The sequence below is a fragment of the Peribacillus sp. NPDC097675 genome (genome assembly GCF_050277655.1).
In the GTDB taxonomy this organism is placed as follows: domain Bacteria; phylum Bacillota; class Bacilli; order Bacillales; family DSM-1321; genus Peribacillus.
Window position 1 is genome coordinate 115,343 of the sequence record NZ_JBNNSK010000009.1, and the last position, 115,343, is coordinate 230,685.

The 115,343-nt window shown below is 38.8% G+C and carries 114 protein-coding genes, 2 pseudogenes and 3 riboswitches (1 of these 119 cut by a window edge); of the genes and pseudogenes, 21 read left to right on the top strand and 95 right to left on the bottom strand.

Annotated features, from left to right (window positions below; genetic code table 11):
* Nucleotides 1-50: 50 nt before the first annotated feature.
* Nucleotides 51-1,100 (bottom strand): selenide, water dikinase SelD, encoded by a 1,050-nt coding sequence (gene selD / locus ACQKL5_RS14555; RefSeq protein WP_427609603.1) that lies wholly within the window; start codon nucleotides 1,098-1,100, stop codon nucleotides 51-53.
* A 166-nt stretch (nucleotides 1,101-1,266) separates the two neighbouring features.
* On the opposite strand from selD, the gene ACQKL5_RS14560 reads away from it, so the two are divergent.
* A complete protein-coding gene (locus tag ACQKL5_RS14560) occupies nucleotides 1,267-2,325 on the top strand; it encodes a permease (RefSeq protein WP_427609604.1) in 1,059 nt (352 codons plus the stop codon).
* Between the two features lie 204 nt (nucleotides 2,326-2,529).
* Here the strand turns inward: ACQKL5_RS14560 and ACQKL5_RS14565 are convergent, their stop codons facing one another.
* The gene (locus tag ACQKL5_RS14565; protein ID WP_427609605.1) at nucleotides 2,530-3,105 is read right to left on the bottom strand and encodes a hypothetical protein; all 576 of its coding nucleotides are present in this window, start codon (nucleotides 3,103-3,105) and stop codon (nucleotides 2,530-2,532) included.
* Between the two features lie 249 nt (nucleotides 3,106-3,354).
* On the opposite strand from ACQKL5_RS14565, the gene ACQKL5_RS14570 reads away from it, so the two are divergent.
* Nucleotides 3,355-3,627: a hypothetical protein gene (locus ACQKL5_RS14570; RefSeq protein WP_427609606.1), complete on the top strand. Its 273-nt coding sequence runs from the start codon at nucleotides 3,355-3,357 to the stop codon at nucleotides 3,625-3,627.
* A 128-nt stretch (nucleotides 3,628-3,755) separates the two neighbouring features.
* Here the strand turns inward: ACQKL5_RS14570 and ACQKL5_RS14575 are convergent, their stop codons facing one another.
* Nucleotides 3,756-5,303, bottom strand: coding sequence for a flotillin family protein (locus ACQKL5_RS14575; RefSeq protein WP_427609607.1), 1,548 nt, complete (start codon nucleotides 5,301-5,303; stop codon nucleotides 3,756-3,758).
* A gap of 24 nt (nucleotides 5,304-5,327) precedes the next feature.
* Nucleotides 5,328-5,846: a hypothetical protein gene (locus tag ACQKL5_RS14580; RefSeq protein WP_427609722.1), complete on the bottom strand. Its 519-nt coding sequence runs from the start codon at nucleotides 5,844-5,846 to the stop codon at nucleotides 5,328-5,330.
* 319 nt (nucleotides 5,847-6,165) lie between these two features.
* Here ACQKL5_RS14580 and ACQKL5_RS14585 point away from each other — a divergent pair, with 319 nt between their 5' ends.
* Nucleotides 6,166-6,705: a biotin transporter BioY gene (locus tag ACQKL5_RS14585; RefSeq protein ID WP_427609723.1), complete on the top strand. Its 540-nt coding sequence runs from the start codon at nucleotides 6,166-6,168 to the stop codon at nucleotides 6,703-6,705.
* Between the two features lie 295 nt (nucleotides 6,706-7,000).
* Here the strand turns inward: ACQKL5_RS14585 and ACQKL5_RS14590 are convergent, their stop codons facing one another.
* The 17 genes from ACQKL5_RS14590 to ACQKL5_RS14670 form a co-directional block, all read right to left on the bottom strand.
* On the bottom strand, nucleotides 7,001-7,480 hold the full coding sequence (locus ACQKL5_RS14590; RefSeq protein ID WP_427609608.1) for a YusW family protein: 480 nt from the start codon (nucleotides 7,478-7,480) through the stop codon (nucleotides 7,001-7,003).
* 89 nt (nucleotides 7,481-7,569) lie between these two features.
* Nucleotides 7,570-8,214, bottom strand: a complete 645-nt coding sequence (gene trhA, locus ACQKL5_RS14595) for a PAQR family membrane homeostasis protein TrhA (RefSeq protein WP_427609609.1) — start codon at nucleotides 8,212-8,214, stop codon at nucleotides 7,570-7,572.
* 149 nt (nucleotides 8,215-8,363) lie between these two features.
* Nucleotides 8,364-8,963 carry a cell wall hydrolase gene (locus ACQKL5_RS14600; protein ID WP_427609610.1) on the bottom strand — a complete coding sequence of 200 codons (600 nt, stop codon included), beginning with the start codon at nucleotides 8,961-8,963 and terminating at the stop codon, nucleotides 8,364-8,366.
* Nucleotides 8,964-9,102: 139 nt separating this feature from the next.
* Nucleotides 9,103-9,672, bottom strand: a complete 570-nt coding sequence (locus ACQKL5_RS14605) for a GNAT family N-acetyltransferase (RefSeq protein ID WP_427609611.1) — start codon at nucleotides 9,670-9,672, stop codon at nucleotides 9,103-9,105.
* Between the two features lie 20 nt (nucleotides 9,673-9,692).
* Nucleotides 9,693-10,106 carry a secondary thiamine-phosphate synthase enzyme YjbQ gene (locus ACQKL5_RS14610; protein ID WP_427609612.1) on the bottom strand — a complete coding sequence of 138 codons (414 nt, stop codon included), beginning with the start codon at nucleotides 10,104-10,106 and terminating at the stop codon, nucleotides 9,693-9,695.
* A gap of 162 nt (nucleotides 10,107-10,268) precedes the next feature.
* Complete coding sequence (locus ACQKL5_RS14615) at nucleotides 10,269-12,158, bottom strand: PTS fructose transporter subunit IIABC (protein ID WP_427609613.1); 1,890 nt, start codon at nucleotides 12,156-12,158, stop codon at nucleotides 10,269-10,271.
* Between the two features lie 4 nt (nucleotides 12,159-12,162).
* On the bottom strand, nucleotides 12,163-13,083 hold the full coding sequence (gene pfkB, locus ACQKL5_RS14620; protein ID WP_427609614.1) for a 1-phosphofructokinase: 921 nt from the start codon (nucleotides 13,081-13,083) through the stop codon (nucleotides 12,163-12,165).
* Nucleotides 13,083-13,835 carry a DeoR/GlpR family DNA-binding transcription regulator gene (locus ACQKL5_RS14625; RefSeq protein WP_427609615.1) on the bottom strand — a complete coding sequence of 251 codons (753 nt, stop codon included), beginning with the start codon at nucleotides 13,833-13,835 and terminating at the stop codon, nucleotides 13,083-13,085. The genes pfkB and ACQKL5_RS14625 overlap by 1 nt, the downstream gene beginning before the upstream one ends.
* A gap of 227 nt (nucleotides 13,836-14,062) precedes the next feature.
* Nucleotides 14,063-15,322 carry a 2-oxoglutarate dehydrogenase complex dihydrolipoyllysine-residue succinyltransferase gene (gene odhB / locus ACQKL5_RS14630; RefSeq protein WP_427609616.1) on the bottom strand — a complete coding sequence of 420 codons (1,260 nt, stop codon included), beginning with the start codon at nucleotides 15,320-15,322 and terminating at the stop codon, nucleotides 14,063-14,065.
* 1 nt (nucleotide 15,323) lies between these two features.
* Entirely contained in the window at nucleotides 15,324-18,170 is a 2,847-nt protein-coding gene (sucA, locus tag ACQKL5_RS14635) for a 2-oxoglutarate dehydrogenase E1 component (protein WP_427609617.1), read from the bottom strand.
* A 351-nt stretch (nucleotides 18,171-18,521) separates the two neighbouring features.
* Complete coding sequence (locus ACQKL5_RS14640) at nucleotides 18,522-19,331, bottom strand: dioxygenase family protein (protein WP_427609618.1); 810 nt, start codon at nucleotides 19,329-19,331, stop codon at nucleotides 18,522-18,524.
* Between the two features lie 41 nt (nucleotides 19,332-19,372).
* A complete protein-coding gene (locus tag ACQKL5_RS14645; RefSeq protein WP_427609619.1) occupies nucleotides 19,373-20,131 on the bottom strand; it encodes a polysaccharide deacetylase family protein in 759 nt (252 codons plus the stop codon).
* A gap of 211 nt (nucleotides 20,132-20,342) precedes the next feature.
* Nucleotides 20,343-23,792: a methionine synthase gene (gene metH / locus ACQKL5_RS14650; protein WP_427609620.1), complete on the bottom strand. Its 3,450-nt coding sequence runs from the start codon at nucleotides 23,790-23,792 to the stop codon at nucleotides 20,343-20,345.
* Nucleotides 23,785-25,632, bottom strand: a complete 1,848-nt coding sequence (locus ACQKL5_RS14655) for a bifunctional homocysteine S-methyltransferase/methylenetetrahydrofolate reductase (RefSeq protein ID WP_427609621.1) — start codon at nucleotides 25,630-25,632, stop codon at nucleotides 23,785-23,787. The genes metH and ACQKL5_RS14655 overlap by 8 nt, the downstream gene beginning before the upstream one ends.
* A 107-nt stretch (nucleotides 25,633-25,739) precedes the next feature.
* Nucleotides 25,740-25,838: riboswitch (SAM riboswitch) on the bottom strand.
* 111 nt (nucleotides 25,839-25,949) lie between these two features.
* Nucleotides 25,950-26,591, bottom strand: coding sequence for an MOSC domain-containing protein (locus tag ACQKL5_RS14660; protein WP_427609622.1), 642 nt, complete (start codon nucleotides 26,589-26,591; stop codon nucleotides 25,950-25,952).
* A gap of 347 nt (nucleotides 26,592-26,938) precedes the next feature.
* Nucleotides 26,939-27,613: a phosphatase PAP2 family protein gene (locus ACQKL5_RS14665; protein ID WP_427609623.1), complete on the bottom strand. Its 675-nt coding sequence runs from the start codon at nucleotides 27,611-27,613 to the stop codon at nucleotides 26,939-26,941.
* An 89-nt stretch (nucleotides 27,614-27,702) separates the two neighbouring features.
* A complete protein-coding gene (locus tag ACQKL5_RS14670; RefSeq protein WP_427609624.1) occupies nucleotides 27,703-28,545 on the bottom strand; it encodes a Ku protein in 843 nt (280 codons plus the stop codon).
* A gap of 136 nt (nucleotides 28,546-28,681) precedes the next feature.
* Between ACQKL5_RS14670 and ligD the strand changes: the two genes are divergently transcribed.
* Nucleotides 28,682-30,532 carry a DNA ligase D gene (gene ligD, locus ACQKL5_RS14675; RefSeq protein WP_427609625.1) on the top strand — a complete coding sequence of 617 codons (1,851 nt, stop codon included), beginning with the start codon at nucleotides 28,682-28,684 and terminating at the stop codon, nucleotides 30,530-30,532.
* A gap of 14 nt (nucleotides 30,533-30,546) precedes the next feature.
* Here ligD and dapF read toward each other — a convergent pair whose 3' ends face one another.
* The 11 genes from dapF to ACQKL5_RS14730 form a co-directional block, all read right to left on the bottom strand.
* A complete protein-coding gene (gene dapF / locus ACQKL5_RS14680; protein ID WP_427609626.1) occupies nucleotides 30,547-31,533 on the bottom strand; it encodes a diaminopimelate epimerase in 987 nt (328 codons plus the stop codon).
* A gap of 214 nt (nucleotides 31,534-31,747) precedes the next feature.
* Entirely contained in the window at nucleotides 31,748-33,040 is a 1,293-nt protein-coding gene (locus ACQKL5_RS14685; RefSeq protein WP_427609627.1) for an NCS2 family permease, read from the bottom strand.
* 585 nt (nucleotides 33,041-33,625) lie between these two features.
* Nucleotides 33,626-34,951 (bottom strand): gluconate:H+ symporter, encoded by a 1,326-nt coding sequence (locus tag ACQKL5_RS14690; RefSeq protein WP_427609628.1) that lies wholly within the window; start codon nucleotides 34,949-34,951, stop codon nucleotides 33,626-33,628.
* A 61-nt stretch (nucleotides 34,952-35,012) separates the two neighbouring features.
* Nucleotides 35,013-35,729, bottom strand: a complete 717-nt coding sequence (locus ACQKL5_RS14695; RefSeq protein WP_427609629.1) for a GntR family transcriptional regulator — start codon at nucleotides 35,727-35,729, stop codon at nucleotides 35,013-35,015.
* Between the two features lie 16 nt (nucleotides 35,730-35,745).
* Entirely contained in the window at nucleotides 35,746-36,759 is a 1,014-nt protein-coding gene (locus tag ACQKL5_RS14700; RefSeq protein WP_427609630.1) for a sugar kinase, read from the bottom strand.
* Complete coding sequence (dagF, locus tag ACQKL5_RS14705) at nucleotides 36,752-37,507, bottom strand: 2-dehydro-3-deoxy-phosphogluconate aldolase (protein WP_427609631.1); 756 nt, start codon at nucleotides 37,505-37,507, stop codon at nucleotides 36,752-36,754. The genes ACQKL5_RS14700 and dagF overlap by 8 nt, the downstream gene beginning before the upstream one ends.
* 1 nt (nucleotide 37,508) lies before the next feature.
* Nucleotides 37,509-38,612, bottom strand: coding sequence for a DgaE family pyridoxal phosphate-dependent ammonia lyase (locus ACQKL5_RS14710; RefSeq protein ID WP_427609632.1), 1,104 nt, complete (start codon nucleotides 38,610-38,612; stop codon nucleotides 37,509-37,511).
* On the bottom strand, nucleotides 38,590-39,693 hold the full coding sequence (locus ACQKL5_RS14715) for an amidohydrolase/deacetylase family metallohydrolase (RefSeq protein ID WP_427609633.1): 1,104 nt from the start codon (nucleotides 39,691-39,693) through the stop codon (nucleotides 38,590-38,592). The genes ACQKL5_RS14710 and ACQKL5_RS14715 overlap by 23 nt, the downstream gene beginning before the upstream one ends.
* A 339-nt stretch (nucleotides 39,694-40,032) precedes the next feature.
* A complete protein-coding gene (locus ACQKL5_RS14720; RefSeq protein ID WP_427609634.1) occupies nucleotides 40,033-40,605 on the bottom strand; it encodes a beta-class carbonic anhydrase in 573 nt (190 codons plus the stop codon).
* 87 nt (nucleotides 40,606-40,692) lie between these two features.
* Complete coding sequence (locus ACQKL5_RS14725; RefSeq protein ID WP_427609635.1) at nucleotides 40,693-41,211, bottom strand: hypothetical protein; 519 nt, start codon at nucleotides 41,209-41,211, stop codon at nucleotides 40,693-40,695.
* Between the two features lie 458 nt (nucleotides 41,212-41,669).
* The gene (locus ACQKL5_RS14730; RefSeq protein WP_427609636.1) at nucleotides 41,670-41,990 is read right to left on the bottom strand and encodes a DUF4870 domain-containing protein; all 321 of its coding nucleotides are present in this window, start codon (nucleotides 41,988-41,990) and stop codon (nucleotides 41,670-41,672) included.
* Between the two features lie 196 nt (nucleotides 41,991-42,186).
* Here ACQKL5_RS14730 and ACQKL5_RS14735 point away from each other — a divergent pair, with 196 nt between their 5' ends.
* The 4 genes from ACQKL5_RS14735 (at nucleotide 42,187) to ACQKL5_RS14750 (ending at nucleotide 45,182) form a co-directional block, all read left to right on the top strand.
* Complete coding sequence (locus tag ACQKL5_RS14735; RefSeq protein WP_427609637.1) at nucleotides 42,187-42,984, top strand: undecaprenyl-diphosphate phosphatase; 798 nt, start codon at nucleotides 42,187-42,189, stop codon at nucleotides 42,982-42,984.
* A 356-nt stretch (nucleotides 42,985-43,340) separates the two neighbouring features.
* On the top strand, nucleotides 43,341-43,895 hold the full coding sequence (locus tag ACQKL5_RS14740) for a GNAT family N-acetyltransferase (protein WP_427609638.1): 555 nt from the start codon (nucleotides 43,341-43,343) through the stop codon (nucleotides 43,893-43,895).
* A gap of 236 nt (nucleotides 43,896-44,131) precedes the next feature.
* Nucleotides 44,132-44,524: a CidA/LrgA family protein gene (locus ACQKL5_RS14745; RefSeq protein ID WP_427609639.1), complete on the top strand. Its 393-nt coding sequence runs from the start codon at nucleotides 44,132-44,134 to the stop codon at nucleotides 44,522-44,524.
* Nucleotides 44,499-45,182 carry an LrgB family protein gene (locus ACQKL5_RS14750; RefSeq protein WP_427609640.1) on the top strand — a complete coding sequence of 228 codons (684 nt, stop codon included), beginning with the start codon at nucleotides 44,499-44,501 and terminating at the stop codon, nucleotides 45,180-45,182. Before ACQKL5_RS14745 ends, ACQKL5_RS14750 begins: the two co-directional genes overlap by 26 nt.
* A gap of 51 nt (nucleotides 45,183-45,233) precedes the next feature.
* Here ACQKL5_RS14750 and ACQKL5_RS14755 read toward each other — a convergent pair whose 3' ends face one another.
* Together ACQKL5_RS14755 and ACQKL5_RS14760 are read right to left on the bottom strand one after the other, a co-directional pair.
* The gene (locus tag ACQKL5_RS14755; protein WP_427609641.1) at nucleotides 45,234-45,401 is read right to left on the bottom strand and encodes a YflJ family protein; all 168 of its coding nucleotides are present in this window, start codon (nucleotides 45,399-45,401) and stop codon (nucleotides 45,234-45,236) included.
* A 53-nt stretch (nucleotides 45,402-45,454) separates the two neighbouring features.
* A complete protein-coding gene (locus tag ACQKL5_RS14760) occupies nucleotides 45,455-46,543 on the bottom strand; it encodes an undecaprenyldiphospho-muramoylpentapeptide beta-N-acetylglucosaminyltransferase (protein WP_427609642.1) in 1,089 nt (362 codons plus the stop codon).
* A gap of 190 nt (nucleotides 46,544-46,733) precedes the next feature.
* Here ACQKL5_RS14760 and ACQKL5_RS14765 point away from each other — a divergent pair, with 190 nt between their 5' ends.
* Both ACQKL5_RS14765 and ACQKL5_RS14770 read left to right on the top strand, forming a co-directional pair.
* On the top strand, nucleotides 46,734-47,849 hold the full coding sequence (locus ACQKL5_RS14765; protein ID WP_427609643.1) for a mechanosensitive ion channel family protein: 1,116 nt from the start codon (nucleotides 46,734-46,736) through the stop codon (nucleotides 47,847-47,849).
* Between the two features lie 124 nt (nucleotides 47,850-47,973).
* Nucleotides 47,974-49,329: an MATE family efflux transporter gene (locus ACQKL5_RS14770; protein ID WP_427609644.1), complete on the top strand. Its 1,356-nt coding sequence runs from the start codon at nucleotides 47,974-47,976 to the stop codon at nucleotides 49,327-49,329.
* A gap of 56 nt (nucleotides 49,330-49,385) precedes the next feature.
* Here ACQKL5_RS14770 and ACQKL5_RS14775 read toward each other — a convergent pair whose 3' ends face one another.
* Nucleotides 49,386-50,162, bottom strand: a complete 777-nt coding sequence (locus ACQKL5_RS14775; protein WP_427609645.1) for an SDR family oxidoreductase — start codon at nucleotides 50,160-50,162, stop codon at nucleotides 49,386-49,388.
* Nucleotides 50,163-50,400: 238 nt separating this feature from the next.
* Between ACQKL5_RS14775 and ACQKL5_RS14780 the strand changes: the two genes are divergently transcribed.
* Complete coding sequence (locus ACQKL5_RS14780) at nucleotides 50,401-50,802, top strand: Hsp20/alpha crystallin family protein (protein ID WP_427609646.1); 402 nt, start codon at nucleotides 50,401-50,403, stop codon at nucleotides 50,800-50,802.
* Nucleotides 50,803-50,907: 105 nt separating this feature from the next.
* Here the strand turns inward: ACQKL5_RS14780 and ACQKL5_RS14785 are convergent.
* The 6 genes and pseudogenes from ACQKL5_RS14785 to ACQKL5_RS14810 all read right to left on the bottom strand — a co-directional run.
* Nucleotides 50,908-51,285, bottom strand: a pseudogene (locus tag ACQKL5_RS14785) (CAP domain-containing protein); the annotation flags it as partial.
* A 1,047-nt stretch (nucleotides 51,286-52,332) separates the two neighbouring features.
* Nucleotides 52,333-52,776, bottom strand: a complete 444-nt coding sequence (locus tag ACQKL5_RS14790) for a FixH family protein (protein WP_427609647.1) — start codon at nucleotides 52,774-52,776, stop codon at nucleotides 52,333-52,335.
* Nucleotides 52,777-52,793: 17 nt separating this feature from the next.
* Nucleotides 52,794-54,209: a sensor histidine kinase gene (locus ACQKL5_RS14795; RefSeq protein ID WP_427609648.1), complete on the bottom strand. Its 1,416-nt coding sequence runs from the start codon at nucleotides 54,207-54,209 to the stop codon at nucleotides 52,794-52,796.
* On the bottom strand, nucleotides 54,199-54,897 hold the full coding sequence (locus ACQKL5_RS14800) for a response regulator transcription factor (protein ID WP_427609649.1): 699 nt from the start codon (nucleotides 54,895-54,897) through the stop codon (nucleotides 54,199-54,201). The genes ACQKL5_RS14795 and ACQKL5_RS14800 overlap by 11 nt, the downstream gene beginning before the upstream one ends.
* A 5-nt stretch (nucleotides 54,898-54,902) precedes the next feature.
* Complete coding sequence (locus ACQKL5_RS14805) at nucleotides 54,903-55,865, bottom strand: YncE family protein (protein WP_427609650.1); 963 nt, start codon at nucleotides 55,863-55,865, stop codon at nucleotides 54,903-54,905.
* A 106-nt stretch (nucleotides 55,866-55,971) separates the two neighbouring features.
* Nucleotides 55,972-56,256: a hypothetical protein gene (locus tag ACQKL5_RS14810; RefSeq protein ID WP_427609651.1), complete on the bottom strand. Its 285-nt coding sequence runs from the start codon at nucleotides 56,254-56,256 to the stop codon at nucleotides 55,972-55,974.
* Nucleotides 56,257-56,361: 105 nt separating this feature from the next.
* Here ACQKL5_RS14810 and ACQKL5_RS14815 point away from each other — a divergent pair, with 105 nt between their 5' ends.
* A complete protein-coding gene (locus ACQKL5_RS14815) occupies nucleotides 56,362-56,604 on the top strand; it encodes a DNA alkylation repair protein (protein WP_402964784.1) in 243 nt (80 codons plus the stop codon).
* A 36-nt stretch (nucleotides 56,605-56,640) separates the two neighbouring features.
* On the opposite strand, the gene ACQKL5_RS14820 is transcribed toward ACQKL5_RS14815, so the two are convergent.
* From ACQKL5_RS14820 to ACQKL5_RS14850, 7 genes are all read right to left on the bottom strand, one after another.
* On the bottom strand, nucleotides 56,641-56,808 hold the full coding sequence (locus ACQKL5_RS14820; protein WP_427609652.1) for a hypothetical protein: 168 nt from the start codon (nucleotides 56,806-56,808) through the stop codon (nucleotides 56,641-56,643).
* A gap of 63 nt (nucleotides 56,809-56,871) precedes the next feature.
* On the bottom strand, nucleotides 56,872-57,798 hold the full coding sequence (locus ACQKL5_RS14825; protein ID WP_427609653.1) for a CobW family GTP-binding protein: 927 nt from the start codon (nucleotides 57,796-57,798) through the stop codon (nucleotides 56,872-56,874).
* 127 nt (nucleotides 57,799-57,925) lie between these two features.
* Entirely contained in the window at nucleotides 57,926-58,459 is a 534-nt protein-coding gene (locus ACQKL5_RS14830) for a cupin domain-containing protein (RefSeq protein ID WP_427609654.1), read from the bottom strand.
* Nucleotides 58,460-58,481: 22 nt separating this feature from the next.
* Complete coding sequence (locus ACQKL5_RS14835) at nucleotides 58,482-59,105, bottom strand: methylthioribulose 1-phosphate dehydratase (protein WP_427609655.1); 624 nt, start codon at nucleotides 59,103-59,105, stop codon at nucleotides 58,482-58,484.
* 2 nt (nucleotides 59,106-59,107) lie between these two features.
* The gene (locus ACQKL5_RS14840) at nucleotides 59,108-59,764 is read right to left on the bottom strand and encodes a 2-hydroxy-3-keto-5-methylthiopentenyl-1-phosphate phosphatase (RefSeq protein ID WP_427609656.1); all 657 of its coding nucleotides are present in this window, start codon (nucleotides 59,762-59,764) and stop codon (nucleotides 59,108-59,110) included.
* A 2-nt stretch (nucleotides 59,765-59,766) separates the two neighbouring features.
* A complete protein-coding gene (gene mtnW / locus ACQKL5_RS14845; RefSeq protein ID WP_427609657.1) occupies nucleotides 59,767-60,999 on the bottom strand; it encodes a 2,3-diketo-5-methylthiopentyl-1-phosphate enolase in 1,233 nt (410 codons plus the stop codon).
* A 150-nt stretch (nucleotides 61,000-61,149) separates the two neighbouring features.
* Nucleotides 61,150-61,302, bottom strand: a riboswitch (SAM riboswitch).
* 121 nt (nucleotides 61,303-61,423) lie between these two features.
* Nucleotides 61,424-62,608 (bottom strand): pyridoxal phosphate-dependent aminotransferase, encoded by a 1,185-nt coding sequence (locus ACQKL5_RS14850; protein WP_427609658.1) that lies wholly within the window; start codon nucleotides 62,606-62,608, stop codon nucleotides 61,424-61,426.
* Between the two features lie 98 nt (nucleotides 62,609-62,706).
* Between ACQKL5_RS14850 and ACQKL5_RS14855 the strand changes: the two genes are divergently transcribed.
* From ACQKL5_RS14855 to mtnA, 3 genes are all read left to right on the top strand, one after another.
* Nucleotides 62,707-63,489 carry a carbon-nitrogen family hydrolase gene (locus ACQKL5_RS14855; protein WP_427609659.1) on the top strand — a complete coding sequence of 261 codons (783 nt, stop codon included), beginning with the start codon at nucleotides 62,707-62,709 and terminating at the stop codon, nucleotides 63,487-63,489.
* 75 nt (nucleotides 63,490-63,564) lie between these two features.
* Nucleotides 63,565-63,720: riboswitch (SAM riboswitch) on the top strand.
* Nucleotides 63,721-63,798: 78 nt separating this feature from the next.
* A complete protein-coding gene (gene mtnK / locus ACQKL5_RS14860) occupies nucleotides 63,799-64,998 on the top strand; it encodes an S-methyl-5-thioribose kinase (RefSeq protein WP_427609660.1) in 1,200 nt (399 codons plus the stop codon).
* A 13-nt stretch (nucleotides 64,999-65,011) separates the two neighbouring features.
* Nucleotides 65,012-66,058, top strand: coding sequence for an S-methyl-5-thioribose-1-phosphate isomerase (gene mtnA / locus ACQKL5_RS14865; RefSeq protein ID WP_427609661.1), 1,047 nt, complete (start codon nucleotides 65,012-65,014; stop codon nucleotides 66,056-66,058).
* A gap of 191 nt (nucleotides 66,059-66,249) precedes the next feature.
* Here mtnA and ACQKL5_RS14870 read toward each other — a convergent pair whose 3' ends face one another.
* The 15 genes from ACQKL5_RS14870 to ACQKL5_RS14940 all read right to left on the bottom strand — a co-directional run bounded on the left by ACQKL5_RS14870 (nucleotide 66,250) and on the right by ACQKL5_RS14940 (nucleotide 81,025).
* Nucleotides 66,250-67,734 carry a S41 family peptidase gene (locus ACQKL5_RS14870; protein WP_427609662.1) on the bottom strand — a complete coding sequence of 495 codons (1,485 nt, stop codon included), beginning with the start codon at nucleotides 67,732-67,734 and terminating at the stop codon, nucleotides 66,250-66,252.
* Between the two features lie 189 nt (nucleotides 67,735-67,923).
* Nucleotides 67,924-68,628, bottom strand: coding sequence for a purine-nucleoside phosphorylase (gene deoD / locus ACQKL5_RS14875; protein ID WP_427609663.1), 705 nt, complete (start codon nucleotides 68,626-68,628; stop codon nucleotides 67,924-67,926).
* A 232-nt stretch (nucleotides 68,629-68,860) separates the two neighbouring features.
* Nucleotides 68,861-69,031 (bottom strand): YozD family protein, encoded by a 171-nt coding sequence (locus ACQKL5_RS14880; RefSeq protein ID WP_402964827.1) that lies wholly within the window; start codon nucleotides 69,029-69,031, stop codon nucleotides 68,861-68,863.
* Nucleotides 69,032-69,199: 168 nt separating this feature from the next.
* On the bottom strand, nucleotides 69,200-69,907 hold the full coding sequence (locus tag ACQKL5_RS14885; protein ID WP_427609664.1) for a hypothetical protein: 708 nt from the start codon (nucleotides 69,905-69,907) through the stop codon (nucleotides 69,200-69,202).
* A 128-nt stretch (nucleotides 69,908-70,035) separates the two neighbouring features.
* Nucleotides 70,036-71,799: an ATP-binding protein gene (locus ACQKL5_RS14890; RefSeq protein WP_427609665.1), complete on the bottom strand. Its 1,764-nt coding sequence runs from the start codon at nucleotides 71,797-71,799 to the stop codon at nucleotides 70,036-70,038.
* 27 nt (nucleotides 71,800-71,826) lie between these two features.
* Nucleotides 71,827-72,054 (bottom strand): YozE family protein, encoded by a 228-nt coding sequence (locus ACQKL5_RS14895; protein ID WP_427609666.1) that lies wholly within the window; start codon nucleotides 72,052-72,054, stop codon nucleotides 71,827-71,829.
* 516 nt (nucleotides 72,055-72,570) lie between these two features.
* The gene (locus ACQKL5_RS14900) at nucleotides 72,571-72,843 is read right to left on the bottom strand and encodes a YokU family protein (protein WP_427609724.1); all 273 of its coding nucleotides are present in this window, start codon (nucleotides 72,841-72,843) and stop codon (nucleotides 72,571-72,573) included.
* 6 nt (nucleotides 72,844-72,849) lie between these two features.
* Complete coding sequence (gene ablA / locus ACQKL5_RS14905; protein WP_427609667.1) at nucleotides 72,850-74,274, bottom strand: lysine 2,3-aminomutase; 1,425 nt, start codon at nucleotides 74,272-74,274, stop codon at nucleotides 72,850-72,852.
* 112 nt (nucleotides 74,275-74,386) lie between these two features.
* Nucleotides 74,387-75,754 carry a sigma-54 interaction domain-containing protein gene (locus tag ACQKL5_RS14910; RefSeq protein WP_427609668.1) on the bottom strand — a complete coding sequence of 456 codons (1,368 nt, stop codon included), beginning with the start codon at nucleotides 75,752-75,754 and terminating at the stop codon, nucleotides 74,387-74,389.
* A gap of 99 nt (nucleotides 75,755-75,853) precedes the next feature.
* Entirely contained in the window at nucleotides 75,854-76,696 is an 843-nt protein-coding gene (ablB, locus tag ACQKL5_RS14915) for a putative beta-lysine N-acetyltransferase (protein ID WP_427609669.1), read from the bottom strand.
* Between the two features lie 85 nt (nucleotides 76,697-76,781).
* Nucleotides 76,782-78,050, bottom strand: a complete 1,269-nt coding sequence (locus ACQKL5_RS14920; RefSeq protein ID WP_427609670.1) for a peptidase — start codon at nucleotides 78,048-78,050, stop codon at nucleotides 76,782-76,784.
* Nucleotides 78,051-78,066: 16 nt separating this feature from the next.
* Nucleotides 78,067-78,732 carry a 3-oxoacid CoA-transferase subunit B gene (locus ACQKL5_RS14925; protein ID WP_427609671.1) on the bottom strand — a complete coding sequence of 222 codons (666 nt, stop codon included), beginning with the start codon at nucleotides 78,730-78,732 and terminating at the stop codon, nucleotides 78,067-78,069.
* Entirely contained in the window at nucleotides 78,699-79,412 is a 714-nt protein-coding gene (locus ACQKL5_RS14930) for a CoA transferase subunit A (protein WP_427609672.1), read from the bottom strand. The genes ACQKL5_RS14925 and ACQKL5_RS14930 overlap by 34 nt, the downstream gene beginning before the upstream one ends.
* A 17-nt stretch (nucleotides 79,413-79,429) precedes the next feature.
* On the bottom strand, nucleotides 79,430-80,782 hold the full coding sequence (locus ACQKL5_RS14935; protein WP_427609673.1) for an aspartate aminotransferase family protein: 1,353 nt from the start codon (nucleotides 80,780-80,782) through the stop codon (nucleotides 79,430-79,432).
* A gap of 105 nt (nucleotides 80,783-80,887) precedes the next feature.
* Nucleotides 80,888-81,025: a hypothetical protein gene (locus ACQKL5_RS14940; RefSeq protein WP_427609674.1), complete on the bottom strand. Its 138-nt coding sequence runs from the start codon at nucleotides 81,023-81,025 to the stop codon at nucleotides 80,888-80,890.
* 339 nt (nucleotides 81,026-81,364) lie between these two features.
* Between ACQKL5_RS14940 and ACQKL5_RS14945 the strand changes: the two genes are divergently transcribed.
* Together ACQKL5_RS14945 and ACQKL5_RS14950 are read left to right on the top strand one after the other, a co-directional pair.
* The gene (locus ACQKL5_RS14945) at nucleotides 81,365-81,667 is read left to right on the top strand and encodes a hypothetical protein (protein WP_427609675.1); all 303 of its coding nucleotides are present in this window, start codon (nucleotides 81,365-81,367) and stop codon (nucleotides 81,665-81,667) included.
* Nucleotides 81,667-82,263: a hypothetical protein gene (locus ACQKL5_RS14950; protein WP_427609676.1), complete on the top strand. Its 597-nt coding sequence runs from the start codon at nucleotides 81,667-81,669 to the stop codon at nucleotides 82,261-82,263. The genes ACQKL5_RS14945 and ACQKL5_RS14950 overlap by 1 nt, the downstream gene beginning before the upstream one ends.
* A 132-nt stretch (nucleotides 82,264-82,395) precedes the next feature.
* Here the strand turns inward: ACQKL5_RS14950 and ACQKL5_RS14955 are convergent, their stop codons facing one another.
* From ACQKL5_RS14955 to ACQKL5_RS14965, 3 genes are all read right to left on the bottom strand, one after another.
* Entirely contained in the window at nucleotides 82,396-82,725 is a 330-nt protein-coding gene (locus ACQKL5_RS14955) for a hypothetical protein (protein WP_427609677.1), read from the bottom strand.
* 185 nt (nucleotides 82,726-82,910) lie between these two features.
* Entirely contained in the window at nucleotides 82,911-83,885 is a 975-nt protein-coding gene (locus ACQKL5_RS14960; protein WP_427609678.1) for a S66 family peptidase, read from the bottom strand.
* Between the two features lie 244 nt (nucleotides 83,886-84,129).
* Complete coding sequence (locus tag ACQKL5_RS14965) at nucleotides 84,130-84,291, bottom strand: YjcZ family sporulation protein (protein WP_402868981.1); 162 nt, start codon at nucleotides 84,289-84,291, stop codon at nucleotides 84,130-84,132.
* 310 nt (nucleotides 84,292-84,601) lie between these two features.
* Here ACQKL5_RS14965 and ACQKL5_RS14970 point away from each other — a divergent pair, with 310 nt between their 5' ends.
* On the top strand, nucleotides 84,602-85,699 hold the full coding sequence (locus tag ACQKL5_RS14970) for a GDSL-type esterase/lipase family protein (protein WP_427609679.1): 1,098 nt from the start codon (nucleotides 84,602-84,604) through the stop codon (nucleotides 85,697-85,699).
* Nucleotides 85,700-85,738: 39 nt separating this feature from the next.
* Here ACQKL5_RS14970 and msrB read toward each other — a convergent pair whose 3' ends face one another.
* Entirely contained in the window at nucleotides 85,739-86,167 is a 429-nt protein-coding gene (msrB, locus tag ACQKL5_RS14975) for a peptide-methionine (R)-S-oxide reductase MsrB (RefSeq protein ID WP_427609680.1), read from the bottom strand.
* On the bottom strand, nucleotides 86,164-86,700 hold the full coding sequence (msrA, locus tag ACQKL5_RS14980) for a peptide-methionine (S)-S-oxide reductase MsrA (RefSeq protein WP_427609681.1): 537 nt from the start codon (nucleotides 86,698-86,700) through the stop codon (nucleotides 86,164-86,166). Before msrA ends, msrB begins: the two co-directional genes overlap by 4 nt.
* A gap of 210 nt (nucleotides 86,701-86,910) precedes the next feature.
* On the opposite strand from msrA, the gene ACQKL5_RS14985 reads away from it, so the two are divergent.
* Nucleotides 86,911-87,651 (top strand): DUF4397 domain-containing protein, encoded by a 741-nt coding sequence (locus ACQKL5_RS14985; RefSeq protein WP_427609682.1) that lies wholly within the window; start codon nucleotides 86,911-86,913, stop codon nucleotides 87,649-87,651.
* A gap of 61 nt (nucleotides 87,652-87,712) precedes the next feature.
* On the opposite strand, the gene ACQKL5_RS14990 is transcribed toward ACQKL5_RS14985, so the two are convergent.
* From ACQKL5_RS14990 to ACQKL5_RS15045, 12 genes are all read right to left on the bottom strand, one after another.
* Nucleotides 87,713-88,297 carry a YpmS family protein gene (locus ACQKL5_RS14990; RefSeq protein WP_427609683.1) on the bottom strand — a complete coding sequence of 195 codons (585 nt, stop codon included), beginning with the start codon at nucleotides 88,295-88,297 and terminating at the stop codon, nucleotides 87,713-87,715.
* Nucleotides 88,294-89,133 (bottom strand): SGNH/GDSL hydrolase family protein, encoded by an 840-nt coding sequence (locus ACQKL5_RS14995; RefSeq protein ID WP_427609684.1) that lies wholly within the window; start codon nucleotides 89,131-89,133, stop codon nucleotides 88,294-88,296. The genes ACQKL5_RS14990 and ACQKL5_RS14995 overlap by 4 nt, the downstream gene beginning before the upstream one ends.
* Before the next feature lie 298 nt (nucleotides 89,134-89,431).
* Nucleotides 89,432-90,022, bottom strand: a complete 591-nt coding sequence (locus ACQKL5_RS15000; protein ID WP_427609685.1) for an SCO family protein — start codon at nucleotides 90,020-90,022, stop codon at nucleotides 89,432-89,434.
* A 153-nt stretch (nucleotides 90,023-90,175) separates the two neighbouring features.
* Nucleotides 90,176-91,018: a DegV family protein gene (locus ACQKL5_RS15005; protein WP_427609686.1), complete on the bottom strand. Its 843-nt coding sequence runs from the start codon at nucleotides 91,016-91,018 to the stop codon at nucleotides 90,176-90,178.
* A 265-nt stretch (nucleotides 91,019-91,283) separates the two neighbouring features.
* Complete coding sequence (tatC, locus tag ACQKL5_RS15010) at nucleotides 91,284-92,036, bottom strand: twin-arginine translocase subunit TatC (RefSeq protein ID WP_427609687.1); 753 nt, start codon at nucleotides 92,034-92,036, stop codon at nucleotides 91,284-91,286.
* An 86-nt stretch (nucleotides 92,037-92,122) separates the two neighbouring features.
* A complete protein-coding gene (gene tatA / locus ACQKL5_RS15015) occupies nucleotides 92,123-92,314 on the bottom strand; it encodes a twin-arginine translocase TatA/TatE family subunit (protein WP_427609688.1) in 192 nt (63 codons plus the stop codon).
* Nucleotides 92,315-92,504: 190 nt separating this feature from the next.
* Nucleotides 92,505-93,773 carry a threonine ammonia-lyase IlvA gene (gene ilvA / locus ACQKL5_RS15020; protein WP_427609689.1) on the bottom strand — a complete coding sequence of 423 codons (1,269 nt, stop codon included), beginning with the start codon at nucleotides 93,771-93,773 and terminating at the stop codon, nucleotides 92,505-92,507.
* A 142-nt stretch (nucleotides 93,774-93,915) separates the two neighbouring features.
* Entirely contained in the window at nucleotides 93,916-94,401 is a 486-nt protein-coding gene (locus ACQKL5_RS15025) for a dihydrofolate reductase (protein WP_427609690.1), read from the bottom strand.
* Entirely contained in the window at nucleotides 94,398-95,192 is a 795-nt protein-coding gene (locus tag ACQKL5_RS15030; protein ID WP_427609691.1) for a thymidylate synthase, read from the bottom strand. The genes ACQKL5_RS15025 and ACQKL5_RS15030 overlap by 4 nt, the downstream gene beginning before the upstream one ends.
* Before the next feature lie 63 nt (nucleotides 95,193-95,255).
* Nucleotides 95,256-95,912 (bottom strand): anthrax toxin lethal factor-related metalloendopeptidase, encoded by a 657-nt coding sequence (locus ACQKL5_RS15035; RefSeq protein WP_427609692.1) that lies wholly within the window; start codon nucleotides 95,910-95,912, stop codon nucleotides 95,256-95,258.
* Between the two features lie 554 nt (nucleotides 95,913-96,466).
* Nucleotides 96,467-97,237, bottom strand: a complete 771-nt coding sequence (locus tag ACQKL5_RS15040; RefSeq protein WP_427609693.1) for a TerC family protein — start codon at nucleotides 97,235-97,237, stop codon at nucleotides 96,467-96,469.
* Nucleotides 97,238-97,428: 191 nt separating this feature from the next.
* Nucleotides 97,429-98,046, bottom strand: coding sequence for a YpjP family protein (locus tag ACQKL5_RS15045; protein WP_427609694.1), 618 nt, complete (start codon nucleotides 98,044-98,046; stop codon nucleotides 97,429-97,431).
* A gap of 430 nt (nucleotides 98,047-98,476) precedes the next feature.
* On the opposite strand from ACQKL5_RS15045, the gene ggt reads away from it, so the two are divergent.
* A complete protein-coding gene (ggt, locus tag ACQKL5_RS15050) occupies nucleotides 98,477-100,165 on the top strand; it encodes a gamma-glutamyltransferase (protein WP_427609695.1) in 1,689 nt (562 codons plus the stop codon).
* 1 nt (nucleotide 100,166) lies between these two features.
* Here the strand turns inward: ggt and ACQKL5_RS15055 are convergent, their stop codons facing one another.
* From ACQKL5_RS15055 to ACQKL5_RS15100, 10 genes and pseudogenes are all read right to left on the bottom strand, one after another.
* Nucleotides 100,167-100,946 (bottom strand): class I SAM-dependent methyltransferase, encoded by a 780-nt coding sequence (locus ACQKL5_RS15055; protein WP_427609696.1) that lies wholly within the window; start codon nucleotides 100,944-100,946, stop codon nucleotides 100,167-100,169.
* 81 nt (nucleotides 100,947-101,027) lie between these two features.
* Nucleotides 101,028-101,462 (bottom strand): BrxA/BrxB family bacilliredoxin, encoded by a 435-nt coding sequence (locus ACQKL5_RS15060; RefSeq protein WP_427609697.1) that lies wholly within the window; start codon nucleotides 101,460-101,462, stop codon nucleotides 101,028-101,030.
* Between the two features lie 181 nt (nucleotides 101,463-101,643).
* Nucleotides 101,644-103,314, bottom strand: a complete 1,671-nt coding sequence (gene ilvD / locus ACQKL5_RS15065) for a dihydroxy-acid dehydratase (protein WP_427609725.1) — start codon at nucleotides 103,312-103,314, stop codon at nucleotides 101,644-101,646.
* Nucleotides 103,315-104,318: 1,004 nt separating this feature from the next.
* Nucleotides 104,319-104,582 (bottom strand): annotated as a pseudogene (locus tag ACQKL5_RS15070) (IS1/IS1595 family N-terminal zinc-binding domain-containing protein); the annotation flags it as partial.
* Between the two features lie 162 nt (nucleotides 104,583-104,744).
* Nucleotides 104,745-105,869 carry a conserved virulence factor C family protein gene (locus tag ACQKL5_RS15075; RefSeq protein ID WP_427609698.1) on the bottom strand — a complete coding sequence of 375 codons (1,125 nt, stop codon included), beginning with the start codon at nucleotides 105,867-105,869 and terminating at the stop codon, nucleotides 104,745-104,747.
* 130 nt (nucleotides 105,870-105,999) lie between these two features.
* Nucleotides 106,000-107,877 (bottom strand): ATP-binding cassette domain-containing protein, encoded by a 1,878-nt coding sequence (locus ACQKL5_RS15080; protein ID WP_427609699.1) that lies wholly within the window; start codon nucleotides 107,875-107,877, stop codon nucleotides 106,000-106,002.
* Complete coding sequence (locus ACQKL5_RS15085) at nucleotides 107,874-108,518, bottom strand: HD domain-containing protein (protein ID WP_427609700.1); 645 nt, start codon at nucleotides 108,516-108,518, stop codon at nucleotides 107,874-107,876. Before ACQKL5_RS15085 ends, ACQKL5_RS15080 begins: the two co-directional genes overlap by 4 nt.
* A gap of 61 nt (nucleotides 108,519-108,579) precedes the next feature.
* A complete protein-coding gene (locus tag ACQKL5_RS15090; RefSeq protein WP_427609701.1) occupies nucleotides 108,580-109,425 on the bottom strand; it encodes a DegV family protein in 846 nt (281 codons plus the stop codon).
* 137 nt (nucleotides 109,426-109,562) lie between these two features.
* Nucleotides 109,563-110,039 (bottom strand): glutathione peroxidase, encoded by a 477-nt coding sequence (locus tag ACQKL5_RS15095; RefSeq protein ID WP_427609702.1) that lies wholly within the window; start codon nucleotides 110,037-110,039, stop codon nucleotides 109,563-109,565.
* A gap of 81 nt (nucleotides 110,040-110,120) precedes the next feature.
* Nucleotides 110,121-110,660 (bottom strand): hypothetical protein, encoded by a 540-nt coding sequence (locus ACQKL5_RS15100; RefSeq protein ID WP_427609703.1) that lies wholly within the window; start codon nucleotides 110,658-110,660, stop codon nucleotides 110,121-110,123.
* A gap of 182 nt (nucleotides 110,661-110,842) precedes the next feature.
* Here ACQKL5_RS15100 and metA point away from each other — a divergent pair, with 182 nt between their 5' ends.
* On the top strand, nucleotides 110,843-111,751 hold the full coding sequence (gene metA, locus ACQKL5_RS15105; protein WP_427609704.1) for a homoserine O-acetyltransferase MetA: 909 nt from the start codon (nucleotides 110,843-110,845) through the stop codon (nucleotides 111,749-111,751).
* A 173-nt stretch (nucleotides 111,752-111,924) separates the two neighbouring features.
* Here metA and ACQKL5_RS15110 read toward each other — a convergent pair whose 3' ends face one another.
* The 5 genes from ACQKL5_RS15110 to ACQKL5_RS15130 all read right to left on the bottom strand — a co-directional run.
* Nucleotides 111,925-112,701, bottom strand: coding sequence for a GNAT family N-acetyltransferase (locus tag ACQKL5_RS15110; RefSeq protein ID WP_427609705.1), 777 nt, complete (start codon nucleotides 112,699-112,701; stop codon nucleotides 111,925-111,927).
* 57 nt (nucleotides 112,702-112,758) lie between these two features.
* Entirely contained in the window at nucleotides 112,759-113,457 is a 699-nt protein-coding gene (locus ACQKL5_RS15115; RefSeq protein ID WP_427609706.1) for an AIM24 family protein, read from the bottom strand.
* Nucleotides 113,457-114,152 carry a class I SAM-dependent methyltransferase gene (locus tag ACQKL5_RS15120; RefSeq protein ID WP_427609707.1) on the bottom strand — a complete coding sequence of 232 codons (696 nt, stop codon included), beginning with the start codon at nucleotides 114,150-114,152 and terminating at the stop codon, nucleotides 113,457-113,459. Before ACQKL5_RS15120 ends, ACQKL5_RS15115 begins: the two co-directional genes overlap by 1 nt.
* Nucleotides 114,153-114,436: 284 nt before the next feature.
* Nucleotides 114,437-114,865, bottom strand: coding sequence for a transcriptional regulator MntR (gene mntR / locus ACQKL5_RS15125; RefSeq protein ID WP_427609708.1), 429 nt, complete (start codon nucleotides 114,863-114,865; stop codon nucleotides 114,437-114,439).
* A 95-nt stretch (nucleotides 114,866-114,960) separates the two neighbouring features.
* A protein-coding gene (locus ACQKL5_RS15130) for a DNA topoisomerase III (protein WP_427609709.1) crosses the window boundary here: on the bottom strand, nucleotides 114,961-115,343 show its 3' portion. Its footprint extends 1,789 nt past the window's final position; 383 of the gene's 2,172 nt are visible here — the last part of the coding sequence; its start codon lies off the right edge, out of view — the gene reads right to left on this strand; its stop codon occupies nucleotides 114,961-114,963.

Consider the following 115,343-nt stretch of genomic DNA (forward strand, 5'->3'; position numbering starts at 1 on the left):
TGGAAGAAATCAGCTATCGTCGATTTCTTCCAAAGCAATTTTTTCATTAGTTATAAGACAACAATGTGCCCTGGATTTTCTTCAGTTACTTCACCCACTATTGCAGCTTCCACCCCTGCATCTTGTAAATCAGATAATAACGCATCTGCTTCTACTCCTGCTACGGAAATCAATAGACCACCTGATGTAACGGCATCACATAAGATCCATTGATCTAGTTGATCCATTGTTTCTGGGAAAGTGACATCACCTTGAAGATGGGTGAAGTTATTTTTTGTTCCCCCCGGTACGGCACCAGTTTCAGCTAGCTCTTTAACCCTCGGCAAAATCGGAACTTGAGCATGATGAATACGAAGACCAGTATTACTTCCTTTTGACATTTCTGAAGCATGTCCTAATAGACCAAAACCAGTAACATCCGTACAAGCATGGACATCATAGGATTCCATCGTTTCTGAAGCTACCTTATTCAACGTAGACATTACTTTTGTTACACGAGCGATTTCTTCTTCTGTTAGAAGATCCCTCTTAATGGATGTGGTTAAAATGCCAACACCGATAGGTTTTGTCAAAATAAGTTTATCTCCAGGTTTCGCCCCAGCATTTGTACGGATCTTATCGGGATGAACAAGTCCTGTCACGGCAAGGCCGAATTTCGGCTCATTATCATCGATTGAATGTCCCCCGACAAGAGTGGCACCCGCTTCTTTTAACTTATCTCCCGCACCTCGTAAAATATCAGTCAAGACTTGCTTCTCCAATTTGGAGATTGGGAAGGCAACAATATTTAGGGCGGTTAGCGGTTTTCCCCCCATTGCGTAAATATCACTGATGGCATTGGCAGCCGCTACTTGTCCGAATGAATATGGATCATCAACGATGGGTGTGAAGAAATCAACGGTTTGAACAATCGCCAATTCATCATTTAAACGGTAAACCCCAGCATCATCACTTGTATCTAAACCAACTAATAAATTCGGGTTAGGAAGTGTAGGTGGTAAATCGCGTAAAACCTGAGCCAAGTCTGCTGGACCGATCTTACAGCCACAACCTCCTTTTGAGGATAATGATGTAAGCTTAACACTATTTGAATTTGTCATAATTAAATCAACCTTTCTTTTCGTCTTAATTATTATAAAACACAAAGTCAATAAATGCATAATTCGGGCTTAAATTTACGAAATTACTATTTCACAAAAATAAATTATAGATTAGTGGTATAATATATTGTCTTTTGAAATTTTTTTATTATATTGGGAGGTAACCATGTCACAGCTAAAACCTACACTTCATGAGCAACAATCGTCAAAGACTAAAGCATTTTGGTTTATCGTTTCATTTTTAGTAATCGCTATTGTAGGATTACTTTATATAAAATGGTGGCCCTATTATCAAAAAGGGATGCTAGCAGCAGATACACATTCCATTGGAACATCTATTTTGGGAGACCAGTCAAGCGCCACCCTATCATGGAAATCTGCCTGGGATTATGCACAGGTTTATTTCTTGTCCGTCTGGAAAGCGGCCATCCTAGGAATCCTGCTCAGCTCTTTGGTACAAGTCTTATTACCAACACAATGGCTTCTTAAATGGCTTGGGAAAACATCGTTCGGCAGCACATTCGTCGGCGGGCTAGCTTCGATCCCTGGTATGATGTGCACTTGTTGTTCAGCCCCAGTTGCTGTTGGACTACGCAAAAAAAATGTCTCAGTTGGTGCAGCTTTAGCATTTTGGATTGGAAATCCAACCATCAATCCAGCCACGCTTGTCTTTATGACATTTGTTTTATCATGGAAATTCACGTTAATTCGCCTATTTTTCGGCCTGATTCTAACTTTTGGAATAAGCTATTTAGCTAATCGTTTCGTTAAAGACAAACAACCGATTGATATAGACCAGATAATAACGGACAATGAACCCACTGGTAACTTTCTTTCTAGGTGGTTAAAAAGCTTAGGAAACATGGTTCTATTTATTGTTCCTGCATATGTTTTATCTGTATTGCTTATAGGGGCTGCCCGTGTTTGGCTATTCCCTCAAATAGATTCATCTGCAAACGGTCTAATTGCCATTATCATCTTTGCAATAGCGGGGATGCTTTTCGTTATACCAACTGCTGCTGAAATTCCAATTATACAGACGTTTATGTCTTTAGGACTTGGTGGAGGACCTGCTGCTGCCTTGCTACTAACATTACCAGCAATCAGTCTGCCATCTTTAATACTTGTCGCTAAGTCATTCCCTAAAAGAGTCCTATTCTTTGTTGTTGGTTCTGTAGTTATTCTTGGAATAGTGAGTGGATTGGTAGGAACGATTTTCTTATAAAAAATCGTAAAGTATCTTACGTATTCTATAGAAACGCAAACCTATAACAACTTTAACAAAATGGAAGAAGTAGCTTTAACCTTCATCTTTCATTTTGTTGGTATAGCTTTTTTCTACTTCTTTATGAAAAAAGAATCAAATCAAAAACCCACAGGGAAATTGAACTCTCTGTGGGTTTTCTTATGAGAAGTGTGCTCTACATTTTTATTTAATTTCCAGTAGTTCATATCTAATGGTCTTTTTATTAGATTCATCAACAGATTCTTTTAAGATTTGACCTACACCTTTTTCATAATAAGTTAAACTGTATTCTTTCGAATCAGCTTCAGTGGTTTTAACTTTTACAGCATTTTCAAAGGTGCCTGCTGCAGTTTTAACCGTTTCATTAACAGATACGATAGTAAAATCAAACGGCCCTACACTCCATTTTTTTCCTTCTTCAACGGGGTAGGCTAATATCTTGTCCTCACCATAAAACAAACCATACTGGTTTTCTTTTTCTAAATAAGTATCCGCTCCATACCATGTATCATATCCTTTTGATGTTCCAATAAAGCTTAGATCGAATATAAGGTCTTGCTTTTTCTTTGCTTTATACTCCTTAACCCTATATATTTTGTCCGTATCCTTTAGATAACTTGATTCTTTAGAAACCTTTGTCGTATCAGTTGCTTCTTCGGAATTATTCTTTGGATCAAATACTACCTTCGAAACAAAAAACATCAATATAACAATAATAATAAGTGAAAATGCAATCAATAACTTTACAGGTTTGTTCAACGGTATCTTCCTTTACTCTTGCCTTGTATTTTAAATCCTTTCAATCTTACCATAATAATATGATAGTGAGAAAGTAAATAACCTTTCCTAGCTTACCCAGAATATATATAGATCTTACAAAGCAATTTAATGTGCAGCAATGGTATATTATTTGATACCGATGTTTAATGTAGTCAAGATCGTATGCCTCAAACACATGCATAGCCTAAGGAAAATAAAGGTATATTGTTTAGTAAGGAGGGACTATAGTTGGAATCTAATTTCGTAAAACAAACTTTTGAAGAAGCAGGCTATCTTTCTTTATATGATAAATTCAGTTACCAATTTTACGTAACTGGATTATTTGAACCAGTAAGTCATCAAATCATTATTAAACGGTTTTTGGATTCATATAATTTCGATGAACACCATTCATTCTTTTTTGATGATTTTTCTTTTTTCTTTAAATGCTTTCATTATTCCCATCAAAAGAATGAGTACCTTTCATTTCTACAACCTGAATGGGATGAAAATATCTATTAAGATTAGGTCGGCTACCTCTTCGCGTTACATATCCTTCTACATAAGAGATAGTAAAGAGCCCATACGATCACTATATGGGCTCTTTCATATTGCCTATTGTTCCCCAACCATTTGTACGTGCTAGGGCTTTAAATAGTCTTTTCCAGCTCTTCTTTCCCTGTACCTGTCGTCGTGTTCATGTCTAGATTTTCTTGATTCACCGTGGACGGGTATATATTTCGTTTACCTGAAAAATTATTAAGTAAGTCTTTCACATCAATACCTGAAGATTCCTTTAAAGACTCTTGTAATGTGGACATTAAATTGGTCGCATAAGAGGTAACTTTGTTAGCACCTCCATTTACACCGTTTCCACCAGTATCAACAACCGTTATTTTATCAATATTACCCAATGGAGAAGCAATTTCTTTAGCATATTCCGGGAGCATTTTTAAAATCATATCCATCACGGCTGCTTGACCAAACTGTTCAAATGCCTCTGCAATCTTCTGTTTTGCTTCAGCCTCTGCTACCCCTTTTAAGCGGATGATATCAGCATCTGTCGTTCCCTGAGCCCTTTGTGCATCCGCTTTGGCAAGCCCATCCAAACGAATACGTTCCGCTTCGGCTTTTGCCATTGCTTCAATTTTATACTTATTGGCATCTGCTTCAGTAATCTGTTTCATCTTATTGGCAGAAGCAGCTTGCTCCACCGAATAACGGTCTGCATCCGCTTTTTTCTTCACTTCAGAGTCATATTGCTTTTCACGGCGGAGTATTTCTTTTTCTTCTATTTCAATTTGCTTTTGCCTTTCAATTATCCTTATCTGCATTTCCTGTTCCATAACATCCTGCTTCGATCTGGCTGTCTCAAGGTCATAAGCTTGGTCTGCACGTGCTTTAGCAATATCCTGCTCACGGCGAAATTCAGCGACCTTCAATTTATTGATTTTTTCGGCTTCTGCAATCTCTGTTGCTCTTTCGAGTTCAGCACGTTGAGCTTCTTTTGAGGCTTCGGCTCGTTTAATTCGAGTTTCTTTCTCAGCATCTGCGGTCGCAATGTCAGCATCCCTTTTCACTTGCGCAATTCTTGGTTTACCAAGTGAGTCAAGGTAGCCGTTTTTGTCCCGTACATCTTTTATTGTGAAAGAAACAATGATTAGCCCCATTTTCGCTAAATCTTGGGAAGCAACTCGCTGGACTTCTTGTGAAAATTTTTCACGATTCTTATAGATTTCCTCAACTGTCATTGAGCCAAGGATTGACCTTAAATGTCCTTCAAGCACTTCACGCGCCTCTTGTTCACGATCATCCTTGGACTTACCAAGAAATTGCTCAGCTGCCGTCGCAATATCCGTTATGGAACTCCCAATTTTAATAATGGAAACACCATCTGCCATCACTGGTACACCTTGTTCTGTATATACTTCGGGGGTTGATACCTCTAGCTTACTCGAAAGCAGGCTCAACGGTTCTGCTTGCTGAAAGACTGGCAGAACAAATGCACCACCACCCCGGACAATTTTAATCTTATTACCTGATTCATCGGAATGTACGTTTTTATTTCCCAAGTAACTACCAGTGATAATTAATGCTTCATCCGGACCAGCCGTGCGGTATTTCGTAACAAAGACAGCAATAAGTGCAATAAGTAAAAATGCAACAATAGCAACAACGATCCATATTAAACTTGTCATAAAATATTCCCTCCCTATTCTTTTTTAATTATTATGGGGGATGACATAAACAACCCCATTTTTCACCTCTATTATTAAAACCTTAGTTTCTGAAGCAATTGATTCATTTTTGTAACTTGCTGCGGTCTTTGAAATACTTCCGCTAGTACTCTCAATCAACACTTCTCCAAACCCGTCTACTGGGACTGTTGTTAAGACCCTCGCAACCCTTCCCCTTAAGTCATCATCATGAAAGGCTAAACTGGCCTCCGCCATTGAAATGGGTATCAAAACAAACACATTCAATAAAATAACAATAACTAATGAAATAAAAAAAGAGAGAATAGCAATTATTCCGGCCTGGAGACCTGTAACCGATTCAAACAAAAAACCACTTGCAAAAAATATCGTAAAAAAACTAAAAATAAGAGTCGGATTAAGTAGATCCGGAAGTTCTAATCCGGAAAATACATCATTAAACAAAATAATTAAAAATGTCAGTCCTCCAGAGACAATTAACCCATATAAATATACAGTTTCTAATGGAACCCCATATAACTCCATATTTTCATCCTTCACATTAAGATTTCTTCCGTAGAACGACTTGCTTTAGTTCACCATCCTATATCTCCTCTCTTCTTGTCATTCAACCCTTATCTTTAATTACCATTAAATACGTATATAACCAGATAAAGTTTCACATTTATATAAAAACATTCTAATGAGGCAATTTCAGTCACATTTCATCAAATTCAAATTAAATAAAAGATGTTGACAGCATTAACATCCTATAATAAAATTTTATATGTTAACCATTACTTAAATTTAGTTTACATTAAGAGGAGGAAATGATTTGAATCATAATCATGAAAAATTAAGAATGATGATAATCACAGCTTTATTTGCAGCTATAATCGGCATTCTATCTCAAATTACCATTCCACTTCCGCTGGTCCCGATTACGGGACAAACATTAGCAGTCGGACTTGCCGCTACCATCCTTGGTTCTCGTTATGGCACTTACTCTGTGATTTTGTACTTGTTTATTGGAGCTTCCGGTATACCTGTTTTTGCAGAAATGTCTGGAGGGCTTGCAAAGATTTTCGGTCCCACGGGTGGCTATTTGTTATCATATATTCCTACAGTTTTCATTACTGGCTTGATATTAGAAAAAACTCGTTTTACACTTCCATTTGCTTTTCTAGCAAATTTCATTGGAATGATGATTACTCTGATCATCGGAACTATATGGTTGAAATATATGGCTTCGTTAAGTTGGACAGCTGCCCTTGCTAGTGGATTTGCTCCATTTGTAATCGTAGGAATTCTTAAAGCCCTACTTGCCTCTTGGTTGGGGGTTTCTATCAGAGCAAGGCTTGCTTCGGCGAAAATGCTTCCAAAGAAAAACATTTCCATATCCTAATATACAAAAAAGGACAGGAAGGATACCCTTTAGAGGTATTATACCTGTCTTTTTAGCTAATTAAGGGAATTGGTATCATATCTAAAATAATATAAACACGTATAAAAAAAGACTCTTTTCTGAAAAAGAATCTTTTTTTATACGTATTTATTACGGTCCTATCCCCATAAGTCCGAATTTAAATAACATAGTAATAGTATGATAAACCCCTTTGTTTACCCCCATTATTTTACTACAACTTTCTAGATTTGGCAACTCGAGAAATAAAAAATCGAGGTAGGATTCCCAATTAAATTTATTTATTGACTACTTTATATACCTTTGTTTTTCCATCACTATAAGTTACTTCCAACTCGAATTCTTCATAACCTTCTTTTAAGTCGAATGCCTTGGTTACCTCTTGTACAACCTCGTCATCCTTCGAATCCTGTGTGAACTCCAGCTTTTCTAAGATCGGTGTCAATTCTTCCATCGCTTCATCACCTTTAACTTCATGTTTATTAAGTTCATCTTCAATAGAAGCCTCGGTTTTCGCGCCCATGGTATCATATTCTGCTTCATAATCATTATTTTTTCCTTCGTAGTCTACCTCTAGATTAAACGCTTTAAAAGTGAATGGTGATTTTTCGTTATCCGTTCCTTTTTCAGGATTAGTTTCCGCTTGATTTTCATTATCTTCAGCTGGCGGATTCTTTACTTCGTCATCATCTCCACATCCAGTCAATATGATCATGGCAGCAAATGGAACAGATAGTATTTTCAAATATTTTTTCATGTAAATTCCTCCTTTGTTTCTTTCCTTATCTTTTACCTAAAAGACAACATTTAAAACACGGATATTTCCATAAAAAAAAATCCCTCCAGTTAGAGAGGGATGATATAAAACAAAACTACAAAAAAATGTGCCACAGAACCTGCAAGCACGAAGAGGTGCCATACGGCATGATGAAACGGAAATCCGCGCCAGACATAAAAGATGGCTCCGAAAGTATAAAGTAGACCTCCGGCTAAAAGCAAATGAATCCCCGGATCAGGCATGGCAGCAGTTAACGGCCCCCATGCAAAGACAATCATCCAACCCATAGCGATATATAAAATCGTAGAAAGATAAAGAAACTTTTTAACAAAGAAGGCCTTGAAAATAACCCCCATCACGGCCACGCCCCATACCACGCCTAATAGTGTCCATCCTAATGTTCCCTGTATGACGAGAAGCATGATTGGTGTGTATGATCCTGCAATAAAAATATAAATGGCTGAATGGTCAAAAATTTCAAATAGGTCCTTCGCTTTTCCTTCAGGAAAGCTATGTACTAATGTAGAAGCTACATATAAAAGGAGCATGGAAATGCCATAGATAATTGAAATCAGCATCAACGAAGCAGATTCTTGCCGAGCTGAGAATATGATTAAGATTACAAGAGCCGCAATACTTAATAAGGCGCCAAGACCATGTGTTATTGCATTGAATACTTCTTCTTTTTTTGTATAAGTGTGTGTATTAGCCATAATACAACTCCTAAGCATTCTCCATTTTTAAATTTCTTATCAATTATATCTTAGTTCTGCACAGCATTAAAGAATGTTTTTTAACACTCGCCTTTTACATTTAGAATTCAAAAAGCCTGACCGTCATTTTGACGGTCAGGACTAAACAATCAAATGGCAAAATGGTGACCACCGATAATTTTAATTACCTCTAACTTTTTCATCCAAACACTGTCAGATATACTTGGATTCCAAAAGTACAGAGCATCATTTGTGTAGCCATGTATCGCTATCGCTTCGTTTACAGCTCGCACTGCATCCTTGCCTGCTGCTTTGTTAATGCTACCATCATCAACAGGGGAGAATTGATTTTTTTGATAAATCACTTCCCGGACCGTTTCAGGAAATTCGTCACTATCAAGACGGTTTAAAACGACTCCTGCAACTTCTACCTTTCCACGATATGATTCACCTTTTGCTTCAGCATGAACCAGTCTAGCTAATAGTTCTTTATCGGTTTCGTTCATGTATTGTGGGATAATTAACGTTTTGCCGACTTCAGCAACATTATTCTTGTTATTATTGACCTCTTTTAACGTTTTAATTGGAACTCCGTGTTGCTTAGCAATATCCCATATCGATTCACCTTGCTCAATGACATGTTCTTTAGCACCATTCGAAGCCTTACTTGTAGTTCCCCAAGGAAATGCCATACCAAGTATGATGACGCTAAGAGTTATTATCATCGGTAACAATACTGATAATTTCATTCTTTACCTCCTCGTTAAGCACTTACCTAGAATAACAGAATCAAAATCAGAAAACAGCGCCAAATTATTCCCAAGGAAATCCAGAGATATTTTTACATTTTCTATAGGACGCTTGCAATAAAAAATTAGATCGGACCGATTATAATTCCTTGGCCTCCCATTCTTCACGCAATATTCCCATTTTTAAGGAATCGTAATAGTTCCCCTTATAAAAAATACACTTCCTCATTCTTCCTTCGAGCTGCATACCTACTTTTTTAGCGACTGCCATCATTCGCTCGTTTCCCGACCATGTAGTCAGTCCGACCCTCTCTATTTCTAAGTGTTTAAATAAATAAGGTATAAACAGGTTAATGGCCTCCGTACCATATCCCCCATTCCAATAATTAGGTTCATATATGGTAATGCCCAACTCTAGCCATCTTGCTGATTCGTGTTCCCAATAGTACACAATCGTACCAATTATTTGATGGTCCTTTTCTATCACTAACTCAGAGAAGACACCTAATTTTTCATCGTATCTCCGGATTTTCTCCTCATTGGTGGTATATGTAGGGAAGTCCATTATTTCATTAAATAAATAGGGTGTATCCCATTCTCTCCAAACAGGATTTTCTTCCCCATACTTTAAACTCCAAAGGATCTTTAAATCTTCCTGCTTAACATTCCTTAATCGTACTTTCTCACCCTTAATTAAAATATCTCTCAATTGTTTTCCCCCTGCATATCCTAATCTTGCTCAACCAACAATTTAATAAAGTATTGACGCTCTCTAGGACCATCAAATTCACAGAAATATACTCCCTGCCATCTACCCAGAACCAAACTTCCTTTGTGGATAGGAATCTGTTGGGAAGACCCAACGGTGCTAGATTTCAAATGAGCTGCCGTATTCCCCTCCATATGCAAATCAAGTGTATGATTCCAAGGATAGAGCTCGTCCAGTCTCCTAAGCATATCCTTTTTGACATCTGGATCTGCATTTTCGTTAATCGTGATCCCTGCAGTAGTATGTGGACAATAAACAAGAGCTATCCCTTCTTGTATTCCCGCTTCCAAAATATATTTCTGTACTTCTGTTGTTATATCTATCATATCATCTCTTTTTATTGTTCTTATTGCACTTTTCTTCAACAAGGTCATGTCACTCCTTTTTTCCTTTTTATATTCTTCTACCCATTATGAAAGAAAAACATGCTTTATTCCATTGACATTAAGTTCCCTTTGCACAATCAACTAGTATACTTGGGTGGCATAGAAAAAGCGGATTCAATGATTCTTGAATCCGCTTTTTAACGTAATGCCTTAATTCAGTTTCTTTTTCCAAAAGCCTAATATCACGGCACTGATAAGGGAACCTATGATAATGGCCAATAAATAAAGAAATGGATGATTAACTAAAGGAATTACGAATACTCCACCATGTGGTGCAGGTAACGTGACATGAAACGCCATCGTTAAAGCACCCGCAGAAGCTGCACCGATTACACTGCTGATAATAACCCTGAATGGATCGGCTGCGGCAAAAGGAATCGCTCCTTCCGTAATGAAAAAAGCCCCCATAAAGTAATTCGTAAGTCCGGATTTTCTTTCTGTATCGGTAAATTTATGTTTAAAGAAAGTCGTCGCGAATGCAATTGCAAGCGGTGGGACCATACCACCTGCCATAACCGCTGCATGAGGCCCAAAGCTCTGTGCTTCGATAGCCGCAATTCCGAAAGTAAATGCGGCTTTATTGATTGGTCCACCCATATCAACAGCCATCATCCCTGCAAGAATCACCCCTAAAACAATGGCGTTCGTACCTGATAAGCCCTGAAGCCAATCCGATAATCCCAGATTTATTGCAGTAACTGGTTCATTAATCACAAACAACATGATTAAACCTGTAATTAGCATGCCGAACAATGGATAAAGTAATACCGGTTTAATTCCCTCTAAAGCTTGTGGCAAATAAGAGAATATTTTCTTCAATCCTAGAACAACGTAGCCTGCAAGGAAACCGGCAATCAGGCCACCAATGAAGCCAGCGTTGGCCTGTGCGGCCAACAGCCCTCCGACCATACCGGGAGCAAATCCGGGACGATCTGCAATGCTTGAGGCAATGAACCCTGCCAGGACGGGGACGAGAAAGAAAAAGGCGCCGCTAGTCCCTCCACCAATATCACTTAGCGCTTTGGCAATCGGATTATATTCAGGGCTTGTCGGATCGGATGCCTCTATTCCAAAAAAGAAAGATAGTGCGATTAAGATCCCACCACCAACAACGAAGGGTAGCATATTACTTACACCGTTCATTAGGTGCTTATAAATTTCGAGCCTTCTTTTCGGTGAGGGTTCATCTTTTCTACCATCTACTTTAGAGCCTTTGTAAATGGGTGCATCTTGATTGATAGCACGTCTAAGTAGCTCTTCTGGCTTCCTTAGTCCTTGGGCAACGGGAACGATGATAACCCGCTTACCATCAAATCGATCCATCTCGACTTGTTTATCCGCCGCAACGATGATGGCATCCGCATCGGCAATTTCCTCTGCAGTCAACCCGTTTTTTACTCCTGTCGATCCATTCGTTTCCACTTTGAAATCAAGGCCCATTTCCTTTGCCTTAGCTTTTAAGGCATCAGCTGCCATATACGTGTGAGCGATTCCCGTTGGACAGGAAGTTACTGCCAATACCTTTGCGATACCATTTGTACCCTTTATCTGTTCTTCATTTTCTTCTCTTTCTTCTTGATCTGCTTCTTGTTCTTTTTGGTCAATAATTTCTAGTATTTCTTTATCGGAAGTCGCAGATATTAATCGTGACCTGAAGTGAGCATCCATTAACAATGAAGATAGACGAGAAAGTGTTTCTAAGTGATCAGTATTCGCCCCTTCGCTTGCTGCAATCATAAAGAATAAATGGGCGGGCTGACCATCAAGCGATTCATAATTAATTCCTGAAACCGATTTACCGAAACAAATGGCCGGTGTTTTAACCGCACTCGTTTTTGCATGTGGGATGGCAATGCCCTCACCTATCCCCGTGGTACTTTGTTCTTCACGTTTCAAAATGGCGGACTTGAAATCAGCTTCATCATATAAACGACCGGATTGCGCTAACTTCCCCGCAAGTTCGTCAATAACAGATTGCTTTGTCTCACTTTGTAAATCGATTATGATTGTATCCAATTTTAACAAATCTGTAATTTTCATTGAGTTATCCCCCTTTAATCTCGCTGATTTCAATTTGTGGCAACAATTCCTCAATTAATTCCCTCGTACATAGGTCGGATGAAAAGGCTGTCGCACTACCTGAAGCAACACTATAACGAAAAGAGGTATAAACACTGTCCGTCTTTTCAAACATTCCGATGAATCCCGCTACCATGGAATCCCCAGCACCCACTGAGTTGATAACCCTTCCTTTAGGTACATTTGCAACATATGATTTTTCTCTTGTGCAAAGCACAGCGCCATCCCCTGCCATCGATACGATTACATTTTGCGCACCGGCTTCCACCAATTTCATGCCATATTTGCTTGCATCTTGGACATTTTTAATTTCAGTCGAAAAGAGCTGTGCCAATTCGTGATGGTTGGGTTTGATCAGAAATGGTTGATACTGAACGACATCCAGAAGTACTTTCCCGCTTGTATCAACCACCACATTAACATCCTTCGCCGAACACATTTTCATCATCGTTACGTATGCATCATTGGGAAGACTTGTTGGGATGCTCCCGGATAAAACAAGCATATCATTCGTTTGAAGATCACTGATTAAGCTAAGTAGTTGCTGATAACTTTCTTTAGTTATTTCAGGTCCTTGACTATTTATTTCCGTCTCGAATTCTGTTTTTAACTTAATATTGATCCTGGTATCTCCATTTATTTTTGTAAAATTCGTATAAATCTCCTCGGTGTTTAAACATGCTTTTACGAACTCTCCAGTTTGTCCTCCTATAAAACCTAAAGCAGTTGTATCATTTCCTATCCTTTTCAATACCCTCGAAACGTTAATTCCTTTACCTCCAGGATATTTCTTATCCAAGCTTGTTCTGTTCACCGAGCCAATCTGGAAATTCTCCACCTCTACCAGGTAATCTATAGAAGGATTGAGTGTTACTGTATATATCATTAAATCGTCACGACCTTTATTTTCGGATTTTTTAAGAGCTGTTCAACAGCTTCCTCGTTATTATTGTCCGTGAGTACAATGGTTCCGCTTACATCTGCGACTTTAGCAAAAGTGACTTCATTCAATTTTGAACTATCGGCAAGCACATAGGTATCACTGGATAAACTAATTGCCATCTTCTTCAACAGTGCTTCTTCAGGATCTGGAGTTGTCAAACCTAATTCAGGATGGATACCATTCATCCCCAAAAAGCATTTATCGAATCGGTAATTATTTAAAAACTGTACCGCTTTACTGCCAACAACCGCATTCGTGGAAAATTTAATGGACCCACCTACTATTAAGGTGTTTATTTCTAGTTCCATCAATTTTTGAATATGCATGAGGCCATTCGTTAAAACGGTTACATTCTTATCCTTTAAGTAAGGAATCATTTCAAAGGTGGTTGTGCCTGCATCTAGATAAATACAGTCATCATTTTCAATAAAAGATGAAGCCAACCTTGCTATGAGTTTTTTTTCGGATATTGCTTTATTTTTCTTTTCCATAATTGTGGGTTCCATGCCTTTTCTTTGGAGCAAAGAAGCTCCACCATGAACACGTTTTAAATAGTTTAATTCCTCAAGTAGAACTAGATCCCGCCGAATGGTAGATTCTGAGGCTTGCAAATGATCGACTAGCTCCTGCAATTTTACTATCCCTTGTTGCTTAAGCAACGAGAGGATAATTTCATGCCTTTCCGTTGTCAACAATGACCTCACCCCCAATATATTACCATTATCATATCTTGATTTGTCAGATTAATCAATCAAAATCATTCATTTAATTTCAAAATCATTCAATAATTTTAAAAAACATTCATTATTATTAAAAAAGGGTATATTTGCTAATAATAGTAAAAAGAACGTATCCGTATCCTTCAATTTCGCAAAAAAACCTCTGCCCAGATGACAGAGGTTTCTTTAAATATATTATGCTATTAGTTTTGTAATAAAAGTTGTTCCGGATCTTCTAGCATTTCTTTGATTGCCACTAGGAAACCAACAGCTTCTTTTCCATCCACGATACGGTGATCATAAGATAATGCAAGATACATCATCGGTCTGTTTTCGATTTGATCTCCAACAGCGACAGGACGAGTCTTGATTGTATGCATTCCTAGGATACCAACTTGTGGAGCATTTAAGATTGGCGTTGATAATAGTGAACCGAATGTACCACCATTTGTAATAGTGAAGGTACCACCAGATAAATCTGAAAGCCCTAATTTATTGTTACGTGCTTTAACCGCTAAGTCAGAAATATTCTGCTCAATTTCTGCGAAGCTTTTACGGTCAGCATCTCTAACAACTGGAACTACTAGGCCTTCGTCAGTGGATACAGCTACACCGATATCATAGAAGTTCTTTTTAAGAATATGATCGCCTTTGATTTCAGCATTCAATAAAGGATACTTTTTCAATGCCCCAATGACCGCTTTTGTAAAGAATGACATGAATCCAAGTTTAACATCATTAGCTTTAACGAAAGAGTCTTTGTGACGGCTACGCAATTCCATAACTGCTGAAAGATCGACTTCATTGAAAGTTGTCAGCATTGCAGCTTCAGACTGAACTTGAACTAAACGCTTTGCAATGGTTTGACGACGGCGTGTCATTTTCACAACTTCAATACGGTCATCATTCACTTCAACAGGAGCTGCGGCTTGTTTAGTAGCCACAGGAGCTTTTGGTGCTGCCACAGGTGCATTACTTGCAGCTTCGACATCTTGTACACGTACACGTCCAAGAGGGTCAGCAACTGGTATTTGAGTCAAGTCAATTCCTTTTTCACGAGCTAATTTTCTTGCAGCTGGTGAAGCAATAACTTGTTGAGTTGACGGCGCTTCTTTCGTTTCCGCTTTTGGAGCCTCTTTAGCAGGAGCCGCTTGTTCCACTTTAGCTGGTTCTGCTTTAACTTCTTCAGCTTTTGGTGCTGCTTTAGCAGGTGTTGAAGCTGCCGAACCGTTTTCGTCCACGACTGCGATAGTTTGTCCAACCTGAACAGTGTCGCCTTCTTCTGCTAATAGTTCAGTAAGAGTTCCTGTGTAATCAGAGATGATTTCAACGTTTACTTTGTCTGTTTCCAGTTCAAGGACATAATCACCCTTTTCAACGTGGTCACCAGGTTGTTTTAACCATTGCGCAATAGATCCCTCAGAAATTGATTCTGCTAATTCAGGCACTTTTACTTCAGCCATTTTATTTATCCCCCTCATTATTGCGTGTAATCGCTTGACTCATAATCCGTTGTTGTTCATTTTTATGGACAAGTGGATCTCCCTCAGCCGGGCTTGATCTACGTTTTCTGCCGATATACGTTACAGAAAGGTTTTTAGGTGCAGCCGCATTCAAGCGAGGTTCAACAAATGTCCAAGCCCCCATGTTTTTCGGTTCTTCTTGAGCCCAGTAGATTTCTTTAAGATTCGTATATTTTTTCATTGCTTTCTGTATACCAGTGAACGGGAATGGATAAATCTCCTCGATACTGATAATTTGCAACCAATCCATGTTTGGCTCTGAAGCTACTTTGTCACGAAGTTCCACAACTAATTTACCGCTAGCAAACACAATACGCTCAACCGCTTTAGGTTTGTTTCCTAGAGTTTTAGTTTCAATGAATGATTCAAAGCTTCCATTGCTAAATTCTTCAGCAGTGGATGCCATCACTTGATTACGAAGCAGACTCTTAGGAGTCGTGATGACAAGCGGACGAACTTGTTCTTGATCCAAAATCTTAGCTTGTCTTCTAAGAATATGGAAATACTGAGCTGCAGAACTTAAGTTAGCGACTGTCCAGTTATTTTCAGCGGCTGATTGAAGGAACCGTTCTAGACGTGCACTAGAATGTTCTGGTCCTTGACCTTCATATCCGTGTGGAAGCAGCATAACTAGTCCAGATTTTTGACCCCATTTTGCACGGCCCGCCGCGATAAATTGGTCAAAAATTACTTGTGCTGTGTTGGCGAAGTCACCGAATTGGCCTTCCCATAGGACAAGTGTTTCTGGAGCAAATACATTATAACCATATTCATATGCTAGTACTGCTGTTTCAGTTAGCGGACTGTTATGAACAGCGAATGAAGCTTTGGCGGCTTCAAGCGTATGAAGTGGTGAATATGTTTTGCCGTTAACGCTGTCATGAAGCATAATATTACGTTGCGCGAATGTACCACGCTCAGAATCCTGACCAGTTAAACGAATTGGTGTTCCATCATGTAGAATGGTTGCGAATGCAAGCGTCTCTGCATGGGCCCAGTCAATTTTACCGTTATCACCAAACGAATCTAAACGACGGGATAAGATTTTACCTAATTTTTTATTAGGCGTAAATCCTTCAGGCCATTTAACTAGTTGTTCATTGATTGAAACAAGTTCTTCCTTTGATACAGCTGTATCAATTGTCGGGATTCCTTTTTCAATGACACCAGGAGGATTAACCTCTTTAGAAGCTTCCGGTTTGTTACCAGAGATTTTTGAATATGCTTCAGCAAGCTTAGTATCCACTTGCATAGCCATTTCTTTCACTTCATCTTGTGTGAATTCTCCTGATTCTACTAGTTGTTTCCCATAGATTTCTTTAACCGTCGGATGCTTATGAATCAAGGCATACATTTCAGGTTGTGTAACTAATGGCTCATCCATTTCGTTATGACCGAAACGTCTGTAACCGATTAAATCAATCAAGAAATCTTTCTTGTATTTTTCACGATATTGGATAGCTAGATTTACGGCAGCCATACATGCTTCGGGATCATCAGCATTGACATGAACGATAGGTACTTCAAATCCTTTAGCTAGATCACTTGCATATCTAGTTGAACGTGAATCTTCACTCTCGGTAGTAAAACCAATCGTGTTATTTGCGATGATGTGAATGGCCCCACCAACTTGATACCCGCGTAGGCGGCTTAAGTTAAATGTTTCAGGTACAATTCCTTCACCTGGGAACGCAGCATCACCATGAATAAGAATTGCTAGAGATTTAGCAATATCTTGCACCGGGAAGCCTTTTTCTGTACGGTCTTCTTGAGCCGCACGAGAGTATCCTTCCACGATTGGACCAACAACTTCCAAGTGACTTGGGTTATTGGCAAGCGTTATTCTTGCTTTTTGGATATTTTCTTTTGTAATCTGTTTATCCAAACCTAAATGGTATTTAACGTCACCTGTCCAGCCATAATTAATGCCTGTTGAACCCTCAGATGGGACTAAATCCTTATTAGGAGAATGTTGGAATTCCGAGAAAATCACTTCGTAGGGCTTTCCTAGGACATGTGCAAGTACATTTAGACGTCCACGGTGAGCCATTGCAATATTCACATTGCTCGTACCATTTTGAACAGTTTGGGAAATCATTTCATCTAATACCGGAACCAATGCATCTAAACCTTCAATAGAGAAACGTTTTTGCCCGACAAAAGTACGATGTAGGAATTTCTCAAAACCTTCAACCTCATTAAGCCGTTTTAACAATAACGCTTTTTTCTCCTTTGAAACGACAGGGAACATATTTCCGGATTCGACCATATCAGTAAGCCATTGCTTTTCATCCAAGTCATTAACATGGTGAAATCCAAAGGCTATAGTTTTTGTATAAAGTTGTTTTAGATATTGAACAGCTTCGTATCCATCTTTTATATCTTCAGGTGCTTTTGCACATATAAGATCAGCCGGTATTTTTCTTAAATCTTCTACCGTCAAACCATACTTTTCAAAATGAATTTGTTCTGTATCTGGTTTTTCTTCTACTAATGGATAAATGCTAGAAGCAAGATGTCCATATGCTCTAATGTTTTCTGACAGTTTTACTGCAGACATAATTTTCTTCATTGAAAGAACGTCACCAGCTAGTGGTGCACTTTCCATTACAGTTCCTGCCTCAACGTCAAATGACGGAGGACCTGAAACCTCAAAAAAGTTTTTCAGTTCCGGATCAACTTCCTCCGGATTAACTTGAAATAAATCGTATTGCTCCATGACATATCCAAGGTTTGGACCAGAAAAAGATTTCCATGGGTCGTAAGCCTTAGCATCCTTGATGGTCATTTTGTAAACCCCCAAATTTCTCTCATAATTTCGTTTTATCCATCCCCAAATTTCTTTCTTCTAACATTTCCCCAAATAGATAATTTATAATAAATAACTTGGTCATTGAATAATAAAATTTTAAAGGATAAAACGTTTTCAGATGTTATATTAACATGTTTTTGTCGAAATATCCAAAGGTTAAACTACTTTATGCACCCTTTTTCAAACTATTTTTCTGTTTGGTTCGTCTTATTTCGTCTTAAATAGTCTTTTTATCTTTTTAAAGCCTCTTTTTTCTAAAAAAAGATTTTTCTATTTTCGCATATTAATTCATTCGACTAAGAATTCGCCCACTTGGACCCCTTCCAATCAAGCAAACTCCCAAGCTGTCAAACTTAAGTTTCCATACTGAAAAGTACGGTGCAAAAACTTCGGAGCTTTATTGGAATCTCCTGCTCCCATTGCAATGATCAACGGTATCAAGTGACCTTTAGAAGGAACCGCCTCTGAACTATACGGCCCCATTTGTTCATAGTTAAACAATGTTTCTATGTCCCATTTCATAATCTGTTCTTCCACCCAATTTTCAAAACGGATGGCCCATCCTTCCGCAACAAGTAGATCTGGTTGGATCTGGTTAAAATTATGTACAAGCCCACCGCTTCCAATGATAAGCACGTTATTTCGCTTGAGGCCACCCAGCATTTTTCCAATTTCATACTGTTTTTCAAACGGGAGCTCTGTACTGATGGATAATGAAACGATTGGTATATCCGCTTTCGGGTACATGAGGTGCAAAGGTCCCCAAGATCCGTGATCGAGAGGCCTCCTTTCATCTAATTCCCCCCATACACCCACTCGTGACAACAAGGTCAGTATTTTATCCGACAGTTCCAAGCTTCCGGAAGCAGGATAAGTTACCTGAAAAATCTCTTCAGGTAAATCAAAGTAATCATAAATGACTTCATGCTTCTTAACCGCTGATACCAACTGCTCCTTACTTTCCCAATGGGCTGACAGAATGACTATAGCTGTTGGCTTTTCAATTTCTTTTATATAACCTTTTAAAAACTCCGTGTAACTGTTTTCTTGCAAGGCAAGTAATGGCGTTCCATGTGATAAAAACAACGAGGGCATCATAAAAACATTAAATCCTTTCCAAACTGTAATCAAATTCAAATCCTTTTACCTTAATTTACTATAGATAGGCCTTCCTTTCACTAATTAAATTGAACCTTTGGAGTTGTTTCATCTATGGTATCAAAGATATAGCCTTCTTTTTTTAGGATTTCGATTATCCTCGGCAAAGCTTTAACCGTATTTTTCATACTGTTGATATCATGTAAGAGGATATTAACATGATGTTGATCCTTTAGGCCTTTTTGTACCGAAGTGATGATTTGATGTTCACTTATCGTAGGACTAATTCCATCAGTTGAATCGATATTCCAATCTGAGTAAATATATCCTTTATCGGTTAATTGTTGGAGGATTCCATTTATAATTGGTTTTGTGCTTGCTTGTTGTCTAAGTCTATTTCGAGAGCCACCAGGAAGACGGACAATCTTGCTCTTTATTCCATAATCCTTTTCTAACATCGTTTCCAGACGATTTAAATCTTTAAAAAAGCTTTCCGTTGAACGATAGACGATGCCATAGTCATGTGTATAGGAATGTAAGGCGATTTCATGGCCTCGGGAAATCATTTCTTCATAGCATTTTTTAGCATACGGTTCTTCATTTCCTTTAACAAAAAAAGTCGCTTTTATTTGATAACGATCCAAGATGTCCAGGATATCCATTGTATTCGTAGATGGACCATCATCGAAAGTTAAATAGGCGATCTTCAGATTTTCTTTACTTTTCACGAGTGGTGTCATTTCTTCAGGAACCACTGCTTGTACTTGAACTGGACGTTCTACACTCAAAATTATGGAACAACCTAATACAATCAAGATTAATTTCAATAATTTCCTCATGGAAATCTCCCCTTACTTTTTACCATTAAGATGTACCAATGCAGGGGTTTCATTCAAAAAAATTGATTCGCAATGGGTTATAAACAGTTTTTTTGATATCAACATGAAGTTTTAAAAAGCTACATGAATTGGTAGAGCCAGCACTTCAAATTGAATTGCCAAACGCAATAAGACAGCGATTAGAAAAACCGCTGTCTTATTATTTAATGAATTATCTATCCACATTAAAGTATCTTGCTTCAGGATGCGCAAACACTATAGCCGAAACCGATGCTTCCGGTTCCATCATGAAACCTTCAGTCAACTCCACTCCAATATCTTGTGGATGGAGGAGGCGGAAGAGCTTTTCCTGGTCTTCCAGGTTAGGGCATGCCGGATAACCAAAAGAAAATCTTTGTCCCGTATACTTGGCCGCAAACCTCTCTTTCATCGTCATATCGATGGAGTCGCTGATTCCCAAATCGTCACGCATCAATTGGTGAATTCTTTCAGCAAACCCTTCAGCGGTTTCAAGAGCAAGCGATTGGAGGGCATGATTTTTCAAGAAATCTCCCTTCTTCTTGAATTTTTCTGCCCATTTTCTGATTCCTCTTCCTGCTGTAACCAAGAAAAAACCCACATAATCCATTTCTCCTGAAGAGATAGGCTTCGCAAAGTCCGCCAAACAAAGATGTGGACTTGAATCCTGCCTTGGAAAATCAAAAGTTTCCAATATTTCTCGATGATTATCAGGATTGTATATCACTAATTTGTCTCCATCGCTTTGAGCGGGGAAAAATTGATAAACGGCATTTAATCCATAATCAGGTTCAGCTTTTAGGAATTCGATTAGCTCATCTACCAAATCATTCAGTTGGATTGCTTTATCGTTACCCTCTATCAGCATTTCGACTACTTTTCCTTTTAAACCTAGGTGATGCCCAATCAACATCTGCCTATTGATATATGGTTGGATGACTTCAAGTGGATATTTTTTTAAGATATGCCTTTTGAGATCACGAGGTTTTTGAACCGGGACATCACTTAACGGTGCAGCACTTGTCGGCTTACGTTCAGGTTTTTCGATTAGAGCAGCAATGGCGGCATTGGCTTTTGACTTTTCTCGTTTGTTTTTCAATTCCTCTAGATATACTGATTTTTTGTTTGTGTCATGCAAAATATTAGTGACAGCTAAACCATCCATGGCATCCTTGGAATATAGAACAGGACCGTCATATTCCGGGGAGATCTTGAAGTCGGTGAATTTACGGGATAACGCGGCGCCACCCACTAAAATAGGAGTGTCAATACCAGCTTGTTTTAAATCCTGTGCAGTTAAAATCATCTGTTGCGCTGATTTAACTAGCAGGCCCGACAAACCGATTATGGTAGGTTGATGTTTACGGACCTCCTCAATGATTTGCTGTGGGGCAACTTTAATGCCCAGATCAACCACATCATAGCCATTGTTGGAAAGAATGATGTCAACGAGGTTTTTGCCGATATCATGGACATCCCCTTTGACAGTAGCCAATAGGATTTTTCCTTTTTTCGCATGATCCTCCGAGTTTTCCATAAGCGGTTCTAGGTGCGAAACGGCCGCTTTCATTGCTTCGGCACTTTGAAGCACTTCAGCAACAATCAGTTGATTATCATTGAACAATCGACCCACTTCACTCATTCCATCCATCAATGGTCCATTTATAATCATTAATGGTTCGTCCCCACGCTCAATTGCTTTATTCAGGTCTTCGATTAAACCTTCTTTCGTGCCCTCGATTATATAATTACGTAACCTTTCATTTAAAGGAAGGACGATTCCATCATCTTTCTTCTCAGCTTTTTTACCACGATAAAATTCAGTGAAAGTAGCTAAGGTTTCTGTTGAAGTTTCAAATAAAAGCGCTTCGGCAAGCTTAACCTCTTCTTCAGGTATTAACGCAAACCGTTCTAGTTTTTCAGTATTTACAATCGCATAGTCCAGTCCAGCCTTCGTACAGTGATATAGGAAAACGGCATTCAATATTTCCCTTCCACGTGAAGGAAGACCAAATGAAACATTGGAAATGCCAAGTATTGTCAAACATTCAGGGAATTTCTCCTTGATTGCCTTAATTCCTTTTACCGTTTCCAACGCAGAGCCGATGTATTGCTCATCTCCTGTACCAACCGGAAAAACAAGCGGATCAAAAATCAAGTCACTTTTTTTCAGCCCGTATTTGTTTACAAGCAAGTTAACTGAGCGAGTCGCCACTTCTATTTTTCTTTCGGCGTCCACCGCCATTCCAATTTCGTCGATTGTCCCTACTACGACGGCTGCTCCGTATTGATGGATAAAAGGAACAATTTTCTCAAATCGCTCTTCACCATCTTCAAGGTTGATGGAATTAATGATCGACTTTCCTTGAGAATGTTTCAATGCTTGTTCAAGGACCGCTTCATCCGTGGTGTCAATGACTAAAGGAACCTTTACCTTCTTGACGACCTCTTCGATGAATTCTTTCATGTCACCTAGCTCATCTCCATCAGGATCGGCCAGACAGATATCAATGACATGGGCACCTTTCTTAACTTGAGCACGGGCAATTTCTGCTGCCGGTTCATACTTCTTAGCACGAATCAGTTCCTTGAATTTACGCGAACCAATCACATTCGTTCTCTCTCCGACAAACAGAGGCCGCATCGAATCGTCATAAATTAGCGGCTCGATACCAGAGACAGCATGACCATGTGCTGACTCTGGTAACTTCCTTGGCTGAGAATCCTTTAGTGCTATCGAGAGCTCTTTAATATGTTCAGGTGTGGTACCACAACAGCCACCAATGATATTGACCCAACCTTTATCTGCAAATTGCTTCATCTTCCTGGCAAGGGAAGCCGGGGATTCATGATAGTGTCCCTCTTCATCAGGCAATCCTGCATTGGGATAACAGCTGATCGCATTATCCGATAAGCTCGCTAAAGTACGGATATGCTCCATCATAAACTCTGGGCCTGTCGCACAATTCAAACCAACAGCCAGAGGATTCATATGCTCTACCGATAAATAGAAAGCCTCTATGGATTGACCAGCCAACGTCGTTCCCATCGGCTCAATCGTACCTGAAATCATTATCGGCATATTCTTACCTGTTTTCGCGATAGCATTTTTAATTCCTGAAAAGGCTGCCTTCACATTGAGCATATCTTGACAAGTTTCCACCAGCAATAGGTCTACGCCACCGGCCATTAGACCGAGTGCCTGTTCCTCATATGAATCCGTTAATGTATCAAAGGTGGTTCCACCTGTGACAGATAAAGTCTTTGTCGTTGGCCCCATGGAACCCGCTACATACCTAGGCCAGGTCTCACTTGAGTATTTTTCAGAAGCTTTGACTGCCAGTTCTGCTGATACTTTATTAATTTCATAGGCAAATGAGCTTAGTTTATATTCTTCTAGTACTATGCCTGTCGCACCGAAGGTATTGGTCTCGATAATATCGGCTCCCGCCGCTAAATATTTTTCATGGATGGCTTGAATGATTTTAGGTCGCGTCAATGATAGATACTCGTTACAGCCTTCGTATTGTTCTCCGCCAAAATCCTCGGCTGATAGATCCTCAGCTTGAATCATGGTGCCCATTGCTCCGTCTAGAAGCAGGATCTTTGATTGTAATTGCATTTTAATTTCCTTTTTACTCATGTCCTTCCACCTCAGATGTTTGTTTACGATCCTGATTCTTAATATATAGGGTAAGCTCCGCTGTCATTTCATAACGTAGGAAAGGAGTTATCAGGTAAATCCCTTTAAACCTTTCCTTTGCGGCATCTATCAATTCCCTAGCGATATTTACAGCTTCCACTCTTGATTTTAATGGATCATTACCTGCTGAGGCCATTGCCCTCCTAACACTGTCAGGTAATTTAATCCCCGGTATTTCATTATGGATAAATTCAGCATTTCTCGTACTTGTAAGTGGCATAATCCCGATAAAAATCGGTGTTTCTAAATGTTTTGTCGCCTGATAGACTTCTTCAATTTGTTCAACTGAATATACCGGTTGTGTCAAAAAGGACTGAGCACCGCATGCAATTTTCTTTTCCATTCGCTGAACAGCCTTATCCATATACTTCACATTTGGATTAAAAGCAGCGGCAATCTTGAAATTGGCCTGTTTGCCTAGACTTTGCCCTGAATAGGAGTAGCCTTGATTAAATTGCTTAACAAGACTTATCAAATCGAATGAAGATAAATCATAAACTGAAGTTGCTCCGGGAAAATCCCCTATCTTGGACGGATCTCCGGTGATAACCAAAACTTCATCCAGCCCGACCGTATGCAATCCCATTAAGTGAGATTGAAGCCCAATTAGATTTCGGTCTCGGCACGTAATATGGACCAGCGGATTCACATCTAGTTTGGCCTTTAATAAATTGGCTATGGTAGAATTCGAGATTCTGGGTGAAGCAAGGGAATTATCTGCTAAAGTGATTGAATCCACACCCGCTTTCTTCAAAGCTTCTGCTCCTGCCATAAACGTTTCGATTCCTAACTTCTTTGGTGGATCCAGTTCAACTAGAATGGTTCTCTCGGTTTTGACCCTTTCATGAAGAGCTACTTCCTGTTTCTTGGTATTCACCTCAATAATATCGATATGCCGAGTTTTCGTAATTTTATCTTTAACTGGCGCCAACGCGCCAACCATTTTCTTCACAGCCTGTATATGCAGTGGTGTCGTACCACAGCATCCCCCTATAATTGTAGCCCCTTGTTTTCTTAATTCGAGTGCACTTGAACCAAAATATTGTGGTTCCGCTTTATAGACAAGTCTCCCATCCACATAATCAGGAAGACTTGCATTTGGATAGATGGCAATCGACGCCTTCTGAGGCATTTCCACTTCTTCCAATGCCCTTATCATATGATGGGGGCCTAGACGGCAATTCACACCAACGACATCCGCACCCAGATATTCCAGTTTTTGAAAAGCTTCATTCAAATGAAATCCATTTTGAAGGTTTCCAACTTCATGCATCGATACATTTGCTATAATTGGCAGCGACGTTTCTTTTTTAGCGATTTGAAGCACCGTTTCAAGCTCTTCAAAATCATAATATGTTTCAAGAAGAATCCCATCTGGGTTTTCCAGTAGCAAACTGTATAACTGTTCACGAAAACCCCGTTTTATTTCTTCAATGCTTAAATCTGATTTACGGATGCTACGCTGGGCGCCAATTGTACCAAAAACGAATGCCTTCCCTTTTGCAACTTGTTTAGCAAGGATGACACCTTGGCGATTAATCCGGCTAACTTCTTCTTCAAGCCCATGCCGTTTCAATTTATGAAAATTGGCTCCATATGTATTAGTTTGTAGAATATCCGCACCCGCTTCTAAATACGCACGATGTATCGACTCAATTTTATCAGGATTGGTACAGTTTATTTCTTCATAACACTGATCGATTCCATAGGAATACAACAACGTACCCATCGCTCCGTCCCCCACCAGCATTCTTTCTTTTAGTTCTTTACGAAAATCCATATATACACCCTCTCTCAAAAACACTATGGTTTTTGTTCGGTTTAAATGAGTTTGAGAGTAAAGAAAAAAAACCTTCTCAAAGAAGAAGGTTTTTTCTCGAAACATTCTCCTCATCTATCAAGCTCTGCTTGCTGGATTTAGCACCTTTGCCTAGGCTGGTTGCTGAGGTTTCATCGGGCCAGTCCCTTCACCTCTCTCGATAAGATTTATTAAATTAAATTTTCTAAAGATTTAAAAATTTATTTATATTTAACTTACATGAATCATCCGTCATTTTCAATAGTATATTTGTCATTTCTTCATTATATTCGGATTATTTAAAATTGAATCCTATTCAAAAGCAAAGATTTCCATTCGTCTGCCAAAGAGTGTATCGAGAGTAGATTATTTACCCCATCCTGCCCATCACGATGATGGAGAATTACATCCGTTGCATAGAGGACCGTAACTTGATCCTGAAGCCGTTCTAATAATACGATATCGTCTTGTTTTCTTATCATTCCTTCTTGTATCACCTTAGCAAAATACCCAGTAAGATTAGTTTCCTTCACTAGTTTCAAAAAATCTGGTTCATGGTTAAAATGGGAAATCGTTGAGCAAGGAATACGTCCCTGTGTAATCTGTACGACAGTTTCACCTATGCGATACACATCGCCAATATACGTTTGATTTTCAGTCATTCCAGCAGTCGTCAAATTCTCGCCAAATGCAGGAATGGAAAGCTGTTTAAAGAATTTCTGATTCCAAAGATGATAATGCTCAAAAGGATAAAAACATAATGCACGGTCAGGTCCCCCATGAAATTTCCTATTACCTACACCATCCCCTTCGATACCTAATTTTGTAACAGTTACAGATTCAATTGACCTCTTTTTCATAGCCGTTTTCATTTTAACGCTTGAAAATTCCTCTTGTTTGGGCATTCCGATGTTAAGAGAAATAATTTTGCCATATTCCATTAGACATCTTCCATTTCATTATTTAATTAATAGATTGCATGAAGGTATATTCTGCTTTTAATTTTCAATATATTCAATTAATTATACCAAAAAAAAATAAAAAACACTTCTCTAGGAAAAAAATCCTTACAAAAAAGGCATTACCCTATAAAATAATGCCTTAGTTTTAGTAATTTAGTTGCTATTCTAGAATTAATTATGATAGAATATGAACACAATATATAGTCGAAAAATACATTCCGTCGCCTATATGTTGATTTCACGATTAATTTCCTCATTGTCGCTCTTTAGGGGGCGAATTTTTTTGTCTACTTTTAGTAAATGATTTCTCTCTCGGTGGACCATCCTTATCTTCTAAGCTTTTTTGGCACCTTATATTCGAGATAGCGTAACATCCATGCTGATATGGTAAGCCAGGCAGCACCCGCAACAAAACCTGCCACGACGTCACTCGGATAATGGACACCTAAATAAATACGACTCCATCCGATGATCAATGAGGCAAAAAGAGCTAGGATCCATAGAAGGCCTTTAATAAAATTTTTTTTGATCAATCGTATACATACAACTGCAATACTGCCATAAAGGATGACCGATGCCATGGAATGTCCGCTTGGAAAACTATACCCTGAAACTGATAATAACGGAGCGATATCCGGTCGTTCCCGTTGAAAAATATATTTTAACCCCCAATTAAATCCACCTCCTAATGCAGAAGTTAAAATTATGTAAATTGCGTAGTGTTTTTTACTAAATAAGAACAGAAATAGCGAGAAGACTGAAATCAGGGCAATTATCCATGTCAGAGAACCGAAAAAAGTCAGTTTGGTCACGAAATTGGTAAATTCTTCGCTAAAGGGGCCTTGTATAGATTCAATAACGGCCTTATCAAATTCGATTAACTCCCCTTCCTTCAATTCATCAACAATTTCATTGAAGATTAAAAAATAGATTACGATTAATCCAGCCATCATCGTCATATAAAGATATTTTTTTCTAACATGTACACTAAGAAAGTCCAATCTCCATCACCTCCTTTTAGCTCATTTACCTCAATACCACTAGGATAAAACAAAAAAGACTGAGCGATATGGGTTTCGCTCAGCTTTTTTTACGCTTGTTTCTTTCTAGGCTCCGCTTTTTTGCGCGTTGTCTTTTTCTTCACTGCTAATTTCTCTGGCTTCGTGCGATCAATGGATGCTTGTAAAGCTGCCATTAAATCCGTCACATTATTCGCCACTGGTTCTTTTGATTTTGCAGTAATGGTTTTCTGTCCCGTTTTCTTCGACTCAATCAACTCTAGTAAGGCTGTTCGATAGTCATCATTATATTTTGTTGGGTCGAACGTAGACGTCAGTTGGTCGATTAATAAAATGGCCGTGTCGATTTCTTTTTTAGCAATGGAATCATTCACAGGCACATTAGGAACATCGGCTGCAGAACGGACTTCATCAGGATAATGAATGGTCTCCATCAACAGGGTGTTATCCACGACCCGCAGGATGGCCATTTGTTCCTTTGAACGGATGATGATTTTTGCCAGACCGACCTTTCCAGATTCCAAGAGTGCTTGTCTAAGAAGGGAATAGGCTTTTGTCCCACCATCGTTTGGAGACATGTAATAACTACGGTTGAAATAGATCGGATCGATTTCTTCTATTTTAACAAAATCAATGATTTCCACTGCTTTATCTTCATTTTGTTTTTTTAGCTGCTCGAGCTCACTATCCTCAAGAACGACAAACTTTCCTTTTGTATATTCAAAAGCACGGACGATATCATCCTTGGCTACTTCCTTCTGGCAGACCGGACAAACCTTTTCATATTTTATCGGCGAATTACACTCTTTATGCAGTGTCCGCAATGATATATCCTTATCCTCCGTTGCTGCATGAAGTTTAATCGGGATATTCACCAAACCGAAAGAAATGCTTCCTTTCCATATTGTATGCAATTTCCTCACCTCATCGTTAGATAATTGAATAACAGTCTTATCATCCCCCTTTCCTCTAAAAAAATAATGTATTTCCATTTAAAAATTGCTTTTATGGGAAAAATACTAACAAACATACTAGTACGGAGGGACAGATGTGATTAAACCAATGTTGCCCACCTATCTTCCAGAAGCCCCCAGCTCTAAAGATTGGAAATATGAAGTCAAATATGATGGCTTCCGGGCCCTATTAACGATTACCGATAATACCATGGTGAAGTTGACAAGCCGGAACGGAAAAGAATTGTTGCCCATTTTTCCAGAAATCAGTGAATGTATAGAAACCTTGAATTTGAAAGGCTTCTTGCCTCTCCAACTTGATGGGGAATTAGTCTGGCTGACAAATGAATCCAAGGCTGACTTTTCCATGGTCCAGTGGCGTGGACGCTTGAGAAACAAAACATTGATTTCTGAATCCGCCGTACTCTCTCCATGCCGTTTTATTGTGTTTGACCTAATTACTTTAAAGGGAAAAGACATTTCAAAGAAAACATTATCCGAACGGAAAAAAATGTTGAAAAGCCTAGCCCAGAACGTTAAATTACCTCTTGTTCCCAGCCCACATGAAAAAAGCCTGATTCAAGTGATTAGAAGCTATGACACTGTAAAGGAAGCTATGGACAAAGTCATTCTTATGGATGGAGAAGGAATTGTAGCCAAGAAAGTCAATAGTACGTGGGAGGAAAAACGCTCAACATCCTGGATTAAAGTGAAAAATTGGAGAGTTGTTCCGTGCTTTATCACCGCCCTTCATAAAGAAAACGGGTATGTTTCAATCGCCGTATACAAAGAAAACGTAATCACCCCTATTGGAAATGTCAAAAATGGCATGAGTCCCAATGATAAAAACATATTACATGACATGATAAAAAAAAATGCCGCAGATGAAGATACACAGTTCTTTTACATTCATCCTTCCATTTGTATTGAAGTACTATTTCTGCATATGTATGAAGAAAATGAATTACGGGAGCCACAATTTTCTCAGTGGCTTTTGCAAACGGCGCCCACCGAATGCACATGGGAAAGATTCCTTATTAGCCAATTTACCTTTCCGGAGTCGGTACATATATCCTCACCAGACAAACCGATTTGGTCGTTAGATAAGGGGCATCTGATTAAAGTTCAATACCTTCAATATTTACGGGAGGTTTCTGGAGTGTTTTTACCTTTTCTGACTGATAAACTTCTGACGACAATTCGTTACCCTCATGGAACTATGAGCGATGAACGTTTTTTTCAAAAAAACAAGCCAGAATATGCTCCGACCTGGATTCCCACGATTGTAGATGAAAACATCGAATATATGCTATGTAATGACCTTGAAACCTTGCTTTGGTTCGGAAACCAACTTGCGCTCGAATTTCATGCTCCATTTCAGAAAGCTGGAATGACTATGCCCGATGAAATCGTGTTGGACCTTGATCCGCCTTCAATTGAGTATTTTTCCTTGGCGATTAAAGCTGCACTTGAGATTAAGAAAGTGATGGTTCCTCTAGATATAGAAGCATTTATAAAAACTTCAGGCAATAAGGGACTGCAGATTCATATTCCACTTCCGGAAGAAACCTTCTCCTATGAAGAAACACACATCTTCACAGATTTTCTTGGTCAGTATTTAATAAGCTCTTTTCCAGATGACTTTACAATCGAGCGGATGAAAAAACATCGTCATAACCGTCTTTATCTCGATTTTGTCCAACATGGTGAAGGAAAAACCATTATCGCCCCGTATTCTCCACGCGGCAATCATTTTGCCGGGGTTGCCACACCTTTATCGTGGGATGAAGTGGATGATGGTCTCAGACTGGAAGATTACACAGTAGAAACAGTACCCAACCGAATAAAAAAACTAGGCTGTCCTTTTAATAAATACAGACAAACCGATAATGGCCCAGCATTTCAAAAGGTATTGTCCTTCCTTAAACAAAAAAAGACCAACGCCTAGTTGGTCTACCTTGTTTACACTCTCGTTTTTAAAAAGCTTTGAACTTCAGTCTGCATCTTGGCATATAATTTTGTTTCATTTTCATATTCAAGTTTTTCAAGCACTTGGAATGTTTCTGGATGAACTTGATCTATATCCATCAATACTTTAAACTCATAAGTTGCATTTCCGATCAAATCAATGGAATATGTATCGCTTTCTATATCATGATGGACAATACATTTTACTTTACCTCCATTATTATAAACGGAAATCTCCTGTCCAAATGAGTTAAGACCAATCGAGCAAGTAACTAGACTTGAAGCCGACATAGCGGTTCCACAAGCATTCGTAAAGCCCACACCGCGTTCGAATGTACGGACATAAATGCTGCCTGGTTCCAATCCTTTTACAAAACTGACATTGACACCATCTGGAAATAGTTCATTCGGTCGGTTCACTTTCGTCGCAAGCTCTTCCTGTAAATCACTTTGTAACACACTGCTATCTACTAATGTGATCAAGTGTGGATTCGGAACAGCCAGTGCCGAAAATTGTAGGGATTCATGCAATTCCGGAAGTAATTCATTTAGCAATTGTTCCCTGTCAATTACAAGTGGAAGATCCTTCACCTGAAAGCTTACCGGAGATATTTCCACTTTGTAGGTTGGGATTCCCGTGTAAATGTCATCCGTTTTTTCAACGAGTAAATTGACCTTCATCGTCTCAACGGTCATTTTATCAAGTCCTAAAACATCGTTGGCATAACGTGCCACACAACGAAGTCCATTGCCGCACATGGAAGCTTCTGATCCATCTGCATTAAAAACGCGCATCCTTGCATCAGCGTGCGCACTCTTCATGACGAATAAAATGCCGTCCGCTCCAAGCTTTTCCCTATCACAAAGGACCTTCGCCAAGTTTTCACGTTCTTCCTCTGTAAATGTCAGATTCGTTGTTAATTCATCAATAATTAAAAAATCATTACCAGATCCATGGATTTTAAAACCCTCAACTAACATTCCGTCACATCCTCAATGCTGTTTCGTTTATCATTATATACATTATCATAGCATTATAAGTTCAGATGTGTCATTCGGAAAAATTCAATTAAATGAATATTCCACCAAGATGGATTCCACAAATGGACTCCTTAGACACTCACTTACCCTATACAATAAAAAGCCTATGGAGAAAGAATGCTTACTCCATAGGCTTTTCGTTTTCGAAAAAGGCTCACCCTATTATAAAATAGATAATAAACAGGACCGCACTTACATACATTGGACCTGAAACTTCTTTTGCTTTACCCGTCACCAATTTCAAGAATGGGTACAAAATGAACCCAAAAGCCATACCATCCGCTATGCTATATGAGAAAGGGATAATGGTAATGATTGAAAGGGCGGGAATACTCTCGGTAAAATCATTAAAATTTAGCTTCTTAATATTTTCAAGCATCAGCATGCCAATAATTATTAAGATTGGGGCAATCGCACTGTCAGGTATCACTTTGATCACTGGAATAAATAAAAGGGATAGAAGAAAAAGAAAACCAGTGACAATGGTCGTTAGGCCTGTCCTTCCACCTGAGGCAATGCCTGCTGCTGTCTCTACAGTGGCAACCGTCGGACTGGAGCCAATTGGACCAGAGAGAAGAACGGATACACTTGTAGCCTGCAGAGATCTTTTATATGCCTCCGGACGGTTAATGCTTTTCACATGTCCGTGTACAAGTCCGATATTCTCAAATATAAGAACCATCGTCATAGCAAACACACTTATCCAGAATTCAATTCGATTAACCTCTACAAATGACAAAGAAAAAAAGAGTTCACTATAAGAGGCCGTATCTAAACCAGTGAATTGAATTTGTGAAATGTCAACCGTACCGAAAATGAAGGCTATACAGCTTCCCAGTATGATCGTAATCATAAAGTTCCCTGGAATGCCCTTAATAAATAAAGCGATAGCCAGTAAAAAGGTCAGTACAGTCGCTAAGACTGCAGGATCGCTCAAATCACCAAGCTTAACAAGGGACGTTGAGCCACCTGTAATGATTCCACCCTTTTCCAAACCGATTAAAAGCAAAAATAAACCTAGACCGACAGAAATGGCATCTTTTATGGAGGTTGGAATTGAATCGCTAATCATTTTCGAGAATTTTGTAAAAGCAACAATTACAAAAATAATGCCCGATATAAAAACAGCTCCAAGTGCCGATTGATAGGATAAACCCATCCCTTGAACCATCGTGTACGCAAAGAGGGCATTGACTCCCATGCCCGGTACGACAAGGATTGGTACATTGGCCCACAGCCCGATCAAGATGCAACTTATGGCAGAGAGTATAATCGTGGCAATTACAGCACCATCAATCGGTATACCTGCTTCAAATAAAATCAGGGAATTCACGATGAGGATATAGACAATTGTAAAAAAACCAACCACTCCGGCAAGAACTTCACGTTTTCCATTCGTTTCGTATTGAGAAAAATGAAAAAACGCATCTAAATTTGTTTTTTTCATATGGTATCCTTATTAAGTTATCCCTCACCCACCCGCTTGTATAAGTGACAAACTGCACTTTGCGATTTTAACAAAGTTCCGAATAAAAATAAATAGAATAGCCCAAAAATGAAAAAAGCTGATGGAGGAATTCCATCAGCTCAGACTGTTGACAATAGGGAATGAAATTTCATTTTCCTATCCCTTTTGAAATTCACTTTAGATTTTCAATCAAACTTAAGATCTTGGAGTTCTATCTATGTAAGTCATTTGCCAACGCATTTCATGCTTTTCATTTGGATTTGCGTATGCGTGTTTAATCGTTTATCTACGTTTCCCATAAATAGGTTTTCTGTAATCTCTTTGATTTCTTCTTATCAATTTTATCTGGTGGAAAAATTTTATTTTATTCCAGCTTTTAATAACATTGATTCATTTCTTTATTGCTTCTTAATGTTTCTTGATAGGTAATTGTTTCATTGCGAACAATTCTTTATTCTTATCAAACACTTCCGTTATAGGTCTAGCACAGGGACATATTACCAAATATTTTATTTGAATATTACGAAAATATAAATTGCAGATTTAATCTATTTATAAAAGACTTTATATAAATATATCAAATATTAAAACCAGACCAAAAGCCACAAATGAAAGTATTGTTTCCATAACTGTCCATGTTTTGAATGTTTCTTTAACGGTTAATCCAAGATATTCTTTCACCAGCCAGAAACCTGCGTCATTAACATGGGAAAACATAAGTGAACCAGCTCCTGTTGCGATAACTAGCAATTCTAAGTTAACATCCGACATGTGTGCAACGACTGGAGATACAATACCGGCTGCTGTAGTCAAGGCCACTGTTGCAGAACCTGTAGCAACTCGGATTAATCCCGCCACCAGGAATGCAAGAACAATTGGTGATAATGATATTTGATCAGACATTGAAGCAATTGCAGTGCCTACACCACTATCAATTAAAATTTGTTTGAACCCACCACCTGCACCAATAATAAGAATAATGGAGGCTAATGGTAATAAGCATTCCTCTGTAATTTTTTTAATTGATGCTCTGTCCATACCTTGACGATATCCCAAGAAATAGTAGGCTGCAAAACAAGAGATTAGTAAGGCAATAACAGGGCTGCCAATAAACAATAACAATTTTTCCATGATGCCCGGTAGTGATAGATAAGGGCCAAAAAGGGTGAAAATCATTAATAAAACAGGTAGAAGAATGATAAAGAATGAAACTCCAGTTCCTGGTGATCCACTCGACTTGAATTCCACTCGAATTAATTCAGGTTCTCCAACAGGAATAACGCGTTTATTGATCCATTTTGCAAATATAGGGCCAGCAATTATAGCAGTTGGAAATGCAATGATTAATGAGTAAAGAAGGACTTGACCCATGTTGGCATTATAAATTCCAATAGCTGTCATGGCTCCAGGATGCGGGGGTACTAAACCATGTACAATCGATAACCCAGCTAATACTGGAATACCTATTAAAAAGATGTTCATTTTCGTTGATTTACGAATAGAGATGACAAGAGGTAGCAAGATTACTAGACCGACTTCAAAAAATACAGGAATCCCGATAATGAGTCCCGATAGGAGCATGGCCCATGGAAGTTTCTTCACACCGAATTTATTGATGAAAAAGTCAGCAACTTGCATGCCTGCTCCTGAGTCGGACATCATCTTTCCTAAGATAGTTCCTAAAGCCAATATACCAATAAGATGACCGAGAACAGCGCCGACACCCGTTTCATATGCAGTTACAATTTTGTCCATAGGAAGTCCAGAAAAAACTGCTAAGAATATGCTAGCTACAGTTAAGCTTATGAATGCATGCCATTTCCACCATGAAACTCCCAAAATAACTATTACGATAGCAATCAGCGTAATTCCCAATAAATATAGATCCATATTTTATCCCCATCCCTTAGAAATCACTACAATTAAACAAATACGATAAAATGAATTATTGTTACGGCTCGTTATAAGTCACAATATAGTTCTGTTTAGCTGTGTTGTAATACCCTTCACTATATTCCATTACATTACCGTCTCCATCACTAGATATCCGTATTCTTTTTAAAACTGCACTGTTTTTCTTCATTTTCAGTATTTCGCATACGTGATGAGGTGGAATAGCCACGTCAAACTCATCTCTAAAGGTTTCTAGTTTAATATTTTGATCTTCCAAAAAACGGTACAATGAATTAATCTGCATTTCGTTTAATTCTTCTGCGCTAATTTCCAGTAATATATAATGTGTGAAGTAAATATAAGCTTCATTATCCAATAAGTATACTCGATCAATTTGAATGCAATTTTCCCCAAATACAGAATAGAGTTGTGAGTCTGAAGAAAGTTCAGCCCGTTTTATGTTTATCACTTTTTTAATGATGGAATGGCCTTCCTCTACTAGTAACTCAGTGAAACGTTTCCCTTTAGAAAGTTTCACAATTGAACCATTGGCTATTACTTTTGTCCCTTTCCCGCTCTTCTTTTCAACATAACCTTCTTGTTCAAGTTCTTTAATAGCATTTCGTATAGTAACTTTACTCACATTAAATTCTTGTTCTAACTGAGGCTCAGAGGGAATGTTTGTATTGATGGTATAAATACCATGTAAAATACGATCCTTCAATATTTCTTTTATTTGTAAATACAAAGGTCCTTTTTTTCTGTTCACAATCATTCCTTATCTCCTGCCTTTATCTCTTTATATCTTCTAATTTCCCTGTCATGGCTAAAAGAATTTCTAGTTCCGTTGACATAGGGGTGTCCCCGACAATCGTAGATGCCAACATTCCCGCTGCAGCTGCAAATCGGACTGTTTTCTCGGGTGAGAATCCTTCCATTTCTCCATGTAAGATTCCACTAGTATAAGCATCGCCTGCTCCAATTCTATCATACACAGAGAATGATAAATTTTCAGAAAAGCTAAATTCTTCATTTTTATACATATACCCCTTTAAAGAATGGGTATTATCACTATTAATCGATCGATGCGTGCCTGCTATCAATTGAATATTGTAAGTTTTAGCAACTCTAGGAATTAGCTCTCTAAGCTGATCTTCCCTATTTGTACTCTTTGCTTCCATCCCTAATATATGTATGGCATCTTTTTCGTTCATCATGACAATATCAGACAAGGCAAGCATTTCTTCATAATAAGGTTTTGCTTTAGAGTAACCACCCTCCCATAAAGAAGGACGGTAATTACAATCAAAGCAAACTATTCCGCCTTTTTCTTTTACTTTTTCAGCAAGGAATTTTATACTCTCCCGCACATTATCTACCATTGCAAGCGTAATTCCACAAAAGTGAATGATATCCGCACTTTCTGCAATTTCCTCCATGTCATAATCAAACAATGAAGAGGTATTAAAGCTACTTTCCAAACGATTGGTATATGTCACCCGGCTTGATCGTTGTCCAAAACCATTTTCCAAAAAGTACATCCCTAGGTATTTTCCGCCTCTCGTGATGAAATTCCGACCAACTCCTAATCGCTGCAAGAATGAAATCGCTGCCTCTCCTATAGGGTTATCAGGTAATTTCGTGACAATATGCCCATCATGCCCAAGCTTTGTCATGGCAGAAGCAACATTAACTCCTGTGCCTGAAAAAGAGTATTGTAAGGTGTTAGCTTGAGTCAATAATTCATACCCTGGAGCCTGTAAACGCATCATTACTTCTCCAAACGCTAGAATTTGTTTATTCATGTCTTTCAACCAATTTTTTTGTTATGGTTAACAACTTTCGGACATCTGCTTCATTTGTTTTTCCAGTCTCTTTATTAATAATAGAAGAGTAAATATGTGGAATAACTTTAGGGACTTTTGCTTCTAATGCAATTTCTACGATCGTTTCAAAATTATTTAAATCAATACCACCAGTTGGCTCTAAAGCAAATCCTTCTTCACCACAAGCTGTTGCTACTGCACGATACTCCTCCACATGCTTTAATCCTTTCATAGGGAAGAACTTCAATGCATTTCCACCCATATCTCTGACTAATGCAATTGCTGCTTTGATCGGTACAAATGCATGTTCACTAGCTTCCGCACTAAAAGGTCCAGTAGATATATTAACATATCCGACTTTGCCTGTTGGTGAAACAAGGGAATTTATCCAGCTATCCACCTCTCCTAAATTTGCTCTTGTAGCAGCCACGGCAGGAAATACTTGATTAATGTGACTACCAGAGTAATATTTAGCAATTTCTGCAACTACTGCAGCCTGTCTATTGTCTCCTGCACCTAATCCAATTGAAACAGCTTGATCAATAGCATCCCCATATTTCTTCATTGATGAAACACTAGCCTCCACAGTTGGAAAATCTTTTGAAAGTACACCCACCAATACATGACCTTCTGCAGCCTCGAAAACCTCTATAGCATTTTCTACACTATTCGCAAGGACATTCAATGCTACTCGATTATTCAGAAAACGTTTGTTTATGTTAGTCATCCTAAATCCCCCCTAATATGCCCCTTAATTGGGCTTCAATTATGCTTATATCATCATCTTTCAATGGACGTGGGTCTATATCGAAAAAGCCTTGACGTATTCCGTAATCACGTGTATAAATTGCGATATCTCCATTTTGCAATTGCTCATTAACCACTTTTGCTGTCATACCCGTAACCAAGGAATCAATATGAATTCGTGCCCTAAAAATAGCCCGACCAGCTTCATCCTGCACAATTGATACTTTTACCCCGTCAATTGAGTTCAATGATGTGAGAGATTGTAAACTAGCTTTTTCTCTTTCGCTTGTATCTGTTCTGACAAAATACTCATCCAATGCCTGTAACAATCCAAATGTTGTTTCTTTGCCTACCTTCATACTCCTACCGATATAATGCATTTGAACCTTTAACCATTCGATATATTTTTGTTTGCCTGCAACTATTCCTGATGTGGGTCCTTCAATAGCTTTCGACCCGCTATAAATGACTAAATCCGAAACTTGTACATATTTTTTCAAATCTTCTTCAGCCGCAGCATCAATGATTAATGGAACGTTATTCGTTTTGGCAATTTCCCATGCCTCCTCGACAGAGATCATGTTTTTTTGAACAGAATGATGTGATTTAATAAATAAAATACCCGCTGTATTTTCATTAATGGCATCAACAATATGCTCTGCCTTACCTTCGTTGGCATACCCTGCTTCAATCAATTTCCCACCACCTAGATAAATCATCGTCTCAACTGGCGCTCCATACTGAACGTTATGACCTTTCAGCATTATGATTTCATTCTTATAAATAGGTTCTTGATGAAGTCTTTCGCTTATCCTTCTATTTCCTCCTGTTACAATGGCTGCAATTGAAAGGACAATGCCGCTTGAAGCAGAATTTACAATAACAGCTGCATCAGATTGCAGCAAACTCGCTACATGCCGGCCTGACTTATCTACTAAATCTGATATTTCAACGTAGTTTTGTCCCCCTTTTTTCATGGCATCCATCACGGTATCTGTTGGGGCAGAAACACCTAATATACTCATTCTTCCACTTGCATTAATGACTCTTTTCAATCCGTATTTAACATTCAACGAATTCTCCATTTATAACCACTCCTTTTACCTCAACTCTTTGTGCAACCATTCTGTTTTCACCTTCAGAATCCACTAAAAGGACCGATTCATTCTCAACCGAGAATAATGTGAGGTTTGCAATATCCCCCGCTTGAATCCTACCTAGCTCCGGTTTCTTTAACCACTCTGCCGCATTAACAGTAACTGCATCAATCACCTCTTTTAATGAATATCCTAAACTTAAAAATTTAGATAGAACATTAGCCATGCTAAAAACTGGACCATTCAACCGATTTCTCCGGTATATATCCGTACTAATTGTATTGAAGCGGATACCACTCCTTTTAGCAGCTTCTGCTGTTTGGAAAGAAAAACTTGCTGATCCATGACCGACATCCAAATGAACTCCCCGGTCAATAGCTCGCTTGAACTCAAGGAGAGGATTTCCTTTTTCATCAAATAAATTATTGGCTTTTCCATTTAAATAATGTGTAATAATATCATTTTCCTCAAGTAAATTAAGAACTTCCTTTATATCAGGTGGTCCTGAACCGATATGGACCATAAGTGGTAAACCAGTTTCACTCGAAAACCCCCTAGCAATTTTCAATGGTTCCACTCCATTTGTACCCACCACACTTTTACTAATCCTTGCTTTTAGACCTATAATAAAATCACTATTTTCTGCAATTTTTTCTCTTAACTCTTTTTCGTCTAGCCAAGAAATATCTGATAACTCATCGATTCGCTTTAAACCAATTCTTGAAACGTTCAAGAAGGCAAAAACATTTGTTTTTGAATTTTTACAGCTGCTAATTAAATCTGATATACGGTCTGCCCCTGTACTTCCAGCATCAATTATCGTTGTTACGCCCGTTTTATATCCAATATCATCCACAACATCCCCATACGGTTCAAATTCAGGAAAGGCGTGTACATGCATATCAATCCAACCACTTGAAACCATTACTTTTTGATTAAAATCCACTACCTTATCACCAATTCCAGTTCCGGGAAGTGCAATTTCAACAATTTTGCTATTTTCCAATACAATATCTGCCGAATATCCTTCTACCATCCTTACATTTTTCAGTACTTGCCTACCAATCATTACACTCATCATCCTTTTTGTATGCCTATCAATCAATTATGAAGATTCTTTAGGAGAAAAAATTGTTAGAATATTTAATTTCCTTTGTGGAAATAGATTATCATACTCTCTTAAACTAATCAATATAACGTTATAATGTTTTACTTTTCATTCATGTTTAATTTTTATTTTTTCATATAAATTGAATAATCCCTACTATATCCCTAGATAAATTGACTCTACCTCAAGTTTTATTTCTAAAATTAAATAAAAAAGACTGTAGGCACATTCAATTTCATTGAATGTGCCTACAGTCTTAGCTGATGTAATGGTCCATCAGCTTAAGGTATATTGTTTTTATTATTCTTTTATTCCGTCATACCCGTTGACCACCAATTCCAATTCACCTTTATCCGGGGAAATGATAAGACCATGGACCGGAACACTCTTTGGAATCAAAGGATGACTTTTAATAATCTCCACGCTATTTCTTAAACTTTCATATACGTCATCAAATCCGCGAAGCCAACTCTTTATATCGATTCCTGAAGCTCCGATTGTATCAATCGTTTCCTTTTGAATACCACGCTCTACCATCTTTTCTAACGTCACATCAGCATTGACCGAAGCCATGCCGCAATCATGATGAGGGATGACAAATACTTCATCAGCCTTCAGTTCATAAATAGCAATTAAGATACTACGCATGACGCTACCAAATGGATGAGAAACAATCGCTCCAGCCGTTTTTAATATTTTCACATCACCATTTCTTACATTCATTGATTTTGGTAACAGCTCAACAAGACGAGTGTCCATACAACTGATGATAACCATTTTCTTTTGAGGGAATTTGTCTGTTTTGTACTTAACATATTCCTCTTTTTCAACAAACTTTTCATTGTAGTCTAGAATTTCATTAAGTAAACTCATACCATCACCCTTTTTCTATGTATTTCATTATCATTATAACAAATATTTAAAAGTTTAGCTAAAGGTACGTTTTAACTAATTAGAGCGTTACTGTAAAACCGTTGCGCAGAGTCCTTTTAAGGCAACCTTATCCCTTCCATCAACCTGTGACCGAAAAGTAAGAATAGGTGTGTTAGTCTTGAATCTCTTTCCCCATTCCAAAGGCATCCAACCTTCTTGATATGTTGCTACATTCTCCCCGATACAAGTCTTGATTTCAAAAGAACGTAATCCGATTGATTTTTGGACACACATCCATTCTGTCCTATCGTCCTTATAAATCATTCCTTTGATTTTAACGAGGGAATTTTTTTCATTTTCTTGATAATATCCAATTTGATTCTCCAGATGGTCCATAATCAATACCCAATTGATTAGCACCCCTTTAACATTGAATAAGGCTAGTAATTGGCCATCATGGTCTACTAATTCATTCCGTTTGGGAAACAAAATGGATAGAGCATTCGGGACCATCCACATGAACCACTTCATATTTCGATCGCGAATCTCACCAACCATAGAGCTATTGGGTGCAAATAAGAGCAACCGTAATGTTGGAGCCGGCATGAAGGTAAGCAGGAGATTTTCGTTTTGTTAACATTCTATTCCCGATTCAACCGATATGTTAGGCAAATCTTTTATTCTATGCTCATATATTCGATAATTGGCATACTGAGCCAAACTAAGAACGATAAAGGGAGATGTTATCAGTAAAATATTATCTGAAATAAGGGTTAATGCATGACAAAGAAAAAAAACCATTGCCAAAACAAGAGAAATCCAAGAGGCATGAAAATTAGAAACGCTCGTTCTTTGATAATATTCGCGAATATTCATAGTCTGCTCTTTACTCCTTATCGAAAAAGAAGGGTATACCTTTTCTTTTTATAAAGTGTATGGAAGGAAATATCCACTTACCCTTATTCGCCTTTATCATTTGTTTTCCTTTTTTTACAAATAATAATTCAAGGATACCCTCCCACATTAAAAAGAGATCCTGCCAAAGCAGCATCTCTTGGATTATTCTATAAAATCCGAAATATAAACGGAATGCGGTAATCCACACCTTCATACGCCCTCACTGCAGCGATGATAGTAAATACAACCAGTGCTATCCCTATGACCGGCAATAAAACCGCTCCAACCAGTATGAATACAAGTAAACCTGCGACAATGGAATATACTGTGTAGGAAATAAAGAAGTTCATATATTCCCTTCCATGATAATCTACAAATTGAGACGAATCCTTCTTAATTAGCCATATGACTAGTGGACCGACAAAAGCGGTAAAGAAGCTGATGACATATATTAAAGCAGCAAACACTCTTTCATCTTTAGTAGGCATGCGTTTCGTTCCTCCTCTCTTATAATAAATATTACGTTCCAGAAAACGAATAGTTTCATTTCTTAGAGGACTTTTTCGAAAAAGTTAGTCCTTTTTACACCCATGATAAACGATACTGGTGATTATGTTAATAAAAAGTCGAATATGTTTCCCCTTCCCACGCATACAGATTAAATAATGGATTGTCCACGTATGAATGGAGGGAGTATATTTGTTAAATGAAATTCAGGCCTTCATCCTTGGAATCATTCAGGGCTTAACTGAATTTTTGCCGATTTCAAGTACAGGCCATTTATACCTAGGGAGACACATTTTCCATCTGGATGATGCAGGCATCTTTCTCGATACTATGCTACACATCGGGACCTTGCTTGCACTATTAGTCGTCTACAAAGAGGATATTTTATACCTATTGAAGAACCCGTTTTCAAGATTGACGTTGCTTCTTGTAATAGGTACGATCCCGGCTGTCATTGCTGGACTACTGCTTAGTGATTGGTTTGATGGTCTTTCCAAAACTGGGTCGACAATCGGCTGGGAGTTTCTTGTTACCGGAATGATTCTATGGTGGGCTGATGGAGTGGATAAAGGGAGTAAGAAGCTACATGATATTTCCTTGAAAGATTCGTTCATCATAGGTACATTCCAGGCAGCCGCAATCATGCCCGCCCTATCCCGATCCGGCTTGACCATCGCTGCCGGTCTTTTTTGCAGGCTTGACCGGGCAACCGCTGCCTATTTTTCTTTTTTACTTTCAATCCCCGCAATTACAGGAGGAATTGTCTTTCAGATGAAACCAATTTTTTCGGGTGAGGTGGAAAGGATTCCTTTCATCGCCCTATTTGTTGGAACCCTTTCTGCTGCAATCTTTGGCTATTTAGCCGTCGTCTGGATGATTGACTTCTTAAAGAAGCGATCTTTGAAAATATTTTCAGTTTATGTCTGGGCATTGGGGGCGATCATTTTATTCATGCAATTCACAGGTAAGTTTTAACGAAAGGAAAAGTCAACTTTTCCCGAATAATAGTAGGAAAAAAATTAATTTTTCGAATTAAAAAGAACCCTAAACCCTTCCATTTTCTACCTTCAAAAAAAAGTTGGAATTTGACGAAAAAAAAAGGCAAAAAACCTATTCCCAAACCAATTATTTTTTAGTATTATACCTTCGTAAGGTTCTTTAGATTTAAATACTTTCTGAAAATAAAAATAGGGAAGGCAAATGGTGCGCCACCGGTTTCCGGTTCTAGTGGGTTCGATTCCCACCCCGAAATTTTTTGATGAACGACTTAAAAAATTTCGAGGGTGGGCAGCGGCTACGCATAAGGACTGCCCTCAAACGGAGGGACGGAAATGTTAAAAAAGAGAGATTTTGCAGATTGTTTTTCTCTTTACGAACACATGACTCATCCAGATGTCTTCCCTTTCGTGCGCCATAAAGTAGATTCATATGAAGAATATGTATTCATTACTAAGCAAACGATTGAGGCTGAAGAAAAAGGTGAGCTCATTTCACGAACAATCTTAGATGAATGGGATAATCCCGTCGGTTGTATTTCTTTATACGATATTGAAAACGGAGCTGGTTTCCTTGGTACATGGCTTGGTAAACCTTTTCATGGTAAAGGGTATAATGTCATGGCAAAAGACGCCTTCTTCAAGGAATTATTTTTTGAGCTTGGCATGGATACGGTATTTATGAGAATACGTAAAGTGAATATCCGTTCCATAAAAGCCGCCGAAAAACTTCCCTATGCTGTCAATGCAAATGAAACAAGAAAAACTCTCTATGATCAAATAAATCAAGAAGAAGAAATTTATGACTTATTTGAAATCCCTAAAGATTTATACACGCTTCACATCCTTAGACAGGATAATGATGAAGAACAGCAATTGCTTGAAGCATAAAATGTTTATAGTTGCTTAATTTCTTAACAGCAGAGAATAAGGCATACAATTTCATATAAAAATGAAGCGTCCCAGCCCTTGGGACGCTCTTTTGTGTGTATTCATATCCTTTTATCCCATCAATTTACTAAACTCGAATCGGGATAGGCCCTATTAATTCACTAAAAAGTTTTCTATAATAAATATAATTGACCAATTGTTAAATCTATTCACATATTCATGGAAAGGATCTAATCATGAAAAAAATTTTACTTTTTATTATGCAACTTTTCGTGTTGCTAATCATTTGTGAAATCGGAACTTATATATCCGATTTCTTTAATTTGTCCATTCCTGGTAGTGTAATAGGCATGCTTATTTTATTTATTTTATTGCAAACTAAAATCTTGAAAGTGGAATGGATCGATGTTACAGCTAGCTTTTTAGTCAAACACCTTGCCTTTTTCTTCATTCCGATTTCCGTAAGCTTAATGACAATGGGCTGGCTATTTCTAAAATACGGACTTCCTTTAGCCCTAGCATTATTAATCAGCTTGATTATCGGGTTCAGCATATCAGCATGGGTTGTACAAAAGTTATCCCGTAGAGAAGAGGTTAAACAGCATGATGACGCTCATCACTCTCTATAGTATATTGATCACTGTCCTTGCCTATTCTGTCGGCAGGAAAATATATCATAAACATCCTTCACCATTTACGACACCTGTTTTTTTTGGTACGGTAACCATCATTATTGTGTTACAAATTTCCGGAATGGATTTCAAGGACTATACTCCGGGTAAAAACATCATTACTTATTTTTTAGGACCTGCTACGGTTTCGTTGGCCGTCCCACTTTATAAAAATATATCTATCATCACCAAATATGCAGTACCTGCCATCAGTGGAGTGATTTCAGGATTGGCTGTGACATTAATTCTTGCCTTGACCATCGCTAAAGCCCTATCGCTTCCGCTCTATATCCTTCAAGGATTGGCGGTTAAATCGATTACAGTACCTATTGCAATAGGTATCACCGAAATTTACGGCGGTGACCCTAATATTACTGCAGCCTTTGTCATTCTGACCGGTGTTTTAGGAGCCATGATTGCGCCTAAATTGATGGATAAACTGAATGTCACGATGCCTTTCGCGCGTGGTATTGCGTTCGGCACAATCGCACATGGCTTGGGTACTGCCCAAGCGACACAGGAAAGTGAATTTACAGGAGCTGTCGCAGGTGCAGCAATGGCTATCTCTGGAATCATCATTTCATGCTTATTTCCACTTATTAATCACTTTTTATAACATGTTTTAAGACAAGACGAAATTTTTAAAGATACTAAAGGGACCGCAACGTTATGACATTGCGGTCCCTTTAGGTTTTCCTATTTTGGTGTCCTCATACAAATGTCGTAACTCAAACGTTTTGTATAGCTCCAACTTTCGTCGTTCAATAGGATGATAACGGATTCCTGCAGTTTTTAACTGCTGAATGAACCATCCTTTCGAGTATTGGTGAGCCATCCTTCCCCCTCCTCTTTTCAAAAAAAGATATGCTTCAGAGAGGGAAATGATGCTTATTTATTCGGTTTCATAATATTTGTCAATAATCCATACATTTCTGCTGCCGTTTTGAAGGGACGCTTCTGACGCATGGTTTCTTGGTATTCATCTGAATGGTTGACCAAATCGACAAGAGCTTGGCTAAAGATTTGATTTGATAAATCTTCTTCTTGTATCACTTTACAGAATCCTTGTTTTTCAAAGCTTGCAGCATTTAAAATTTGATCTCCACGGGATGCGGCCGCACTAAGCGGAATAAGCAGCATCGGTTTTTGCAGACCAAGGAATTCAAAGATTGAATTCGAACCTGCTCTTGATACAACAACATCAGCCGAAGCTAACAAATCGAATAGTTCCTCATGTACATATTCAAATGGAGCATAACCCCTTTGTTTAAGTTCCGTCTTGACATTGCCTTTTCCGCAAATATGAATGATTTGATAATCCTTTAATAATGCATCTAGATTATCCGTTATCAAGTTATTTATTTTAACGGCCCCAAGGCTGCCGCCCATGACGAGTAATACGGGCTTGCTGTTCGTGAAGTCACAAAGCGCCTTGCCTTTCGAAGGTTTTCCAGTAAAAATCCCATCCCGTAAGACTGCCCCTAAATACATAGCCTTTTCTTTTGGCAGGTCTTTCTCTGTCTCTTCGAATGTCGTGAAGATCTTAGATGCAAGTGGCATGGCAATTTTATTAGCTAGACCTGGTGTGTAATCAGATTCATGAATCGCGATGGGAATTTTCAGCATCCTCGCCGCCAATACAACGGGAACGGAAACAAATCCACCTTTTGAGAAAATAAAATCTGGCTTAGTCTTTTTTAATATTTTTCTTGCATCAAAAATTCCTTTTATGACACGGAAAGGATCTTTTGCATTTTCTACTGATAGATACCTGCGGAATTTACCAACGGATATCGTTTCATAACGGATTTGAGGAAATTCTTTTTCAATAATATCTTTTTCGATTCCTTTTTTAGACCCAATATAAGTAACATCCCAATCATTTTTTAAAAATTCAGGGATGATTGCTGCATTAACAGACACATGGCCGGCTGAACCGCCACCGGTAAACACTATTTTCTTAGTCAAAATTTCCACCTTCCAAACTTAAAAAATCACTTTTCATCCATAGTACCACATTTCGCGGATATATTTACTCGAAAAAGTAAACAATGATAAGGAAATGACGCAATAAATGCAGTGAGCGATTATTTTTTCTTTTTCACTCTGAATATATTATAATCTTAATATTCTAGAATACTACAGAATACATTGGAGGAACATTAAATTGCAAGAAGTTTCTGAATCTCTTAATCAATTTGAAGGAATAGAAGCATGGACACAACTCGGAATCTCAATAGTTATTTTCCTGATTGTCCTTTTGCTGAGGAAAGCATTCACCACTTATATATTCAAATTTTTCCTGAAAATTGCTAAAAAACGAAAAATCGAGTTTGCTGCCAACCTTATGCTGGCTATAGAACAGCCAGTAAGGTGGCTCATTGTTTTGCTCGGTGTTATTATTTCGATGCATTACTTTCCAATCGATGACATACCATCCGAAAATTTACGATTGAAGATCTACCGTTCGGTCTTTGTTTTCTTATTCTTCTGGACGATTTTCAACATTAGTTCAATTTTGACGATCTTATTCCCTAAGTTGATCAGTAAATTCGGTCTGGAAGTCGACCAAATCGTCATGCCTTTCTTTACAAAAATCATTAAGGCGATCATCTTGGCATTGGGTGCATCAATCATTGCAGAAGAATGGGGATTTAACGTCAACGGATTTGTTGCAGGTCTTGGACTAGGTGGGTTAGCCTTTGCCCTTGCTGCAAAGGATACAGTGAGTAACTTCTTTGGCGGTATCGTTATCGTTACCGAAAAACCTTTCACCATCGGTGATTGGATCAAAACTCCAAGTGTTGAAGGAACGATTGAAGACATTACGTTTCGTAGTACAAAGGTGAGGACATTTGCCCAGGCACTCGTTACGGTCCCGAATGCTACACTTTCAAATGAACCAATCATCAACTGGTCCAAAATGGGCAAGAGGCAGATAGCTTTTCATTTAGGTGTAAGTGTCGCGACACCAAAAGATAAGTTGGAAGCTGTCATTAAGCGAATTGAGAAAATGCTTATTGATCATCCCGAAGTCCATCCCGAAACCATATTGGTGAAATTCGATGAATTCAGTCATACAGGGTTCAACGTTTATCTATATTTCTTCTCGAACGAGACCAACTATGGAGATTATTTAGCAATCAAGGAAGATATAAACTTTAAGATTTTGGATATCCTTGAAGAAGAAGATGTTCAAATCGCCATCCCTTCACAAGCCTTTATCCTACAAACCGATTCACATACAGCAGACATGAATGATTTTCAATCCATGCATGACTGAAAGTGAGACTGCCGAATACTGGCAGTCTTTTTTTAAATTTAACCTTAAGATAAAACTGAAAATTTCGCGGATATTTATGATATAATTCTCTCATTGTGAAAAATTTCATACAAGAGGTACATTGATGAATCAAACCTTTAAAAAAACAGAAAAGATTCGTTTGTTATTTTATATTCTGTTGCCAATCCTCATCACTCAAATAAGTCTGTATGCCATGACTTTTTTTGATGTGATGATGTCAGGGCAATATAGTACAGAAGACGTTGCCGGCGTCTCGATTGGAAGTTCACTTTGGACGCCCGTTTACACGGGATTGAGTGGAATCTTAATCGCCTTGACTCCGGTAGTCTCACAGTTGATAGGGTCTAAGCGCCCCAAATTGGTATCCTATTCAGTGATGCAAGCCTTATATTTGGCCATTTCTTTAGCCCTTATTGTTTTAGTAGCCGGAATGTTTGCTCTTAACCCTATTTTGCATGCTATGGATTTGAATCCCACAGTCCACCGTGTCGCGCATGATTATTTGGTAGCCCTATCAATCGGAATCATTCCTTTGTTCATTTATAATGCTTTAAGGTCCTTCATAGATGCGCTGGGTCAAACAAGAATCTCGATGATCATCACGCTGGTGGCACTCCCAATTAATGTTATGTTCAATTACTTCCTAATCTACGGAAAATTCGGATTTCCAGAACTTGGAGGTGTCGGTTCTGGTTATGCTACAGCCATCACCTATTGGTTAATAGCTTTAATCGCTATTTTAGTCGTGTTGAAAATAAGTCCATTTTCTTCCTATCAAGTTTTCCGAGAATTTTTCCGAGTGTCATGGATTGAATGGCGGTCCCTATTGAAAATAGGCGTGCCCATCGGAATGGCTATTTTTTTCGAAACCAGCATTTTCTCAGCTGTCACCCTTTTCATGAGTAAATATGATACCGTGACAATTGCTTCACATCAAATTGCAATGAATTTCGCATCTTTGCTTTATATGATGCCGCTTAGCATTTCGATGGCACTTACCATTGTCATTGGCTATGAAATAGGTGCCAAACGATATAAAGATGCCCGGGAATACAGCTGGATAGGAATAGTCATGGCACTTTCGATGGCATTGCTCAGTTCTGCTATCCTCTATTTCTTCCGTGAACCGGTAGCTGCTCTTTATTCAAAAGATCATGCAGTAGTGCTGCTAACATCTCACTTTTTAATTTATGCCATTTTCTTTCAGATATCCGATGCCCTGCAGGCACCCATACAGGGAATACTACGTGGGTATAAAGATGTCAACGTCACTTTCGCTATGTCACTTGTTTCCTATTGGGTACTTGGATTACCTATAGGCTATTTGTTTGCTAAGTATACGGAAATGGGCGCCTTCGGATATTGGGTCGGCTTAATTTCCGGTTTGGCATTAGGAGCAATAGGACTGGCCGCACGCTTAAGATACATCCAGCATATAAAATATAATAAAGCAGCATAAAAAGGTGAAAGGGTATACCCCTTCACCTTTTTTCCATCCTGAAGATATAACGAAATCTAACCTTTCCTATTCATTTTCCCTAGAATATCACTCCCACCGGTAACCGGAATGACGCTTTCCGTAATGAAATCAGATTGATTTTGACACAAAAAAGTGATGACACGGGCAACATCGCCACCTGTTCCTTGCCTTCCAACCGGAACCGTCTCATCCTTATCCCCAGTGGCAAAGTCAATGTCCGCTTCCTTCCAGACACCCACGATATCGCCAGGGCTAACCATATTCACCGTGATACCATTTGTAGCTTCTTCTAAAGCCAATGTTCTCGTTAGGGAGGTCAACCCGCTTTTTGCCGCAGCGAACGCCGAGCGGTAGGTCCAACCGGGTGCCGTCTCGCACCGGTCAAAACCAAGAGTAATAATTCTACCCCATCTTCTCTTTCGCATATCAGGAATGATTTCCTTCGTCAAATAGAAAAAACCATTTAAATTACCATTCACCACGTAATTCCATTCGTTACTGCTATATTCGGTCATGCATTTACGTTCATGCAAATATGGACCTGCATTATGGATAAAGAAGTCGATTCGCCCGAAAGTATCCAGAACTATAGCTACCAAATCCTTGCAATCCCTTTCTATCGAAGCATCGCTTTCGATAGCTAATGCCTTCACGGAGTATTTGTCCTTCAATTCTTGTACCAAAGATGTCGCTTCCTGTTTACTTTTCCGAAAAGTAATGACTACAGATACTCCCATACCAGCTAATGAATAGGCAACTCTTCTACCAATTCCCCTAGCTCCGCCAGTAATGATTGCCACTTTATCATCCATGGGCATCTCCTCTTTATCAAATGACGTAAAATTAATTTAAATATACTTAATATCCATACCACCGGACTTTAACCTAAATATTAACATATTTAAAAAGAACCTATAGGCTTCAGCCTGCATATGATAAAAAAAATAACCCTGTCACATGATATGCAGGAGAAAGGAATTCAATATGTTTCCTTGGAATTCACTTTTTTCTTTTCAAAAAAACCCAAATCAAAAGGATTTTTTGAAGAATATGCAACAAAGTGATGTGCAGTCATTCATTGAAAAAGTATTTACTCAGGTCCTACCGGAAAATATGCAAGGGATGACGAATCAAAAGGATGGTTCCTTCCATAAAGAAAATAAAAATTCGGACCTTCCTTTACAAGCTGAGGTATTCGAAACTCACTCTTATGTCTTCATAAGAATCCCTGTCAAGGATGAGGTCTGGCTCAAGCAAATGAAACTATATCATACTTCTAATCAATCAATCGTTGAAGGTATTCCGGAAGCACCAGATCGTCATGTTATTACGCTGCCAGCTCTCGTAAAGAAAAAAGGAGCGGCTGCTCAATATAAAGACGGTACACTGGAAATTCGTCTACCAAAAAGCTTCAACTCACAGTACTCCGAAATCGATGTATCTGAATTTTAATCTCCTCAACTATCCTTGTCAGCCTATTCTGATGATTTTACAAAAAAAAAGAGTGTACCCACAACATTCGATGGGTACACTCTTCTTTTAAAACTATTAACCTTATTATTTACCGATGAATTGTTGAGTCCAGTAGTTACCAGATTCTACATAGCCAACACCGATATGAGTAAAGCTTGAATTCATGATGTTTTCACGGTGACCTTGGCTGTTCATCCATGCTTCAACCACTTCTTCAGGTGTTTGTTGACCTTGGGCGATATTTTCTCCAGCTGATGTATAGCTGATTCCGAATTGTTTCATCATATCGAATGGAGAGCCGTAAGTTGGGCTATTATGATCAAAATAGTTATTGTCTTTCATATCTTGAGATTTCAAACGGGCTACCTTGCTTAATTCAGTATCGATTTCAAGAGCGGATAAACCTTGTTTTGCACGCTCAGCGTTCGTTAGCGTTACCACTTCTTTTTCAAAAGCGCTTAATTCTGAGCTTGTCTCTTTTTGATCGTCATTTGCTTTTTCAGTGTCTACTTGCTCTGTTGCTTCAGGCTGTGCTTCCGGTGTTGCTACTTCTTCCGTTGCTTCAGGCTGTGCTTCTGGTGCTGCTACTTCTTCCGTTGCTTCAGGTTGCGCTTCTGGTGCTGCTACTTCTTCCGTTGCTTCAGGTTGCGCTTCCGGTGCTGCTACTTCTTCCGTTGCTTCAGGTTGCGCTTCTGGTGTTACTACTTCTTCCGTTGCTTCAGGTTGCACTTCTGGTGTTACTACTTCTTCCGTTGCTTCAGGTTGCGCTTCCGGTGTTACTACTTCTTCCGTTGCTTCAGGTTGCACTTTTGGTGTTACTTGTACTTGATGTTGAAATGTTTTGAATGAAAAGTGAGAAGCAGGAACTACAATATTATACTTAGCTAAATATTGTTCAAGTATTTTTTGTATATCTTCGTGATTAATAGATTTATTTGTTACTTGCTTCACAGTTTCGCAGTTTGCCGCATCTGCTTGACTAGCACCCGCTCCTGTAAAAATAATAGCTGCAGCTGCAGCTGCTGATATAAACATTTTCTTTTTCATTTGTATTTCCTCCCGTTAGTACGTTGATGTGTCTTGCTTCTGGAAATATCATATCATGCGTTTTTTGTAACAATGGCTCCATCAATTTCCAGATGATTAGTTAACGACTAACGTTTGGAAGGAACATATCCCTAGTTTCAAAGTCATAGAGAAAAACCTTTATCTATCAATGTTTTGCTTTTTTTTACAGTTAGATAAATTTTCCACGATTTTTTTGTCAATGGTAGATACATAATACTATTACCATGGAATACTAATAATTTTTAGTTGACAACTTGGATAAAACCTTTTTGATATGACTTTTTTTACTTTTATGTTACAAACATTTCGTATAACTTATATTTTCAAGCTAGCACTTTTCCTTTTTCCCCGTTAAAAAATGATAGTTTTAAAGAAATAAAAAAGTTCGAGCTTTCACTCGAACAGCTTCCAACATATCAAAGTTCTCCAAATCCTTTGATTTTACTTGTCACTTTCTTCATGATCCATTTCATCCATACTTTTAGAGCCGCCATTATCCTCAGGGGAGCTTGGATTTCCAATAACGAATTCCTCCTTCGGCATATTGTGCATATCCCTTGCCGTTACATGAGCATATACATAATAAGTTCCTTCTTCAGCAAAGGATTTTTCCAATTCATAGATTCCATCCCCTTTATGGGTGGCAGCTACTTTTTCATGGTCTTCACTATTTGCGAGCCAAATTTCAAAACTCACATCATCAGCATCCTTCACTTTCTCATCACCATAGGTTACTTTTGCCTGGAAAGTTACAGGCTCATTCTTTTCACCATTAGTAGGTTCGACAGTTAAATCGACATTCAGTAGCTTTGGAATCTCTTCTTCTTTACCGCAACCAGCCAATAGGATTAAAGCTGAACATATTACAACCATCATTTTTCTCATCACTTATTTCCCCTTTGTTATAATTTCCAATCATCTTTTATAGTCGGAAGTACAATGCGGACTTTAGTACCCGTCTGGGCCACACTTTCTATATAGATCTGGCCTTTTTGCTGTTCCACCAGTTTCTTGACGATGGAAAGCCCAAGCCCTGAACCCCCATCAAATCGACTTCGAGCTTTGTTCACTCGGTAAAAGCGTTCCATTACATGTGGAAGATCGGCTTCCGGTATACCTCTTCCCGTATCTCTGATTATGAGCTCACACTCATCTTTTTGTTGGTGTAACGAAAGGGATATGGTACCTCCCATATCGGTATATTTAATAGAGTTATCCAAGATATTATGAAGGATTTGCTCTATCCTTCCATCATCTCCCAAAATAATCGGATCCGGATCCAGTTCAGCCTGTAAACGAAGGTTCTTCTCTTTTAATGCAGGTTCATATTTAGCAATAACTTCTTCAATGAATTGAGCAAAGGCTATCGGCAGATTACGAAAAACGACTTGCTCGCTGTCCAACTTTGCTAAATCCATCAAATCTCCTAAGAGTTTCTGTAACCTTTGCGTTTCCCTTGAAATGAGTTGAAGGTATTTTTGTTTTTCTTCCTCATCCTTCACAATACCATCCTTTATTGCCTGCGTATATCCCATCACATAGCTTAGTGGTGTTCTTAACTCATGGGCTACATTTTCAAGGAATTCTTTTTTTCTTTCTTCTTCTAAATAAATCGACTGTGCCATCTCATTGAAAGCTAGCGCCAATTTTCCTATTTCATCTTGACTTTCCACTTGAAGTTTTATGTTATAATCACCTTCAGAAATGCGATGTACGGCCCTTTCGATATCCTTGATCGGGCTAATCAGCTTTTTCAACCATTTTGTCATAAGAAAAATCGCTACGATTAAAAATAAGAAAGTGGCAACTAACCATCTTGCAGCTAATTCTCTAAGTAAATCGGTAATCGAATCAACGGGAATGTATGTATAAATGATTCCTTCAAGTCGGGCCTCATCCATTAGAGGAATAACTGCGGCAACAATATTCTGTTCGAATCTCTTCTCATACCCCTCTTTTTCAATGGCATGTCCCTCTAAAAGTAATTGCCTTTCTTCTTCGGAGATCAGGGTGTCATAATCAATCTCAAATGGCAGGCATGCACTCAATTCCCTTGGATTATTGACAACAAAGACTTCACTGTCATTTTTACTATTGAACCACTCCACCCTTTTCATGAAATCTTCAGTGATTTCTCCACCCTGATAGTCCTCCCCAAGCTTGGTAGCTTCATTGACTAAATCTGTTTTTATTTTCTTTACATATAAATTTTTATAATAATATTGAGATAATGAATAGGCGAATAGCACTGATATAATAATTGCTGAAATGATTGTAAACCACAGTTTAATAGAAAGGGAATGTCGCTTATTCCACATCTTTTTCCTCGATTTTATAACCAATTCCCCAAACCGTCTGAATATAATCGGCTGTCCTCATTTTCATTCTTAGCGTTTTAATATGCGTATCTACCGTACGCAAAGACCCTCCATATTCTGTACCCCAAATGTTCTCAAGCAGTTGTTCGCGGCTTAACACTTGATTTTGGTGACGCATGAGGAATACAAGCAATTCAAATTCCTTCAATGTCAAAATGACCTGCTCTTTCTCTATTACTACATTTCTAGAATCAATATTCACGTAAATTTCACCCAATTGAATGATATTTCCGTTTTCTCGGTTCACTGGCATTTTTCCCTTCCCTGTTCTGCGCAATACAGCTTCAACCCTCGCCACCAGTTCACCAGGATTAAATGGCTTTACCATATAATCATCGGCGCCCATTCGCAATCCTTTCACCTTATCCCATTCCTCACCTTTAGCACTGACAAAAATAATAGGAACTTCAGATTTCAAACGGATTTTTTCACATATGGAGAAACCGTCCATTTCCGGCATCATGATATCCATCAGGATTAAATCGACTTCATGTGATTCAACCAGGTTTATAGCTTTTACTCCATTAGCAGCTTGAAGACAAGTATATCCTGAATTAAGTAAATACATTTCCACTAAATTACGCATATCTTCTTCATCATCAACGATTAAAATGGTGTAATGATGCATTTTATCTACTCCCTAATCATCATTTGAAATGGACCTTCTCCAACTTCAACAGTTAGCTTGACATCCATAGTTTCTGTATTCACTACATACACTTCGTCACTATCATATCCTGCCACTACCAAATCTCCTTTGAAGTTTCCCATTTCAAAAGGGTTAACACCTACAACGAGGCTCTTGATTTCTTCATACTTATCATTCATTTTATATAAGGAACTAGTACCGTGACTCAGGATAAATAGCCCGTCTTCATTTTCAATGAATTTAATTGGCATAGTTGGCACCTTAAGCTTACCTTTCATCTTTCCCGTTTCAGTCGAATACATATAGAGATTTTCTTCAACCTGATTTCCTTCCCCATGGCCCCCAATCCAGATCTCCTGATGTTCTTCTCTTAATAGCGCTCCCGTGGAAGAACCTTGTATTGTAAATTCCCGATCAACCTGTTTCGTTTCAAGGTTAATGATTGAACAATGGGTATCGCCAAAGTTAATGACATATAAGTTACTTGCTTGCTTTCCTTGTAGAACCGTCAATGGACTTTTACCAACTGTAACTCTGTCTTGTTGCTTGCCTTCTTTATCAAAAAAGTAGATGGAATGATTCAGTTGGTTGACCGCAACAATGCTCTCCCCATCTTGAAGCATAAGCATGTTGACGATTCCCTTCCCTGCCTTCCAACTGTCAATATGTTTACCCGCGGATAAAGAGTATGCTTCAATTGTCTCCATCTCCTTCCCATAAAGAAGGACGGTATCTTTATTCGCTAAAAGCAAAGCACCGGTAAATGGTTTAGAAATATCCCACCTAGCAAAAAGCTGATAGTTTTCATCCAGGAATGTCAAGCTCGTATCTTTAATATTGACTGTTGCCAAAAAAGATTGATTCAGGTTCACTTTCGTATATGATTCATTGCTGTTGCACCCATACAGCAGGACTACGGCAAATAAAAGGATAATAACCCGCATCATGATTTTGACTCCTCATTCAAGTAAAAGGTATTTTTATTATATTTTAACAACAAAGTGTGAAAAAAGTGTGAAGCATAAACGAAAAATAACCGACATGAATAACCATTTACTTTAAAGCCAAAATCCTTTCCTGAACCGTACAATAAACTGAAATGAGTGCCGTCTTTTCTTCATCTGTAAGTGAAGATTCCATCACCCGATTGACACTCAAATGAAATTTTTCATGAATGGGCTTCCTGGCCCTTGGATGAGCATTTTCATCCAAGAGTTCACGGCGGACAAGTTCTGATAGAATCAGGAGCGGTTCTTCATCCCCCTTCATTACCTTCCTATTATTCCATAGGCTTGCATAAGCCTCCAATAAAGCTCGATCTTTTCCTATATCTTTCATCTTTCATTCATATCCCTTCCATCCATTACTAATTTATACATATTACCATTCACTATCGTAAAGACTATACATATACACGTATTAACTTTTAAAGGAGTGAGTGCATTGTCTCAAGTATATCGCTGTCCGAATTGCCGGACAAATAAATCTCGCTTCAATCTCATTGAACAGGTTCCGACCCCTGTTAAGAAAGATCCTCAATCAGGTGAGATTGTTGAACAGTACTCAAATGATTCCCTTCAGCCCTTTCACTTAGCTTATAACGGGCCTGATGTTCGAGTACAGTGCGCAGCATGCGGCTTAATTGAGGATGAGAAAACATTTGCCGCTTTTGGTCTACAGTCATAAAAAAATCAGGCCCAATTTAATGGGGCCTGATTTTTTTCACTCTTTTCCGACTGCCATTTTTGCTCGATCAATGGCTATTGGAATGGCTTTCCCATCATCATAACCATCATCAAGTAATGCATTCGCAATCTCGATGGCTTTGGCACGGACATCTTCATCTAGATTTTTCATTGAATTAGGATAATCTCTTTTATTCCACGGCATATATACCGCCTCCTTGAAGACTTGTCTACCTAACTTTTCCCGGTTTTGATGGGAGGTAAACACCTACATGGTCGCCTTCGCTTCCAAAAACTTCAACTCACTGATTATAGCGTCTTTATCCAGTTTTTCTCCAATAATCACGATATTCAATGGCATTTTGATGATTTCATCCATATATAATGGCATGCCATATGAATATTGAAATAAAGTAGGGTACTGCGAATGGGTGAAGGAAAGATATCCTTTCATTCGATACACCGTTTCAGGAAGGGCCCTGAGCCAATCCTCAAAATCAGCTTGATTAATGGCCCCTTCAAAAGTGTGCACAATTGCACGTAAATGGAGATGACTATGTACATCAAGCTTTTGATGGTTATTATGTTGCTTCCTATGCATTTGCTGCAAGGAACTAAGAGCAACAGCTGCATACTCCGTCAATAAGCATACTGCTTCGGGATTCAATCCTTGGATTGAGTAAATAAGTTGAGCGGCCTCCATTTCACTTACCAAATCGGCTTTGTTTAATAAAATGAAATCTGCATGATGTATCTGTTCGGCCAGTAACTGACGAAGTTGCGGCGAAAGCTGTTCACGATCGCGCCACCGCAATAAATCAACCACTGTTATAATCCCTTTATACTCCAACTTGTTGGCAAAAAGCGGTGACATGATCCCATCAAGTACTTCAACCGGGTGGGCAGCCCCTGTCGTTTCAATATAAACGGCATCTAAATCATTTTCTGTCAGTAATTCTTGCAACTGAATTTCAAGTTTGTCCTGAATGGTACAACATATGCAACCATCGAACAATTCCTTCAACGGCACATCATCACCAATCAGGCCACTATCTACGGACACACTGCCAAGTTCATTTAAAAGCACAGCCACTTTTCTGTCCACTTCATTTTCCTGCTTTAATATATTTCGAAGAAGCGTCGTTTTCCCGCTACCGAGAAAACCGCCTAATATGTATACTTCGGTCGTTTTCATTAATATCTGCTCCTATAATCCATGCTATTTTGATTCCCGTTAAATTTTATCATAATTCTCCTGCTAAAGCACCCTGGGGAAACAGCACAAAAAAACCAGCCCGAAAGCTGGTTTTTTTAATCATTTATTATGCCTGAACTTCATCTTTCTCATATATCGGCACCCAGCCGGCTGGTGTAACGAAAATGCGGACGGCCACCGTTTTTCTGTCTTCTGCTAGAGTGAAATAATGGCGTGTCGATTCTGGTACGCTGATTAAATCTCCAGGGTTGAGGCGTACATCAAACCATTTTCCATCACTGCCCTCAATGGCAAAGATACTTGTTCCCCCGGCGATGAACCGTACCTCATCATCTTCATGGTGATGTTCTTGCTTAAAGTTCTGTAACAGTTGATCCAAATTTGGATTGGCATCGGATAATGAGATAATATCATGCGCTTTATATCCCCTTCTCTCCGATATTTCACTAATCTCAGACTCAAAGGCTTTAAGAATTTCATTTTTATCGTCATCTGTTAAATCATATTTTTCAACCAAATGAGCCGGCAATTTTGCAATGTCCCATTGTTCGTAAATGACCCCTTGTGTCTCTAAAAAGCTATGGACCTCTTCATTTAGTTCGATTACCCCATTTGTTTCATGGAATCTGATTGTAGCCATTATTTTTCCTCCTTTAGGATTATTATATTGAACCAGCTACTATCTTTTGCTGATTAAGCAACAGCTGGTATTGAAACAGAAATTCACACGCTTCTAAAATCTTCTTTGTTTCCAGCCCACTTTTTCCCCAAACGGTAATTCCATGATTTCTGATAAGTACGGCACCCGTGTCTGCATCGACATGTGGACTGAATGTTTCTGCAAGTAGAGGAATATTGGCATGATTATGGATGATAGGTATCTTCAATTCTGAATCTTCCTGCCATCGACCAGTCGCTTTGATGATTTCATGGTTTCGGAACGTCACTTCCCCCATTTCAGCATATAACTCAGAAATCACATTATTTTCAACTGTATGGACATGGAGGATGCAGTTCGCATCTGTTTTTCGATAAATCTCTGTATGAAGAAGTGTTTCAGCAGAAGGCCTGAGCTCAGTGGTTCCGATTGGTGTTCCAGACAAATCCACCAATACAAAATCTGAATCTGTCTGCTTACGTTTATCTTTGCCACTTGCCGTAATATAAAAATTCGGGCTTTTAGCCTCACGGATTGATAAATTTCCACTCGTACCCATAAACCAATCTCTATCTGCCAGTTCAGCCTTTATTTCCGCTAATTCCTGCCACTCTTTTGAAAGTACCACTCTTACACCTCCTGTAGCTTTTTAAGAATATTGATCACATCAAAGAAAGTTTCAAATTCTTGATGAGGAATACCTTCTATACGACACTTTTCAAGCAGCCGGTCTCGTGCAATGACAAAATCAGCCTGTTTAGCGGCTTCAAAATCCGTAACCGAGTCTCCGATAACTAGCCTGTAGTCATTTTTCGTTGAAAGTTTCCGCATAATCGTTGGTTTACAGCAGCCACACCCATAATCACAATGTTCATCACATGTATGCGGCCATTCAATCACAATTTTTTCCTGTTCAAAATTGGCATGATTACAATAGACACGATCTGTAGACAATAAATCATTCAAAAGTGGTTCAACAAAGAAGTCCATCCCACCACTAACAATATAAATAGGAATATCTGCTTTTTTTGTAAAATCTACAAAATCACTGAATCCTGGACGAATGCCCGCTGTGTCCTTGACATATTGGATGATGTCATCCTTTAGATCGCTGTCCAGCAGGGAGAACATCTCGCCCACACCAGCAGAAATACTGATTTTTTGCTGAAGGACGCCATCTTTTAATGACTCCCAACCTGGCGGTGCAAACTTCTTCATGATTGAGATGATATTATCCGAGTTGGTAATCGTTCCATCAAAATCACAAAATATAATCGGTTTGATCATGCTTATAATCCTCCCCATAAGGCCAGCGCTTTTTGAAGTCCATGATCTTCCTTAGCTGCTAAAGATAATGATTTTCCAGCAAGTACAGCTTCTACCGCTGAACGGAATGCCTGTGCTCCACCCTTTGCACCATCAGGGTGACCATGGACACCTCCACCCGCATTTATCACGCTTTCTAATCCAAAATCTTTGATAAGATTAGGTACCATACCTGGATGTATGCCCGCTGATGGGACCGGGAAGGCCTTTTTCCATGATGGCTCATTTTTCGTCAAAGCTTCAGCAACCGCTAATGCCTCTGCTTTATCGAGTGCCACATTTCCGTATGGAGAAGGGAATAGGGATAAATCAGCACCTGAGAGCCTTGCCAACTTTCCAAGAAGAAGGGAATAGCTGACTCCATATAAAGCTGAGGAAGCTAATGCTCCGCTATATGCCGGATGAGCCATGATTGGTAGATTAATCCGATTGTTTTCACGTAAAGCCTGTAGTACATCTAATCCATATGTATGAACGTTAAATAATAAAGCATCGGCCCCAGCTTCAGCTGCACGCTCTGCTTTATCCATCAATTCGAATGTTCTCCCTGATAGATTCACAGCATATATAGTCCGATGACCCGTAGTTTCATAGACATCTTCCAAAATGGTCTTGCCCGTTCTTACTCTATCGAAAAATGGCGTCTGCTCTTGATCAAAGAGAATTTCATCATCCTTTACAAGATCGACCCCTCCCAGTGCCTGTTGCAATAATTGTTCATTGTGATAAGCAAGATCCCGACCTAACACCCCTTTAAAAATACTCATCACGAGAGGACGGTCAAATACATCAATTTTTTCCCTGATTCCAGTAATGCCAAATCGAGGACCTGGGAAGGCTTTTTGAATATCGCCAACAAAATCCAAATCTATCAATTTGATTTCCCCATCCAATGACAGTTTACCGAATACCGTCGTCAGGATGGCCGGTAGATCATTAGAAAAATTACCTGCAGGGTAGGCAATCTTGATTGTTGAACGGTACACTTTTTGACCGAAATAGAGATTAACTCGCCCTTCTTCAGGAAGAGGTGTTACGGAAATTACTCTCCCTTTATGTTTTTCCAATTGCTTCTGCACTAAGTGAGGCAGTTCTGTCCAAGTCCCTACCGTCAATCCTAATGCAATGCCTTCTGCTTTTTTTTCATGCTCTCCTTTGAAATCATGAAGTAAATACGTAGCGATTATTTCACTCATTTGATCACTCCTTATACGTTAAAGTCAATGTTGAAGTATTTCTTCATGTACCCAGCCCTGCTCATCTGAAAAAGAGTGATATTACCACAAATCTATTTTTGAGCAAAACACAAAAGCCCCTTCCTAAAGAAGAGGCTTTAAAAAGCCATCTTCTTATCTCCCAGCCGGATGGCTGCAAGAATTAGCACCGTGCCCTGTGGACCCAACAAGGATCCGGCGGAATTACCGCCCCATTTCACAATGGTATTACAGTCGGTTGCTGGGTTTCATCGGGCTAGTCCCTCCACCTGCTCAAAATAAGAAAATGCTATTATATTTTTGTTTGAGTATCTAATTTAAAGATTTAGAATTATCTTTATATTCTTTCATGCAATTCATACTTTGTCAATAGGTTTTAGCGATTTAAATCAATCAAACCTTACACTCACTGTTTTTCACCAAATAAGTTCAAGGCACCAATTCTTTCTACTGCTTCTTGAAGCCTCTCTTCTGAAGTAAGAAGTCCTACCCTGACATACCCTTCACCAAACTCACCAAAACCATTTCCTGGTGCAACGGCGACATGAGCTTGGGTTAATAAATGGTCCGCAAAGCTAGCGGATGTAAAACCTTCCGGGACCTTAAGCCATGCAAAAAAGGAAGCATCAGGAGCCTGGACATCCCATCCAATTGACCGTAATCCTTCAATCAATACATTTCTTCGTCCTTCGTACATGTCCACCAGTTCTTTTACGCAATTTTGTGAATCCAATAAGGCGCATTCCGCTGCTTCTTGTATGGCCGGAAAGAGGCTGACATAAAGATGATCCTGTAATAATTCGATTGCTTCGATGATACTTTCGTTACCAACAGCAAAACCGACTCTCCACCCTGCCATATTATAAGTTTTTGATAGTGTATAAATTTCTATTCCGACATCTTTCGCACCCTTTACTTGAAGGAAACTTAATGGTTTTTTTCCATCAAACCCTATTGCCCCGTAAGCAAAATCATGAACCACACAAATTGAGTGCTCTTTGGCCCTTATAACGGTTTCTTCAAAAAACTCTTCTGTTGCGGAAGCTCCTGTAGGATTATTCGGGTAATTCAAAAACATCATTTTGGCTTTTTCCAAAACTTTAGTATCTATTTCCTGGTAATTAGGGAGAAAATCATTTTCTTCCGTCAAGGGCATAATTTCTGTTTTAGCCTGTGCTAAGGCCACGCCTGACAAATAATCGGGATAGCCAGGATCAGGTACTAAAATTGTATCGCCTGGATTCAATAAGCACTGCGGTAATTCCACAAGGCCAGCCTTTCCACCAAATAGAATTGCCACTTCCGTTTTGGGGTCTAGCTTGACGCCATATTCACGTTCATAGAAGAGAGCCGCAGCTTCTTTTAAATATTGATGACCTCGGAAAGGAGAATATTTATGATTCATAGTATTTTCTGATGCTGTCTGCAGACTTTGCACAATATGACCTGGAGTAGGTTGATCTGGATTTCCCTGTCCAAGATTAATGACATCATGGCCTTGTGAAGATATCTTATTTACTTTTTCAACTAAAGAAGCAAAAAATTGCTTGGGAAGCTCCTGAAGAAGTTTGGATTTTTCGAATTGCACCATCTTTACACCTTCTCTGAAATTTCTTGAAATTCTAGTCACAAATGATATATGTTTATCATAATCTTGTAAAGTACTTTTTTACATATGGAGGTTTTAATATGAAATGGAAAATCGCCTGCCTACAAATGGAAATTGCCTTTGGACAACCGGATATTAATTTTCAGGTGGCAGAACAATGGATTGAAAAAGCTGCACAGTCTAAACCGGATATCGTCGTGCTGCCAGAACTATGGACAACCGGTTATGATTTAACGAGATTACAAGAAATCTCAGACGAGGAAGCGGAACAAACCATAACCTTTCTAAAAGCACTTGCAAAAAAACACCATATTCACCTTATTGGTGGCTCGATTGCAAAAAAAACCACGGAAGGTATCTATAACACAATGCTCATCATCGATAAAGAAGGCAAACTCGTAAAAGAATACGACAAGCTCCACCTGTTTCAATTGATGGATGAGCACCATTACTTACAACCTGGTGAAAAAGATGGATTATTTTCCCTTGATGAAAAAGTTTGCGCAGGATTCATTTGTTATGATATCCGATTCCCGGAATGGCAACGGGCCCATACGATACGCGGTGCGGAAGTTTTATTCATATCAGCCGAGTGGCCAAAACCGAGGCTCAGTCATTGGAGATCGCTGTTAATCAGTCGGGCCATTGAAAATCAAGCCTTCGTTGTTGCTGTGAATCGTTCGGGATCAGACCCCAAGAATGTATTTGCCGGACATTCCATAATCATTGATCCATGGGGTGAAATCATATGCGAAGCAGGAGAAGAAAAGGAACTACTACTAGGCACCCTAGATTTAGTCAAAGTAACGGAAGCAAGGAGTCAAATTCCGGTATTTGAAGACCGTCGTCCTGAATATTATTAATTTTACATTGACAAACTATTTGAAATATTGATATCATCTTATCGAAGATTAATATTTCTGAAAATAAAAACAATACTCTTATCAAGAGCAGGCTGAGGGATAAAGGCCCTATGAAGCCCAGCAACCGACTGTAATTCCATTGTGAAATGGGGCGGAAATTCCGCCGGATTAAAAAATCCACAGGGCACGGTGCTAAATCCACCAGAAAGCTTACTTTCTGGGAGATGAGAGGTTCGAAGATGAAACTTCTGCCTCTTTCTATATGAAAGAGGCTTTTTACATTATATTCTAAGAGCTGGAGGGAACGAAATGACTCAACCATCGAATTTTAAACTATTGACAAACGAAACGGCAATCGCCCTGACACAAAAACTTGGGTTAATCCATACAACTGACTCATTACATTGTAATGAAATTGGTGATGGAAATCTAAATTATGTTTTTCACGTTACCGACTCCGTCAACAATAAAGGAGTCATTATCAAACAAGCGGTTCCTTACGCAAAGGTCCTTGGCGAAAGCTGGCCATTGACTTTAAAAAGAGCGGCAATCGAAGCAAATGCACTTATTCAATTCCGAAGCTATTGTCCTGAATTTGTCCCACAAGTCTATTATTCTGATGAACAGCTTGCCATCACCGTCATGGAAGATCTATCACATCTTAAAATTGCCCGGAGCGGATTAATCAATGGAGATCCATTCCCCTTATTATCTAAACATATCGGTGAATTTGTTGCCAAGACCGCTTTTTATACCTCTGATTTCCATTTGGAACCTTCCGCGAAAAAAGAGGTTGCACGATACTTCACCAATCCTGAACTCTGCAAAATTACTGAGGTCTTCATTTTCACCGATCCTTTTTTGGAAGAGCATCCAGGGGAGTTTGAACCGGAGTTAACAGGGGCTGCCCAGTCTATCTGGAATGATGCTGAACTGTTACTTGAAGTAGCTAAATTAAAACAAAGTTTCGAATCCGAACAGGAAGCCCTCCTTCATGGCGATTTACATACAGGAAGCATTTTTGCAAGTGATACTGAAACAAAGGTAATTGACCCAGAATTCGCTTTTTATGGTCCTGTTGGATTTGACCTTGGCCAATACACTGCGAATCTTCTCTTCCAAGCGATAACACGTCCGGCTACTGAAAAGGAAGAGATTTTTACATATCTTAAGGATTTTATGGTTACGTTTGAAAAAACGTATTCAGCACTATGGAATTCCACTAACAAAAGTCCGTACAGCAAGATTGAGGGGTACCTTTCTTATGTACTCACCAAATTCAAAGGTGATGCATACGGCTTTGCAGGCTGCGAACTGATTCGAAGGACCATCGGTTTATCTCATGTTGCTGATTTAAACGGCATTGAGGATAAAGAAGCTAGAATTGCAGCTAAAACGGCTACCTTGAAGATTGGTGCCCATTTGATAAAAAATCGAAAAGAACTTAATATTCCCGCAGTAATTGAAGTCGTAAAGCAGCATACAGTAGCTTCATATTCAACCCTATAAAGGAGATATACATATGACAACAACAATACCACTACCCTATTCTGTTCAATGGAATGATACCTATATTACTTTGTTGAATCAGCAAGCCTTGCCATCAAAAACAGAATTCATCGAGCTTTTTACGGTTAAAGATGTCTATGAAAGCATCGTGACCATGAAAGTTCGCGGTGCTCCTGCCATCGGTCTCACTGCGGCATTTGGCGTAGCTCTTGGTGCGATTCAAGAAAACACTACTGATTTATGGCAATACAAACAAAATGTCACGAAGCATATTGCTAAACTCGCTTCTTCAAGACCTACAGCGGTCAACCTTTTTTGGGCATTAAAAAGAATGGAAAATACTCTACAAGCAGCCAAAAGCATACCTGCAGCAAAAAGTGCTCTCGTTTCGGAGGCAAAAAAGATATTTGCAGAGGATGAAGAGATGTGCCGGAAAATTGGCGAATACGGTCTATCCTTATTCAACGAAGGTGATTCTATCTTAACCCATTGTAACGCCGGTGGCATTGCCACCGCACGGTACGGAACAGCGCTTGCACCCTTCCATCTAGCCAAGGAGAGGTCCTTTCCTATAAAAGTTTATGCCTGTGAAACGAGACCAGTCTTGCAAGGGGCACGTCTTACGGCATGGGAACTCATGCAGGCAGGTGTGGACGTTACTTTAATCTCAGATAATATGGCTGCCCACACCATATTGCAAAGAAAAATTGGAGCCATCATTGTCGGCGCCGACCGTATTGCGGCAAACGGTGATACTGCCAATAAAATTGGTACATTAGGTTTAGCAATTTTAGCCAAACATTATGAGATCCCCTTTTATGTGGCAGCACCATCGAGCACTTTCGATTCATCTCTTGAATCGGGAAAATCCATTCCAATTGAAGAACGAAATGGGGATGAAATTACTTCCATACAGGGCATCAGGATTGCTCCGGACAATGTAAAGACGTTCAATCCTGCTTTTGATGTTACACCGAATTCACTTATTACAAGCATCATTACAGAAAACGGAATCATAACCCCCGATTACAGGAGTAATATCCCACTATTTGTTAAGTGAGTTATATGTAAACCGATACGTCAAAACAGACTTTTTAATGAAGTCTGTTTTATTTTCTTTATATTTATTCTGGCGAGGTTTATTTTGGTAGATATCTGAATAACTATTCCTCAAGCCTTCCTTAAATATAATTCGTTCCCCAAAAAAATGGCCTGTCAGCGATAACTGCTGACAGGCCATTGTAAAACAGACTATTTAATTTCCTTTTTTAAAACTTCCACCGCTTTTTTCACTTGAGTATCATTTTTAAGGATTTTATCCCTGATAACTTCCATCAATTTAACTGTTGTGTCGTCTTTAATGACACCTGTCTCTTTGATTTTATGATCGCGTTGGAATTCTTTGACTGCTAATTTTGTATCTTCATCAAAGTACTTATCTACTTTTCCCGGTTTATAACCAGCTACTTTCAGCATTTTTTCAGCAGCTTCCACTTCACTCGATGAATCAGACACTTTCAACACTTTGTCCGGCGAGATATATGGAAGAGTAGCATATTCAGGAAGTTTCACTTTGATATCTGGCTGTATTCCTTTTTTATGGATCCAATTACCTTCTGGAGTCAACCATTTTTGTGCAGTATATTTAAAATTGGAACCATCCTTAAAGTCTTCGGCTTTTTGTACAGTACCTTTCCCAAATGACTTTGTCCCTATTAACTGAATATCCGCCGATTCACTTACAGCCGCAGCAACGATTTCAGATGCACTGGCACTACCATCATCAATCAACACGACCACAGGTAATTTCATTTCTCCATTATTTTGCGATTTATAAACTTCTTTTTTTCCATTTCGATCCTCGACCTGAAGAATTACTTCTCCATTCGGGATAAATAAGTTTGCCATCGCTATGGCTTGGTCAAGCAATCCACCAGGGTTGCCACGCAAGTCCAATATAAGGCCTTTCATTTCTTTTTTATTCATATCTTCCAGAGCTTTATTTAACTCTTCAACCGTATGCTCAGAAAAACTTGTAACCTGGACTTTGGCGATTCCATCCTCCAGCATATCCGAATAAACCGTTTCAATCGGAATAGTATCACGCTTAATGGCTAAGGAAATCGGTTCCTTACCACCGGCTCTTGAGATGGAAAGCTCTACTTTCGTTCCTTTTTTACCTCTAATTTTCAAAACAGCTTCCGATGAGCTTAAACCCTCAAGGCTTTTGCCATTGACACTAAGTATGATGTCATTAGGCCTGACGCCTGCTTTTTCAGCTGGTGATCCTTTAATTGGGGAGACCACCATGATTTGCCCATCCTTTTCTTGAATCTCGGCACCGATTCCTTCAAAGGAAGATGAGATACTCTCGTGAAAACTTGATGCTTCCTTCTCATCCATATAAGTGGAATAAGGATCATCCAATGATTCAATCATCCCATTTATTGCTCCATCCACCAGTTTGTTCTCATCGATTTCTTGATAGTAATTACCTTTTATCGTATCGTATGTAGCAAACAACTTTTCAAATTCAGAATGATTATTCGGTGCTAATGACTCTACTTTTTCATCTCCAAAGGTCAGCGCAATAGTAGTAATTCCTGCGGTTAAAAATATGAGTAAGAAAATACCCATAATAAACGTAAACTTCTTTATTTTTACAAATTTTCCTTCATCTTTAGGCTGTTGTCGATTTTCTTCTTCCACTGAAGCTTCACCACTTTCATTCTTCATGACAATATAAACTAATACAACCTATTTTAACAGCTTTTTTGCAATTCGAAAAACTTAAGTTATCAAATTTTATGTAAATGCATTCTATGTAAGTGCAAAAAATACGGACACCAAGGATTAAATAAAAAACTAAATAACGATCTTAGTCTTATTTAATCCTGGTTACCCGTAATTAGTTACTGCTTATAGTCAATCTTTAATGGCTGCTTCTAAAGATACCTCAATCATCTCGTTAAATGTTGTTTGGCGCTCTTCGGAGGTAGTTTCCTCACCTGTTAACAGATGATCGGAAATCGTTAAAACAGAAAGTGCTTTACGACCAAACTTAGCAGCGAGCGTATATAATGCAGCCGATTCCATTTCTATAGCAAGGATTTGGTACTTGGCCCACTTTTCTAATTCGCTATTATCATTGTAAAATTGATCTGCCGTAAACACGTTACCAACCTTTAATTGCAAGCCTTTCATCAATCCCGCATCATATGCATTTTTAAGCAAATCAAAATCCGCTGTAGGAGCATAATCCACGCCACCGAATGTCATCCGGTTCATTTGTGAATCTGTTGATGCACTCATTGCCAGGATTACATCCCTGACCTTCACATCTTTTTGAATGGCCCCTGCAGTACCGACACGGATAAGTTTTTGTACATTGTAACTACTCATCAGTTCATTAACATAGATTGAAATAGAAGGGACTCCCATTCCTGTACCTTGAACGGAAATACGTTTCCCTTTATATGTACCTGTATAGCCAAACATGTTTCTAACTTCATTGTATAGTTTAGCATCCTCTAAAAATGTTTCTGCAATATATTTTGCACGTAACGGATCCCCAGGAAGCAAAACCGTTTCAGCTATTTCATTTTCTTTAGCACCAATATGTACGCTCATTATTAAAATTCCCTCCTTGACTAGTGGTTGAAATGACATTCCCAATTACTATAACATACCAACCCCTTGTAAGGAAAACAGAACTTCTTTGTTTAAACGTAGAAAGAAAGAAAAGAGGATGTTTCATCTCTTGATTTATGGTAAGACCGCAACAAAACGGCGGAAATCCGCCGTCTTTTTTTGTTGTTTTAAGGAGTAATGGCCAGGAAAACGCCCATTGATAGATGATACATCACTCATCGACTTCTTCATCAATAATACATTTTTCAAGAAGGTATTCGAATGTGATGTCAGCAAGATCTTCAACTTCAGATTCTTTTGGAAGATAGCCCCGCTTCAACAATTCTTGGAAAAAGAATTCAGCTATCTCCTCTGTATCAATAAAAACCTCAATTTCTCGCAAATCATCGCCCCCTTAATTAAAGGTGTATGAATGTACCGTCATAAATATTCCAGTAGTCCATTTTCTACCATAACCTTTTTGAACCTACTTTATTAATTGAATTCTTCATTAGCCTTAACACTGCATTGGCAAGTACTACATGTATAAATTTTCATTGAGACAGCCCTTTTATTTCGTATGTTCTTTTTTATGACCTGGATACATTTCTTCGGCGGCTTTCTCAATTTTATCAAGCGCTATTTTCATGATATGTTGATATTCATCATCGCCAAATTGATTAAAAAGCTTACAATAGTCATTATATAAGTCTAACAGTCCATCAATCATTTCCTTTTTTTCATTTTTTGTCATAGTCATATCTCGCTCACCTTTACCAGGGTTGTTTTTTTTAGCAATGATAGTAAGCTCGTTATTCTTTTTAGGTAGTATCAGCCCTAATTTTTGAATGATTGCATCTGCTCGTTTGGCGTCGGCTATTAACGTCAACTCTTCTTCGTGCGCTTCCAGCCATTCCCCGTCGGAGATACGTGATAATTCATATATCACATCTTCCCAGGCATTCTCTTTATAGCGCCAAATCTCTGTTCGATAGCCTATTATCTTAAAATAATCATACTCATACCCATCGACCTGGACTAAATCACCGATAATATATTTATATTCAATATCAATTTGTTCCTGTTGATACAGGATTTCTCCTTCGTACTCAGTAATTGACTCTAGAGTTTTTTCAATATATAGGCCTTCACTGTAATTTACTTCATACACATAAGAACCCTCGAGATATTTTATATCGGTTATATTCCCGACTGTCCCATACATTATAATTACGACTGTATCGCCTAATTTGAATTTCGGCTGGTTTTTCTTGCCCATAAGAGACATCCCCCAATATGGTCCTTATCGTTTGATTAGTAAATTATATGCATGAACAAACAAGGTGGTTAATAGAAAAGAGGGGGCATTTTACTCATTTAGATGGGTAATGCAAACAAACCGCCTCTTTAAATGAGACGGTTTGTTGTCGGAATCGTCAAGATCACTTCTGTACCTTGTCCATATATACTATCAATTTGAAACTTGCCTTTCAGTTCGTCCATGATTTGGATGCATGTAGCCACTCCCAAACCATTTCCTTTTGTCTTTGTCGTATAAAAGGGCATTCCAATATTCTTTAAATCTTCAGGTTTAATTCCTTTCCCATTGTCTCGAATTTTCAACTGAACATAATGAGAAGCGACCTCGACTGTTATGTCTATCTTTCCTTTTGACTCGATGGATTCGCAGGAATTATTCAGGACATTAAGAATAACTTGGCGTAACCTGTTTTTATCAGAATATGTATATACAGGCTCTGTCAATGAATGAACAATCGTTACATTAGAATTTAGATTAGAAGTGGTATAGACGACCACAAGATCATCAATGAAATCTTTTAAGTCCAAATTCTCCAATTCAAGTTGGTGAGGTTTAGCTAAATCCAGTAATTGAGTAACAAAAATATTTACCCGGTCCACTTCCCCAAGCATAACTTCACTATACTTCTCGATTAGCTCTTTTTCATAATCCTGACTCTTCAACAGTTGGAGAAAACCTCTGATTGTCGTCAATGGATTCCTAATTTCATGTGCCACTCCTGCAGCCAGCTGTCCGACATATTTTAATTTCTCGGTACGAACAATTTCCCGTTCCCTATCCTTTATCGTATCCATCATCCTTTGAAAAGCGTGGTTCAACTTCTCCATTTCTTCAAAGCTTTTTTTATTTGAAACAACGAACTCTTTTCCCTGAACGAAATCTTCAGTGGCTTCCACAAGATCATGTACAGGTTTCACCAGAGAACTTGTAAGTAAATAAACACCTAAAATGATGGATGCAAGCACAATTGTGTATATGGATAGATAGCGAGACAAGAGATCGTTTAACGGCTGATATACCTGCTTTTTATCAGCGCCCACCACCACAAACCATTTATTTTCCGTTTGGGCAATTGTATGTACATACTGTATGGAGTATATTTTTTCGCCATTTTCCGCACTAAATAAGTCCTCTGATTTAGCGGATTCCAATAACTGTTCTTTTGTAAGACCCATATCCTCTAATGTTGAGCTCTCTTGTACACCGTGTGGATCGTTTTTGGAAATCATGACTCCATCCTGATTAATCATGTAGAAGTTCACAGGGTATTTTTCACTAATGTCATTGGCCTTTTTCTCCATCATTTCCCAAAGACCTGACAACCGAAAGGCTGGAGACACAATACCGATCATTTCTCCCTTACGATCGTTCACCGGTGCACTTAAAGCTATAATCGGTTCAGAAAATGCTTTCGTTTTATAAACGTCTGAAAGAAATCCTTGACCCTTTAGGCTTTCTTTGAACCATATTCTATCAGCTAAATTGGCCCCAATCATTTTATTGGAAGTATCAGCCACGACCCTTCCTTCCAAATCCACATACACGGCACCATAATATTGTTCTTTTGCATCTGTGAATCTCTTCAATTCATCAGTCTTCTCTTCTGTAGAAGATTCAGGATTGATCAATATCGAATTTCCACTCAATAAATTAACATCACTAATTCGTTCATTCATATAACTATACATTTCATTTACGATATTAAGAGAACCTGAATTCAGTACATTCTTTGCTTCTTTAGCAAGCAAGGAACGTTGTGATTCATAAGAAATCATTCCCAATATCAAAACAGGTAAGCTTGAAATAATTAAAGAATAAAACAAAATTCGGGCTTGAAGGCTTTTAAACATCCTTCGGCTCCCCCTATCCCTGATTCTCTATAGCAGTCCTTCTTCTATTTGGACATATTGATCCCATAATTGATCAAATATAGTCATGCTATCTAAATAATCACCATTCAACTCCAAGTAACTGCTCACTTCATGATAGTCATCCGATTGCTTAGGAAAACTGTGATCCTCATAGGCGTAATTGGCAAATTTTATAATATCGTCAATTTCCTTGGGCTGCCGATATTTCATTAAAAATAAGTAAAATGGTCTCATGTTGAGCCCCCTTATCAAAATACTATGATTTAAATCCTAATATATCGGAAACTAACGCTTTCGTCTACCTATCCCTTTAGACTATATAATCCACTTCGATACTTTATCATGAATTTTGTTTTTTAAATAGTTCAAATCTTAGGGCGTAGATAAAAGTTTTCTCATTTATTTTAGATTCCTTTTATGTCTCATACCGGAAACCTAATTGGTTCTCCAAGCTAAAGGCTTGTATTAAAGAACATTAAATTTGGGTCCGCATAAAAAAGTTCCCTTTTATATTCCCTTTTTCCTACACTTTATGCCTAAATATTGTACAATTTCTCGTCTGTTACAATTTTAGACAACCCACCTTTCTTCGAGTGGCTATTTCTTTAGAAACCACAACGATCCTTATTATCAGTCTATTTTGCCGGTTTTATCTTTGATGGATGCAAAAAAAAACACCTATCCAATCCTTTGATCAGAAAGATGTTTTGTCATATATTATCGTTTTAATTTTTTATAGGTTTACTCATCCTATGAAAAATCAAAATAATTTCGTTTCAGCATTCGCTTCATTTTTAATAATTCTTCATACGTGGTCTGCTTTTCTAGCTGTTTCGTATCGATTAAAAACAACTGGTCTTCAATTTCCTTCACAATCTGGTCATCTTGAAAAAGAGCATGACAATTTTCACAATAGGATGATGGTGTTTCGGTAATCTCAACTGCTCTCGTACCATCCGGTAATTCCCAATAAACCGTTCCTGTTATCGAAGATAGTTTTCCTGTTTCACACCATGGACACATTTTCACTTACTCACCCTCTTCCTTTTCCTTTTCCTGTTGGGGCGTTAGGTTTTTTATTTGCTGTGCCTGAAATTTCTTTTCTTTTAGCTGATCACGTTTTTCGCGCTGGTTTTTTAGGGAGGCATGTTCTGGGTTGGTAACATATTTTTCACGGCGGTTCATCCGCTTAAGACCTTCTGGTACTAAATTGAATTGTTTGTCGTTCATCAGCCCGGATATCCCCGAATCTGACTGCTTTGCTTCCACATCGGGATAAACCCCATTGAAGTAATCGTCTGCAAGTCCTGGTGTATATCGCTCCGGTTCAGGATAGGTTGTGATTACGCCTTCAAAATTCCGTAAAACGGTCTTGGTTGGGGATTGAGAGAGGATGTAATTTGGTTGTAAAGTGATTTTCCCTCCCCCACCAGGTGCATCAACAACGAATGTTGGTACTGCATAACCGGATGTGTGACCGCGTAAGCCTTCAATGATTTCGATGCCTTTTGATATAGGGGCGCGGAAATGACCTATTCCTTCCGACAAATCGCATTGATAAATATAATAAGGGCGAACACGAATCTTGACAAGATCATGCATTAGCTTCTTCATGATCGGTACACTATCGTTAATGCCAGCTAGTATCACTGCTTGATTGCCAACCGGCACACCGGCATCGACCAACATCTCACACGCTTTCTTGGATTCTTCCGTAATCTCTATTGACGTATTGAAGTGCGTATTTAACCAAACCGGGTGATATTTCTTTAAAATCGCACACAGGTTATCAGTGATTCGCTGGGGAAAAACAACAGGAGCCCGCGTTCCAATCCTGATTATTTCCACATGGGGGATTTCCCTTAAGTTTTTCAAGATGTATTCTAGGATGGTATCGTTAATCAATAACCCATCTCCACCAGAAATAAGTACATCCCGGACCACTGGGGTATCTCTTATATAATTGATTGCTGCATCTAATTGTTTTTTGGGGACGCCCATACCAATTTGGCCTGAAAAACGTCTCCTCGTACAATACCGGCAATACATGGAGCACTGGTTCGTCACCAAAAATAGGACACGGTCTGGGTAGCGGTGAGTCAATCCCGGTACTGGTGAATCTTCATCTTCATGTAGGGGGTCTTCCATGTCATATTTGGTTTTATGCATTTCTTCCGAGATTGGAACAGACTGCATCCTTATGGGACACCTTGGGTCTTCTTTATTCATGAGTGAAGCATAATAGGGGGTGATATTTAATGGAATCGTTTTTGTGGAGATCCTTACCCCTTCCTCTTCATCAGGGGTAAGATCGATTACTTTCTTCAAATCATCCACATTTCGTATGGTATTTGTCAACTGCCATAACCAGTTGTTCCATTGTTCATCTGTAACATCTTTCCATAGCTCTATATCTTTCCAATTACGGTCTGGTTTGTATAAGTCAAATAACATAATGATACCTCCTAAGTCTTGATAGTAGTATTTAATGCAAGTAGGGTGCCAAAATTGCCCACAAACTAAAATATGAACGGTAAAAAATCCGGTAGCCCGGATTTTTTACCGTTCATATATGTTTTTTGATTTTATATTGGAGAGTCTGCCTTGGGATGTTCAAAAGTTTCGATGCTTGAAAGACATTCCCATCGGTTTGCAAAAGCGCCTCGGATATCAATTTTGTTTCCATCTTCTTCATGGCCTCGCGCAAAGGTAAGATCTTCCTATCAGAATCCGTGCTATGTTTTAGAAACGGAGGCAAATCGTCTATTGTCAAAACTTCCTTTTCGGTATGAATCATCATGTACTCAACGGTATGCTTGAGCTCCCTTACGTTACCTGGCCATTGATAGGTATGTAAGACTGCTTTCGTCTCGTCATCGACACCACTAATCGATTGATTTAATTTCTGATTAAAGTATGAAATAAAATGATTTGTCAGCAATAAAATATCAGCTGGACGATTTCTTAGTGGGGGTAGCTCATAGCTTAAAACATGTAAGCGATAAAATAGATCGTCACGAAGTTTCTTTTCTGCAACAGCCGTCTTCGGGTTAACATTCATCGCAGTCATGATTCTCACATCCACTTGAATGCTCTTGGCTCCCCCTATCCTCCTAACAAAACCATCCTCCAGCACCCGTAGCAGCTTAGCCTGTAAATCGATTGGCATCGATTGCAATTCATCAAGAAATAAAGTCCCTCCATTCGCCAGTTCAAATAACCCTTGACGCTCAACCGCTCCCGTATAACTACCTTTCGAGGTGCCGAATAATAGCGAGTCCAATAGATTTTCAGGAAGTGCCGCACAATTTTGAGCAATAAACGGCTCATTTCGCCTATTAGAGTTTTGATGAATACTTTGAATGAAAAGTTCCTTTCCGACTCCACTTTCACCATATACTAAAACAGAAGATGATGACCGAGCGGCCTTTTTCCCTAGTGTAATCAACTCCTTAAACGCAGTGTCCTGGGTTAGAATATCAGCGAAGGTATATAAGGTCCCATTTGTCATTGCTTTTTTTTCTTTGCCTGTACTCGTTTTAAGGGAGCCTTCCAAATCTGCTAATCTTTCAGATAGTTGTTTCAAGCTCGAATAATCTTTCGCAATTTCTATTGCGCCCATAATAAAACCATCTACATAAATAGGGAGAGTTGTATTGAATGTTTCTATAATTCTGCCATGTGCATTCACATACGACTGCTTGTGGTGGTAGATGGGCTTTTCTAATTGGATCACACGCAACAAGGTTGAAGATTTATGGGTTAAGGAAGGAAACGCTTCAAGCAATGGTTTTCCCAGCACTTCCCCTACCTTCATTCCATCATGGTTAGCTGCCACTTCATTATAAAAGATAGTTTGACCTTTTGGATCAATGACATGAATTCCCTCATCTATGCATGCTAGAATTGCTTCTAAGACCTCATTTGTATTCAAACGTTCACTTATCAATGTCTCCCCCCTCTCTTAGTTCCTTATTTCATGTATATGAAACAATGCCGAAAACTTGTCAAAAATCCGCCTAAAAACGGGCATTCAGGTATCATTCTTCACCCATACGTTCATATCTTCCATTTTGTCAAAAATAAAACAATTATTAGCTAACCGCCCTCGATAACGATAACCATGTTGATGCAGAGCTGCATTCATTCCAAATGAGAGGGAGCGTGCGATTGAATAGATGCAATAAACCCCATGCGAGATAAGGTATCTTTCAAGCTTCTCAATCAAGTGCTTCATTAAACCATACTGCCGGTATTCAGGCAGTGTCGCACAATCCGTAATTTCTGCATTATGGTATAAATCATTTATTTCAGCAGATGCCGCACTCACGATTACTCCTTCATGTTCGAAGATATAAAAGACCGTTCCACTTTCCATGCACTTCTTTACATATAAAGGATCATTCATCGGTGTTGGGTATACTTCGAACACTGTGCGGTACAATCTGGCAAGCATCACAGCATCCGTTTCCAGTGCCTTCCTTCCATGATAGGTGGGTGGGGGAGCATCTAGCCCCACTTTTAAAGGAAGTCTCTGCACACTAGCGAGAATTTGGTCCTCTTTTACCCAATAGGAACTGTTTCTCCGCTCAACGTTGGTGTATTTAACGAGGAAATAACAATCACTTCCTAAGAAGAACTTATCGATGCTTCCCTCATATAAAAAACCTCGTCCCAATAACTCAGGTACATTTTCTTTTCGTGCCTTGAAGATGATTTTCTCCGCCGATATTTTTTCTGCCACTTTTAAGGATTCATCTATGCACTCTTGTAAGTTTCCTAGATAATCATCAACCCGTACCCGCTTATTAAAACGATCCAAGGTAATATGTAATGTAGAACGTGATAATTGTAACCTTTCTTCAACGATGTCCATCCAACTCTCTCCTTTCGTCGCTTTCAAATCATTGTAATAAAGGGCCTAACCCTATTTACGGATCAGACCCGGAGCCGGGAATCTTTTACCTTTGTCCCTCAACTCCACACCATTCTAATATAGTCAAAGCAATGATCTCGGCTGTTTCGATTATTCTATCCACTTCGATATATTCATTGGCGTCATGTGCCAATTTCGTTTCTCCTGGTCCGAACACCACTACGGGAATCGACCCGACCGTGGATAGGTACCCTCCATCTGTTCCCCATGGGGAAGCTTCAATATCCGGCTGTTCACCCATCACTTTTTCATATTGCGTTGAAAGGGCTTGCATTAATGGATGATTTATTTCAAGGCATCCCGGCAGCCACCTAGCCCCGAACCACTCCAATTCTATCGGTTTTTCCTTGAACCACTTGTCTGTATGGTTCAGAGCGTCAATCCGGTTTTTCAAAGAGAGCTGTGCCGCTTCCATCGTTTCCATTGGGGAAACGCCAAATCTGCCCTCTATAATGGCAGTATCCGGCACAGAGGAAGGCCAATTCCCACTTTGGATGCTCCCAATATTTATCGGGATGGGAATCGGAATGTTACGATAAAGTGGATGATCCATCTTCTCGTTACGCTCCTGTTCAAGTTTCTTCATTTCCTCCATCACACTATAAGCTTTATCTATTGCACTTAGTCCCTCATAGCGAGTACCTCCATGTGCTGATTTCCCTTTAATTTTCAATCGAAACCACATCGATCCTTGTTGTAACGGGAATAATTTCATATTCGTCGGTTCTGGAATAATTGCTCCATCCGCTTGATATCCCCTCAATACTGCGGCGAGCGAACCCGCGCCCCCACTTTCCTCTTCAATTACACTTTGAAATATCACATCACCCTTTAATCGTATGCCCGTTTCAACGATAGATTCGAGCGCCAATAACAAAGAAACATTCCCGCCTTTCATATCCGTCGTTCCCCGCCCATACACTTTCCCGTTCTCTACCTTTCCGCTAAATGGATCATCGTGCCACGCTGATATATCACCTTCAGGAACCACATCTATATGGCCATTCAAAATAAGCGATTTACCACCACCACTTCCCTTCCTCACTGCGACAAGGTTTGGATTCCCTTTAAAATCTTTACGATCGCAATAAAAATGGGGATGATTTCGTAATTCACCATCCCCAATCTCCCATAGATCGATATCAAGACCTATCTGTCGGCACTTTTCGACTACAATGGCTTGTGCACTCCCTTCCTGCCCTCGTTTGCTTGGTTCCTGCACTAATTTTTGTAGTAATTTTATTCCATCATTTCTATGCTCCTTCAACCACATACTGATTTTCTCTTCATACATACCATATCCTCCTCGCTCATTCGTTTAAAATACAAAGGTCACTGGACACTTGAACATAAGCTTCTGTTCTATTTTTGACTTCTTCTATAGTCGTTGAAGAGAATAAATCAGTTAAGAGGAGACCTTCTGGAGTAACAGAAAACACGCCAAGCTCCGTGATGACCATATGTACACATCGTTTGGCCGTTAATGGCAAAGTACATTCCTTCACTAATTTAGATATGCCATTTCTGTCACCATACTCCATTAAGACAATGACCTTTTTCGCCTTTGCAGCAAGTTCCATTGCCCCGCCCATTCCGGGCACCCTCTTTCCAGGCACAATCCAATTAGCCAGATCACCATATTCACTCACTTGCAGAGCACCCAGAATCGTAACATCCACCCGGCCACGACGAATCATGCCGAAGGCAATCGTACTATCGCAAAATGATGCCCCTTCTCTGATTGTTATCGGAAGGCCACCTGCATTACAAAGATGTGCATCTTCCAGGCCCATTGCAGGCGTACTGCCCATTCCAACTATTCCATTTTCAGCATGAAACATCACGCGATGATCAGCCCTTAGATGATTCGGCACTAATGATGGAATCCCAATCCCTAAGTTGACCAACATGCCATCACTGATTTCAACAGCTGCTCTTTTGGCTAATCGATTCCTGGCTTCGGCTCCCAAACCCATTTCCAATCGACTCCTTTTGATGGAATGATATAATCTACAAAAGCACCAGGAACAATGATTCTCTCTGGATCCAGGGAACCTAGCGGGACGATTTCTATAACTTCGACCATCGTGATTTGTCCTGCAGTCGCTACAAGAGGATTCGTATTTCGAGCACTTTTATCAAATACCAAGTTGCCATAAGGATCTGCCGTTTCTGCGTAAACTATGGCGATATCGGCAGTCAAGGCAGGTTCAATAAGGTACTTTTTACCGGCAATTATTACCGTTTGTTTATCTTTAGAGACGGTACCGTTATCCAGGCCGATATCGGTTAAAATCCCCCCAAGGCCCATTCCCCCGGCACGGATGCGTTCGACGAGCGTCCCTTGCGGGGAAAACTCCACTTCCAGCTCCCCATTATTCATGAAAAGACCAGCATTGGGATTGGAACCTATATGTGAAGCAATGATTTTCTTTGCGCGTTTATTCGTCACAAGCTTCCCGATTCCGATATCCGGAAACCCCGTATCATTTCCGATTAAAGTTAAGTTTTGTACACCCGTCTCCAAAATTAAGTTGATGAGTCCCGGGGGGGTGCCTATGCCCCCGAACCCGCCAAAAAGAATGGATTGCCCATCTTTAAAGAAATGGGCAACATCTTCAAAATTACAAATTTTATTGAATGAGTTTTCATACATACCAGCTCACATCCTTATTAAGACGACGGAGATCCTGGCAGGATCTGTTCTTTGAATTGAAGGAGCGTAGAGTCCATTCTTCTTAGCAGTTCAGTGCATTCATCCTTCGTGATGGTTAACGGCGGAGATATGATGATGGCAGCACCATCTATGCCATCAAGTCCCGCTGCCGCAGGGTATAATATAATTCCATTTTCCATGCCAGCCTTTATGATTTCATTTGTCACATCCATCGTTTTTGGAAAGGGGGTCTTCGTTTTCTTATCCTGGACAAATTCCATTCCAATTAATAGGCCCATACCGCGCAAATCTCCAATAAAAGAGTACTTCTTAGCAAGCTCTGTTAATCCGATGATTAGTTCCTTCCCGCTCTTGGCAGAGCGTTCAACCAGATTGTTTACCTCTATATATCTCAAAACGGCAAGCGCTATGGCACACGACAACGGATTGGCACTAAGCGTATGCCCTCCCATGATTGAACGGGATCCATTCAAAATGGGTTCCAATACTTTTTTTGTCACAACAGTGGCAGCGATAGGAGTATACCCCCCGCTTATTCCTTTTCCAAATGTAATGATATCCGGCTCTACCCCCCAATGTTCCAAAGCGAGCATCTTTCCTGTACGGCCGAATCCAGTCATGACCTCATCAGCAATGAATAGGATGTCATGTTCTTCACAGATTGCCTTAATTTTTTGATAATAACCATCAGGCGGAACGATGGCTGCACCTGCAGCCCCGATTACCGGCTCTGCTATAAATGCCGCTATATTATCGGCGCCTATGCGCCTGATTGATGCTTCTAAGTCCAAAGCACAAGCCATTCCACATGTACGATGATCTAAATTATACGGACAGCGGTAACAATAGGGAGGAGCAACAGAAGGGTATGATTCAAGTAAGGCGGTAAACCGCTCTCTACGTAACGGATGACCAGACATTGAAAGAGCGCCAATCGTGATGCCATGGTAGCTCATCCATCTGGAAATGATTTTTTGTTTCTTGGGTTGCCCTTTTTCCTGCCAATGTTGGATGGCTATCTTCAACGCGGTTTCAGTCGCTTCTGAACCACTATTTACGAAGAAACTATAAATGAGTTCCCCTTTTGTAAAATCGGTTATTTTTTGGGCAAGTTCCTCTGCGGCTTCACTCGTAAACTGAGATCGATACACAAAGGATACTTGATTTGCCTGGCGGGCCATGGCGTCTGCAACTTCCTGCACCCCATGGCCAATGTTTGAAGTTACAGCACCAGAAGATGCATCGAGATAGTCCTTCCCTTCTTTGTCGTACAAAAAGACTCCCTTCCCATGACTAATAGTCGGATAGGCGCCGCCGAGGAACGGCTTTATCAATGAAGACTGCTCCATAACCCCACTCTCCTTCTTGAGAAACCAACTATGTCCTATTGTAAAGTCTATGTCCCCAGTTAAGAAATCTTGCTAAGGAATTGATTCTCCTCTTTTAAACTAGGTTTATATGGAAATCGTAACAACCACTCCATCAAACTCCAAAGTCAATTCCTTAATCACCTGAAAATTACGGATGTAAATTTGCCAATACTTAAAGCCCCGTTCATCCGCAACCACCCCAGGCGCCTCCAACTCAACCATCACCCCACACCCTTCCCTAATAAAATTCCAAACTTACCGAAGTAGGCTTGGAAAGTTCAACTAACCCCAGAACGAGTCCAGGGTTAAGTTGAATAGTTATTAAACACATTTATATATGCGTTATTAAAACAAAACCTACTCAGATAGCACTTCCAGCACGGGTAGCTGCTCCAACGGAATGGTCCCCACAGTCACGTCTTCAATTTTCTTCGTTTGTTTTTTCCTTTTCCGTACAACCAGTGAGCAACAATGGTGAAACCCCCAGCACACAGGTTGAAAGTTACGCTCTAATAATGAAGCATATCTGGTAAGGAAACATATAGCACCTCTACCATTAACTTGAATGATCGATATTTGGCAGCACTTATCCAGAATTATGACGTAGCGACAGACACCTCAGTGGATCCTTATAATAAGTCAGAAATAGAAAGCCTGAATCTTTCATTTATCTTTAGCGTCTATTCATGGGTAGGCGTGTTTTTAAATCGAGGCTATGGTGATATTGTTGGTTTTCTCGCTAAACTAATTAACCGAGCAAGAGAACTCAGTAATTCACAAAAAAGAAATTACTTGAAATTACTGGTTTTAACTTTATCTCCGTTGGTTCTTATGGTAAATTTTTGTAAAGGAGGAATATTATAATGAATTTTAAAAAATTAACTCTATTGGTAGTTCCAATACTGTTCATTGCCACAACCATTTGTTCTCAAGAAATATATGCCAATAGTTCAGGTCAAAATGTTCCAAACGACAATAAGAATCAAATGGCAAGCTTAAATATGGGTGCATCTAATACTGATTCAAACAAAATATTCACTGAAAAAGAAAAAAGAGAACTTCAAAATGAAATAACCGACAGTTCAGATGAATATGGAATTGTAAATGCAGGATTAACCACTGATCCCACTCATACACTATATTTCAGTTCAAACGGTTATAATAATCATTATTATACTCAAATTTTCGAAGGTCATATTAACCTACATAACGATCATAAAAAAATTGAGAAGCAAGGAAAATGGAGTTTAGTACCAGACTCTCGATTTTCAAGTGAACCACAACAGAAAAAATATATTATAGCTGCTTCGGAAACAACATACAAAAATAAACCATTCACAATTATTATCCAAACTTATGATATTCAAACAGACTCTTATGCATCCCCTTATACTAAAACTGAGATTTTAAATTTTGCAAATTCCTTACAAGTAGAGGCATTAATTAAAAGTTATGAGTAAGGTTAAATAGGTATAAAAAGCAAATAGTTTGTAAACGAAAAACCAACAATGAAAAAGAAAAATCCATTTCTGTAGGAATATCCAACAAAAAGGGTAAGAAAAAAGTGTATCCACTAGAGATACACTTTTTTCTTATAATGAGCTATTTTTCTTTTCTTGACGAATCGATTCCAAAAAGCTTTCATCCTTTAAAACAGCCAACACATTTTTATAGAAAACCGTTTTATCAATAACTGAAGTATGTACGTACTCATACTCTTTTAAAGATGGATGACGTAATACATCTTTCATGCAAGAAAGACAAACTTTTTTTGTACCTAGCTTATAGTAATTCAAGTTGCTTGCATCCCCATTGGAAGTATCTTCGTTGCAAACGAAACATGTGTGGCTTACCCGACCTTTTTTATTATATTCGGATAAAGCCCCTTCTAAACGAATGGATGCCGGAATTGTTAATAACACATAATCACCTTTTCTATTTTAAATCTCTTAGTATTATATCAGAAAAATAAAGAATTTGAACTATTAGCCTCATATTCCCTAATAATGCTTGTAAAATAGGAAAATATGCAGGGATTAAACAGAATTTCAGCCTTTCATCCTCTTAAGCCACCATACTAGTAAACATCTATCTTACATCCCACTTTTTATGGGAGGATGGTTACACTTGCTTTTCCGTTCCTTACGGTCATTTTTACATTTTCGCCTATCGGAATAGTAGCAAATGGATGCACATGTCCAAAATTCGCATTGGCTATGACAGGAATGCCCTTTAACTCCTGCTTGGTGGCAATGATTTGCTGAAGTGCGTAAGGTGTCATCCCGGAATTATTTTGGAACCGTCCTATGATTACTCCCTTGATGCCAGTGGCATCAGGCAACTGTAACAAAGACTGTAAATCTCGGTCAAAACTAAAAGGATGGCTTTCTTCATCATCTTCGATAAAGAGAATGCGGTCCCGTAACGAAGGCATAAACTCTGTTCCTTGCAAAAGGTTAATCGTACAAAGGTTACCCCCTAAGATTGTACCAGTAGCGTCCCCCTCCTGTATGACCATGTATCCCGAATTTGGATGGAAGGTACGGTCATCCTGCTCGAGGTGCCATGAATCATCACTCCATGTTTCACTTTGTTCCAATTCAAAGGCCTCATCCTGAAGAACGGCTTTTTTAAAGTACTTCATTGTATAATCCAGCCCAGCCTTCATCCCGAATGTAGAGAAATGAGGACCAGAGTATGTAATCAAACCTGTTTTTTGATAGATGGCCAAACTTATGGCCGTTATATCACTATATCCCATCAACACTTTAGGATTTCCCTTAATTAAATCGTAGTCGATATAACGAAGCAATTGGTTGGCATTGTATCCACCAATGCTGGTAAAGATTCCTTTAACAGACGGATCCCTAAACGCATCATGTAAATCCTCAATCCTATCTTCAATCGAATTCGAGAAAAAGTCGTCATGTACCAAAGCAGTCTTACCATATGTCACTCTAAAGCCAAGCTCAACTAATCTTTCCTCTGCCAGTCTGCGTTGTTCACCTTTTACAATCGCCAGACTTCTCGATGGTGCAATAACTCGGATTTCATCCCCCGCTTTTAAACGAGAAGGTTTCATATCTCTTTCCCCCTATTTATATCACATCTTAAATTATTTTAGCAGATATGTAGAGCAAAGCAAATCGTGACTCACTAACGATTATACCACAAATGAAACGTACGTTCTTACTTTGAGGATCTTACTGATATTTACAGTTAGGCTATCAGTTATTAAATACTTCCCGTCAAGGTTACCTGTCATGTAGATGATTTACTACATTAAGAAAAGACCAGCTTTACCAACTGGTCTTTTAGTGTCTTATTTAGCAGCAGAATGATGCGCCGATGATTACCAACAGAATGAATAAGACAACGATCAATGCGAAGCCTGAGCCAAATCCGCCACCGCAACCGCCACCATATCCTCCACCATAACCATAACCGCCGCCGCAGCCGCCACCATATCCTCCACCATATCCGTACATAAAGTTTCACTCCTTCTTGATTTCTGTTTTCTCTTTACATCCTTACCATATGTCGATACGCCCGCCTTGGTCTGTGTATTTGCCCATTTTTTTTTATTTAAGCAAAAACTCCTCAATTTCTTCTATATTAATCATTTTTAAACTTGAATAGAAACTTCAATTTTCTAAATAGAAAAACGGAATTTAACCTTATTGTGTTACGCTTAATTTACGATATAATAAAAGAAAATGTGCTTTCTATATAGGCCAAAGTGTGTAGTTACTCTTAACTTACTCACCTACAGACAAAATTTTAATCGGAGGAAACGAATTGAAAAAAGTTTTAAAATCCCTCATTCCACTCACTGTCATCGCTTTCACCATTCTTCTCATTTGCATCCTTCCAAAAGTTCCTAAAACATATGGATCCGATGAAAGTCTAAATGTATATCAAAAATTCCAAGAAGGTCAGCCAATTGACTATCTGGTTATTGGAGATAGTATCGGTAGGGGTTCCGGCGCTGAGAATCCGAACATGACTTGGTTCAGACAACTTGAAAACAAGATGAAAAAATACAATTCAGTCCCTTTCAAAGGTGATTACCTTGTACAAAGCGGCTCTACTGCATTTGAAGGTCTTTATAAACTCTCTCAAAAAAATGGAAATGACCATACGGATTTGATTTTCATTGTTTTCGGTGAAAATGATCGTAAATATATGAATGTGAACGATTTTAAAATGACATACGAAGCTCTAATCAGGAAGGCCAAACATTTATACCCACATGCTGAATTGTTTACCTTAACGGAAAGCTGTTTGGAATATGAGGAATTCGCGAATTCGATCGGACTGTTAGCTGACCACTATGGTGCTACCAATATCGACATGCGCCCAATTTTCAAAAAATCAGGATTTACTGAAGAACAATTGACGAAAGACTTAATTCATCCGAACGGCCTTGGCTATAAATTTTATGCAAATGCAATTTATGAAAAGTTTCTTGAAAATGCCAAACAGGATAAGCCTGTCGCAGGCCTTCCTCCTAAAATTCATGAAGGCTCCGATTTAGAATTATTAGATCATGACAACTATGACACAATGGTCGGCTTTAGGCCAAGAGCTGGGTATTACACTAGTTCTGAAAAAGGTAGCTATATCGAATACCGGTTCAAAGGCAATATACTTGGAGTTAAATTACTTAGAAGTCCAGATGGCGGGGAAGTCGATATATTCATTGATGGCAAATTGAATACATCTATCAATACATGGTGGCCCTTTGCACGTGAAAGGTACTTATTCGTAACAAATGGTCTTTCTCCTGGACTACACACAGTACGGTTTGAAGTTTCAGGAAGAGAAACCCCAAATGACGTTCTCAGCACTTATGTTAGGCTTTCTTCGATTATTACTAATAATATACAGCCCTAAACAAGTAAGCCCCTATCATGGATGATAGGGGCTTACTTGTTAAATAAATAGCTTCTTATATTCCCCGTAACCTTCTTTTTCTAGATCTTGGAGTGGGATAAATCTTAAAGAAGCAGAATTAATGCAATAGCGTAGCCTGGTTGGCCCTGGTCCATCATCAAATACATGACCAAGATGGGAATCGGCTGTTTTCGAACGAACTTCGATTCTTCTCATTCCATAGCTGGTATCCAAATTTTCAACCACTTCACCATCGTCTAATGGCTTGGTAAAACTTGGCCAACCACAAGCTGAATCGAATTTATCTTTTGAAGTGAAGAGCGGGTTACCCGAAACGATGTCCACATATAAGCCCTCTTCCTTCAAATTCCAATATTCATTATGAAACGCAGGCTCCGTCCCGCTATTTTGTGTGACTTCGTATTGTATTGGTGTTAATTTTTTCTTTAATTCGTCTTTATTACTCATTTCTTTTCCCCCCAATGATGTTCTTGAAATGCCTTGCGACCCGAACCAACGGAATACCTCTCATAATGCTCTGGTTGCTTTTTATAGTAATGCTGATGATACGTCTCGGCTGGATAAAAGGTCTTAGCTGGTAGGATTGGCGTGGTAATTGGCTTAGAAAAAATGCCACTTTCCTGCAGCTTTGACTTGGAAGCTTCCGCAATTTCACGTTGTTTTTCATCGTGATAGAAAATGGACGTTTGATAGGAACTGCCACGATCAAAAAACTGTCCCCCAGCGTCGGTAGGGTCAATTTGTTGCCAAAATAATTCCACTAAATCCTTATAAGGATAAACGGTAGGATCAAAGGTAATCTGAACAGCCTCATAATGGCCGGTCGTCTCTGAACAAACCTCTTTATACGTAGGGTTCTCCGTCTTTCCCCCTGTATAACCGGAAATAACGGATTCGATACCGGGCTGTTCATCGAAGGGTTTTACCATACACCAGAAACAACCTCCGGCAAACGTTGCTTTGTCTAATTGGTTAGTCATCTGAAATATCCTCCTTTTTTGGAAAGGCACTGTTTAATGCATTTTAACCCTTTTATTTGAGCATGTAAAATCATCTGCTGTTCAAACTCTTTATCCTTAACATCATGCTTTACTGTTTTATAGGATTTGTATCGACTGAAATGAAGGCACATGCCCAAGCATGCTTCCATATGATGTTTATATAATGATTCCATATGAAAGGTGATTGACATGAACAATAAACATACCCATTTACAGAAGGCAATGAATTACGATGCTTTATCTTGTTACTATAAATATAGTAACCCGCACTTACATGATTATTATTATCACAAACACTTGAAGAGCATGGAAAAGGCAATGAAACCAATGCGCAATGGAGAAATGAATCAAATGAAACCGGCAAAGGTCCGTATTTTTCACGCGGCTCCAAAAGCTCCTGCGGTCGATGTATATGCAAATGGAATGCGTATCCTTCAGAATTTCTCATATAAAGACAAAAGTGACTATTTATCATTGCCCCCTGGTAAATACCAAATTGATATATACCCTACCGGCCAAACCACTTCCACAGTGCTTAGCCGTAAGCTCGATTTAGAAAGCGAAAAAATGTACACAGTCGTTGCCGCCGGATCAAATGAAATGTTGAAACTACTTACTTTTGAAGACAATCCATATGTTCCACAAAATGAATCCAAAATCCGTTTTGTTCACTTATCGTTCGATACACCACCAGTCGATATCGCTGTAAAAGACGGAGATGTCGTATTTGGAAACCTATCTTATCGTAAAGCGAGCGAATATCTGAACCTTTACCCCATGCATGTTGATTTTGAAGTCAGGTTAGCCGGTTCTAAAGAAGCCGCACTTTCCTTACCAACGGATATTAAGGCAGATACCCCATTATCAATTTATATAGTTGGCTCTAGTCAAGGTGAACCTGGTTTAGAAGTAATCACCCTGTCCCCTTGAACAACCACGTACGATAAAAAGCCAGGATTGTAGTTCCTGGCTTTTTATCGTGCGTTTTCACTTATTGTAAGGAAGAGGGTACGGTCAACAAGAAGGAAATATCATCATTCTTCAAATCAAATTCATTGGCTTTTACCCTGACATCACTTTTCAATTCCATATCCTGCAGAGAAACATATATGTTTTCCTTTTTAGGATTAATAGTGACCCACTCAGGCATTTTATATCGCTCGTTAATGATATTCATCACGTAGGATACAGGTAAGTTCATTTGCCCAATGGAAATAGATTTTTGTTTTAGAATCAAGTCTCCATTTTTTTGGGCAATTGGTTCGAATGTTAATTTCATTTCCACTTCGCGGTTGAAAAACGGCATTTTTCCATATAGTTCCACTTCATCATTTAAGTACACTTCATAATGCATTAATCCAGTCAAGCCTTCTTTATCAAGGTACTGATTGATTAATCTGGTCAAATCTTCCCGATTCGTATGAATCTGAAACTGGATATCTTCTTCCTGACTTACAACTGGTTTCATCTCTTTATCTTTTGCCGGTAAATTAATTAAGATCAGGATAGTAAAGATGACCAGGATGTTAACGGCTAATAAAGTAATAAACAAAGTCTTCCATTTGACATTTGTCATTCTTGGTCATCATCTCCTTTGGCACTTGCTTCCATTGCATCCTTTCCGATAGTCAAAACTTCCATGTTATTATAGATTCTTTCAGCGATCAATTCATATCCACGGTCATTCGGATGGAAATAATCCTCAGTGTATAGCAAGTCTTCTTTGGAATTTTGAAAAATATCATCTATTTCGATAAAATATGCAGAGTCATATTCGGTGATGATTTTTTTCCCACTATCATTCCAATCATTCATAATTTCATCAAGCTCATAAAAATCGGCAAACCATTTTGAAAATGGGTTATATACGCCAACTAAATAAATCTGTGCGTGTTCATTTTCAGAACGGACCTTATCCATTATCTGTCTTAATCTTTTTTCATATCCTATTTTTGCTGAATCGAATTGGTTCAGTTCCAAGTTGGAGAAATTCTGTTTAAAAACCCTCATGATATCATTTCCACCAATTGTGACTACAATGGAATCGGCTTGTTCAATATCTTCTTGAACATCGGCCTTTTCCAATCTTTTTAATAATTGGTCGGTCCGGTTTCCACGAACTCCATGATTGATTATCTCAACTGAGGTGATCGTTGGTTCTTTTTCAAGGTTTTTCTGCAGATAAGGGAGGTATCCTCCCTTATCTTTACTGTCGCCGACACCTTGAGTAAGGGAATCACCTATTGAAACAATTTGAACAGGATCCGGAAAAAAGCTGGCTGGAATGGTTTCTTTTTTACTTAATTCAACAACATTAAGCTGCTGAACGGTTGGTTGTTCTGAAGCAGTTCTCTGAGAGCAACCTGAAATCCATACTAGGCATATAAAAAGACAGGTGATTTTGTATCTCATACCCTCACCTTCCCTACCTAAATATTATATCATGGAGAAAAAAAGAAATTGCAATCAATTTATCCCTTTACATGACTGTTTTTTTACATAATCTTGAACATTCTATAGTATGAAAAAAAGTGGCAAATTAAAGCTTATCCTTTATAAATTTTAGCATGTACTTAGTATGTAAATTCATTCTTCACATCCGTTCATCTTCACCATATTACCAAGTCATAATAAATAAGGATGAATATATTTTTTCCCTCCTTTTTTTATTTGTAAACTAAAAAACTATTGAACAGGTCATTTATCCTGTTCAATAGTTCTGTAAAATTTTTATATGCTTAATCATCTCATCAAATGGAATATCTTGAAGTCCCGTATAGTCACGAATGATTTTTCCATCTTGGTCCATTAGGTAAAAGCTTGTCTGATGAATTACCTGATCTTCATTGTCGGGCTTCTGTACTATTGTCTTGAAGTTGTCCATTGCAAACGCCTGGATGTCATCTTGACTATACCCCGTTAAAAAGTTCCAATTTGTATAATCTGCATTAAATTGGTCGCCAAACTCTCTTAGGACTTCAGGCTTGTCAACTTCAGGATCAACAGAAAATGACACAAACTCAACATCCGATATCCCCTCATCCTTCAGCTTTTGTTGCAATTTCACCATATTTGCCGTCATGGGAAGGCATACATTCTTGCAATTCGTAAAAATGAAGTCAGCAACCCAGACCTTTCCTTTTAAATCTTCTTTAGAAAAGGATTTTCCGTCTTGGTTTACATAACTAAATTCTTCTATGTCCCAGTTTTTCGCATCAGGTACTCCATTCGAACCGCATGCCGTTAGCATTAATATTACCACCATGCCTATAGCTGCCTGGAATATATGCAGCTTCTTCATCCTTACCCCGCCCTTTATGTATAAAATATTCTGTCACTTCTTTCATTTTACCAGACCATGGGCAGGAAAACAGCCACTCTTTTTGACATATAACGATGTTTTAAGAATATATAACAAAATTATTCTCTCTTAATAGCTTTTAATCTAAAATTATCAATCCCAATAATACATAATGGCCATGGCACCTTCGCCGGTATGTGTGCTGACGACAGCCGTTGTCGCCTCTAATTTAATATCTTGCACCCCGGAAATTGCGGTAATTGCTTGACGGCTTTTATCGGCCATTTCAAATCCATTGGCATGCACATAACCTATACCTTTAATTTCTTTACCCTGCGTATCTTCTATGAATTTCTTTGTAATGAATTTTACAACTTGCGATTGGCTCCTGGCCTTGGAAATAGGGTTCAATACGCCTTGTTCAACCCTTGCAATTGGCTTAATATGTAAAATAGAACCGATCAAAGCTGAAACTTTACCTATCCTGCCACCTTTTACAAGGTTATCCAAGGTCCCAATGACAATGATTAAACTTGTCTGACTTCGTATAGTCTCTAATCGCTTTATTATCTCTTCGACGGATTTTCCTTCTTTCGCCATTTTGGCAGCCTCAATCACCTGGAATGACATGGCTTTAGAAATAAACTGCGAATCAAAAACAGTAACTTTCGCATCAGCCATACCAGCCGCAGTCTCTGCGGAACCCACTGTACCACTCATTCCACCAGTCATGTGTATCGAGATGATCTCACTGCCATCCTTTCCAAGTTCATTGTACACCTCTAAAAAAGTCCCTACTGCTGGTTGAGAACTTTTCGGAAGTTCTTTTGATTGATTCATCCTTCGTAAGAATTCTTCCTGCTCTATTTCCACTTTATCCAAAAAGGTTTCACCATCAATATAAATCGATAACGGAACCATCGTAATGCCATAGTATTCAAACTCTTCCGGTGTCATATCCACTGTTGAATCAGTTACAATCTTCACTTTATTCATCTATCTATACACATCCCTAAAATAACATATCTATTGTATTATACCTATTCAATGTATGCTTTCAAACTAAAGCTTATAATTTTTTCAGAATATTGATTTTCCATGTCACATATATGTCGGAATCCAATCAATCCTTTATCTACTCAACGTTATAGGACAGACCATCCATATATGAAAGACCAATACCATTTTTCATTAGGATGAGGAATTTTTTTCTTCTTCTGCAAAAAACGACCCAAAGGGCTTGAAACCTTTGGGTCGTTTTTTATAAACCTTCTTCATTAGGTAAAGTTTCTTCCAGCAAGCTTTCTCGTTTCACCTTACGTTTATAAACAATTTTTGAAAGCGATATACTAACTTCGTATAATAACAATAAGGGAACCGTGACCAGAAAATCCGACATGAAATCAGGAGGTGTTATGGAAACGGCTATGACCACCAATACAAAGTAAGCATACTTTCTTAATTTTTGAAGCACATAAGGGTTGATGAGTCCAATGGAGGTCAAAAACATTGTGACGACTGGGAGCTCAAATAAAAAAGCAAAAGGTATCGTCATATTAAAGACAAAAGAAAAATACTTATCCGCTGTAAAATTGGTTATGAACATACCTTCACCCAGTTCAATTAAAAACTGAAGGATCGTCGGAAAAATGACATAGTAACCAAAAGCCAGACCGCCAATAAAAAGGATAAAGAGAGCTGGTATATAGGATAGAGTCGCTCTCACTTCATTCGGCATTAATGCTGGTTTAACGAATAACCAAATTTGAAGAGCAATGATTGGTATCGTTACGGCAATGGCAACTACACCTGAGAGCATAAAATAAATCCAGATAATGTCGCTCGGGCCCAAGACCATTAATTCAAAATCAAGATCCTTTACAAACCAATAGTAGATTTTCTCCACATAGATAAAACTGACGATAAAAAAGATGAAAAAAGCAACAGCCGTAATGATAAGCCGTTTTCTCAATTCCTCAAGATGATCGATGATATTTAATTCTTTATCTGCCAAAATAAATCACGCCTTCATCTGAAAATCCGTTTCTTTGCTATAAAATAAAAGACGTAAGAAGTTACTATCCTACGCCCTGTATTTAATCATTCATGATTTTTTTGTTGTATCTTCTTATCATCTTCATAGTCACCTTTTGTCAGTTCATTCGTGGACTTCTTAAATTCTCTAAGCGTTTGTCCAAAAGCACGTCCAATTTCAGGAAGTTTCTTCGGGCCAAAAATGATTAATGCCAATACTAAGATGATGATTAAACCAGGTATTCCAATGTTCGACATGGATACATCCCCTTTGATGTTGTAATTCAACCTACTCTAATTATAATACCATTTTCAGCCAAATGAAAGAAACATGGCATTTCGTCATACAACGGTAACAATTTTCAACAGAATATGCAACTAATGGAAGGCTAGAATAATATGTAAAAATATATACACTATTCTAACCTAATTTTCAATTTTGTCTAGTTTAAATTAATAAGTGAAATAAATTACTATCTTTATTAACTTCGACACTTGAAAAGCCCTTTTTATTCATTCTGTCCATAAGTCCTTGATAATCGGTTTTATTATCCAATTCAATTCCTACAAGTGCCGGTCCACTCTCTTTATTATTTTTCTTCGTATATTCAAAACGGGTAATATCATCATTTGGTCCCAATACTTCATCAAGGAATTCTCTTAATGCTCCAGCACGTTGAGGGAAATTCACGATAAAGTAGTACAGGAGTCCTTCATATAATAATGATTTTTCCTTGATTTCCTGCATCCGGCCAATGTCATTATTCCCCCCACTTACAAGACAAACTACCGTTTTTCCTTTTATTTGGTCTTTGTAAAAATCAAGTGCTGACACTGAGATGGCGCCCGCTGGTTCAGCAATGATGGCGTGTTGGTTATATAAATCAAGAATTGTCGTGCAGATATGTCCTTCAGGAACAAGAACGATGTCTTCAAGATTTTCTTTACATATTTGGTATGTCTTTTGCCCTACACATTTAACGGCAGCACCATCCACAAATGTGTCGATATGCTCCAGTTCAAACACTTTTCCTTCCTTGAAAGAAGATTTCATCGAAGCCGCACCAAGCGGCTCAACCCCTATACACTTCGTTTCCGGGGATACCGATTTGAAATAACTAGATACCCCTGCCATTAATCCACCACCACCAATGGCAGCAAATACATAGTCAATTTTATTTTCACAATCATTCATGATTTCTATAGCAGCGGTGCCTTGCCCGGCAATTACCTTTTCATCATCGAAAGGGTGAATGAATGAACGTCCTTCTTTTTCACAGCATTCCATTGCACTGGAAAATGCATCATCGAATGTATCACCAATTAGGATAATTTCAATATTATCCCGTCCGAACAATTGGACTTGATCGATTTTTTGCCTTGGCGTCGTAGCAGGCATGTATATCTTTCCATTAATTCCTAACTCACTGCAGGAAAAGGCCACTCCCTGTGCATGATTCCCGGCACTCGCACAAACGACTCCATTCTTTGTTTCTTCCCGAGTCAAACTTTTCATTTTATAATACGCTCCCCTTAATTTGAAAGAACGCACATGTTGAAGGTCCTCGCGCTTTAAATAAACGTTGCATTCGTACTTATTGGATAAGCGCTGATTCTTTTGTAAAGGAGTATGTAACACAATTTCTTTCAATTCTCTATAGGCAATTAGAATTTCCTCCAATTGGATCCCCCTGTTCATAGATGCAGTCTGGTTCATAACAATCCCTCATTTCCTTCCTAATCAATTCAATTATTATAGCACTTTATCAGAAGAATGTAATTGATTTTTCTAAAAATTCCACCTTTTTAGGAATGCAAAAAAAACCGATTATGGCTTATTCCACAATCGGTTACTACATTCATTTTTTGCGTAAGACAATAAAATCATGTGCATAAGGATTATTGTCATCAATTACACCAGGAATAGTACCTGCATTTTCCCATTCTGCTTCATTAATCCGCGGAAAATATGTGTCCCCTTCAAATTCTTCGTGTATTTGAGTGATATACAAACGATCCGTTACAGGAAGGATGGCTTTGAAGATTTCTGCCCCTCCAATAACAAAAACCTCTTGTTCGTGAGCGTCGGCAAACCCCTTTATTTCAGAAACATCATGCAAAATGGTACAACCCTCTACCTTAAAGTCGTGATTTCTGGTAACTATGACATTTTCTCTGCCAGGTAATATCCGCCCAATTGATTCAAAAGTTTTTCGCCCCATGACGATTGGGTGACCCATCGTCACCCGTTTAAAATACTGCAAGTCCGCTGGCAAATGCCAAGGCAACGCATTATTTTTGCCGATTAACCGGTTTTCATCCATGGCTACCATAAGGGAAATCATATACTCACCTTCCCTTTAATGTGAGGATGGGCTTCGTAATTCTCAAGTTCAAAATCTTCGAAACGAAAATCAAATATATCTTTCACTTCAGGATTGATTTTCATAGTAGGCAGCGGTTTAGGGTCACGCGTCAGCTGAAGCTTCACTTGTTCCAGATGGTTTGAATAGATATGGACATCACCAAAAGAATGCACGAATTCACCCGGCTCCAGATCACATACTTGAGCAATCATCATCGTTAATAATGCATAAGATGCGATATTGAAAGGCACACCTAAAAATACATCTGCAGAACGCTGATACAGTTGGCATGAAAGTTTGCCATCCGCGACATAAAATTGAAAGAAAGCATGGCAGGGAGGTAAAGCCATGTCTTCCAGCTCTCCTACATTCCAAGCACTTACAATCAATCTTCTAGAATTGGGATTGGTTTTGATTTGCTGAATCACTTCACTGATCTGATCAATTTGCCTTCCATCCGCAGTGCCCCAAGAACGCCATTGGTGACCATATACAGGACCTAGGTTTCCTGCTTCATCAGCCCACTCGTTCCAAATTCGCACATTATTTTCTTGAAGGTATTGTACGTTTGTATCCCCTTTTAAAAACCATAGAAGTTCATGGATAATTGCTTTTAGACTGACTTTTTTCGTAGTCAAAACTGGGAATCCCTCACGAAGGTTGAACCTCATTTGATATCCGAAAGTGCTGATCGTTCCTGTTCCCGTACGATCGCCCTTTTGAGTGCCATTTTCAAGTACATGCTTACATAAATCCAAATACTGCTTCATGGTCAACCACCTTTTCTACATTCATTCTTCTTATTTTAACTTTTAACGGTCGGCAGTTCAATTTCAATTTAGTTGTTTAATAAACTGGTAGGTATCCGGTGCTTCCCTTTTTAGCAAATGATTTTGTTCTGCATCTATATAATACATCGCGAAAGCTTCCGCAAAGTATTCTTCTGGATAGGTGGAATAATAAGCCTGACCAGGAAAGAGAGCATCCACTTCTTTCCCCCATATCCTTAAATAAGTCAGGTCCTCACGGATGCCGTCATAAACAATCTTATCGATGGAATGGGCGATTTCATGCAATTCCAGATTTACGGAACTATGGCCGCTACCTCTGTCACTAGCACCGATTTTAACCAATACGGTATGAGCTCCACCCATCCCCGGGACGTCATCCCAAGTAGTCTTTGGGTTTACGTATCCTCTTGGTGTTTGACCCTTTAAATGGGCAGCAGATTGATTGTCTGTCAGGCTCCCACTGAATAACTTTACTTTTATGCCCCGTTCGACAATTTTCACTTTAAGGGAATCCGGGAGTGTATTTATCCTTTTGACAATCTTTAATGCTTCCTCTTCATCGAATTCCTCTTCTGGGTATATAAACATACTTTGTAACGTCCTTTGTTCCTGTAAAATCCCTGCCTGTCTTAAAAGGTTATCTTTTTTTAATTCCCGCCATTTTAAACCGTCCTCCCTAGCTAAAGAAAAGGAAATCATAGAAAGTAAACATCCTATTAGGATAATAAAACCAACCCACTTTTTACTTGTCACCTACCCCATTCCTTTCCTTATTATTTAATAATTTAAGTTAATAAAATATATGTATATTAATTTTCTAATTTATTATTTTAGTATAACATGACACCTCTCGGTAATGGTTTGAATTATTTTTGGTAAATAGAATAATAATACCTGAGTGGACGCACGCTTCACCCAGTTTTCTCATATAAAATACTATAATTAAAAAAGGTTCAAGGTGATTACATGAAAACAGTCAATAGAAAACTTACTCTGCCCGAACCCCATGAAATTGCAGAAGAAGTGCTTGAAATTTACAGTTTAAAAGTGTTCATCATCCTGGACCTTTTGCTGTTTTCGATCTTCTTCGGCATATTGCTGCATCCGTTCCTTTCTTCACTATGGCTTAACTTGTTATTCCCTTTGCTTTTTTTTACAATTTTTGTTCTCTTATTTCATTTATTCGAGCTTTCTTTCCAAAGAAAGAGCTGATATCATTTTTGATGTCAGCTCTTTAAATAGAAGGTAGGTATTCATCTATTGTCTTTAAGATTTTTTTCTTTCTGAAAATGCATAAAGATTGTTGTCCCAAATATAATGAGAATAAAGATAAAGAAAATAGCAGGTGGGATTTCGATTTTCGCCACTGAGAGAAGCATTTTAAACGATATGAACCCTATTAAAACATAGGCAGCCGTTTCCAATTCAGGGACCTTGTCGATCAATTTCAAGAATACGCCTGCAACGCCGCGCATCATAAGGACACCGATCATCCCCCCGACCAAGAGGACCCATATTTGTTCACTTACCCCAAAGGCAGCTAACACACTATCCACGGAAAAAGCAATATCCATCATTTCGACAGCTACAACGGTTCCCCATAAGTTTCCAAACATACGGATTAACAAACTGTTTTTACTCATACCTTGTACATCTTCATCCTGATCAGACTGTTTTTTTCTCTTATCTCGGAAATATTTAAACGAAAGCCAGGCTAGATAGAGAGCCCCTAGGATTTTTACCCATGAAATCTTGATGAGATAGACCCCTATTCCGATGGCAAAGAACCGGAAGGCATACGCACCAAGTAAACCATAGAAAAGCGCCTTTTTCCTTTGATTCTGTGGAAGATGGCGAACCATTATAGCCAACACTAAAGCGTTATCAGCTGACAGGAGTCCCTCCATTAAGACAAGCGTTCCAATTAACCCCCAGCTAACTGGGTTTGTTAGTACCTCTCCCCACATACTCCAATCAAAAAATTGAGAATAGGTATGGATGATGTTGTTTAGCAATTCTGACATAACAAGAGCACCTCTGCAAAACTATAAAATTTATTGCCATGTACATTAATGAATCGTGCAGTTTTTTTCCTAACTTATATAATTTCAAACAAAATAAATACGTTGCAGAACAACGTATTTTATAAAACGATGAACTTTTCTTTCTAAATAATCATACTCTTACTCCTGCATAAAATCAATGAACGAAGAGCTTAGCTAATGATTTGTTGATTGTTCCAATGTGGAGGGGTATTTTTATCCCAATATATTTTCCCTATATCATAGTGCATTGCAAATGAATCATGATAGGTATGATAATGAAAGTTAAACCAATATCCCTCTAATGGAGGATTTTCCTGTCGAACATGAAAACGGATGATATCGTTGCCACTTAAGGTATCATAAATATGGAAGATCTTTTCCGACCTGCCTGCACTTGGTTGCTCGGTAATCGTAAGTTGTTTCAGTTTTTCATCAGGAAATTGATTCGCAATGTTGTTTATCGTCTCTTCAATCTTCGGTAAAATGACATCTTTGAACTCATCGCCAATTTTCGGATTGATTTTATCACCAAATTTTACATAAGCATTTTCTTCCGCTTTATCAAGCATATCCGATATAAAATTTCTCCGGTCAAAATGGTCAGTGGTTTCACTTAGGTCTTGAGCAGAAGGATATGGTGTATGGTCTTCCTGCACTAATCCCTTTTTAGAATCTTTTAGAGAATCTGCTTCGGCAAGCCACGCCAGATTTGTAGGTGTGACAAGTCCAAAAGTTAATACGGATACCAAAATGACAAGACTTTTTCTAAACCACACAGCCGTTTTCAAACCATATTTCCTCCTTCTGTTCTTACTTTATTCCAGTATACTTTGATTATTTAGAAAATACGAATATATATTACTTAGGTTTCAAAAATTCCAAAAAAGGATAAATACCTATATATGCTTTGTTATCACATCTTTCTTACCATATTTCACTATTTATATATTAAATAAAGGATTATTAGGTAATTTGTAGAACTTAAATAGATTCAGTATCTTTTTAAGGAGGGCTCTAAAATGGCATTGACTACAACCGCCATGGTGGCTTTATGTCTTGTGACTTTAGCATTTTTCGTATATTTATCATTTGCTGATTAAGACTAAATACCTATAAAAGGATTCCCTTGTCGTTACTTCTAATGACAAGGTTTTCTTTTCAATAAAGTTCGTCTCTGGCTCTATAAGGAACTTAAGGCGATATACTGGAGGAATTATGATGGAAAACATCGATGAAAAAACTAAAGAAGAAAACTATAAAAGAGAAACAGCAACAGGAAAGGCTGGCATGGTAGTCACGGCTCATCCGGTTGCAACACAAATTGGGGAACAAATATTACGTGATGGTGGAAACGCCGTAGATGCAGCAGTAGCCATCCAATTTGCACTGAATATCGTGGAACCCATGATGACAGGGATAGGCGGTAGTGGATTCCTTATGGTCTATAATGAAAATAGTAAAAAAACCAAGATATTCGATGGACATGTAAGGGCACCAAAAGCAGCATATCCTGAATTGTTCCTGGATGAAAATGGAGAGGTTATTCCCTTTAAACAGCGTTCTACAAAAGGGACGGCAGTTGGCATCCCCGGAATTCTTAAGGCGATGGATGAAGCGCTGAATGAATATGGTAGCAAATCTTTAGCTGAACTCATTGAACCCTCTATAGAATTTGCTGAGAATGGAGTCCCCGTGAACTGGGTACTTTGTGATGCTCTCAAAAACTTCGAATATCGATTGGGTGAAGAAGCGAGAAACTTCTTCATGCCAGAAGGAAAAGCCTACCAAGTGGGTGATATACTAGTGAAAGAAAAATTGGCGCATACCTACAGGATCCTGCAACGTGAGGGAATTTCCGCTTTTTATGAAGGCGAAATTGCGGAAGGTATCGTTTCCTGTATCAAGGAACAAGGCGGATTCATGGAAATGTCCGATCTACTAGACTACAAGGCAACCATTGACGAACCAATGGTTGGCACCTACAAAGATTATAAAGTCGTTTCATCAATGGCGCCTAGTGCCGGAGGATTTACCGTCATCCAAATCCTAAGAATCTTGGAATCCTTCCATTTAGAACAATATGATGTTCATTCATGGGAGAAATATTATTTAATAGCTGAAGCGATGCGTTTAGCATTTACAGATAAAAAAGCATTTCTGGCCGACCCCGAATTTGCTGAATTACCTCTAAAGGGTCTTTTGCATGATGATTATATAGCTGAACGTCGGAAATTCATCAACTTCAAGACAAGAAACAATGCGATAGATTTCGGAAACCCATGGAAATATGATTCCGTGAAGCAAAGAGCAGTCATACCACAACCAAATGATGAAGAGCGCAGTGAAACGACACACTTTACAGTAAGGGACAGATGGGGAAACATTGCAGCTTGCACCTCGACCGTTGAACACCCATTCGGTTCTGGTATCATGGTTTCCGACTATGGTTTTATGTTAAACAATGAATTGACGGACTTTGACTCTGTTCCCGGTGGCATGAATGAGGTACAACCTAATAAACGTCCTGTCAGCTGTAAGAGTCCAACTATTATTTTTAAAGACGATCAACCCATTTTAACTCTTGGTTCCCCGGGCGGACCGACAATCATTAGTTCAGTCGTCCAAACCATCATTAATGTGCTAGATTTCAAGATGGACTTAAAAGCGGCAATCGAAGAACCAAGAATTTTCACTCCTATGGGGCCCCATATTGAATGGGAAGCTGGAATTGACATGAACAGTAAGGGTCACCTAGAAGGAATGGGCTTTGTCTTCAATGAAGTCCCACACTCAATCGGTAATGTTCAGGCTATTCAAATCAACCCCTTGGACGGATCTAATTATGGAGCTGCTGATTCCAGCCGTGAAGGATGTGCCATGGGCCTAGATGAAACGGATTACAAATGAATCATGAAACAGGAATGAAGCCAAAATGAAATTTTGAGGTTTTTCGTTTTAAAACGTCAAATCCAAGTTTCTGAAAGCGGGTGCTACGAAAATGGTCTTTCAAGACCACTCTTTTTCTAGCCACCCGCTTGGCTTCATTAATTATTTCCAAGGTCAAATGATGACCTGCGGCAAAATGAGTTAACCCTTTAATGCCATTCGACTCCTGTATGGTTTCCTCGAACATCGGATCAAAATAAACGACATCGACATGATTATCCGGTAAAGTTTTTAACAAATCATTATGATCAGCTTGAATAACTTCAATCCTCCTCATTGCGGATATCATCGACTTTTCTGCGTCATTCCAATTCTTCAACCCAAAATCGACAAGTAAAGCCAAGTACTGATTATCCTCTAATGCTACTACATGACCTTTTTCACCGACTGCAAAACTTGCGACAATGGAGTCAGCCCCTAAGCCCAAAGTACAATCAAGGACCGAATCACCTTCTTTTATATCCCCTGCAACAAGTAAAGGATCTGTCTCCCCATTCAATAATCTTTTCAAACGAATCATCGCTAAGTTAGGATGGAAAAAGAAAGGCTCCTTCTCTTCATATTTGTATAACTCCAATCTATTTTTCCCGAAAACGAGGCAATCGTCTGTACCGTTTTCAAATTGGATATCATGGACCGATCGTTTTTTCCTAGGTATAAAAGGGATGTTTTGGTCATTGGCTAACTTCCTTGCCATCTCAATGGTTTCTGTATCAGCTCTTCCAGCTGTTGTAACAAACATGTATCCTGCTCCTTCAAGTCCTATAAATTTGAAAAAGAATGCCCCGTTTCCAGGACATTCTTCATATCATATATGTTTATATTACTTCACTTTACTAAATGCCTCTAGAAGGTTTTCCATAATAGCTTCCATAGGCTGGCCTTCAATATCATGACGAGGAATGAAATGGACGACCTCTTTACCTTTTAAAAGAGCCATGGATGGAGAAGAAGGTTCAATTCCATCGAAATACTCACGCATTTTGGATGTCGCTTCTTTATCTTGTCCAGCAAATACGGTTACAAGATTATTCGGTTTCTTCTCAGCTTGCAGAACAGCCTGAGTCGCTGCGGGACGGGCTAAACCGGCCGCACATCCACAAACTGAATTTACGACAACTAGAGTCGTGCCTTCAGCCGCTTCCATGAATTCCTCTACCTTTTCGGCTGATTCCAATTCTTTAAAACCTGCTTGCACCAGTTCAGCACGCATTGGCTTCACCATTTGTTTCATGTATTCATCATAAGCCATAGACATAATAAAATTCCCCCTTGAAATAACTAGTTGAATATAAGGATACTATAATCTATGACAGTAATGCAAAGTTGACGCCTATAGTCACCCTGAAAGTTTAATGAACGTACCCTCTAATTTCACCATTCATACTCGAAATTAGAAAGAGAAAAAGGGAGGTATCTTCTACCACCCCATCTGGAAATTAAATTTTCATAACGCCGCCAGTGCTTGCATTGGTAACGAGTTTAGAATAACGACCCAAATATCCTCTAGTAACCTTCGGCTCGAAGCCTTTCCAATTGGCTTTTCGTTTTTCAAATTCCTCATCTGGAATTTCCAATTGAATGGTTCGATTATCCAGATCGAGTTCAATGATGTCACCGTTCTCAACAAAAGCGATAGGTCCTCCTTCAGCTGCTTCAGGAGATATATGACCAATGCTGATTCCTCGTGAAGCACCTGAGAAACGTCCATCCGTGATTAAACCTACTTTGGCTCCTAGGCCCCTGCCGACGATTTGAGAAGTCGGTGCCAGCATTTCCGGCATACCCGGTCCACCTTTAGGTCCTTCATAGCGAATGACCACGACATCGCCTTCTTTTACTTTACCGGTAATGATTCCTGACAATGCATCCTCTTGAGAATCAAAGCAGATCGCAGGACCTCTATGATACCCTCCGACTGATTCATCCACGGCTCCTACTTTTATAATAGACCCTAAAGGAGCTAGATTACCGAATAATACTGCAAGTCCCCCACGTTCAGAATGCGGGTCATCCAAAGGATGAATGACATCTTTATTCAAAATCTCGCATCCTTCAACATTTTCACGGAGTGTTTTTCCGGATACAGACAAACAATCTCCATTGAAAGCTCCCGGCTTTTTCAGCAGCTCATGAATGATTGCACTTACTCCTCCCGCATTATGGACATCTTCAATATGATAATCAGATGCAGGAGCAATCTTGGCAAGATGTGGTACCCTTCCGGCTATTTCATTAATCCGCTCCATTGGATACTCAAAACCCGCTTCATGTGCCAAAGCAAGTGTATGAAGAACGGTATTGGTCGACCCCCCCATTGCCATATCCAGTGCAAATGCGTTATCAATTGCATCTATTGTAACGATATCGCGAGGTTTACGATCCATTTTAATGAGTTCCATTAATTGTTTAGCGGATTTTTTAACAAACTCCTTACGTTCTTCGGCTACGGCCAAAATCGTTCCATTACCCGGAAGTGCAAGGCCAAGCCCTTCCGCCAAACAGTTCATTGAATTAGCGGTAAACATACCTGAGCAAGAACCACAAGTTGGACAAGCCACTTGTTCTATTTCTTCTAAATCTTCAGCTTCAATGTTACCGGCTTGATACGCTCCGACACCTTCAAAGACAGATGTTAAAGAAAGGGATTTACCATTTTTATCTTTCCCCGCCTTCATAGGTCCACCACTGACGAACATGGTCGGTATATTGACACGTAGTGCGCCCATCATCATTCCAGGTGTTATTTTGTCACAGTTGGGAATACAAACCATCCCATCAAACCAATGTGCGGAAACAACCGTTTCTACAGAGTCAGCGATGATTTCGCGACTTGGTAAAGAATAACGCATACCGATGTGCCCCATTGCGATACCGTCATCCACCCCAATAGTATTAAATTCAAATGGAACCCCGCCTGCTTCCCGTATAGCAGCTTTCACGATCTTACCGAATTCCTGAAGGTGTACATGTCCAGGAACGATATCTATATATGAATTACAAACCGCAATGAACGGCTTCCCGAAATCTTCTTCTTTTACCCCCGCTGCACGCAAAAGACTTCTATGTGGAGCACGGTCAACTCCTTTTGTTATCATGTCACTTCTCATATTCGATGTAGACATTTATGTAGCCCCCTCATTTTTGCAAATTAACAATGAATATATTAATTTTTTATAATACTCTAAAAATTCTAACATATATACAGACAAATGTAACCATTCTACCTCAAAATTTCTTTAAAAACATTTTTCTAAAATAGTAGAACCCCACAAAGGGATGTTTTCGGATAGAAATTTTTGTATAAATATTAATATGTAGAAGTATGTCAGTGTATTGAAGGCAAGGGATCATGCATAACGTGACATTTCCAAATACATTGAGGGGGAAAAGGTATATCAACCACATCGAATACAGCTACAGTCATAGTTTTCACTACGAAACTGTAACACACAACGAATCTTGGTTGTCGTTTTATCATATGCCGCTGAATAGGTAAGGGTTATATGACTCTGTTGATAGGTATATACAAAGGGGATAGTCATCAAAGGAACTTTATACAAAATATAGAAATAATAGTTTGAGGTTATATGTTCGCGATAAATATTCTTATTCTGAATTTCAAACTGGTGGCAATCTTAATGTTTCTTTTACTTGTGGCTTTCGTATCTAGCATTATATGAAGTCAGGTATCCCGACAGTTTGTAAAAACTTCTAAAGTGAAGAATAAAGAAGAGCACGGACAAAAAATACTAACTTTAAAGTCCGCAGGTATTTTAACAACAACCATTCCGACCATTTCACTTTTTTTAAACATCCAATTTTAAAAGCCACTATGAAACAGTCTTATTTAAAGGCTGTTTTCGTAAACTTTGTTGTTTTTCCCTTAAGTAATTTGTTAGGCATATTAACGTGGTAAAATTAACCTATAATTTAAAAGATGGCAAACTTAAATTAATTGGTGGTGTTTATTAAATGAGTAATGGAGCTTTTGTTGCTATTCTTACGAGTTTTATGGGTGCGTTTGTTTGTATAACGATAGCTATTAAAACGAGAAAAGACAAAAAAAATCAGCCAAAATAGACCTTAATCAACTGAGGTTTATTTTTATACCGTTCTTAATATCATTGAAGGATTTTCCATAATCATTACATAGATAGCGTTGTCTTGAACGATATTTACCGATCCGTTTATCCGATCTACTTCCGCAATCAATACAACCCAAACCAGAAGCAAATCGGGCTTCACGAGTGCTTTTGAGTAATTTCGTAATTTTATCTGGTTTATCTGGAAACCAGTCCGGTTTCATTGCGTTAAACAACGCTAATTGCTCTGTTTGGTTAATTCACTGAAATCTTCATAAACAATCTTCCCACATACTTGAACTCCTCCTGACCGCATGTATCAACCTTTTAACAATCTAGTCAATAAAGCAACCATCTATACGAAAACAGCATATAAAAAAGAGGATAATCAAACAAATCCGCTGTTAAACGGTTCTGTGATCACCCTCTTTCTCATGTGTAATCTTCCTTGTTTGTTATTTCCTTGATTCAGTCATTTGCTTCCATACGGAACCTTTTGCTTCTTCTCCATTTTCAATCCTATCCAGAGCCATTTTAACCTGGAGAGCCACTTCAAATTCGGGATCCTGTTCAGCTTTCTTTAAAAAAGGTAGAATGGTTTCATCACCAACTTCGTATAAAAACATGGCAGCCCTCCATCTCACTAGTTTATTTTTATCGGATAGAGATAGCGCCATTTCATCCATTGCTTCTGCAAATCCAAGGTCAGATAAACAGTCCCCGGCCGTCCTTCTTACAGCGGCACTTGAATCCTTCAATGCTTTATATAAGCTGGGAAGGACTTTTGGGTCTTCAATCATTCCTAAATATACAGCAGCAAGTCGGCGAATCGAAACTTTGCTATCAGCCAAGGCCTTTTCTAATACTGGAATATCTTCAACCGTCGGGTCGCTCATCTGATCCAATAATTGATATCTCTTTTCCCAACTTTCATTGTCCAACATGTCGACGGTCAATTTTATTTTGGGACGATTCATGACGGGTTCTTTTTTATCCACGGTTTCTTGAGCGGCATGAACTAATTTATTAATTCTTTCTTCCGGATAGGCTGCAGCCAATTCCGCCGCTACTTCTTTGACGATGTCTTCCATTTCACCGTAGCGAATGCCGTAATCCTTCCATTTACGAAGTAAGACGACATTATCATCTTCTTTTTGCGCGGCTGCTACACCCTTAATGAAGTACTCCGGTAGTGCAAACCGTTTTTCCTGTGTGCTATCATTTGCTTTGATTTGCATAGGAATGCCTTTAAATTGTTGGATGGATACAGTTACCTCTCCATAATGCTCATTTATTTGAGCTTGTTGGTTCTGTTCCCCAGTAACCTCACCGAAAACTTGGCGAACTTGGACCAATATATCTTTCCAATCAAATTTCGCATTACGTTCGACAGCTAAAAAGTCAGCCACATGGTATACGCCCTTGACGCCGTCAATTTGAAGCATGTCTTTTATCATTTGCGGAGCGTGTTCTGCCTGATCTTTTTTATAATTATTACTTTTTCCTCCTGGAAGTTCTTCCGTAAGGTTAATTTTCATGGTATTCGGACTTGGTGTCGGTTCTATTGATTTTATGTTCAATGCATTTCTCTCCTTTATCATAACAATCTCATGTCCTAGATTTTATCACAACGGCAAGAGATTCTCATGCAATTGAGATTAACGAAAAAAGACTACGCCAAGCTTACTCATCCTGGCCCAGTCTTCTCGTTTATTCCTCTTCTAGTTTTTCCGCTAAGTATGTCCATCTTTCCATTGTGTACTCTAACTTCTCGTTAAGCTCTTTTTCTTCTTCCAGGAGCAGGCGCACCTTTTCGAAATCACTGCCCGCTGCTGACATTTCTTCAGCGATATCCTTCAGGCGATTCTCGACTTGCTCCATTTTTCCTTCAATTTCTTCCCATTCCTTACTTTCCGCATACGTAAGTTTTTTCTTTTTCTTTTCAGTGCGGCTAGGCTGGGACTCCGAAGCTTTTTCAGGAACAGCTTCTTCTGTCTTTTCTTCTAGGAATTCAGAGTAATTCCCGTAATAAAAATCTATTTTACCTTTATCTTTAAAGACGAGTAGTTGGTGACAAGTTTTATCAAGAAAGTAGCGATCATGAGAAACAGTGATGACAACACCAGAGAAGGTTTCTAAATAGTCTTCGAGGACGGTTAAGGTCTGTGTGTCCAGGTCATTCGTCGGTTCATCCAATAGAAGGACATTGGGTGCTCCCATCAAGATATTCAACAAATATAATCGTCTTTTTTCTCCTCCTGATAGTTTACGTATGGGAGTCCCATGCGAACCCATAGGGAACAAGAATCGTTCAAGCATCTGTGCAGCGGATATGAAGCTGCCATCTTTAAGAGCAATTGAATCAGCCGTTTGCCTGATATATTCAATCATGCGAAGATTCTCATCCATATCGGTGCTTTCTTGCGTATAGTATCCGATTTTGACCGTTTGTCCGATTTCAAGATTTCCACCATTTATCGGTTCACGTCCGGCCAAGATATTTAGAAGCGTCGATTTCCCACTACCATTATTACCGACAATCCCAATGCGATCGCCTGGCTTGAAAAGGAAAGATAAATCTTTAATAATTGTCTGATCACCGAATGACTTAGTGATGTCTTGCAGTTCCAGCACTTTTTTCCCTAGACGGGCACCGCTTAATTCCATTTCAAGACTTTCGGTCTTCTGCTTATCCTTAACACCTGTTTCTAACGTTTCAAAGCGTTGGATCCTTGCTTTTTGTTTTGTAGAGCGTGCCTTTGCACCTTTGCGGATCCAGGCCAGTTCCTTTTTGAAAAGACTTTCCTTTTTGGTCCGCTCAGTCGATTCATTTTCTTCCCTGATGGCTTTTGATTCCAGGTAATCAGCGTAATTTCCCTTGTATTCAAAAAGCTGAGTTTGAGCTATTTCCCAGATTTTATTGGATACCCGATCTAGGAAATATCGATCATGAGTCACGAATAAGACGGATTTCTGATATTTAGATAAGTATTCTTCCAACCAGGTGATACTTTCAAAATCCAGATGGTTGGTTGGCTCATCCAAAATGAGCAAATCAGGAGTTTCAATCAGGGTCTTTGCCAATGCTGCACGTTTCTTTTGTCCACCTGAAAGCTCACCCAGTTTCCGTGAATGATCGGGAAGGCCAAGTTTGGTCAGGATTGTCCGGGCATTGGCGCTAGTATCCCAGGCATTAAGAGCATCCATTGATTGCTGTTGTTTTAGTAATCGATCTTGCACTTCACTATTTTGGGGATCAATCTGCAATTGTACCAGTGTTTTTTCATATTCCTTTATTAAGGAGAATACAGGTGTTGAACTTTCATACATATACTCCATGATCGTTAACTTTTCATCAAAATCCGGATCCTGCGATAAATATGATATCGTGTAGTCATTCGGATGATCCTTCGTCCCTAGATCACTTTCTTCCAATCCAGCGATTATATTCAAGAGCGTGGATTTACCAGTCCCATTTATACCGACGATGCCAATCTTTTCACCTTCACTGATGGAGAAAGAAACATCTTTAAAAAGAAGCTTCTCCCCTTGCGTTTTCATTACTTGTTCCATGCTAAAAACTTTCATAAACGTACATCCCATTCCTTATAGAATTCTTCTAGAAAACGAACCATATATTCATGACGTTCGCTTGCGATTTTCTTCGCTGTATCTGTATTAAGCAATTCTTGCAAACGTAATAATTTTTCATAAAAATGGTGGATGGAAGAGCTTTTTCCCATTCGATATTCCTGTTTAGTCATATCTTCACGCACCTTGAGAGCTGGATCATACATAGGTTGCCCCTTTTTCCCACCATAGGCGAATGTTCTTGCGATTCCAATCGCTCCGATTGCATCCAAACGATCGGCATCCTGAACGATTTCAGCTTCAATCGATGGAAGACTCTTTTCCCCGGAACTGTAGGAGATGGTAGAGACAATCTGCTTAATATCCTGGATCGTATCCAGATCCAACCCTGTCTCCCTGAACCATTCATCCAGCTTATTCCAACCTAGTTCCGCATGATCATTTAATTTATCATCTGGAATATCATGCAGGAGGGAAGCCATCTCGATAATGAATTCATTTCCCTTATTTTCTTCACGTGCAATATGTAAAGCCAGCTTTCGAACCCGATCGATATGAAACCAATCGTGACCACTGGCATCAGATTTCAATTGTTCATATACAAATGATTCCGTTTGTTTAATTATATTTTTTTGCATTTCACCACTCCATGTCCTTTCTATTTTACCATGGTTCTTGTTTTTAGAAAGGGATATTGTCCTAAACTTCCTTGAACCAACTGATCCCGATTGTCTCTTCGCCAGTATGTACCCCTATTGCACTCCCAAGTGGTGATATATGTATTTTCACTTCCGGAAATGCTTCATATATCTTCTTTTTCAAATGTTCAACCTGAATCGGTGAACCTCCGTACAATATACTGCATTCTTTAACATTTCCTAATGAAACGGATTTAAGAAATTCATTAAATATATGATTTTCTGCTTTCTTTAGGTTTCGAGTTTTTGTTTTAGTTTGCAACAAACCATTTTCTATAGTTATAATCGGTTTTAAACTTAATAGGCTTCCAAGATAATATTGAGCCCCGGTTAACCGACCACTGCGATGCAGTTGATCTAACGAACCAATCAAAACATATGTCTCATGGCTATCTGCATACCTCCTCGTGTTGGTGAACGCTTCTTCTATTGAATAACCACTATTTAAATACTTCATGAGTTTTTTCAAGATTAACAGCATAGGAAACGAAATAAGTAAGGTGTCAAAGACGTGTACCGGTATCGTAACCAGTTGGGCAGCCTGTCGGCTTGAAGAAACCGTGCCGCTCAATTTACTTGATAGATGGATAGAAATCACACAATCATAGTCTTTTTCAAGTTTTCTATACAACTCGTAGAATTTACCTACCGATGGCTGGGATGTTGTCGGGACTTTATTTTCCTCCTTCATTCTACGATACAGTTCTTCAGATTGTAGATCGACACCATCTTCATATTCCTTACCCTCAATAATGACTATCATCGGAACAACATATACATGATCGTTTTGTGAAAGTTCTTCGTCTAAAAAAGCCGTACTGTCAGTAACCCATGCAATCCGTTCCATTGTTACCCTCCTGAATAAAATAGTTGTTACCTATTATATTCAACTTTATCCTCCTTTTTCCCCCTCTTTAAAGTAAAGGATTATTATACGTTCAAAAAAAAAGCCCACCGATAACTTAACGGTGAGCGCTTTGATGATTATAGCAATTTTTTTATATCTTCTTCCATTTCAAGCGGTTTTGTTTTAGGAGCATATCGATTAACGATATTCCCCTCACGGTCGACCAAGAATTTAGTGAAATTCCATTTTATCGACTTTGATCCCATCACTCCTGGTGCATTTTCAGTGATATAGCTAAATAGCGGATGGGCATCCTTCCCATTCACATTCACCTTGGCAAACATCGGAAAGGTAACACCATGGTTAAGCTTACAATATGAATCAATTTCAAGCTCATCGCCAGGCTCTTGGTTAAGAAACTGGTTACAAGGAAAACCAAGGACCTCCAATCCGTCCTCTTTGTATTGTACGTACAGACTTTGCAAATCATCATACTGTGGTGACAATCCACATTTACTGGCAGTATTAACAATAATCAATACTTTTCCTTTGTATTCCTCAAGCGAAATGGCTTCACCATTAATTTTTTTCACTTCATATTCATAAATGGACATATATGATCTCTCCCTTTTTCCTATTGATGACATTTTACCTTATTTGTAGGAGACTTTACCACTTTTAGTGTGCCCCTTTCATCAGTTGCTCACAGAGTCTTCAACAATTTGCAAAGATTGAAGTAGATACTCCAACATATCTTCTAAATCCTCCATTTGATCTTCCTTAATAAGTCTTCCGAAAGAAATCTCGAATGTTGAAATACTTGAGGGCTTCTCCTTTTTGCTTACCGTTTCAGAAGTTGTCAATGTTATGGTCCTTTGACTTCCCCAAATATTCTCCAGTTCCTTCGAAATACTTTCAATTTCCATCATGTGTAGCTTTCTCGGTATAGCGATAAATAGGTCCACCGCACAACCGGAATGCGCTTCATTTAGGTTGGACTCTAACAGTTCGGAGCTTAAATTCTCAAGTGATGCATATAACTCAAATCCTCCGGTCACATAGACTGTACTCTCGGATTCTTTCATTTCCAATTCAATTTTGTATCTTCTTGCCATCGTTGAGAGATTAACGATATCGTCTCGTCCGATGACTAATATATCCCCAATAAGGTCACGATCATAAATCGCCCCTTCCAATACCACTTTCATATTCTCGAATGCTGTAGGATCAAACAATTTTATACCCCTCTTCTAGGTTCTTAACTATCAAAAAAAAATTATGTATCAAGTTCATCTTCATTTTACCATTCTCCAGAATTCTTATAAGCTTTAAATTAAATTAATAAAATTACTTTTCTATTTGGCAATTTTCTATATAATTGAAATATTATGATTTAAAAAAGGAGGCAAAGCTAACTATGCCGATTAAAATACCAAGACACCTGCCAGCTAAAGAGATTTTAGAAGAAGAAAATATCTTTGTAATGGATGAGGAACGGGCAACCAGTCAGGAAATCCGACCATTAAATATATTGATTTTGAATCTTATGCCTGAAAAAGAGAAAACAGAGGCACAGTTACTGCGTTTTCTGGGAAATACCCCAATTCAAGTAAACATATCGTTTCTAGGATTGAGTACACACGAATCAAAAAACACAAGTAAATTTCATTTAAATCAATTTTATAATTCGTTTGAAGAGATTCGTTCAAAAAAATATGATGGCATGATCATCACTGGCGCACCTGTCGAAAAAATGGATTTTAAAGATGTTGATTATTGGGATGAATTAAAGAATATCATGAATTGGTCCAGCGAAAATGTCACTTCCACTCTACATATTTGCTGGGGAGCCCAAGCTGCTCTCTACCATCATTACGGTATAGGTAAATATGAGCTACCAAAAAAATGCTTTGGCATTTATAAGCACGAGGTTCTCGAGCCGAATGAAAATCTCGTCCGAGGCTTCGATGATTATTTCTTAGCACCACATTCTCGCTATACCGACATTGAATTTCAAAAATTGGTGAATCATTCAGAACTTAAAATCTTGGCAAAATCCGATGAGGCTGGTGTGTTGATCGCCGCTTCTAAAGACTCCAAGAGAATAATGGTGACCGGTCATTTCGAATACGATGCAGGAACGCTTGGTGACGAATACAATCGCGATATCGGACGCGGTATAGAAACCCAACTCCCGGAAAACTACTTTCCCGACAATGACCCATCGAAAACTCCACTACACCGTTGGAAAAGTCACTGTAGCCTCATGTTTTCCAATTGGCTTAATTATTACGTCTATCAATCCACACCATATGAGTGGGATTGAAAGCAAAAGGAAAAAAGAGTGTTATCTCGTTAAATGATTGTTTCTCGGGGATCCTGCCACACTTGACTATATGATAAAACCCTGATTTGGCCATCAGGGTTTTGTTCTTTGCAGCAGCTTATTGATAAAGAAGAATGTAAAGGTCTTACTAAAAATAGCTAAACCGGGCAAGATTACATTATTTTTGCAAATACAGAATATCTTGTTGGATGTTCAAATCCAATAGTGTTTGCCATTGATATGGAAGCTATATTGTCTACACTACAATCCCATCTAGGTGTAATATTCTCCTCCATACAATGATTGATGAATGATTGCGCAGTAACCTTTGCTAAACCTTTTCCTTTCCTTTCGCTCTTAGTTAAAATGTCCATTTCAGCTACCTTTTCGGCTCTGAAAATGGAAGTGCATTCGCTTACAAGTGTATCATTATGGAAGACACAATAACCAAAGCCATTCTCAAGATAATTGGATACCGATCCCCAATACTCTTCATAATACTCTTCATTGAAATAAATAGATTGATGAATGATTTCTGCATTAATTTTTTTCACTGTAAATTCTTTAGGTAGCTTCACCCTATTGTTTATATTTTTAAGCTGGTTAAAAGCAAAAGTGTATCTACTAAAACTATGAACTCTTTCTTCACTTTTAAATAAATCACTTATTGCCTTATCCCATTTTTCAGATGAAGAGAATAATGTGAATCTAGACTGTTCATTTTTATTATATAAATCGACTAATCCATCTTTAAATTCATTATTTGTCTCGTCACCTGTAACATAGAAAATTCCTGAAACAGTTCCTATGAGATAATTATTTTTATTACTTGGATCGCCATAAACAAATCCAGTTATCTTCTTGTTCAGGACTGCGAAGACAAAAGAAGGTGATGCTACCTGAAGGCACTTCTCTACCTCTTCATAATCTGATTCCATTAACTGTAACAACACTTTGCCTCCTTTCTTTAGACATGTAAGAAACGTAAGCATACCACTCAAGAGTTATTACTTAGATTCTTTATCACCGAAATATACTTCTTCATATGGTTGAACTACTACAAAACCCTGTCCCTCAAATTTCATCTGAACGGACTCTCCACTCCCTCTGCCAAAAAATGACTTCAAGGATACATCTGTAACAAAGTCTGGTTGAAGGTTACCAGACCAGGCAACGGTGGCATTTGGATCCGTATAGACAGGGCTATCCTTTTCAACAAGTAAAGTGAGCGGTTCATAATGTGAAGTGAAGGCTACCATTCCATGGCCTTCAAGCCTAACATTGAACAAACCACCAGCCAACAGTCCGGCAATACGACGCATCATTTTAATATCCCACTTTATACTCGATTCAAAGGCAAGTAAATCATTACCGTTTATACAAATGGACTCCCCGTTTAAATGTATGATTGATATTTTCTTTCCTTGATCTGCCACATACAACTTCCCTCTACCAGTCGCTTTCATCAAAGAAGCACCCTCACCAGTAATGGCTTTCTTAAATAATTTTCCGAAACCGTGCTCCAACATTCCTTCTCGTTCAAATTTAATGCTGCCTCGGTATGATATCATCGTCCCCATCTTGGCCCAGATTTGTTGGTCAAGATTAATTTCCAGAATCCGTTCCGTCTCAAGTTCGAATAATCCATGGCCCTTATCCTGCTGTTTCGTTTTTTCGACAAATTGATCCATTTGGTATTTTTCCATCATTGAGTACCTTCTTTTTGAAAGAGGAACAACCACATAAACGAAACGGCCTGTTTCAGTTCTTTTGAAAAGTGGCCTAGCTTTGAATAATCCACCGCTCTTTTCCCGACCCCGGTTTCAGCCACTGCCTTCCATCCACTCTCAAGTGCTAGTTTTTCAAACTCCCAGGCCTGCATGGTATTCATGATGACATCCTCACCTATTAATCGTCGATAACTAAAATTTTTACGTGGCTCCGCCGTTGGTCCAAGTATTCCAAAGCATACGTAGCCCCCTGGCTTTATAATACGGTGTATTTCCTTCATCACCGTTAACGGCTCTCCAGTATATTCAAGTGAATTAATCACCAATGCCGCATCCATTTCTTCATCCTTAAATGGGAGGTTATAAAAATCCCCTTGAGTAAAGGATAGACCTGGTTGTTGATAGGCATATCCGTTAGCGATTTCAATCATGACGTGTGAAAGGTCGATACCCGTTACAGCATAACCCGCTTGAGCGAGTTTCAAAGAACCCATGCCGTCACCACAGCCTATATCTACAACCTTTGCTCCGGCCTCTATATGTTCAGAGAAAAAAGGGATGATACCTTTACGACTACCTGTTTCCCACATTTCCTGTGAATTCTTCGCCCATGTAGGTGCAAAACCGTCCCATTTCTTTTCTGCTTCTTTATGCCAAGTATGTATATTCAAATGTCATACCTCCATTTAAAGTATTCTTTAATCTTTGAATTAAAAAAGCCTCATATACGAAGGACCTACCCATTCGCTGTTCCTTCATTCGTTTTGGTGATTCTTGTCAATTGACATCTATATCCCGCTTTATAGCTATTCTGTTCTAAATCTAAAAATCCTTTTTTTCATTTGGGAATGATTAATAATTCTTAAACAATTAGGATTTTTTGATGCCTGCATTCTATTGATGTCATAAAAAGCTTAAAGCTTATTACAGCACAAAAAAAACTGCCCATGGCAGCTTATTTTGCGTTCTCTTCATTTCTCTTTTGTATATTTCTTAAATCCTCGACCCGACTAGCGGATTCCTCAAAGAATTCAACGAGGTCCCCGATCCGATCTATGGCATTCCAGCTAAGGTGGTGCTCGATTCCTTCAACATCATGGTAGATGTTTTCTTCCTTGACCCCTATCAGTCGCAGCATCTGCTCCAATAATTCATGACGGTAAACGAGCCTTTTACCCACTTTTTTTCCGTTAGCCGTCAAAACCAGCCCACGATACTTTTCATAGATTAAATATTTTTCGTGATCTAGCTTTTGTACCATCTTCGTCACTGAAGAAGGATGTACAGAAAGATTTTCGGCAATATCCGAAACCCTTGCATATCCTTTTTCTTCAATAAGTAAATAAATTTGTTCTATGTAATCCTCCATGCTCGGTGTAGGCATCAGGAATCCTCCCATTCAAACGCATATCTAAAAATCTTACTATAAAAAAAGCCCTGAAACAAGGTTATAACGTCTCAGGACATGGTCAAAAGCGCTTAATCTTGCTTAACAGGCTGATCCGAGAAAAACTTGAAAATGATTTTCTTTTCGGTATCTGACCATATTAAAGCAGCATTAAATGTCCGTTCCCCTTTTTTGAATCCGCTAATCATATCAGTTTCTCCATCTGTTAAGAGCTTTTTAACATTGACTTGACTGATCTTTTTATTGAGGATTTTCTTGGAGATGGTGAAGTTACATTTCGTTTTCTGATAACTTGAACATCCATAGAATTCTCCCTTATCAACCACTTTAGCACCACAAAGCTTACAACTACCTACCGATGTCACACTTTTCTTCTTATAACCCGGCCTTTGGATTGACTCCGTATCAAGCCCTTGAAAATCCCAGGCTTCAGAAGATTCGACGGCATCACTGA

Excerpts from the sequence above, each read along its gene's own strand:
- selD (WP_427609603.1), bottom strand. The coding sequence starts at position 1,100 with ATGACAAATTCAAATAGTGTTAAGCTTACATCATTATCCTCAAAAGGA.
- ACQKL5_RS14560 (WP_427609604.1), top strand. The coding sequence starts at position 1,267 with ATGTCACAGCTAAAACCTACACTTCATGAGCAACAATCGTCAAAGACT.
- ACQKL5_RS14575 (WP_427609607.1), bottom strand. The coding sequence starts at position 5,303 with ATGACAAGTTTAATATGGATCGTTGTTGCTATTGTTGCATTTTTACTT.
- ACQKL5_RS14580 (WP_427609722.1), bottom strand. The coding sequence starts at position 5,846 with ATGGAGTTATATGGGGTTCCATTAGAAACTGTATATTTATATGGGTTA.
- ACQKL5_RS14585 (WP_427609723.1), top strand. The coding sequence starts at position 6,166 with ATGATAATCACAGCTTTATTTGCAGCTATAATCGGCATTCTATCTCAA.
- ACQKL5_RS14590 (WP_427609608.1), bottom strand. The coding sequence starts at position 7,480 with ATGAAAAAATATTTGAAAATACTATCTGTTCCATTTGCTGCCATGATC.
- trhA (WP_427609609.1), bottom strand. The coding sequence starts at position 8,214 with ATGGCTAATACACACACTTATACAAAAAAAGAAGAAGTATTCAATGCA.
- ACQKL5_RS14600 (WP_427609610.1), bottom strand. The coding sequence starts at position 8,963 with ATGAAATTATCAGTATTGTTACCGATGATAATAACTCTTAGCGTCATC.
- ACQKL5_RS14610 (WP_427609612.1), bottom strand. The coding sequence starts at position 10,106 with ATGACCTTGTTGAAGAAAAGTGCAATAAGAACAATAAAAAGAGATGAT.
- ACQKL5_RS14615 (WP_427609613.1), bottom strand. The coding sequence starts at position 12,158 with ATGAAAATTACAGATTTGTTAAAATTGGATACAATCATAATCGATTTA.
- pfkB (WP_427609614.1), bottom strand. The coding sequence starts at position 13,083 with ATGATATATACAGTAACACTCAATCCTTCTATAGATTACCTGGTAGAG.
- odhB (WP_427609616.1), bottom strand. The coding sequence starts at position 15,322 with ATGGCTGAAGTAAAAGTGCCTGAATTAGCAGAATCAATTTCTGAGGGA.
- sucA (WP_427609617.1), bottom strand. The coding sequence starts at position 18,170 with ATGACCATCAAGGATGCTAAGGCTTACGACCCATGGAAATCTTTTTCT.
- ACQKL5_RS14645 (WP_427609619.1), bottom strand. The coding sequence starts at position 20,131 with ATGAGGAAATTATTGAAATTAATCTTGATTGTATTAGGTTGTTCCATA.
- metH (WP_427609620.1), bottom strand. The coding sequence starts at position 23,792 with ATGAGTAAAAAGGAAATTAAAATGCAATTACAATCAAAGATCCTGCTT.
- ACQKL5_RS14655 (WP_427609621.1), bottom strand. The coding sequence starts at position 25,632 with ATGGATTTTCGTAAAGAACTAAAAGAAAGAATGCTGGTGGGGGACGGA.
- ACQKL5_RS14660 (WP_427609622.1), bottom strand. The coding sequence starts at position 26,591 with ATGGAATATGGCAAAATTATTTCTCTTAACATCGGAATGCCCAAACAA.
- dapF (WP_427609626.1), bottom strand. The coding sequence starts at position 31,533 with ATGTTAGTTGAGGGTTTTAAAATCCATGGATCTGGTAATGATTTTTTA.
- ACQKL5_RS14685 (WP_427609627.1), bottom strand. The coding sequence starts at position 33,040 with ATGAAAAAAACAAATTTAGATGCGTTTTTTCATTTTTCTCAATACGAA.
- ACQKL5_RS14690 (WP_427609628.1), bottom strand. The coding sequence starts at position 34,951 with ATGGATCTATATTTATTGGGAATTACGCTGATTGCTATCGTAATAGTT.
- ACQKL5_RS14695 (WP_427609629.1), bottom strand. The coding sequence starts at position 35,729 with ATGATTGTGAACAGAAAAAAAGGACCTTTGTATTTACAAATAAAAGAA.
- ACQKL5_RS14700 (WP_427609630.1), bottom strand. The coding sequence starts at position 36,759 with ATGAATAAACAAATTCTAGCGTTTGGAGAAGTAATGATGCGTTTACAG.
- dagF (WP_427609631.1), bottom strand. The coding sequence starts at position 37,507 with ATGACTAACATAAACAAACGTTTTCTGAATAATCGAGTAGCATTGAAT.
- ACQKL5_RS14710 (WP_427609632.1), bottom strand. The coding sequence starts at position 38,612 with ATGGAGAATTCGTTGAATGTTAAATACGGATTGAAAAGAGTCATTAAT.
- ACQKL5_RS14715 (WP_427609633.1), bottom strand. The coding sequence starts at position 39,693 with ATGATTGGTAGGCAAGTACTGAAAAATGTAAGGATGGTAGAAGGATAT.
- ACQKL5_RS14720 (WP_427609634.1), bottom strand. The coding sequence starts at position 40,605 with ATGAGTTTACTTAATGAAATTCTAGACTACAATGAAAAGTTTGTTGAA.
- ACQKL5_RS14725 (WP_427609635.1), bottom strand. The coding sequence starts at position 41,211 with ATGCCGGCTCCAACATTACGGTTGCTCTTATTTGCACCCAATAGCTCT.
- ACQKL5_RS14730 (WP_427609636.1), bottom strand. The coding sequence starts at position 41,990 with ATGCCTACTAAAGATGAAAGAGTGTTTGCTGCTTTAATATATGTCATC.
- ACQKL5_RS14735 (WP_427609637.1), top strand. The coding sequence starts at position 42,187 with ATGGAGGGAGTATATTTGTTAAATGAAATTCAGGCCTTCATCCTTGGA.
- ACQKL5_RS14740 (WP_427609638.1), top strand. The coding sequence starts at position 43,341 with ATGTTAAAAAAGAGAGATTTTGCAGATTGTTTTTCTCTTTACGAACAC.
- ACQKL5_RS14745 (WP_427609639.1), top strand. The coding sequence starts at position 44,132 with ATGAAAAAAATTTTACTTTTTATTATGCAACTTTTCGTGTTGCTAATC.
- ACQKL5_RS14750 (WP_427609640.1), top strand. The coding sequence starts at position 44,499 with ATGATGACGCTCATCACTCTCTATAGTATATTGATCACTGTCCTTGCC.
- ACQKL5_RS14755 (WP_427609641.1), bottom strand. The coding sequence starts at position 45,401 with ATGGCTCACCAATACTCGAAAGGATGGTTCATTCAGCAGTTAAAAACT.
- ACQKL5_RS14770 (WP_427609644.1), top strand. The coding sequence starts at position 47,974 with ATGAATCAAACCTTTAAAAAAACAGAAAAGATTCGTTTGTTATTTTAT.
- ACQKL5_RS14775 (WP_427609645.1), bottom strand. The coding sequence starts at position 50,162 with ATGGATGATAAAGTGGCAATCATTACTGGCGGAGCTAGGGGAATTGGT.
- ACQKL5_RS14780 (WP_427609646.1), top strand. The coding sequence starts at position 50,401 with ATGCAACAAAGTGATGTGCAGTCATTCATTGAAAAAGTATTTACTCAG.
- ACQKL5_RS14790 (WP_427609647.1), bottom strand. The coding sequence starts at position 52,776 with ATGAGAAAAATGATGGTTGTAATATGTTCAGCTTTAATCCTATTGGCT.
- ACQKL5_RS14795 (WP_427609648.1), bottom strand. The coding sequence starts at position 54,209 with ATGTGGAATAAGCGACATTCCCTTTCTATTAAACTGTGGTTTACAATC.
- ACQKL5_RS14800 (WP_427609649.1), bottom strand. The coding sequence starts at position 54,897 with ATGCATCATTACACCATTTTAATCGTTGATGATGAAGAAGATATGCGT.
- ACQKL5_RS14805 (WP_427609650.1), bottom strand. The coding sequence starts at position 55,865 with ATGATGCGGGTTATTATCCTTTTATTTGCCGTAGTCCTGCTGTATGGG.
- ACQKL5_RS14810 (WP_427609651.1), bottom strand. The coding sequence starts at position 56,256 with ATGAAAGATATAGGAAAAGATCGAGCTTTATTGGAGGCTTATGCAAGC.
- ACQKL5_RS14820 (WP_427609652.1), bottom strand. The coding sequence starts at position 56,808 with ATGCCGTGGAATAAAAGAGATTATCCTAATTCAATGAAAAATCTAGAT.
- ACQKL5_RS14825 (WP_427609653.1), bottom strand. The coding sequence starts at position 57,798 with ATGAAAACGACCGAAGTATACATATTAGGCGGTTTTCTCGGTAGCGGG.
- ACQKL5_RS14830 (WP_427609654.1), bottom strand. The coding sequence starts at position 58,459 with ATGGCTACAATCAGATTCCATGAAACAAATGGGGTAATCGAACTAAAT.
- ACQKL5_RS14840 (WP_427609656.1), bottom strand. The coding sequence starts at position 59,764 with ATGATCAAACCGATTATATTTTGTGATTTTGATGGAACGATTACCAAC.
- mtnW (WP_427609657.1), bottom strand. The coding sequence starts at position 60,999 with ATGAGTGAAATAATCGCTACGTATTTACTTCATGATTTCAAAGGAGAG.
- ACQKL5_RS14850 (WP_427609658.1), bottom strand. The coding sequence starts at position 62,608 with ATGGTGCAATTCGAAAAATCCAAACTTCTTCAGGAGCTTCCCAAGCAA.
- ACQKL5_RS14855 (WP_427609659.1), top strand. The coding sequence starts at position 62,707 with ATGAAATGGAAAATCGCCTGCCTACAAATGGAAATTGCCTTTGGACAA.
- mtnK (WP_427609660.1), top strand. The coding sequence starts at position 63,799 with ATGACTCAACCATCGAATTTTAAACTATTGACAAACGAAACGGCAATC.
- mtnA (WP_427609661.1), top strand. The coding sequence starts at position 65,012 with ATGACAACAACAATACCACTACCCTATTCTGTTCAATGGAATGATACC.
- ACQKL5_RS14870 (WP_427609662.1), bottom strand. The coding sequence starts at position 67,734 with ATGAAGAATGAAAGTGGTGAAGCTTCAGTGGAAGAAGAAAATCGACAA.
- deoD (WP_427609663.1), bottom strand. The coding sequence starts at position 68,628 with ATGAGCGTACATATTGGTGCTAAAGAAAATGAAATAGCTGAAACGGTT.
- ACQKL5_RS14885 (WP_427609664.1), bottom strand. The coding sequence starts at position 69,907 with ATGGGCAAGAAAAACCAGCCGAAATTCAAATTAGGCGATACAGTCGTA.
- ACQKL5_RS14890 (WP_427609665.1), bottom strand. The coding sequence starts at position 71,799 with ATGTTTAAAAGCCTTCAAGCCCGAATTTTGTTTTATTCTTTAATTATT.
- ACQKL5_RS14895 (WP_427609666.1), bottom strand. The coding sequence starts at position 72,054 with ATGAGACCATTTTACTTATTTTTAATGAAATATCGGCAGCCCAAGGAA.
- ACQKL5_RS14900 (WP_427609724.1), bottom strand. The coding sequence starts at position 72,843 with ATGTGTCCATGGTGTGAAACAGGAAAACTATCTTCGATAACAGGAACG.
- ablA (WP_427609667.1), bottom strand. The coding sequence starts at position 74,274 with ATGTTATTTGACTTATACAAACCAGACCGTAATTGGAAAGATATAGAG.
- ablB (WP_427609669.1), bottom strand. The coding sequence starts at position 76,696 with ATGGACATCGTTGAAGAAAGGTTACAATTATCACGTTCTACATTACAT.
- ACQKL5_RS14920 (WP_427609670.1), bottom strand. The coding sequence starts at position 78,050 with ATGTATGAAGAGAAAATCAGTATGTGGTTGAAGGAGCATAGAAATGAT.
- ACQKL5_RS14925 (WP_427609671.1), bottom strand. The coding sequence starts at position 78,732 with ATGGGTTTGGGAGCCGAAGCCAGGAATCGATTAGCCAAAAGAGCAGCT.
- ACQKL5_RS14930 (WP_427609672.1), bottom strand. The coding sequence starts at position 79,412 with ATGTATGAAAACTCATTCAATAAAATTTGTAATTTTGAAGATGTTGCC.
- ACQKL5_RS14935 (WP_427609673.1), bottom strand. The coding sequence starts at position 80,782 with ATGGAGCAGTCTTCATTGATAAAGCCGTTCCTCGGCGGCGCCTATCCG.
- ACQKL5_RS14940 (WP_427609674.1), bottom strand. The coding sequence starts at position 81,025 with ATGGTTGAGTTGGAGGCGCCTGGGGTGGTTGCGGATGAACGGGGCTTT.
- ACQKL5_RS14950 (WP_427609676.1), top strand. The coding sequence starts at position 81,667 with ATGAATTTTAAAAAATTAACTCTATTGGTAGTTCCAATACTGTTCATT.
- ACQKL5_RS14960 (WP_427609678.1), bottom strand. The coding sequence starts at position 83,885 with ATGAAACCTTCTCGTTTAAAAGCGGGGGATGAAATCCGAGTTATTGCA.
- ACQKL5_RS14965 (WP_402868981.1), bottom strand. The coding sequence starts at position 84,291 with ATGTACGGATATGGTGGAGGATATGGTGGCGGCTGCGGCGGCGGTTAT.
- msrB (WP_427609680.1), bottom strand. The coding sequence starts at position 86,167 with ATGAGTAATAAAGACGAATTAAAGAAAAAATTAACACCAATACAATAC.
- msrA (WP_427609681.1), bottom strand. The coding sequence starts at position 86,700 with ATGACTAACCAATTAGACAAAGCAACGTTTGCCGGAGGTTGTTTCTGG.
- ACQKL5_RS14985 (WP_427609682.1), top strand. The coding sequence starts at position 86,911 with ATGAACAATAAACATACCCATTTACAGAAGGCAATGAATTACGATGCT.
- ACQKL5_RS14990 (WP_427609683.1), bottom strand. The coding sequence starts at position 88,297 with ATGACAAATGTCAAATGGAAGACTTTGTTTATTACTTTATTAGCCGTT.
- ACQKL5_RS14995 (WP_427609684.1), bottom strand. The coding sequence starts at position 89,133 with ATGAGATACAAAATCACCTGTCTTTTTATATGCCTAGTATGGATTTCA.
- ACQKL5_RS15000 (WP_427609685.1), bottom strand. The coding sequence starts at position 90,022 with ATGAAGAAGCTGCATATATTCCAGGCAGCTATAGGCATGGTGGTAATA.
- ACQKL5_RS15005 (WP_427609686.1), bottom strand. The coding sequence starts at position 91,018 with ATGAATAAAGTGAAGATTGTAACTGATTCAACAGTGGATATGACACCG.
- tatA (WP_427609688.1), bottom strand. The coding sequence starts at position 92,314 with ATGTCGAACATTGGAATACCTGGTTTAATCATCATCTTAGTATTGGCA.
- ilvA (WP_427609689.1), bottom strand. The coding sequence starts at position 93,773 with ATGAACCAGACTGCATCTATGAACAGGGGGATCCAATTGGAGGAAATT.
- ACQKL5_RS15025 (WP_427609690.1), bottom strand. The coding sequence starts at position 94,401 with ATGATTTCCCTTATGGTAGCCATGGATGAAAACCGGTTAATCGGCAAA.
- ACQKL5_RS15030 (WP_427609691.1), bottom strand. The coding sequence starts at position 95,192 with ATGAAGCAGTATTTGGATTTATGTAAGCATGTACTTGAAAATGGCACT.
- ACQKL5_RS15035 (WP_427609692.1), bottom strand. The coding sequence starts at position 95,912 with ATGATTTCCTTTTCTTTAGCTAGGGAGGACGGTTTAAAATGGCGGGAA.
- ACQKL5_RS15040 (WP_427609693.1), bottom strand. The coding sequence starts at position 97,237 with ATGTCAGAATTGCTAAACAACATCATCCATACCTATTCTCAATTTTTT.
- ggt (WP_427609695.1), top strand. The coding sequence starts at position 98,477 with ATGGAAAACATCGATGAAAAAACTAAAGAAGAAAACTATAAAAGAGAA.
- ACQKL5_RS15055 (WP_427609696.1), bottom strand. The coding sequence starts at position 100,946 with ATGTTTGTTACAACAGCTGGAAGAGCTGATACAGAAACCATTGAGATG.
- ACQKL5_RS15060 (WP_427609697.1), bottom strand. The coding sequence starts at position 101,462 with ATGTCTATGGCTTATGATGAATACATGAAACAAATGGTGAAGCCAATG.
- ilvD (WP_427609725.1), bottom strand. The coding sequence starts at position 103,314 with ATGAGAAGTGACATGATAACAAAAGGAGTTGACCGTGCTCCACATAGA.
- ACQKL5_RS15080 (WP_427609699.1), bottom strand. The coding sequence starts at position 107,877 with ATGAAAGTTTTTAGCATGGAACAAGTAATGAAAACGCAAGGGGAGAAG.
- ACQKL5_RS15085 (WP_427609700.1), bottom strand. The coding sequence starts at position 108,518 with ATGCAAAAAAATATAATTAAACAAACGGAATCATTTGTATATGAACAA.
- ACQKL5_RS15090 (WP_427609701.1), bottom strand. The coding sequence starts at position 109,425 with ATGGAACGGATTGCATGGGTTACTGACAGTACGGCTTTTTTAGACGAA.
- ACQKL5_RS15095 (WP_427609702.1), bottom strand. The coding sequence starts at position 110,039 with ATGTCCATTTATGAATATGAAGTGAAAAAAATTAATGGTGAAGCCATT.
- metA (WP_427609704.1), top strand. The coding sequence starts at position 110,843 with ATGCCGATTAAAATACCAAGACACCTGCCAGCTAAAGAGATTTTAGAA.
- ACQKL5_RS15115 (WP_427609706.1), bottom strand. The coding sequence starts at position 113,457 with ATGGAAAAATACCAAATGGATCAATTTGTCGAAAAAACGAAACAGCAG.
- mntR (WP_427609708.1), bottom strand. The coding sequence starts at position 114,865 with ATGCCTACACCGAGCATGGAGGATTACATAGAACAAATTTATTTACTT.